Source organism: Frigoribacterium sp. Leaf172, from assembly GCF_001424285.1.
Classification (GTDB): domain Bacteria; phylum Actinomycetota; class Actinomycetes; order Actinomycetales; family Microbacteriaceae; genus Frigoribacterium.
In genome coordinates this window covers 1-110,740 of record NZ_LMPB01000001.1, presented here as the reverse complement: position 1 = coordinate 110,740, position 110,740 = coordinate 1, and the positions used below count along the sequence as shown (strand labels likewise).

The following is a 110,740-nucleotide window of genomic DNA, read 5'->3' as shown; positions in this document are numbered from 1 at the left end:
CATACCGATCTGTTCTGCATCGGAGGAGATCCCGGGCGGGCGCACCGTTCCTCACCAGCTGTGCCGCGCCTCCTCGTCCGCGGGCGCCCCGACGGCTCCGATCCGGCACCGGTGCACCCGCCGGACGCAACCCCGCAGGCGAGATCGGGCGAAGTCGCCGCGGGAGGCGTCGACTGGGTGGCGATCCGCACAGCGCGGGTCGATCGACGAAAGGACCGCATCATGGGACTCCTGGACGACGCGAAGAACGCCGCGAACAGCGACAAGGGCGAGAAGGCCACCGACGCCGGCATCGACAAGGCCGAGCAGGCCGCCTCCGACAAGACCGGTGGCCAGCACGACGACAAGATCGAGCAGGCCGGCAACGCCGCCGACGGCAGGATCGGCAGCTGACGATCCTCTGACGGCCGGCCGATCGAGTCCCCCCGCTCGCCGGCCGGCCCGTCATGCGCCTGCCGCCCGGTGCAGCACGATGGGGGCATGAGACCTCGCACCACGCGGTCAGCCGCCCTCGCCGTCGCCACGCTCACGCTCCTCGGGCTGACCGGCTGCGGATCGGCGGGTGGCGGTGCGGAGCCGACCCGCGCCTCCTCGGTTCCGGCGCCGTCGGCGACCGCGACCGCGGGGGAGACGCCCGCCGCGCCCACAGCCGACGCCTCGGCCGAGCTGACCGCCCTCGAGGCCGAGTTCGACGCCCGCGTCGGCGTGAGCGCGCTCGACACCGGCTCGGGCGCGACCCTGGTGCACCGGCAGGAGGAGCGGCTCGGCTACGCCTCGACCATCAAGGTCTTCGCGGCGGCCGCGTTCCTCCACGACGTGCCGGTCGACCAGCGCGACGAGGTCGTCACCTGGACGGCCGCCGACGTCGCAGCCGTCGGTTACACCCCTGTGACCAGCCAGTATGTCGATGGGGGCATGAGCCTCGTTGCGCTCGCCGAGGCGGCCGTGCGCACCAGCAACAACCTGGCGCTCAACCTCGTTCTCGACCGCATCGGCGGGCCCGCCGGCCTCGACCGCGCACTCGAGCAGCTGGGAGACACGACCACGGAGGTCGTCGCCGACGAGCCCGCGCTCAACACGATCGAGCCGGGCAGCACCGACGACACGACCACCGCAGCCGCCTTCACGGCCGACCTCGCCGCGCTCGCGACCGGCGACCACCTCGCCGCCGCCGACCGCGCGACGCTGCTCGACTGGATGAGCGGGAACACCACCGGCGATGCGCTCATCCGCGCCGGAGCCCCCGACGGCTGGACGGTCGCCGACAAGTCAGGAGGTGCGGGAGGCATCCGCAACGACGTCGCCGTCGTCACACCGCCGGGCCGCGACCCGATCGTGGTGACGATCCTCACCGAGCGGAACGACCCCGACGCCGCCTACGACGACGCGCTCGTCGCCCGGGTGGCGTCGGTGGTGCTGGCCGAGCTGGGCTAGGTCGCGCTCCCGGTACCGACGCGGCACCGTCCAGTGCGATCCGAACTCGGCGTCGTAGCGGATCGGCTCGAAGGGGCTGTGACCGCCGGCCGGATAGCTCGTCAGCTCGCCGAAGACGATGCGCTCGGGCAGCAGATAGAGATCGACCCGCACGAAGTCCGTGCCCGCGCCGAGCCGCTCGGCGATCTCGATCATGCGCCCGAGACGATCGGGCGCCTCGCGGGGCGGATCGGCCCAGGCGGGGCCGCCGCTGAGGGGCAGGTGGTTCCACTCGGGGTCGTGGAAGTCCTGCGTGCGGGTGTCGAACCGACCCGAGTCGAGCTGGATGTACCGCACGCGCCCGTGGAAGACGAAGAACTTGTAGTCGTCGGGGATCCCGCCGCCCGGCCCGGACAGAGCCTCCTCGACGATCAGCCGCGGAGTGATGCGGCTGTAGGCCCACTCCTCGTTCGGGCCGCGGCCGTAGAGCTTCGTCATCCAGTCGGCGGCGATCGCGCTCAGGGCCGCGCGGTCCGCCGCCTCGGGGCGTACGTGCGCGTAGACCCACCCCCACTCGGCTCTCGGCAGCACGGCGTCGGCCGGAGCATCGGGCGAGACGACGATCGCGGCGCCGCTGCCGTGCGTCGGCTTCACGACGAACGACTCGGGCAGGTCGAGATCGAGCAGCGCGGCGGGGTCGTCGACGATCGCGTAGGCCTGGGGCAGCAGATCGGCCAAGCCCTGCTCGGCGACGTGGTCGCGCACGCCCGCCTTGTCGGCGAACGTCACCACCAGCGGCCGGTGGTCGCGCAGCATCTTGTAGCGGACCTTCTCGGTGAACGTCGTCGGTCGGCGGGTGGCCCAGAGTCGCGAGGCCCTCACGAGCAGCGATCGGCCGCGCCATCTCGGGCGGCCGCGCCTGATCGTCACCGCAGGCCGCCCGTCGGAACAGAAGTGAGCATCGCACCAGTCTGACGGGTGTCGTGGCGGAGCAAGTCGGACACGGCGGAGGGGCAGGAGGCGCGGCCCGGTCTCGGCGCGGAGGCGCCCGCCGGGCACAGCGACCGGGGAGGAGCCCGGCCCGTGCGCCGAGCGGCCAGTGCGGGTCGCCGACCGGACGAGAGGAGGAGCATGGCCGGACCCGGGATGCCACCGGAGGTCAGCGAGGAGAACCACATGAGCAACGGCAACGGCAACGGCAATGGCGACTTCTTCGCGCGAGCGGCCCGGAGGGCCCACGAGCTCATCGACTCGACCGACGCGATCCCAGCGCAGGCCCGCGGCGCGATGCACGATCTCGCCGGGCGGGCCGAGACGGTCGCCCGCGACGGGGCCGGGCGCGCGGAGTCCAGCGCCCGCGAGGCTGCCGGGCGTGCCGGCGCGAGCGCCCGCGAGGCCGCGGGGCGTGCGGAGTCGAGCGCGCGCGAGGCTGGCGCGCGTGCGGAGTCGAGCGCCCGCGAGGCCGGGGCGCGTGCGGAGTCGAGCGCCCGCGCGACGGCGGGTGGTTTCGCCGAGCGCGCCGAGACCACCGTGAACGACCTCGTCGACCGTGCTGAGAAGGCCGTCCGCGACGTCACCGAGGCCGGTCGTGGCCTGGCCGAGAGCGCCGCGGTCGTCGCCCTCGAGACCGCCGACCGTGCCCATCTGAACTACCGGCGCCGCACCCGCATCACGTACGCCGTCGGCGGGGTCGTCATCACCGTGCTCGCCGTGGCCCTCGCTCGAAGCCGCCGCTAGCCTCCGGCGGCCCGCCGGCCGCGGTAGGTCACCAGGGGAGCGACCTCCCGCCACCCGAGGCCGTCGTAGAGCCGACGTCCGTCGACGCTGGCGAAGAGCAGGCCGATCGTCGCGCCTCCTGCGACGGCCCGGTTCTCGAGACCCGCCATGACGAGTCGGCCGAGGCCACGTCGACGGAACTCGGGCTCGGTCGAGATGCGGTCGATGACGGCATGGCGACCGACGACGACGGCCTGCCCCCGAGCCGCGACCCGGCCGCCGATCTCGACCCGAGCGTGTGCGACGCGTCCGTCCATCTCGAGGATCACCTGATCAGAGGTGGGTCGCCTGCTCAGGGTCGTCGTCATCATGCGCTCGGCGTGCGTGACGGGCTCGAGGGGTTTCAGGGTGCCCAGCAGGCCGTCGTCGAGCTCTCCGACGATGGACAGCCAGGTCGCCGGGTCGCTCGTCGCCGCCACCAGTCGACGCAGCTCGGCCACGCTCGGGTCGGCGACGACCCGTTCGCGCAGACGCGTCGCCGCCGCGACCTCGACGAGCCACGCGCCGTTCGACCCCGCACTCGAGCCCGCACCCGACCCCTCGCGCGAGGCCTGTGCAGACCGTGAGATCGACCATCCCTCCACCCACCGGTCGACCAGGTCGCGCAGCTCGTCCGTGTCGCTCATGCGCCCAGGCTACGACCGGCGCTCGTCGACCGAGCCGCGCCTCCTTCGACTTGCTGACGATGTCTCAATACCTCGCGCCTCCCCGGCTTGGCAATCCCCGACGTCGTCCGGCCGCGACGGCCTAGAACGGGGGGCATGCCGATCCCCACACGCGGCTTCGCCCGCATCGTCGCTTACGTCCTCCTGATCTCCGTCGCGAGCAGGGCCTCCACGATGAGGCGCCACGTCGGAGCCGAGCACCGACACGGGGCCGCGGCCGCCGTGCCCGGCGCCCATCCGACCGCTACGACGACGGAGGTGGCCGCATGATCGAGCGAGGCAGCACGAAGCACGATCCCGAGCAGGACGAGCAGCTGCGGCACGAGGCCCAGGGCATCGTGCAGGGCCGAGGAGGCGCCGGTCACGTCGACGAGGCGCGCCAGACCGAGCCGCTGCCCGACGACACCGACTCGGCGGAGGTGCTCCAGGCCTCCGGGACGGACGGCGCCCTCGTCGACGACACGACCGACAGCACCCCCGAGGCGTCCGTCGCCGACACCGAGGGCGACGAGAGCACGCTCAGCGAGACGGCCGCCGGGCTCACCGCCGACCCCGTCGTGCTGACGACCGAGACCCCGAGCGACGTCTCGCCCGAGCGGGGCGAGCCCGACGGCTCGGACCCCGGAGCGCCCGGCCAGCCCGTCACCGACGTCGCCGAGGAGCAGCGATGACCGAAACCGGGATGCGCGACGCCGTCGCCCCCGTCCTCCGTGGGGGCCGACCCTCGACGTGGGCGTACCGCGACGTGTCCGCCGACCGTGACGACCCCCGGGGCTGGGCCGAGAGCACCGCCACCGCCACCATCGACGAGCTCGTCGCCCGTGGCGCCCCGGAGGCGGACGCCGAGGCGATCGCCGACGAGCTCATCGAACCGCCCGGGGTCGCCGCCCCGGTCAGCCGGTACGTGCTCGTGCAGGACGGCGAGGTCGTCGTGAGCGAGGTGCTGCCCGGTCCGGCGAAGGCCTCCGACCGGATCGGCCACGGGCTCGCGCCCGACGTGCTGCCGCTGGTGGCCCACCGGCCCCTCGACCTGACGTTCCTCGTGGTCGAGGTGGGTCGCGACGGCGGCGGGTTCCGCGTGTACCGCTTCGGCCACGGCGAGGTGCAGAGCGAGCAGCAGCTGCAGGGACGCACCGACACCCTGCACAAGATCCGGGGCGGCGGATGGGCGCACAAGCGCATGCAGTCGCACACGGAGGAGCTCTGGCGGCAGAACGTCGGCGAGCTCGGCGCCGCCATCGACGCGACCGTGCGCCGGACGTCGGCCGGGCTCGTCGTGGTCGCGGGCGACATCCGCGCACGGCAGCTGCTCGAGCTCGAGCTGTCGGAGGAGACCAGGGCGATGCTCTCGGTCGTCCCCTCCGACACGCGGGCCCCCGACGCCGCGGACGACGCGCTCGTGTCGCAGGTCGAGGTGGCCCTCGCGCGCATCGTCGCCCAGCGCGTGCACGACTCGCTCGATCTGCTGCGCGCCCGCCTCGGTCGCGGCGACGGGACGGCCGTCGACCGGCTCGGCGAGGTCGTGACCGCGCTCGCCTCGGCTCAGGTCGACACCCTGCTGCTCGACCCCGACGCGTTCGACGACCGCACCCTGCTCGCGCTCGGCGACGTCCCCTGGGTCGCATCGGCGCCCGAGGGCGCGCTCGACGCCGAGGTGCTCGGCGAGCTGCCGGCCGCCTCCGCCCTCGCGAGGGCGGCCCTGCTCACCGATGCCCGCGTGGTGCTGGCGAGCGCCGGGTCGCTGCCCGGCGACGGGGGCATCGGGGCGCTGCTGCGCTGGCCCGTCGGGCCGCCGACGCCCGGGGGCGGGGGCGGGGGCGACGCCGGCTGAGGCCCGTGGCGACGCCGGCTCAGCGGTGGCGTCGCGCCTTCCGGCTGGCGCCGCGTCTTCCGGCGCCGCGCCTCCTGCTCGCACCGCGCCTCCTGATCGCACCGCGCCTCCTGATCGCACCGCACGCCCTGTTCCCGAGATGACGAGGAGATCCGATGACCGAGAAGTCCGACCTGCCCCTGCCCGACTACGACCACCTGCCGCTCGGCACCCTCGAGACGCGGTTGCACTCCCTCGACGAGACCGGCGTGACGGCGCTGCTCGACCACGAGAGGGCGCACGGCGACCGGCTGCCGGTCGTGCAGCTGCTCGAGGCGCGGCTATCGCGCCTCCGCGCCGGCGCCCGGCCGAGCGGCGGTCTGCCCGATGACGAGCCGTCGGTCGGGGCGGCGGCCGCGGGAGGCTCGCCGGTCGACCCGTCCACCAGCGGGCCGGCGATGAACCCGCCGTCGCAGGGCGACCCGACGAACCCCGCGCAGCCCCGCTGACCTGCGCCCGCTTGCCGGAAACCGCGACGATGAACCCCGGTTGATCGGGTTCCGCGCGGCGTTCGCGTTCGCGGTTCGTGGTCCAGGAGGCGCGGGGCACGAGAGCAGGTGGGCTCCACGCGGCGCGGCGCGGCGCGGCGCGGCGCGGCACGGCACGGCGAGGGTGGGCAGAAGCCGCCCTTCGGCGCCCTCCGAGGGGCGTCTTCTGACCGATGTCGCGTGCGCGGGGCGGGCCCGCGCCCACTACCCTCGGGGCATGCCCGACGCCACGATCTACGACGTGGCGACCCGAGCGGGCGTCTCGCACCAGACGGTGAGCCGGTTCCTGCGCGGCTTCGAGGGCATCCGGCCCGAGACCCGCGCCAAGGTCGAGGCGGCCCTGGCCGAGCTGGAGTACCGGCCGAACAGCGCAGCGAGGTTCCTCCGCCTCAAGCGCACGAACCGCATCGCGCTCCTGGCCGACAACATGCACCTCTCGGGGCCGGCCCGCACGATCGCCAGCGCCACCGAGGCCGCGCGCGACCTCGGCTACGTCACCGACATCGTCACGATGGACGGCGGCGACGAGCGCAGCGTCCGCGAGGCCCTCGATCTCGTGCTCAGCCAGCAGATCGCCGGGCTCGTGCTCATGGCCCAGACCGCGATCGCCCGCACCGCCGTCGAGCAGCGCGACATCTCGATGCCCGTGGGCCGCGACTTCGGCCTCGTCGTCGACGGCACCGGCGAGTCGCTCGGCGTCCGCGCCGGTCGCGTCGCCGCCGAGCACCTCATCGAGCTCGGGCACCGCCGGGCCGCCTACGTCGCCGGGCCCGAGCAGTGGCTCGTCGCCCGGGAGCGCCAGGAGGGCTTCACCGTCGCCTTCACCGCCGGGGGAGGCGAGGTCGTCTCGAGCGCCACGGGCGACTGGTCGGCCGAGTCGGGCTTCGCCGCGGCCCGCCGTCTGCTCGACGAGGGCGCGCTCGGCACCCCGGGAGGCGCGGGTCGGTCCCGCGACGGAGGCGCCACCGCCGTCGCGGTCGCGAACGACACCATGGCGATGGGTCTGCTCGCGGCGCTCGCCGAGGCCGGCGTCTCGGTGCCCGGCGACGTCAGCGTCGTGGGCAACGACGACGCCCCGGAGGCGCGCTACATGGTCCCGCCCCTCACGACGGTCGACCTGGACTTCGCCCGCGAGGGCGTGCTCGTGGTCAGCTCGCTGATCGCCCGCATCGAGGGGCGCGAGACCGACCCCGTGATCCACGTGCCGACCCCGGCCCTGGTGACCCGCGCCTCCACGGCCCCGCCCCGCGCCTGACGCGTCGTCGCCGTCCGAGGCGCATCGCGGGGGCACCGGCCACGCGAGACGCAGCCACCCGCGCCGCACCGCCGGCCGCCGACGGCCCCGTCGCCCACCGCCGCATCACGGTCGGGTCACGCCGCCGGATTGCCTCTTGCGCGACATCGACGGCTCGACTAACTTCCTCATCAACGCCGATGTTATCGACAACATCGCCGGATCACCGCGCACCACCAGCACGCCAGCAGCCGCGGATCGACGACGATCCGCACGAGCAGACAGGTCGACGATGACGTCAGCACCCCGCCACTCCGGAGTCCTCTTCGGGGCCGCCTACTACGCCGAGTACCAGCAGGCAGGCACCCTCGACCGCGACCTCGACCTCATGGTCGAGGCGGGCTTCACCGTGATCCGCGTGGGCGAGTCGGTCTGGTCGACGTGGGAGCCCCGCGAGGGCGAGTTCGACCTCGACTGGCTGCAGCCCGTGCTCGACGGCGCCCACTCGCGCGGCATCTCGGTGATCCTCGGCACGCCCACCTACGCCGTTCCGCCGTGGCTGCAGGTGCTGCACCCCGAGATCGCGGCCGAGCGCACCTCCGGGGTCCGTGCCGGCTGGGGGGCCCGCCAGGAGATGGACCAGAGCCACCCCGCCTACCGCTTCTACGCCGAGCGGGTCGTCCGCCGGGTCGCCGCCCGGTACGCCGACCACCCCGCCGTCGTCGGCTGGCAGGTCGACAACGAGCCCGGCAACGAGCTGCCCCGCAACGAGCAGGTCTTCCAGCGGTTCCTGGCCTGGCTGCAGCGCCGCTACGGCACGGTCGAGAGCCTCAACGACGAGTGGGGTCTCGTCTACTGGTCGCACCGGATCACCGAGTGGTCGCAGCTCTGGCGGCCCGACGGCAACGTGCAGCCGCAGTACGACCTCGAGTGGCGCCGGTTCCAGGGCGAGCTCGCCGACGAGCTGATCGCCTGGCAGGCCGACGTCGTGCGCGAGTACGCCCGCGACGACCAGTTCGTCACCACCTGCATCTCGTACGCCCGCCCCCAGGTCGCCGACGACCGGCTCGTGAAGAGCCTCGACGTGACGGCCGGCAACCCCTATTACAAGATGCAGGACGGCCTGACCCGCGGCGTCGAGATCCCCCGCGAGGCCGGCTGGTGGCACACCGGCGTCTGGGCCCTGCACCAGTGGGGCGACCGGGCGTTCTCGTCGGCGCAGGCGCCGTTCCTCGTCACCGAGACCAACGCGCAGTCGATCGGCGGGCCCTGGCAGAACCACCCGCCGTTCGACGGGCAGATCAAGCAGGCGGCGCTCGCGCTCGTCGCCCGCGGCGCCCGGATGGTCGAGTACTGGCACTGGCACACGCTGCACTTCGGCGTCGAGACCTACTGGGGCGGCGTGCTGCCGCACAGCCAGCGCCCCGGGCGCATCCACCGCGAGGTCGCGGCCCTCGGCGCCACCCTCAAGAAGGTGGGAGGCGCGGTGGACGGATTCACGCCGGCCGCCGACGTGCTCATGCTCTGGTCCACCGACACCAAGTGGTCGTTCGAGGGATACCCGCCCCTGCCGTTGCCGGACGGCGGCCCCGACCCCGACTCGTACCTGCACCTCTTCGACGCCCACTACCGGGGCCTCGCCGAGTCGGGTGCGCAGGTGCGGATCCAGCACGTCGAGCAGTTCGCCGCCGCGGACCCCGCGGCGGTCGCGGCCGAGCACCCCGTGCTCGTCGTGCCCGGCCTCTACGTCGTCGACGACGCGACCCTCGACGCGCTCGTCGCCTACGCCGAGGCCGGCGGGCACCTCGTGCTCGGCGTCCGCACGGCCTACGGCGACCAGCTCGCCCGGGCCCGCCGCGACGTCGCCCCCGCCCGGCTCTCGGGCCCCGCGGGCGTCTGGTACGAGGAGTACACGAACCTCGACGCGCCGCTCGAGGTGCGCACCGCGGGTCCCGCCGACGGCCTCGCCCTCGAGCCCGGCTCGGCCGGCACCCGCTGGGCCGACGTGCTGCAGGTCGACGACGCCGAGGTGCTCGTGCGGTTCCCGGCCACCGAGATCGGCGCCGACGCGGTCATGACGACCCGCGCCTCCGGGGCCGGTCGCGTCAGCTACGTCGCCACCGTGCCGAACCCCGAGCTGTCGCGCAGCATCGCCCGCTGGCTCGTCCCGCAGACGGCGGCCGTCGACTGGGCCGCCACCGAGACGGTCACCGTCACTACCGGCTCGCGCCCCGGGGGAGCCGACCTCGCGTTCGTGTCGAACTGGTCGGCCGACGAGGCCTCGGTCACGGCGCCCCACGCCGCCCGCGACCTCGAGACCGGCGAGGTCGTCGCGGCCGGCGGCACCCTGACCCTCGCCCCCCGCTCGGCCCACGTCCTCGAACGCGTCGAGGACGCCCCGGTGCACTGACCGGCGGTCCCGACCCCCACACCACACACCCCCGACCCCGGCGTCTCACCCGAGACGCCGCACCCCGAGAGAGAAGACCATGAAGCGGAAGAACACAGCAACGGCGCTCGTGTCCCTGGCCCTCGCATCGGCGTTCGCGCTGACCGCGTGCGCCCCCGGCGGCGGAGGAGGCGCGGGTGGCGGCGAGACCACCGCCCCCGTCTCGCAGGCCGACATCGACACCGCGATGGACACCGAGACGACCATCACCTTCTGGACCTGGGTGCCCGACATCCAGAAGGAGGTCGACCTCTTCGAGAAGAAGTACCCGAAGATCACCGTCGACGTCGTCAACGTCGGCACGGGCACGGCGCAGTACCCGAAGCTCCGCACGGCGCTGAAGGCCGGCAAGGGCGCACCCGACGTGGCGCAGATCGAGTACCAGTACATCCCGTCGTTCCGTCAGACGAACAGCCTCGTCGACCTGACCCCGTACGGAGGCGCGGAGCTCGAGTCGAAGTACGTCGAGTGGGTCTGGAACCAGGTCGCCGACGACCGCGGCGTCTGGTCGGTGCCGCAGGACTCCGGTCCGCTCGGCAACCTCTACCGCTCGGACATCTACGAGCAGGCCGGCATCACCGCCCCGCCCGCCACGTGGGACGAGTTCGCCGAGCAGGCGAAGACCGTGAAGGACGAGACCGGCTCGTACATCTCGAACCTGCCGGGCAACGACCCCGGGCAGGTCGTCGGGCTCTTCTGGCAGGCCGGCGCCAAGCCGTTCTCGTACGACGGCGACAAGACCGTCGGCATCGACCTCGACTCGGCCGAGACGCAGAAGGTCGTCACCTTCTGGCAGGACCTCATCGACCAGGACCTCGTCTCGACCGACGCCGACTTCACCGACGCCTGGTACCAGGGCTTCTCGTCGGGCAAGTACGCCAGCTGGCAGACCGCCGCCTGGGGTCCCGTGTTCCTGCAGGGCACGGCCGCGAACACCAGCGGCAAGTGGACCGCCGCGAAGATCCCCCAGTGGGAGGCCGGCGACGACGTCTCGGGCAACTGGGGCGGATCGTCCGACGCCGTGATCACCGGCACCCAGAACCCGATCGTGGCCGCCGAGTTCAGCAAGTTCCTCAACAGCGACCCCGAGTCGACCCTCGCCTTCGCGAACGAGCAGTTCCTGTTCCCGACGACGACGGACACCCTCTCGAGCGACGAGTTCACCGGCACGGCCAGCGAGTTCTACGGCGGCCAGAAGGTCAACGAGCTCTTCGCCGGCGTCTCGGACACGGTCAGCACCGACTTCCAGTGGCTGCCGTTCATGGACTACGTCTACTCGAGCTACAACGACACGCTCGGCAAGGCCATCGCCGACCACGACGACATGTCCGCCGCCCTCACGGCCTGGCAGGACGACGTCACCGCCTACGCGAAGCAGCAGGGCTTCACCGTCCAGTAGCGCTCACCGGAGCCGCCCGTCGTCGTCGACCCGCCCCCTCGGGCGGCGGCGGCGGGCGGCTCCGCCCAGCCCGGCAAGGAGCCCCATGTCCACCTCCGTCACCCCTCGTCGCGACGCGACCCGCGCCTCCTCGACCCGCCCCCCGACCGCACGACGCAGCAGCACGCTGCACCGGCCCCAGCTGATCGCCGCCTGGGCCCTCGCCATCCCGTTCCTGATCGTCTTCGCCGCGATGTTCCTCGTGCCGCTCGGCTACGCCGGGTACCTCAGCACGTTCACGTCGCAGCTGGTCGGCGGGCAGGTCTTCTCGGGGCTCGCCAACTACGAGCGGGCCCTGAACGATCCGAGCTTCTGGGCCGGTCTCGGCCGGGTCGCGCTGTTCTTGTTCGTGCAGGTCCCGATCATGCTCGTGATCGCCCTGTTCATCGCCCTCGCGCTCGACACCGGTCGGGTCGCGGGCAGCAAGTTCGTCCGTCTCGCGATCTTCGTGCCGTACGCCGTGCCCGGTGTCGTCGCGACGCTCATGTGGGGCTACCTGTACGGCCGCGAGTCGGGGCTGATCGCCCAGGTGCTCACGGGCGCCGGGCTGCCCGCCCCCGACCTGCTCTCGCCGCAGAACGTGCTCGGCAGCACGATGAACATCGTCAGCTGGGAGTTCATCGGCTACAACATGATCGTGCTCTACGCGGCGCTCCGCAGCGTGCCGACCGAGATGTACGAGGCCGCCGAGATCGACGGCGCCGGGCCCTGGCGCGTGGCGTGGAGCATCAAGATCCCCGCGATCCGCTCGGCGATCCTGCTGACGGTGATCTTCTCGGTGATCGGGTCGTTCCAGCTGTTCAACGAGCCGAACCTGCTCTACAGCATCGCGCCGAACGCGATCGGCTCGGACTTCACGCCGAACCTCTACGCGTACAACGTCGCGTTCCGCAACCAGGACGTCAACTACGCCGCGGCCATCGCGTTCCTGCTCGGGTTCCTCATCATGATCATCAGCTACGTGGTGCAGCTCGCCACCTCACGCAAGGAGCGACTGTCGTGACGATCGCACCCGCACCCGTCGACACCGCCGGCGCGACCGCCGTCGACCGGCCCGCCGACCGGCTGCAGAGCTCGGGAGGCGCGGGTCGGCGACGCCCCCGTCGTCGCGTCGAGCGCTCCCAACGGAAGACGCCGCTGCTCACCGTCATCCTCTGGATCACGCTCGCGTACTTCCTGCTGCCGCTGGTCTGGCTCGCGATCCAGGCGACGAAGACGAACGGCGACATCTTCAGCACGTTCGGCCTGGCGTTCGGGCGCACCTTCGCGCTCGGCGACAACATCGCGCAGCTGTTCACCTTCCAGGACGGCATCTTCCTGCAGTGGATGGGCAACACGGTGCTGTACGCCGTGGCCAGCTCGGTGGGCGCGGCGCTGCTGGCCACGATGTGCGGCTACTCGCTCGCGAAGTACGTCTTCCGGGGCCGGTCGTTCGTGTTCGGGCTGATCCTCGGGGCGGTCATGGTGCCGCTGACGGCGCTGGCCATCCCGACGTACCTGCTGTTCAGCGCCGCGAACCTGGTCGACACCCCGTGGGCGATCATCCTGCCGTCGCTCGTCAGCCCGTTCGGCGTCTACCTGATGCGCGTCTACGCGAGCGAGGCCGTCGACGACAGCCTGCTCGAGGCCGCGCGCATCGACGGCGCCGGCGAGCTGCGCATCTTCCTGACGATCTCGTCGCGACTGCTCGCCCCGGGCATCGTCACGGTGCTGCTGTTCGCGCTCGTCTCGACCTGGAACAACTACTTCCTGCCGCTGATCATGCTGAACGACCCGAGCCTGTTCCCGGCGACGGTCGGCCTGGCGCAGTGGCAGCAGGCGGCGACCGGCGGAGGCGGTGCCCAGGTGCTGTTCTCGACCGTGCTGACGGGGTCGTTCGTGTCGATCCTGCCGCTCGTGGTGGCGTTCCTCTTCCTGCAGAGGTTCTGGCAGTCGGGCCTGAGCGCCGGCGGCGTGAAGGGCTGACGCGAGACCCCGGAAGATCGCTGAGACCCCCGTGCGCGCACGGGGGTCTCAGTGATTTCGTGGGGTCTGGGCAGAGTGCGCGATACGCGGCGGGTCAGGAGGCGCGGGTCGGCTCCACGGGCAGCCAGACGGAGTCCGCGGCGTCGGACGCCTCGACGGCTGCCAGCACGCGCTGCACCTGCAGGCCGTCGGCGAACGACGGGGCCGGCTGCGTGCCGGCGGCCAGCGCCACGACGAGGTCGTGCAGCTGGTGCGTGAACGCGTGCTCCCACCCGAGCCCGTGGCCGGCCGGCCACCAGGCGTCGACGTACGGGTGCTGCGGCTCGGTCACGAGCACCCGGCGGAACCCCGACTCGGGCCCGTCGACCTCGAGCACCTCGAGCTCGTTCGGCCGCTCGAGGTCGACCGCGACGGCGCCCCGCGAGCCCGAGACCTCGAGCCGGAAGGCGTTCTTGCGACCCGTCGCGAACCGGGTGGCCTCGACCGACGCGATCGCGCCTCCCTCGAGTCGGGCCGTGAACCAGGCGGCGTCGTCGACGGTCACCCGACCCCGCTCGGAGCCGGCCACCCCGCCGAGACCCGAGGTGACGACGGTCTCGTCGACCAGCGGCCGCTCGGTCACGAAGGTGTGCAGCGTGCCCGACACGTCGGTGAGACGCCGACCGGTCACGAACTGCGCCGCGTCGACCGCGTGGGCCCCGATGTCGCCGAGCGCGCCCGAACCGGCGACGGCCTTGTCGAGCCGCCAGGTCATCGGATCCTGCTCGTCGATCAGCCAGTCCTGCAGGTACTGAGCCCGCACCTGACGCACCTCGCCGATGCGCCCCGCCGCCACGATGTCGCGGGCCAGGGTCACGGCCGGCACCCGCCGGTACGAGAAGCCGACCATCGCGAAGACCCCGCGCTCGGCTGCGAGCCGGGCCGCCTCGGCCATCCGCTCGGCCTCGGCCACCGTGTTGGCCAGCGGCTTCTCGCAGAGCACGTGCTTGCCGGCCTCGAGCGCGGCCACCGCGATGTCGACGTGCGTCGAGCCCGGCGAGCAGATGTCGATCACGTCGATGTCGGGGTCGTCGACCGCGTCGCGCCAGTCGGACGCCGTGGACCCCCACCCCCACCGCCCGGCTGCCGCGCGGGTGGCCGCGACGTCGCGACCGACCAGGGTCGCCATCACGGGCGCCAGCGGCAGGTCGAAGAAGGCGGGGGCGACGCGGAGGGCCTGCGAATGCGCCGCACCCATGAAACCGTGACCCACGAGGGCGAAGCGGAGGCGGCCCTGCCCGGTCACCGCGCCTCCTGCCGTTCCCGCTCCGGAGCCGAGGAGGCGCCGGCCGGGTCGGCCGCGCCCGCCCCGGTCGCCGACGCCCCGCCCTGCAGGGCCGCGCGCACCGAGGTCCACGACTCGAGACGCGCCCGCACCTCGGGGTCGCGCTCGGCCGCGAGGGCCTCGCGGTGCGCCTGCTCGAGCACGTCGTCCACCAGCACGCGCTCGCCGGATCGCGTCGACCGGATCGCCGCCTCGACCATCCCGAGGCTCATCACGTTGCCGTGCACCTCGCCGTCGGGGCGCTCGCCGGTGCGGAGGGCCCGGGCGAACGCCGCGAGCGAGCCCGCGATCTCGACGCCCACGCTCGGTCGCGCCTCGGGGACGCCGGGGGCGCCGTCGATCTCGCTGACCGGCTCGTCGTCGCCCGACCACAGGGCCGTGCCGCCCGAGCCCGAGACGCGCCAGGCGCCGTTCCACGAGGTCTCGACGCCGGGGCTGCACCACGAGCCGTCGTAGCTGTAGCGGACCCCGCCCTCGAAGCCGATCACGGCGCTCGCCGCCGCGTCTCCGCGGTACCACGACCACGAGGGGTTCCACGAGTCGCACCACACCGACACCGGGTCGCGACCGATCAGATAGCGCGCCGAGTCGAACGCGTGGATCGCCATGTCGAGCAGCAGCACGTCGTCCATCTGCTCGCGGAACCCGCCGAAGTGCGGCGCCTTCGCGAACGACGTCGACACCATGCCCACCTCGCCGAGCAGCTCGGCGTGCGCCTTGAGCGCCACCAGCTGGTCGTTGTAGCGACGCGACTGCGACACCATGAAGAGCTCGCCCGTCACCTCGGCGGCCGCCGTCAGCGACAGGGCCTCGGCGACGCTCTGCGCGGCCGGCTTCTCGCCGAGCACCGGCAGACCGAGGCGGAGCGCCTGCATCGTCACCGGGTGGTGCGCCACCGGCACCGTCACGTCGAGGACGGCGTCGGGCGAGACCCGGGCCACCAGGGCGGCGAGGTCGCGGTCGACGGGCAGATCGGGCAGACCGGCGTGCTGCGCTCCGGCGCGGGCGGCGTCGAGATCGAGGTCGACGATGCCGACCAGCTCGACGTCGGGGGAGTCGGCGACGGTGCGGAGCCAGGCCCGCCCCATCTCGCCGGCGCCGACCTGCACGACCCGCAGCGCGCCTCCTCGGCGGTCGACGCGGCGGAAGCCGCCGGGTGCGGGTGCGGACTCGGCTGCGGGGGTCTCGTTCACGGGGATCGGGGCGCTCATGCGTCGGCCGGCTCCTCGATCGGGCCCGAGTAGTCCTTGCCGTCGAAGTACTCGCCGAGGTCGTAGCGGAGCAGGGTCGGCGTCTCGCGCTCGCGGTCGGGGCGCGCCCACTCGGCGGCGTTCGAGATGACGCGGCGGACGTCGGGGTGGAAGTACACCGGGAAGTCCTGGTCGCCGGGCGAGAAGAAGAAGATGCGACCGAAGCCCCGCCGGTACGTCATGCCGCTGCGGAACACCTCGCCGCCGGTGAAGCCCGAGATGAAGATCAGCTCGTCGGGCGTCGGGACGTCGAAGTACTCGCCGTACATCTCCTGTTCGGGGATCACGATCGGGTTCGGCACGCCGCGGGTGATCGGGTGCTGCGGGTTGACCGTCCAGACGAGCTCCTGATCGTGCTCGCTGCGCCAGCGCAGCGTGCAGGTCGTGCCCATCAGCTTCGTGAAGATCTTCGACCAGTGGCCGGAGTGCAGCACGATCAGGCCCATGCCGGCGAGCACGTGCCGGTGCACCCGCTCGACGATCTCGTCGTCCACGTCGCCGTGCGCCGCGTGACCCCACCAGGTGAGCACGTCGGTGTCGGCGAGCAGCTCCTCGGTGAGGCCGTGCTCGGGCTGGTCCATGGTCGCGATGCGGACGACGGCGTCCGGCAGGTTCTCGCCGAGGCCGGCGGCGATCGCCCCGTGCATCCCGTCGGGGTAGCGGTCGGCGACGTGCTGCTCGACCTTCTCGTGGACGTTCTCGCCCCAGACGGTGACGCGCAGGGGGCCGGGTGTGTTCGTGGTCACGGTGTTCTCTCTCTCAGGTGGTGTGTTCGTCGTTCGTGGTCGTCGGTCGTCGTCACTTGACGGCCCCGCCGGTGGCCCCGGCGGCGATGTACCTCTGCGCCGCGAGCAGCAGCACGATGGCGGGCAGCGACGCGAGCACGGCCGCGGCCATGACGGTCGACCAGTCGGCGGTGTACGTGCCGATGTACTGGTAGATGCCGAGGGTGATGGGGCGGATGTCGGCGGTGGTCGTGAGGGTCAGCGCCATCAGGAAGTCGCTCCAGGTGAACAGGAACGTGAAGAGCCCGGCGGTGATCATCGAGTTGCGGCTGATCGGCAGCACGATGCTGCGGAACGCCCGCAGGTCGCTCGCTCCGTCGACCTTCGCCGCCTCGATGATCGACGGCGGGATGTTCAGCATGAACGCCCGCATGATCAGGATCGCGAACGGCACCCCCGCGGTCGAGTCGGCCAGGATCAGCCCCGGGATCGTGTTGAGCAGGCCGATGTCGTTGTACGCCGCGTAGAGCGCGTTGGCGACGACGATCCCCGGGATCATCTGCGAGATCAGGATCGCGAACAGCACCGCGTTGACGCCTCGGACCTTGAACTGCGCCAGGGCGTAGGAGGCGGGGGTCGCGATCACGAGACTGAGCACGACGCTGCCGAGCGCGATCACGAGACTCGTGACCAGGTTGCCGCCCTGGTCGGCCAGCGCCTGGGCGTAGCCGCCGAACTGCGCCTCGAACGGGAACCACGAGGCCTCGATGGCCGAGCCCGCCGGCTGCAGCGAGATGTTGACCATCCAGTAGACGGGGAACAGCATCACGGCGAGCAGCAGGACGCCGACGGCCGTGAGCAGGTACTTCCTCGGCCCCTCGGGGCGCGAGAGGGGTCGGCGTCTCTCGGAGCCGCGACGGGCGACGGCCCGGGTGCTCGGGACGCGCAGGGCTGTCTCACTCATCGACGGCCTTCCGGTTGAGTCGCAGGTACACGACGGCGAACACGGCCGAGATGACGATCAGCACGTTGCTGAGCGCCGCCCCCGACCCGAAGTCGAACTGCTGGAACGAGAGGCTGTACGACTGGGTCGCGATGGTCTGCGTCGCGTTCGCCGGCCCGCCGTTCGTCAGCCCGAGGATGATGTCGAGCACCTTGATCGTGTAGACCACGCCCAGCACGAGCACCACGCTGACGACCGGTCGCAGCAGCGGCCACGTCACGTGCCGGAAGCCCTTCCAGCCCGTGGCCCCGTCGAGCGAGGCGGCTTCGTAGAGCTCGGTGGGGATGTCCTGCAGACCGCCGTAGAGGATGGTCGTGTTGAACGGGATGCCGATCCAGATGTTGACCAGCACGACGGTCAGCAGGGCGACGCTCGGGCTCGTGAGCCACGGCACCGCGGGGACGCCGAAGGTGCCGAGGAACTGGTTGAGCACCCCCGAGTCCTGGTCGAGGATCCACTTCCAGATCGCGCTCGAGACGATCAGCGGCAGCAGCCAGGGCAGCAGCAGGAGCGATCGCAGGATCCCGTTGAGCGGGAAGGCCCGGCGGAAGAACAGGGCGAAGAGCAGCCCGATGACGAACTGGCCGACGATCGAGCCGACGGTGAAGAGCGCCGTGTTGAGCAGGGCCGTGCCGAAGAGCTGCGAGCCGAGCACCTCGGCGTAGTTGGCGAGCCCGACCCAGGGCGCCTCGCCCGTGTAGAAGGTCGTCGTCGTGTACGCCTGGAAGCTCATGATCAGGTTCTTCAGCACCGGGTAGCCGAAGAACAGGACGATGAAGGCGGCGGCCGGCAGCACGAACAGCAGCTGCGAGACGCGCTCCCAGCGGCGGGCCGTGCTGCGACGCGACGAGCCGGGGCGCGACGAGCCGGAGCCGCCGCGGCCGGGCCGCCGACGCGAGACCGGGGTCTCGGCGCCGGCGACCGGGCGGGTGTCGAGCGAGGAGGCGGTGGTCATGTCACTCGCTCGGCTGCGCGTCGTCGAGGGCCTCGGTGGGCGAGGACTGGCCGGTCAGCGCGGCCTGCACGGCGGTGTAGATGGCCGTGGCGGCGGCGGGCCAGTCGGCACCGAGCTCCGCCGTGCGCGACCGGGCGCCCGCGACCAGGGTGACGAACGCCTCCTGCTCGGGCTGCTGCTCGGCGTAGGTGGCGGCGACCGACGTCTTCGAGGGGATGGTGTTGCGCTGCTCGGCCATGGCGAGCTGGTTCTCGTCGGAGTTCATGCACTCGACGACCTTCGCGGCGACGGCCTGACGGGCCTCGTCGCCGGTCTGCGGCACCGTCCACACCTCGCCGCCGAGCGGGGCGACCGCGGTGTCGGAGGCGTCCTTGACGGGGATCGTGGTCACGCCGTACTCGACCGCGGTCTGCGCGTTCAGCGCGGGCAGCTGCCACGGGCCGTTCACCATCATCGCCGTCTTGCCGGCCATGAACTGGTCGTTGACGTCGGCCTGGGTCCAGTTGACGACGCTCTTCGACATCGAGCCGTCGGCGACGAGATCGGTCCAGAGCTGCAGCGCCTCGGCGGTCTCGGGCGTCGCGATGTCCTTCTCGTCTCCGCCGTTCGACCACATGAACGGCAGGAACTGCCAGGTGCCCTCGTAGGTCGCGTTGGCGTCGACCGCCATGCCGTACCGGTCGCCGGTGGTGAGGGCGGCGGCGGCGGTCTCGAGCTCGTCCCACGTGGTGGGCGGCTCGACGCCGGCGTCGGCCAGGGCCTTCACGTTGTAGAACAGCGCGATGGTGTTGACGGTCGGCGCGAGGCCGTAGAGCTCGCCGTCGTAGGTGCCCGACTGCACGACGCCGTCGGCGTAGCCCTCGGCGTCGAGCCCGAACTGCGACAGCGGGGCGAGGGCGCCCGTCTCGGCGATCTGCGCGAGGTCGGGGTTGTCGAGCATGAGCACGTCGGGCAGGGTGCGCGACGACGCCTGCTGCAGCACGCGCTGGATGAGCGAGCCGCCGGGCACCATCGTGCGCTCGATCTCGACGCCGTTCTCGGCGCCGCACTGGTCGAGGAACGTCGTGATGACCTTCTCGTCGTTCTCGCCGTAGTAGTCGACAACGGTGATCTTGTCGACCGGGCCGCCGGCCGCGCCCCCGCCGCCTCCTCCGCCGGTGCACCCGGCGAGGACGAGGGGGACGACGGCGACGAGCGCCGTCGCGGTGAGGGTTCTGGTGCGGATCGATGCAGGCTTCATTGCTCAGCTCTCTCTCGGTGACTGGTGGGCGGCCGGCGACGTCGGCCACGCGGGGGTCGACCCGAGAGGCGGAGTGCGACGTCGCTGCTCCGTTGCAGGGAAGCTAGCAGTTAACCGCTTTACATGTAAAGCGGTTAACACGGATCCGTCCGATGTCCGCGCTGCGGGTCCACCGCACTAGCCTGGTGACGAGCGAAGGAGAGACGTGGCGACCATGCGAGAGGTGGCCGCACGGGCGGGGGTGTCGATCGCCACGGTGTCGTTCGTGGTGAACGGGTCGCGCAGCGTGTCGGCCGGTGTCCACCGGCGGGTGACCGACGCCATGGGCGAGCTCGGCTACACGAACAACGTCGTCGCCCGTGCCCTCGCCAGCAAGCGGACCCGCATCATCGCCCTGCTCTTCCCCGCACTCGAGCAGCGGCTGGGCGGCATCGCCCTGCACATGTTCATGAACGCGGCCACCCGCGCCTCCGAGCTCGGCTACCACCTCGTGCTCTGGCCCACCGGGCAGACGGACGACGACGTGCGCGAGCTCGTGTCGGGGCGCCTCTTCGACGGCGTGCTCGTCATGGAGGTGCAGCTGCGCGACTCGCGCGTCGAGGCGCTGCTCGAGCTCGGCCTCCCGTTCGTGTCGATGGGGCGCACCTCGCAGAACGACCGTGTGCCCTACGTCGACATGGACTTCGAGGAGGCGGTGGAGCAGGGCCTCGATCACCTCCAGTCGCTGGGTCACCGCAGCATCGGCCTCGTGCTCGAGGACTTCGCGGGAACCCCCATCGTCGGTTATGGGCCGACGGCCCGCACGGAGGAGGCGTTCCGCACGTCGATCGCGCGGCGCGGACTCCGCTCGGCGATCGTCACGAGCGGGCAGTCCGCCGCGGGCGGACGGCAGGCGGCCCGCGAGCTGGTCGAGTCGCTGCCGGACGTCACCGGGGTGCTGATGCTGAAGGACGACGCGACCGGCGGCCTGCAGAGCGGCCTCGCGGAGACCGGGCGTGAGGTGCCGCGCGACGTCTCGGTCGTGCTGCTCGCCTCGTCGACCGCCGCCGGCGCCGCGACCGAGCCGGCCATGACCACGCTGAACGCGCCCGGGGCCGAGATGGCGCGCCTCGCCGTCGAGGCGCTCGTCGCCCGGCTCGACGCGGGTGCCGGTGCTGCCGGCGCCGCCGGTGATGGCACGGACGCGGGCACGGGTGCCGACGCGGCTGCCGAGCTGACGCAGGTGCTGCTGCCGTGCGTGCTGCACGTCGCGGGCTCGAGCGCTCCGGCCCCCGCGCCCCGCGCCTCCTGAGCGGGGGCGGCGCAGCGAGACCCCGGCGAATCGCCGAGACCCCCGTGCGCGCACGGGGGTCTCAGCGACCTGCCGGGGTCTCAGGGGAGGGCTAGCCCTTCGTGGCTCCGGCGAGGAGGCCGCGGACGAAGAACCGCTGCAGGGCGAAGAACACGATCAGCGGGACGATGATCGAGATGAACGCCCCCGCCGTGAGCAGCTCCCACGACTGGCCGTACGAACCCGAGAGGTCCTGCAGGGCCTTCGTGATCGGCAACCCCTGCCCCGAGGTGAACACCGTCGCCACGAGCAGGTCGTTCCACACCCACAGGAACTGGAAGATGCCGAAGGAGGCGATGGCCGGCATCGACAGCGGCAGCACGATGCGGAAAAACACCTGGCCGTGACCGGCGCCGTCCATGCGGGCGGCCTCGATGACCTCGGAGGGGATCTCGGAGATGAAGTTGTGCAGCATGAAGATCGCCAGCGGGAGGGCGAAGATCGTGTGAGCGATCCACACCTTGGCGAACGAGCCGTCGAGCCCGTTCACCCCGAGCCCGGGCAGGATGTACAGCCCGCCGATCTGCAGACCGTCCGAGAACAGACGCAGCAGCGGCACGAGCGCCATCTGGATCGGCACGATCTGCAGGGCGAAGACCAGCACGAACATCGTGTTGCGACCCTTGAAGTCGATCCACGCGAAGGCGTAGGCCGCGAGGCTCGCGATCGTGATCGGGATCAGCGCCGCGGGCAGCGTGATGACGAGCGAGTTGAGGAACGCCTTGCCGAGGGTGAGGCTGTCGCCCGAGTTCAGCGCGTTGACGTAGTTGTCGAGCGTGAAGCCGGGGTTGGCGAAGACCGTCCACCAGCCGGTGGTCTTGATGTCGTTCGCGGGGCGGAACGACGAGATGAACAGACCGGCGGTCGGCAGCGTCCAGACGACGGCGATGATCAGCGCGGCGATGGTGGCGCCGCGGCTGGTCGTGCCCTTCTTCAGCTTGCCGCTCGAGCTCTCGATCTTCGCGACGCCGCGCTGGAGCTGGCTCTCGGTGCCCGGGGTGACGGCGACACCGACCGGGGTGGGGGTGGCGGTCATCGGATCTCCCTCTGCTTCTGGATCTGGCGGGCGTTGTAGATGACGATCGGCAGCACGAGGATGAACAGGATCACGGCGAGGGCCGAGCTGTAGCCGGTGCGGCTGCCGAGCTGGAACTGCCGCACCATCTCGAACGCGAGGATCGTCGTGTCGTTGCGACCGCCGGTCATGGCCGAGACGATGTCGTAGACCTTGAGCGACGCGATCGAGATCGTGGTGAGCACCACGATGATGGTGGTCCGGATGCCCGGCACCGTGATGTGGCGGAAGGCCTGGAACCCGTTGGTCCCGTCGAGCGATGCGGCCTCGAGCTGCTCGGCGGGCACGCCCTTGATCGCGGCCGAGAGCACCGTCATGGCGAAGCCGGCCTGGGTCCAGATGAGCACGATCACGAGGAGCAGGGTGTTCCACGGCTCGAACCCGAGCCAGTCGACCGGCTGCCCGCCGAACGCGACGAGGATGCCGTTCAGCAGACCGATCTGCTCGCCCTGGCGGATGTCGTAGAAGAACTTGAAGATGATCGACGCGCCGACGAACGAGATCGCCATGGGCATGAAGACCAGCAGCTTGAGGAACTTCTCGCCGCGGCTCTTGTCGATGAAGACCGCGTAGGCGAGACCGATGGCGGTGGCCGTGATGGGGGCCAGCAGCACCCAGATGAGCGTGTTGCCGAAGGCGGTCAGACCGTCGGGGCTGGTGAACACCCAGATGAAGTTGTCGATGCCGGCGAAGCCCGACCCGTCGTTCTTCATGAACGCCTGACCGGCGGTCGTGATGGTCGGGTAGATCAGACCGATGATCAGGAAGAAGACCGCGGGGGCCATGAACCCGATGAGCTGCAGTGAGTATCCGGCGCCGCGCTTCGAGCGGTAGTCGAGCAGGAACAGCCCGCCGCCGAGGACGGCGGCGATGACGGCGACCCACATGACCGAGTTGTAGAGGCCGAAGGCGAAGAGCACCACGACGGGGACGAGCACGCAGACGGCGAGCCGGAGGATCGTGTACTGCCGACCGCGGCGGGGCGCGAACTCGACGAAGACGAGCACGATGCCGACCAGGGCCGTGAAGGCGAGGAGGATCAGGGGGATCTGGGCGAGGGGAGGGATCCCCGCCAGCCACTGGAAGAAACTGGACATCGCTGTCCTTTCACGTTCGGGTTCCGATGAAGGAGCAGGCGTTCGCGCGACCGGGGCCGCTCGCGACGCTGCGAGCGGGTCGTGCGGGGTCGTGCGGGCGCGGGGTCAGGGGCCACCGACGAGCGGTGGCCCCTGATCAGCGGGGTGTTACGAGGTGTAGCCGGCCTGGATCTCTTCGAGGACCGTCTCGGTGTCCGAGCCGTCGATCCAGTCGACCATGCCCTTCCAGAACGAGTCCGAGCCGACCGACTTGGGCATCAGGTCGGAGCCGTCGAAGCGGAAGGTCGTGTCGGTGCCCTGCAGGATCTCGACGGCGCTCTTCAGCAGGTCGCTTCCGGCGTTCTCGGGGTCGAGGCCCTGGTTGGCCGAGATGACTCCACCGAGCGAGACGCGGCTGTTGGCCCAGTCGGCGCTGGCCAGGTAGGCCTGGACCTTGGCGGTGTCGTCGTCGTTCGAGAACGCGGCGACGAACTCGCCGCCACCGGTGACGGCGGCGGGGTCGCCCTCGGCCATCGGCGGCGTGAGGAAGGCCCAGACGTCTCCGTCTTCGGCGACCGTGGCGGGCTGTCCGTCGGCGTTGTTCGCCGCGGTCAGGAAGCCCTCGAAGAACGAGGCCTGGTGGGTCAGGGCGCAGCTGCCGTTCGCCACGTTGGTGGCGACGTCGCCGAAGGCCGTGGAGTTGATCGACTTCACGTCGCCGTAGCCGGCGTTGACCATCTCGGGGTCCTGGAGGATGGTGCCGACCGAGTCGAACGCGGCCTTGACGTCGGGGTCGGTGAACTCGGTGTCGCCGGCGACCCACGAGTCGTAGGCGTCCGGTCCGGCCTCGCGCAGCACGAGGTCCTCGATCCAGTCGGTGCCGGGCCAGCCCGAGGCCTCGCCCGAGTTGAAGCCGGCGCACCAGGGCGCCTCGCCGCTCTTCTCCTGGATGGTCTTCGAGACCTCGACGAGCTCGTCGTACGTCTTGGGGACCTCGACGCCCCACTCCTCGAACTTGGCGGGGGAGTACCAGACGTAGCCCTTGACGCTGGCCATCAGGGGGGCGCCGTACTGGGTGCCGTCGACCTGACCGTACTTCTGCCAGTCCTCCGACCAGCCCTCCTTGACGTTGGCGAGGGCGTCTTCGGGGAGCTCCTGCACCTTGCCCGAGGCGACGGTGTCGGCGAGCAGACCGGGCTGAGGGAAGATCGCGAGGTCGGGGGTGTCGCCACCCTGGACCTTGATGCCGATCTGCTTCTCGAACTCCTTGTCGCCCGTGTACTTGATGTCGATGTCGTTCTCGGTCTCCCAGTCGGCCCAGCTCTCCTCGAGCAGGGTCGCCTCGTCGCCGTTGATGGTGCCGTAGACGTTGACGACGCCGTCGGCGGTGCCGACCTCGGCTCCGCCGCCGCCACCGGCGTTGGGGTCGTTGGGGTCGGCGGTGCCGGAGCAGCCGACCATCAGGAAGCTGGATGCCGCCAGGATGGCCAGAGGGCCGGTGAATCGGCGGTGCAGGGATGCTCGCATTGTTATCTCCTCATTGAGTTGCAAGACCGGCGGCCGGGTGTGCTGTCAGCCGGTCTCCGCGACACGTCGTCGTCGACGCGCGTCGACTGTGAGTTTCACACACCCGCAGGAGGCGCGCAACCGCTCGTGCTAGGGCGCGGGTCACATCCGGATAACGGGTGCGGAACTGCCCCGCACGACCAGGCGCGGCGCGACGAGCACGTGGGGCGCGTCGTGTCGACGCCCCTCGATCCGGTCGACGAGATCGTCGACGGCGGCCGAAGCGATCTCGATTCCGGGAGGGCTCACCGTGGTGAGCGGAGGCGAGGTCATCTCGGCCGCCAGGTCGCCGATGCTCAGGGCGACGACGCTGATGTCGCCGGGGATCGATCGCCCGGCCGCGGCGGCCGACTGCACGAATCCGGCCAGGGCCATCTCGTTGAAGGCGAGCACCGCCGTCGGTCGCGCCGTCAGGGCGTCGAAGACGTCGAACGCCTCGCGGCCGCCCGGCACCGAGTTGTCGGCCAGGTGCGTGTCGAGGCGGATGCCGCGATCGAGGGCCGGTCGCCGCAGGGCGCTCGTCGCCCGGTCGAGGGGCCCCGACCCGCGCTCGGGCGACGCGATGCTCTGGCTGAGGAAGAACACGTGCTCGTGGCCGAGGTCGGCGAGGTGGTCGACGGCCTGGCGTCCGAGCGACTCGTAGTCGGCGTCGATGAACCAGAGCCCCTCGGCGTCGTCGGGTCGGCCGATGTTGCTGAACGGGACGCCCGAGTCGCTCAGCACGCCGACGCGGGCGTCGGCGGCGGTCAGCTCCATGAGGATCACGCCGTCGACGAGGCCCTCGCTGACCAGGCTGCCGAGTCCGTCGACGTCGTTGATCGGGTGCGACCAGAGGAGGAGGTGGTACCCGCGTTCGCGCGCCCGATCCGTGGCCGCGGCGACGTACTCGAACTCCGACGACGTGACCCCCCGGCGGCTGTAGGGGTAGTGCAGGGCGAGGATCCCGCCCCGCGAGCCGGCGAGTCCGCGGGCGAAGGCGTTGGGCGTGTAGCTGAGATCGGCCATGGCCTGCTCGACGCGCTGACGCGTGCCGGCCGAGATCGTGCGGCGACCGCTGATGGCGTACGAGACCGTGCTCGCCGAGACTCCGGCGAGCCGCGCCACATCGTCTCTCGTCGCGCCCACGGCCGATACCTCGCTTCGTCCAGCGTCGTTCGGAGGGGGAGACGACGTCGTCTGAGTGCTGAATGCCCTCGCTGGATCGTAGCCGGTGCGGGGGAGGCCGGAGGCGCGTCAGCCGGCGGGCGGCGGAGCGGTGGTGCCGCGCACCACGAGCCGGGTCGGCAGCTGGACCTCGGGCGTCGTGGGCGCGCCCCCGTCGAGCATCGTGAAGAGCATGCCGGCGGCGGCGCTCCCGAGGCGCTGCATCGGCTGCTGCACGGTGGTCAGCGGCGGGGACTCGCGTGACGCCTCGGGGATGTCGTCGAAGCCGACGATGCTGAGATCCTCCGGGACGCGGAGTCCGAGCTCGAGGGCGGTGCGCAGCAGCGCGATGGCCGAGAGGTCGTTCGTCGCGAAGACGGCGGTGGGTCGGTCGGCGCGCGTCAGCAGCGACCGCGCGGCCTGCCGCGCCGTGGTCAGCTCGAAGTCGCCGTGGCGGGTCAGACCGGGGTCGCGCGTGATGCCCGCCGCGCGCAGCGCCTGGACGTAGCCGGCCTCGCGCAGGGACGCCGAGCGGAGGTCGGGTCGCCCCGACAGGAACCCGATGCGACGGTGCCCGAGCGAGAGCAGGTGCTCGACCGCGAGCAGGGCCCCGCCTCGGCTGTCGGCCTCGACCGACGGCAGGTCGGTGCGCCCGGTGTGCGGGTCGACCGCGACGACCGGGATGCTCGCGGTCGTCGTCAGGACCGACGGCGTCACGAGGATTGCCCCGTCGATGAGGGTGCCGCTCAGGCGGCTGAGCGACTTGCGCTCCCAGCCGCTGTTCTCGCCGTGGTGGGCGCCGCTGTAGGCGAGCAGGTCGTACTCCGACCCGCGGGCCCGGACGGCGGCGCCGACGCCCTTGAGCACCTCCGAGCTGAACGGCTCGAAGTCGGCGACGAGCACGCCGATCACGCCGGTGCGGCGGGCGCGCATGCTGCTGGCGACGAGACTCGACTCGTAGCCGAGCTCGTCGACCGCGGCCATGACGCGCTCGGTCGCCTGGGCCGAGACCCCGTACCGGCCGTTGACCGCCTTCGAGACCGTGGCGACCGAGACGCCCGCGACCCTGGCCACGTCGTGGATCGTCACCCGGCTCGTCATCACGTCGTCCTCACGACCCGCAGCCTAGCCACGTCGAAATGGTTTTCGAAAACGTTTGACACCCGCGCGCCCGTTTTCGACACTGGGGCGACGCCGCGCATCGGAGCACGGCGCACTCGGCCGACCACGGCCGCTCAACGAAGAGGAACAGGTGGAACCATGACCACATCTCGACGGCTCCTGGCCGGGTCTGCGGCCCTGCTGATCGGAGCGGGACTGCTGACCGGCTGCAGCACCGGAGGAGGCGGGGGAGACGACGACGGGTCGCTCACCCTCTGGCAGAACTCGACCACCGGCCCCGGGCAGGACTTCTGGGTGAAGGCCGCGGCCGACTTCGAGGAGGCCAACCCCGACGTGACGATCGACGTCCAGACCGTGCAGAACGAGGACTTCGACAGCAAGCTGCAGACCGCCCTGAACTCCGGCGACGCGCCCGACGTGTTCCTGCAGCGCGGCGGCGGCAAGCTCTCGGCGATGGTCCAGGCCGGTCAGGTGAAGGACATCAGCGACGGCATCTCGGACGACGCCCGCGCCGACATCAGCGAGGGCACCTTCGGCGCCGGCTCGGTCGACGGCAAGGTCTACTCGATGCCCGTCGCCGTGCTGCCCGGAGGCTTCTGGTACAGCCAGGACCTCTTCTCGGAGGCCGGCATCGATGCGGCGCCGACCACGATCGACGAGCTCGACGACGCGGTCGCGAAGCTGAAGGACGCCGACGTGCAGCCCGTCGCGCTCGGCGGCAAGGACGCCTGGCCCGCCGCGCACTGGTACTTCTTCTTCGCCCTGCGCGCCTGCAGCAGCGACGTGCTCGAGCAGGCCGCGACCGACCGCGACTTCAGCGACCAGTGCTGGGTCGACGCCGCCCAGGACCTCGCCGACTTCCGCGACACCGAGCCCTTCAACGAGGGCTTCCTCACCACGGCCGCCCAGCAGGGCGCCGGCAGCTCGGCCGGCCTCATCGCCAACAAGCAGGCCGGCATGGAGCTGATGGGCGCCTGGAACCCCGGCGTCATCGCCTCGCTCACCCCCGACGAGAAGCCGCTGCCCGACCTGGGCTGGTTCCCGTTCCCCGAGATCGAGGGCGGCGACGGCGAGACCGGCGCCATCATGGGCGGCGTCGACGGGTACTCGTGCTCGACCGACGCTCCCGACTCGTGCGTCGACTTCCTGAACTACCTCGCGACCCCCGACGTGCAGACGGCCTACTACAAGGCCTTCAACGCGCCTCCGGTCAACACGGTCGCTCAGGAGTCGGTCACCGAGCCCTACCTGCAGGACGTCCTGGCCGCCTACAACGACGCCCCGTTCGTGTCGCAGTGGCTCGACACCGTCTACGGCCTGAACGTCGGCAACGCGATGAACGTCGCCGTCGTCGACCTGCTCTCCGGAGACGGCACGCCCGAGCAGTTCGTCGAGGCCGTCGACGCCGCCGCCAAGAAGGCGTAGGGGTCGCACCGTGAGTCTCCGCGAACCCTCCGTGCGGCCCGCCGCACCCTCGCGGGCTCACGCCACCGCCGGGGGCGATGCGCTCGCATCGCCCCCGGCGGCCTCCCGGGCCGTGTCCCGGAAGGGGCGTGGCGCCCAGGGCCTCGAGATCGCCCTCCTCGTCGGCCCGGCCCTCGTGGTCTTCCTGGCCTTCGTGGTGTTCCCGATCGTCATGGCCGCCTACTACGGCTTCTTCAGCTGGTCGGGATTCGGTGCGCCGACGGACTTCGTCGGGTTCCGCAACTACCTGACGATCTTCCAGGACGTCGCGTTCCTCGACGCCCTCCGCCACAACGCGACCATCGTCGTGCTGTCGCTCGTGCTGCAGGGCCCCGTCGCGATCGGCCTGGCGCTGCTGCTGAACCGCAAGCTGCGCGGTCAGTCGCTGATCCGCGTGCTGATCTTCGTGCCCTACGTCATCAGCGAGGTCGTCGTCGGCACCGGCTGGAGCCTCATGCTCCAGGGCAGCGGCGCCGTCAACGACATGCTGACGAAGCTCGGCCTCGGCTCGCTCGCGCAGGACTGGCTCGCCGACCCGAGCATCGCCATCTGGACCCTGCTGGTCATCATCACCTGGAAGTACGTCGGCTTCGCCGTCATCCTCTTCCTCGCCGGCCTGCAGGGCGTCCCCGAGGAGCTCAGCGAGGCCGCGGCCATCGACGGCGCGAGCTGGTGGCAGATCCAGCGCCGCATCACGCTGCCGCTGCTCGGCCCGACGCTGCGCATCTGGGCGTTCCTGTCGATCATCGGCTCGCTGCAGCTGTTCGACCTCGTCTACATCATCTGGGGTCAGTACATCGCGGCCACCGCCGGCACCTCGACGATGGCCACCTACATGGTCGCGAACGGCCGCACCTCGGGCAGCTACGGCTACGGCAACGCCGTCGCGGTCGTGCTGTTCCTCATCTCGCTCGTCGTCGCCCTCGTCTACCAGCGCTACGTGCTGCGTCGCGACACGGCCGGCGCCGTGACGACCTCCGCCACCACCGCAGGAGAAGAACGATGACCGCCTCGACCCTCGCCGCGCCTCCTCGGGGCCGCGGGCCCGCGTCGCACGACGCGCAGCCGACGAAGCGCAGGAGGCGCGGGATCGCCGATCCCGGACGCGGCGTCGCGTACGTGGTCGCCCTGGTCGTCATCGTGGCGATGCTCGCGCCCGTCGCGTTCATCGTGCTCGGCGGATTCCGCACCAACGCGCAGATCACGACCGACCCGTCGGGGTTCCCGAGCCCGTGGCAGATCGGCAACTACATCGACGTGCTCGTCGAGGGCACGTTCTGGCGGCAGGTCGGCAACTCGCTGATCTCGGCCGGCGCCACCACGATCGGCACCGTCGCGCTCGGCCTCGCCGCGAGCTACGTGCTGGCCCGCTACCGGTTCGCCGGACGCGGCGTTCTCTACGCGATGTTCGCCGCGGGGCTGATGTTCCCGATGACCGTCGCGATCACGCCGCTGTACCTGGTGATCCGCGACCTGGGACTGACGAACTCGCTGGCCGGGGTGATCCTGCCGCAGATCGCGTTCGCGCTGCCGACGACGATCATCATCCTCGTGCCGTTCCTCCGTGCGATCCCCGACGAGATCGAGGAGGCCGCGTTCATCGACGGCTGCAGCCGCCTCGGCTTCTTCTTCCGCATGGTGGTGCGCCTGTCGCTGCCGGGGGTCATCACCGTCGGCATCCTCGCGTTCATCGGGGCGTGGAACTCGTACCTGCTGCCGCTGTTCATCCTCAACGACCCGTCGACGTTCACCCTGCCGCTCGGCGTGCAGGCGTTCTCGTCGCAGTACTCGGTCGACACCGCCCGGGTGCTGGCCTTCACGGCTCTGTCGATGCTGCCCGCGCTGATCTTCTTCAGCCTGTTCGAACGCCGCATCGTCGGCGGACTCACCGGGGCGGTCAAGGGATGACCGCCGCCGACACCGGCACCCTCCGGGTCGACCGGACCCCGACCGCACCAGCCCAGGAGGCGCGAGCCGACATGACCGACACCATCGACGCACCGCAGACGGTCCAGACCGACGAGACCGTCGTGCGCGGCGAGCCCCGCGCCTCCCACCGGGTCCGCTCGCTGCTGGCCGACATGACCCTCGACGAGAAGCTCGCCCAGCTGGTCGGCTGGTGGGTCGATCAGGGGGCTGACAACGTGGCCCCGATGCAGGGCGAGATGGCCACGTCGGGTGACTACGAGGAGGCCACCCGGCACGGGCTCGGTCACCTGACGCGGGTCTACGGGACGCGACCGGTGGACCCGGTCGAGCGCGCCTCCTGGCTGTGGCGCGAGCAGCGCCGCCTGCGCGACGAGACCCGTCTCGGGATCCCGGCCCTCGTGCACGAGGAGTGCCTGACCGGGCTCGCGGCCTGGCAGGCGGCGACGTTCCCGACGCCTCTGGCCTGGGGCGCCTCGTTCGACCCGGAGCTCGTCGAGCGCATGGCCGAGCTGATCGGCGGGTCGATGCGCGAGCTCGGCGTGCACCAGGGTCTCGCGCCGGTGCTCGACGTGATCAGGGACCCGCGCTGGGGACGCGTCGACGAGTGCATCGCCGAGGATCCGTACGTGGTCGGCACCATCGGCACCGCGTACGTCCGGGGGCTGCAGGCCGCCGGCGTCCACGCCACGCTCAAGCACTTCGTCGGCTACTCGGCGTCGGTGGCGGGGCGCAACCACGCACCGGCGCAGATCGGGCCGCGGTTCGTCGAGGACGTCCTGCTGCCGCCGTTCGAGATGGCCGTGCTCGACGGCGGGGTCCGCTCGGTGATGAACTCGTACGCCGAGATCGACGGCGTGCCCGTCGCCGGCACGCCCGAGTACCTGACCGAGCTGCTGCGGCGCCGCTGGGGGTTCGACGGGGTCGTCGTGTCGGACTACTTCTCGGTGGCGTTCCTCCAGGTGATGCACGCCGTCGCGGGCGACCGGGGCGAGGCTGCCGCACTGGCCCTCGAGGCCGGCATCGACGTCGAGCTGCCGACCGGCGACGCCTACCTCGAGCCGCTCGCCGAGCGCGTGCGATCGGGGCTCGTCGACGAGGCGCTCGTCGACCGGGCCGTGCTGCGCGTGCTCGCGCAGAAGGAGGACCTCGGGCTGCTCGACGAGACGTTCGAGACGCCACCGCCGTCGGTGTTCGATCTCGACTCGGCCGAGCACCGGGTCGTCGCGCGCCGCCTGGCCGACGAGTCGGTCGTCGTGCTGACGAACGACGGGGTGCTGCCGCTCCTGGGCGCGGGTGTCGGTGCCGGTGCGGCCGCCGGCCCGGCCGCGGTCGCGGTGCTCGGGCCGAACGGCGACAGCGCCGAGGCCCTGATGGGCTGCTACTCGTTCGTCAACCACGTGCTGGCGCACCACCCCGGTGTGCCGCTCGGCATCGAGCTGCCGACCGTCGCCGAGGCGCTGCGTCACGAGCTGCCCGACGCCGAGGTGACGATCGCGGCGGGCTGCGACGTCGAGGGCGACGACCGGTCGCGCATCGCCGCCGCCGTCGAGACCGCCCGCGGCGCCGACGTGGCGATCGTCGTCGTCGGCGACCGCGCCGGTCTGTTCGGGCGCGGCACCGTCGGCGAGGGCAACGACGTCGAGAGCCTCGAGCTGCCGGGTGTGCAGCGCGAGCTGGTCGAGGCCGTCGTCGCGACCGGCACGCCCGTCGTGATGGTCGTGCTCTCGGGGCGTCCGTACGCGATCGGCTGGGCGATCTCGGGCGCGGGGGCGCCGGCCGCCGTCGTGCAGGCGTTCTTCCCGGGCGAGGAGGGCGGCGCAGCCGTCGCCGGCATCCTGTCCGGCGGCGTCGAGCCCTCGGGTCACCTGCCGGTGTCGCTGCCGCGCTCGGCCGGGGCGCAGCCGTTCTCGTACCTGCACCCCGTGCTCGGCGGGCCCTCGGAGGTCACGAGCGCCGACAGCACCCCGGTGCTCCCGTTCGGCCACGGTCTGACCTACACGACGTGGAGCCGCTCGGACCTCGCCGTCGGGTCGGCGGGTGGCGTCGGGTCGGCCGGAGAGGTCGCCGCCGGCGGCTCCTTCACCGCGTCGGTGCGGGTCGCGAACACGGGCGACCGGCCCGGCATCGACCTCGTGCAGCTCTACGCCCGCGACGTGATCGGCTCGGTCACGAGGCCGGTCGCGCAGCTGCTCGGCTACGCGCGGGTGACGCTCGCACCGGGCGAGGAGGCGCGGGTCGAGTTCACCGTCCCCACCTCCCGTCTGGCCTTCACCGACCGGCACGGCCGACGCGTGGTCGAGCCCGGCGACGTCGAGCTCTGGGTCGGCCCCTCGTGCGACACCCGCGAGACGGAGGCGCGCCTCCTGCTCACCGGCGACGTCCACCCCGTCTCGCTCGACGACCCCCGCCTCGTCGCGGTCGAGGTCGCGCCCCTGGCCTGACGCCGCCGGCCCGAGGACGGCCCGGCATCACGACGTGAACGGGACACCGCGAGATCCAGCGGTGCCCCGTTCGCGTCTCCGTGCGCGGCTCAGACTCTGCGATCGTCAGGTGTCCGAGGGGACGCGAGACCCTGCCAGAAGACCGACTCGGGACGGTGCTGTCCGGCGATGTGGGGAAGGGCCGGCACGCCAGCCTGGCCACGGACGATCAGATCATCGAGGGACGCGATGGCGTCGAGCACGGATCGGGGGTGGAACTGGCCGATCTTTCGCTTGGCTTTGGCTCGCACGTTGTTCGGGGTCGGTCCCGCGTCGATGATCGAGTGATGCCAGAGACGACTGTGATGCGCGCAGCGGTTACGCAGATAGACCAGGGTCCGCACGCGGTAGGCGAAGCCTGCTTTCGCCACCCCGAGGCTCGTCGCCACGTCGTCGGCCAGGGACGCTCCAGCGCCACGCTCGATGCACCTCGAGAGGGTGCCGAACGACAGGGCCTCGATCGCTGACCACACCGGTAGGTCGCGGAAGTCCGGCGCACCGTCGGCGGCGGTCCGGAAGTGGAGGACGTGGCGCTCGCGGCTGCGAGTGATGTCGCGAAGAACCGCGTCGACTGTCGGTTCCGTGTCGACGGCATCCGTGTAGAACCTCTGCTCGAGGTACCGCCCATAGGGTCCGTGGATGTGAGCGATTGCGGACGCGGTGTGGGTCCGCAGCAGGAGCTCAGCGCTGGCCAAGGGCTTGACCAGTGCGGTTCGGAGCGCCTCGTCGGCTTCATAGACGCCACGGATCTCGTCGAAGGTCGTACCGGGGCGGAAATCATCGTCACCGCCATGCGGCGCGATCTGGAAATACCGTGCGTACCCGGAGAAGCGGTAGTAGTCGTTCGCCGCGAGGAACCGCGCGCACTCGGCCTCGTCAGCGATGGCGAGGTTGCGCGTCGACATCAGAGCGACCTGCTGGTCCACGGTCAGGCTGGGTTTCACTAGCCCCTCGAAAAGAAAAAGGCCCCTCCCATTTGAGCATCGTCGAGAGGCTTGGGAGGGGGTCGATTGCTCTCATGGTAGCTCAGCGAGGTCGTCCGCGCACGTGCCGGCAGCGCACCGGGGGATAACCCCCGCGCGGGTCTGGGTGCGGGCGTCATAGGGCGGCGCGGCGCGCGTCGCGAGGATCGTAGGCATGGAAGATCACGCCGCCCCCACCCCGTCCGCCGCCCGCTCCGAGACCCGCTCGACCGGCGCCTCCGTCCCCGCCCGCCGTCTGCGCGCCGCCGCGACCGTCGCCCTCGGCGTCGCCGGCATCGCCGCCCTGACCGGCTGCTCGACCCTGGTCGGCGCCGCCGAGAAGGCCGTCGGCAGCGAGCCCGTGCAGCAGCGCCACTACGACGTCTACGCCGACGCCCCGAGCTCGCGCACCTCCGACGACATGGCCTGGTTCCTGCCCGACTGGGTCCCCGAGGACGCCCGCGACATCGACGTGCGTCTGCACGTCTCGCAGCCCGGCTACGAGCTCTCGTTCGTCTCCGATGAGGGCGTCGACCTCGACGCCTGCGAGCCCGTCGACGGCGACCTCGGCGGCCCGGTGATGCCGGCCGAGACGCTGCCGCAGCCGCTCCCGACCACGGGGCTCGTGTCGTGCGGCGACGGTCGCGTGACCGCCTCCGTCGACGACCGCTGGGCCAGCTGGACCACCGCCGAGGCCGTGCCCGGCGACGACGGCGGCAGCACGCTCCGTCAGTAGCCCGCCCGACCCGACCCGCGCCTCCTCGGCCCCCCTCTCGACAGGACGTACCCCATGACCCACCCCGCAGCACACCCCGCAGCACACCCCACGACCACCCCCATCAGCCGGGGAGGCGCCGCGCCCGTCGCCCGCGTCGAGAACGTCACGAAGTCGTTCGGCCTCGGCGACGGCCGCGTCGACGCCCTGCGAGACGTCTCGCTCGACCTCCGCGCCGGCCAGTTCACCGCCGTGATGGGCCCGAGCGGCTCGGGCAAGTCGACGCTCATGCACATCACCGCCGGTCTCGACCAGGCGACGTCGGGCCGGGTGCTACTCGGCGACACCGACATCACGCGGCTCGACGACACGCAGCTGACCCTGCTGCGTCGCCGCCGCATCGGCTTCGTCTTCCAGGCGTTCAACCTCGTGCCGACGCTCGACGTGTCGGCCAACATCGAGCTGCCCTTCCGGCTCGACGGCCGCCGCGCGACCGCCGACGAGCGCGCGTGGATCGGCTGGCTCGTCGGCACCCTCGGTCTCGACTCGCGCTTGACGCACCGTCCGCACCAGCTCTCGGGCGGTCAGCAGCAGCGGGTCGCCATCGCCCGCGCGCTCGCCACCCGGCCCGACCTGATCTTCGCCGACGAACCCACCGGCAACCTCGACTCGAAGGCGGGGCGCGACGTGCTCGAGGTGCTGCGCACGGCCTCGCGCGACCACGGCCAGAGCATCGCCATGGTGACGCACGACCCGGTGGCGGCGAGCTACGCCGACCGCGTGGTGTTCCTCGCCGACGGACGCATCGTGCACGAGGTCGGCGCCAGCACGCCGGCCGAGATCTCGCAGGTCATGCTCGACCTGGAGCGTGCCGCGTGACCGCCGCGACCGCGTCCGTGACCGCTCCCCGGCCCGGCGGCGGCCCCGGCACCCGCAGCTCGGAGCGCTCCGCCGGCACCGCCCCGCGCAGCCGCTCCGCCCTCGTCGAGCAGCTGCTCGAGCACCGCCCCAGCGTGCTCGTCGCGGCCCTCGGCACGACGTTCGGCGTGGCGCTGCTCTCGGTGTCGCACATCGTCGAGCAGCTGATCGCCTCCGACCCGGCGGTCGCGGCCAGCGGGACCGTCTCGACGATGCTCGATCTCGTCGCGTCGGTCTTCGTCGGACTCGCCCTCTACGTCGGGGCGATCGTCACGGCGAACACCTTCACCACCGTCGTCGCGGGGCGCACGCCCACGATCGCCCTGATGCGCCTGCTCGGCTCGTCGGCCCGCGACCAGCGTCGGTCCGTGGCCCGCGAGGGGCTCCTCGTCGGGGTCGCCGGTGCGCTGATCGGCATCGTCGTCGGCACCCTGCTCGTCGTCGTGGCCGTCACCGTGCTGGTCGCGCGGGGCACGCTGCCCGATCTCGACTACGCGTACGTCTCGGTCGGCGGTCTCGTGCCGGCGGTCGCCGTCGTCCTGACCACGGTCGCCGCGGCCTGGATCGGCTCGCGCCGCGTGCTGCAGGTCACCCCGCTGCAGGCGACGGGAGTCGTTCAGGAGGAGCCGGTCGGCTCGCGCCCGCGCCGGGTGCTCCGCACGGTGTTCGCGGCGCTGCTCGTCGTCGGGGGTGGACTGCTGCTGCTCGCCGGGGTGGTCATCGGCCTGGCGGACGCGATCGGCGTGCTGATCGCCTTCGTCGGAGGGGTCCTCTCGTTCTCGGGCGTCGTGGTCGGCGCCCACACCGTGATGCCGGCGATGCTCGCCGGGGTCGGTCGCCTCTTCGGCGGCGGCCAGGTGGCGCGGCTCGCGGCCGAGAACGCCGTGCGTCAGCCCGAGCGGAGCACCCGCGCCACGATCGGCATCGTCATCGGCGTGACCCTGGTGACGACGATGTCGGTGGCGCTCGAGACGCTCCGCACGTTCATCGGGCGGCTGTCGGAGGACCCGGTCTACGCCGCCGAGCTCGACACGATGTTCACGACCACGCTGCTGATCATGGCGGGGCTCGTCGGGTTCTCGGCCGTCATCGCCGCGGTCGGCATGGTCAACGACATGTCGCTCAGCGTGCTGCAGCGTCGTCGCGAGCTCGGGCTGCTGCGCGCCGTCGGCTCGACCGTCGGGCAGATCCGCGGCATGATCCTGCTCGAGGCCGCGCAGATGGCCGTCACGGCGATCGTCGTCGGCGTCGTGCTCGGAACCGTCTACGGCTGGGCCGGGGCGCAGGCGCTGCTCGGCTCGGCGAACCAGGGTCTGCTCATCACGCCGACGCTGCCGCTCCCGCTGCTGCTCGGGCTGGCCCTCACGGCCGCCGTGCTCGCCGGCGTGGCCGCGCTGGTGCCCGCCCGCCGGGCGACCTCGGTGACGCCGGTCGAGGCGCTCGCCGCCCGCTGAGCAGCGCCGCGCCTCCTCGGCTCGCGCCGCGCCTCCTCGGCTCGCGCCGCGCCTCCCCCGCTCGTGCTGCACCCCGTTTTCGGCTCTACACCCCGATAGATGGGGGTGTGGCGCCGTAAACGGGGTGTCGCAGGAGGCGCGGGGGACGCGGGCGGACGGGGTGTAGCTTCAGACGCACAGACAAGTGGGTTCACACGGGGGTGTGGTGGGCATGGCGACGATCGAGTTCGACGACGGGGCGGCTGACGCGTTGATCGCTGCGGCGGACGGGGCATCGAGCGACCTGCGCACGCAGGCGATGAGCAACCGGATGCAGGTCGAGTCGGTGGTGCCCGACTTCCAGGGCGCCTACGCGACCCTCTTCACGCAGGCCAGCACCGTCCGGTCGGAGGACACCCAGAAGCTGGCCGGGGTTCTGTCGGATCTGAGCGGTGCCGTGGGAACGGCTAAGCAGGAGGCCGAGAGGGAGCGCCAGCGTCTGCGTGACGTCGACAGCTGGACCACGCGCGAGACTGCCCGTGATGAGCAGCGGGCGTCGGGGGACTTCCTGCAGGGGGCGTCGGCGTTCGCCACGTCATTGACCGACCCGCGCCCCAGCGATGTCGCCGTGAAGCCGAAGCCGATCGCGGCGTCGTTCATCGCGCGCGTGCGCAACCGGACGAGCGGCGGCTCCTCGGGCGGGATGTCGTCGGCCGATCCCGATCTGCTCCGGACTTTCGCCGCCGCGAGCCGAGCGTCGGACCTGAGCTCGGCGCAGCACGTGATCCAGATGAAGAACGCTTGGGCCGGCTTCACATCAGCGTGTTCGTGGGTGCCGATCGACTCGTCGACGGCGATATCGAGTCTTGACGTGCTGATGACCGAGAACGCGGCGGACGCGACGTGGCTCGACGGAATCGCGGCGGCGTTCGAGGAGGCGGGGGGCGGTTCGCTTCCGGACCTCAGCCTCGACTCGGTGGCGGTCACGTCCGCGTCGCCCGCGCTCACGAGGCTGCTGCAACCCGGCCTCACGCCGGCGGAGGTGGCGGAGGCTTATGCGCAGCTGCCGCAGACCGACGCCTACATCTCCGGCTTGCCGCTGGCGACCCAATATCTGTTCGCGAACCTCGACGGCGTGCCCGCGTCGAAGCGCGACATAGCGTCGCGAGCCGTGCTGGACGCCGCTGTCGAGGATCCGGAGCGGGTCTATCAGCTGATGGGGCTCGGCGGGGACCGGAACCGGGGTCTCGACGGATTCAAGGAGGATGTGGTCGCCTTGCAGAAGGCTGTGAAAGAGGCGGATATCACCGCGGCCCAGCTGCGCGCGGATAGCGGAACCACGAGCGTGGCCCAGCTGGTCGGTTTCGGTGAGCACGACGGGGCCGTCGTGGCTGCGATCTCGCTCGGCGACCTCGATTCGGCCTCGAATGTGACCGTCAACGTCCCGGGGATGAACTCGAACGTGGGCGAGATGAACACGGCGGTGACAGCGGCGAACCAGCTGATCCGGGCGGCACGGGAAACGGACTCGGACGCTTCTTACGCCGTCGTCTCGTGGATGGGCTACAACTCGCCGAATCCAGCCGAAGTGGGGTTGCCTGCCCGTGCGTCATCCGGTGCTGCCGAGCTCGCGTCCTTCATGGACGGCTTGCATGACAGTCGTGACGACGGTTCAGCGGATTCAGTGACCCTCATGGCTCATTCGTACGGTTCGACGACGTCGTCGGCGGCGTTGCTGCTCACCGAGCACCGTATCGACTCGTTCATCTCCTACGGCTCCGTGGGGCTGACGAATGAAGCGACGGTCGATGAACTCAACGCCGACGAGGTCTATGCGACTCAGGCCTGGGGCGACGGTCTTGCGCCTGTCGGGCTGGCTCTCGGTCTAGGTACGCGGACGAATCCGCTGATCGTGGACGGGGTGCACGTATTCTCGGCGGAGGACGGCCCGGGCACCGAGGCTGTCACGAAGCACGACATGTTCGTCGAATCCGGTTCCGACCAGAACGGCTACCTCTCGGCGGACTCGACGTCCCTCAAGACCATCTCGCAGATTGTGGCTAACGGAAGACCGGACTGATGAACGAAGTCAAGAACCGACGCCTGCATCATGTCGCCGCGGTGGTGGCGACGATCCTGGTGCTCGTGACGACAGGGTGCGCGTCGAGCGCACAGAACGGAGACGACGTGGCGGGACAGGATGCACGGGACGCGGCGGGTTTGACGCAGGCGGAGGTGGCCGGGCTGTCGCTCGAGGAGGAGTTCGGGTTGGCGTCGGAGCGGTACGTCGAGATGCAGGGCCTGCTCGAGGAGGCGCAGCTCCAGATCTCGGACGGCTCATGGATCTGGATCGGTGGGGACGTGCTGCCCGTCATGGGCGGGGCGAATGCTTACGGTCAGGCGCCCGAGGGTGCCGCTGAGGAGAACAGTTACTTTTTCCAGACCAGTCGGAACGTCACTCTCGAGGGGGCCGAGGGCGAGCGTTCCGACCTCGATCCGATGCTCGAGTACTTCGACGAGAAAGGCTGGGAGTCGGGAACCGCCGAGATCGGTAGCGAATTCGAGGCCCGCGCCGATACAGGCGACGGCTGGTGGGTGACCTACACGGTGCGGCCCAACGGGCAGTACACGGTGGCTGTGTACAGCGAGGTGTTCTGGACGAACGATTCGAGTGCTGTGAGGTTCGCGATCGCCGATCGCGATGCGCCTGGTTTCCCGGATGAGTCCGTGCCGGGCGAGTACCCGCCGTTCCCTTCGTGGGACGACCCGGTGCAGCCATAGATCATGCTGCGATGTGGGGGTGTTCTTGGAGCCGTGGTGCTGTCGGTGGTGACGGTGCTCGCGGTGGCGGGGTGCGCCTCCGGGGCGGGAGCCGTTCTCGGCGATGAGCCTCAAGACACAGCGGGTTTGACGCAGGCGGAGGCGGCCGGGCTGTCGCTGGAGGAGGAGTTCGGGCTGGCGTCGGAGCGGTACGTCGAGATGCAGGGTGTGCTCGAGGAGGCGCAACTTCAGATCTCGAACGGTGCATGGTTCTGGAACGGTGGCGATGTGCTTCCTGTCGCGGCGGGGGCCGACGCGTTCGGCGAGCCTCTGCCGGGGGCTGACGATGACAACTCTTACTTCTTCACTGCAGGGCGGATCCTCGAGCCGGAGGGCGCCGAGGGTGCCCGGAGCGATCTCGATCCGATGATCGAGTACTTCGACCAGAAGGGCTGGGAGTCGGGTAGTCGCGAGATCGGCCGCAACTTCGAGGCGAGGGCCGACAGCGGTGACGGCTGGTGGGTCACCTATACGGTTCGTCCGAACGGCCAGTACTCCCTCGCTGTGTACAGCGAGCCGTTCTGGACGAACGATTCGGGCGCGTTGTTCTCGGCGATCGCCGATCGTGATCCGGCCGACTTCCCTGAGGAGTCCGTGCCGGGCGAGTACCCGCCGTTCCCCTCGTGGAGCGACCCGGTGCAGCCGTAGCGCGTGGTCGGCACCCGGGACGGTTCGCGACCGGCCAGGGGGCACCGGCCAGGGTCGCCGGCCCCGGTGTCACCGGTCGGACCTATGGTCAGCCGACATGGGAGTCCAGTCGTCGTTCGTCAACGCCGCCGCCGTCCTCGCGAAGCGGCCGCTGGAGCATCCGTACGCGATCCCGCCCGAGCCGGGCGCGCAGGGGTTGTGGCTGATCAGACAGGGGGCGGCGGCGCCGCTGGGCTACGTGCGCCAGCGTCCGGTGCTCGGCGGATACGCGTTCGACGTCTACGCGCACTGCCGCGACGAGGGAGGGCGTCGCCCCTGGTTGCACACCGCCGACAGCTTCAACTCGGCCGTCGCCTGGGCCGTGCAGCACGACTCCGAGATCCGAACGCTGATCGCGCGCCACGCCCCCGAGCCCGACCCCTGGCCGGCCTGATCGCGGCGAGTCGGGGGATGACGCCGAGGGGCCGGAGCCGAGGAGGCGCGGCTGACGCACGCCAGCCGGTCACCTCCCGCGCGTCCCGGGTGGTGTCCTCTCCGCCGAGCTCTTACGCACGCATGCGTAATAGCTCGTGAGCGGGGACACCCGCCCGCTCGCGTCTCGACCTGGGGGTTGGTGCTGCGCATGCATGCGTAATAGCTCGCGAGTGAGCGGACCTGCCCGCTCGAGAGCCCGGCCCGGAAGCTCCCACTGCGCATGCATCCGTAATAGCCCGCGCGTGACAGCACCGCCCCCGGCTCCCGCACGCCCGGGTCGAGAACGCGCAGCTCGTGCTGATCGGAGAGCGATCTCGCCTCGTCTTCAGCCCAGCCTGAAGCAGCGAGGCCCGGACGCCAGCACTACAGCAGCACCACGAGCTTCCGAGCCGAGACTCCGGCACGCTGACGATCGACCGCGCCCTGGATCGCGCCGAGCCCCTCGCCGGCGACCAGCGCCTCCGGGACCGCGCGCAGCGACCCGTCGGCCAGACCCCGCGGCACGATCCCGCCCCACAGCTGCTCGCCGAGATCGTCGTCGCGCAGACTGCTGCCCCACACGAACCGCGCGACCACCTTCGCCTGCCGCGCAGCCAGCAGCGATCGCGCCGTCGCCAGCCCGAGACGCGCGAACGTCGGCAGCGCGTTCGGCACGAGGGGTCTGCCCGTCGAGACGTCGGCGACCTCCGCGAGCGACACGGGGGTGCTCAGCAGAGCGAGACGGGATCCGCCGGTCCGGGCCAGCAGGCGGATGCACGCCTCCGTCGACCCCAGCCCGATCGCGACCGCCCCGGCGACGGTCCGCCCTGCGATCACGGCCACGAGCTTGTCGACCACCTCGGGGTCGCGGTAGTCGTACACATGCGTCGCGCCCAGCCCCTTGACCGTCTCCGCGTTCGCCGCCGACGCCGTGCTCACCACGTCGTACCCCGCCGCCGTCGCCAGCTGCACCGCGTTCATCCCGACGCTCGTCGACCCGCCCCAGACGACGACCACCTCGCGCTCGCGGGCAGCCGGGCCTCCGGCATCCGACACCGCGCCTCCGGCGTCCGCAGCAGACCGGGGCAGCCGCAGCCCGAGGTGCCGTTCCTGGAACAGCGCGCACGCCGCCGTCGACACCCCGAGCGGCAGCACCGCCGCCTGCTCGAACGACAGATCGTCGGGGATCACCGTCGTCAACCGTTCGAGCAGGGCCGTGTGCGTCTGGAACGCTCCCTCGTGCCGCGGGTCGCGCCCCTTGTCGGTGCCGGTCGCGAGCCCGACCACCCGGTCGCCGACCGCGAGTCGCGTGACCGCCGAGCCGACGGCGACCACCTCGCCCGCGACGTCCGTGCCGAGCACCGCGGGGTGCGTGAGCCAGCGGTACGTCATCCGACCCGTGCCCTGCACCACCCAGTCGAGCGGGTTGACCGCCACGGCCCGGACCCGCACGACCACCTCGTCAGCCGCCGGAGCGGGCATCTCGGCCGGACCGACCTCGAACGGGGTGCGGGGCGAGCGCAGGAACGCGGCGGTGTTCGCGAGGGTCATGCCCTGATCCTGTCACCGCCCGCCCGCCCGGAGCCGAGGAGGCGCGGGTCGCGGATCAGCGCCGGCTCGCCACCCAGAGCGCGTCGCCGACCACGAACACGACCAGCGTCACGCCGAGCAGCGGCAGGAACAGCGCCAGCAGGCCGCCGCCCACGAGCACGAGCGCGACACCCCACCACGGCGCCCGGGCCAGCGCTCCCGCGGGAGCGGCCGCACCCAGCCGCAGCCGCGCCGCGCCGACCGCGCCGACCGCGCCGACCGCGCCGCCGGGCCGCGGCGCGCCGCGGGCACCGGTACCCACGGGCCCTGCCGCGCGCGTCGGTCGCCGCTTCCACCACATGAGGTACCCGAACACGACCATCGCCGCGATGCCGAGCGCCGTGACCGCGAGCAGCAGCTGATTCGCCAGGCCGAACATCGACCCCATGTGCGTGTCGACGCCCCAGCGCGCGAGCTTGGCCATGACCGGGTAGTCGGCGAAATCGGTGCGTCCGACCACCTCGAGCGTCGACCCGTCCACCGCCACGGCGTCGACCTCGGTCGGGAAGCTGCGCTGGATCTCGGTGACCGTCCAGGCGCTCGCGGCGTCGGCGGGCGGCTTGATCTCGACGAGCCCGGTGTTCACGTTGACGGTCCGGGCGACCTCGAGCACGGCGTCGAAGGTGGTCGGGTCCGCTTCGGTGAGGGGCGCCTCTTCGACTCCGTGGTGTCCGGCGTGCGGATCGGCGGCGACGTCGGCCGCATCGCCCGACGACGACCCCGCGCCCGCCGACGAGCCCGACCCCGGCTCCGGCAGCGCCGTCGTCAGTGCGGGGTTCGACCAGCTGAGCGCCGACCGCAGCCCGGTCACGTTCTCGCCCGCGAACTGCGACCAGGTGATGCCCGTCGCCGACAGGAACAGCGCTCCGACGAGCAGCCAGATCCCCGTCGACGCGTGCCAGCTGAAGATCCTGCGGTGACCGGTCGCACCGGTGTCGGGTCGCAGCATGCCGCGTCGGGCCCGCGCCCGGTCCGCCGGACGCGTCCGCCGCCGCGCCGCCCGCCACCGCACGAGCCAGAGACCCGCTCCCGCGAGGACGACGACGCCGAGCCAGCTGGCGGCCAGCTCGCTGTAGAGCCGCCCGGCGTCGCCGAGTCCGAGACTGCGGTGGAAGTCGCTCACCGCGGTCCGCAGCGGCAGCGCCCCGCTCGTCCCGTACACCGGCAGGTCGCCCCGCACCTCGGCTGTCGCGGGGTCGACGAAGATCGCGCGCGTCTGACTCTCGATCAGGTCGTCGCCCGTGAACATGACCCGCGTCGTGTCACCCGCCTCCGGAGCGGGCCGCACCGCGACCAGCGCCCCGTCGTCGCCCACGACCTGCTCGGCGGCCTCGATCTGGTCGGCCAGCGGCAGGGCCGCAGCCTCGACGCTCGCCGCGGGCACCGTGAGCTCGTCGGCGTAGACGACCCGCTCGATGGACGGGGTCAGGGCGTAGGCGGCTCCGGTCAGCGCCGCGACGAGGATGAACGGCCCGACCAGCACCCCCGCGAAGAAGTGCAGCCGCAGCAGCATCGGCGCGAACCAGCCGCCGCGGGCGGGTGCGGGGCGGGATGCCGCGGGGCGCGGTGCCGCGATGCCCTCGGCGGCGGTGCCCTGTGACGCGGCGCCCTGTGCCGACGAGTCGGGCGTCGCCGCCCCCGGTGCCGAGGAGGCGCGGGTCGTCTCGGACCCCGATCGCGCGTCGTCCGTGCCGTCCCCTGCCGCCCGTCCGGGGTCGCGAGGCGACTCGCCGGAGCGGGCCGCGCCTCCTCGGCCCACGTTCCCGGCGTCGGTGCCGTCGTGCTCTGCGGCGCTCATCGACGTGCCTCCTGCTGGCGACGGAGGCCGATGGTCAGCAGCACGACGGCGACGACCCCGACGGCGAGCCCGGCGACACCGAGCAGTCGAGCCGTGTCGTCGATGGGCGAGGCGGCGCTGGTGGTGGCGGCGGTGGCCGTCGCGTCCGATGCGTCCGCCGGGTCCGTCGCGCCCGTGCCCGAGGAGGCGTCCGTCAGCACCAGCGCGGGCGCCGGCTCGTTCGGCTCGGGGGCCTCGGGGTCGGACGAGGGCAGCTCGCTCCACGAGTACGACCCCGACTCGCAGGTCTGCACGGTCGGGAACGCGACGAGGTCGCCGGCCTGCCCGTCGACCGGCAGCAGCGCCGAGATCTCGACCGTGTCGCGGAACCCGTCGGGCAGCGGGGTGTCGGCCGTGTACGTCACCGTCGTCGCCTCGAGCACACTCGGGTCGGCGGGCGGGGCGGACTCCGTGATGGTCCAGCCGGGCTTCACGGTGGGGGTCACCGACTGGACGCCGGCGGGCAGCTCGATCGCGAGCGACGTCGTCGGGGAGTCCCCGCAGCCGTGACCGACGGCGAACGTCAGCACGCTGATCGTCGCGGGAGCGGTCGATGACGCCTCGAGCTCGACGTGAGCGGAGGCCGAGGTCGGGATGCCGACCGCGAGGGCGAGCCCGGCGGCGCCGGCGACGGCCGCGAGGCCGAGCGGGCGGGCGCGGGAGGCCGAGGAGGCGCGGGTCGTCCGAGCCGAGGAGGCGCGCAGGGATCGAGCCGAGGAGGCGCGCGCGGGCCCGGTGGGCCTGGTGGCGCGCCGGCGGCCGGTGGCGGAGTCGGGTCGGGCGGAGTCGGAGCGTGATGCGGAGTGATCTGGGGTGCGCGAGCGCATGGCGGAGCGGGTCCTTCGAACGGGCGGGGTGATCCCCGGGGTGCGGTCGTCCGGCGCGGCCGCACCCGGACGGGGCGGCGGCACGCCGGGACCACGCGAGTCGGGACGACCCGCGCGGTCAGTGGGCGAGCACCCCGACCGGAGGGCCCCGCAGCCCCCGCGTCGTTCCGAGCAGCGTCGACGTACGACGCGCGGGCGAGGCCCAGGAGGACTCGTCGAGGCGGCGGCGACGGCGGCGCGGCACGGCGGCCGGGTCGGCGAGGGCCGCGACGGCGTCGACGGCCGACGCGAGCGCTGTGACGAGAGCTCTGACGACGCGACCGAGGTGCGACGACGCGACTGCGGCCGCGACCCTCACCGTGATGCTGCGGGCGAGGCTCCGGACGGCCGATGCCCCGAGGCGCAGGGAGACGATCGTGACGAGACCGGCGACGACGTGCGCCCAGACCATCGTCCCCGACGGCATGGCGCCCATGTCGCCGGTCGCGGCCCCGACGTCGGGCAGCGAGGCGAGGTGCGCGTGAGCGCCATGACCGCCGGATCCGGTCGAGGAGGCGCGGGTCGGGTCGACACCGGCCGACGCGTGTCCGAGCGAGAAGACGACGTGCAGCAGCCCCTGGAGCAGGCCGATCGCGACGACGAGGTTCGGCAGGGCGACGCGGCGGCCGCCGGCGGCGAAGCAGCCGAGCACGCCCGCGACGAACACGAGGGCGAGGAGGAGCGGCGGCGGGAACGCGCCCCCGCCGAGCGAGTGGGCGGTCGCCGTGAGGAGCACCCCGACCGAGGTGGACAGGACGGCACGCAGCATGCGTTCCTGTCGAGCCAGCACGTCGCCTCCCAGCGGTCGTGACAACGGTACCCGAGCACGTCCGCCACCACCCCGCCGCTGCCTGCTGCGGCGCTACCGCGCCAGTGAATGGACACGACGCCTCGCTTGAACCTGGCGTCGTGTCCACAGCCCGGCGTGCTGGCGGCGGCGCCCGCCCGCACCGCCCGCCCGGCGCCTCCGGCCCGCGCTCCCGCTCCCGCTGGCCCGCGCTCCCGCCGGCCCGCGCCTCCCACCCGCCATCGCGCCTCCTCCGCTCTGTCCACAGCTCGCCGCGCTCGCCGCCCGCTTCCCACCCCGCGCCGCTAGGGTCGGCGCATGACCCTCACCGTCGCCGGACTGCCCGCCCTCTCGTGGACGAACGGCGAGGGCGACGCGTCGCTCGACACCGACGGCGCTCTCGTGCTGCGCTCCGCACCCGGCGTCGACTGGACGAACGACGCCCTCGGCGCCGAGCCCCAGCACGCCGCGACGAGTCTCGGCTTCGAGGCCCCCGACGAGTTCACGCTCTCGGCGCGCATCACCATCGTCGGCGCGCGCACCACCTTCGACGCCGGGGCCCTCGCGCTCTGGAGCGACCCTGACCACTGGGCCAAGATCTGCTTCGAGAACTCCCCGCAGGGCGAGACGATGATCGTCACCGTCGTCACGAACGGCTGGTCGGACGACGTGAACTCGACCGCCGTCGCGGGCGAGGCCGCGTTCGTGCGGGTGACGCGGGTCGGTCCGGGCTGGGCGTTCCACTCGTCCGACGACGGAGTCGAGTGGCGGTTCGTGCGGCAGTTCCGGCTCGAGGTCGACGGGCCGGTGCACGTCGGGTTCCTCGCGCAGGCGCCGCAGGGCGAGACGTGCGAGGCGCGCTTCGACCGCATCGCGCTCGGTGAGACGGCGCCCGCCGACCTTCGCGACGGCAGCTGACCCCGTGTCGACGAGCACGCTGCGGGCGCCGCTCGACCCACCGCGCAGCGGGTCCGAAAGGCGGTTGCGTCGATCGGCGCTCTGGCAGCTGCTGGTCCCGGTCGTGGTGCTCGGCGTCAACGTGCCGGTCCGCATCGCCGACGACGACCGGACGACCTTCGACGTGCTGCTCATCGGGCTGATGCTCGTCGTCGCTGCGCTGAGCATCGGGCAACTGGCGCAGATCCGTGCCTTCGGCTCGTGGCGCTCACTCGCGGTCGAGCCGGGCGAGACGCTCCTCTGGGGCACGGTCGCCGCGCTCATCCTGCCGACCGGGGGTGCCGGGTACGGGGGCCGGTTCGTCCTGTCGAGCCGGCGCCTCCGGTACCTCCCCGATCTGACCTCCCGGCTGCGCGGCGGGCAGCCCGCCGAGTGGCCGGTCGCGAGCATCGTCGGCGTCGAGGTCAGTCCCGTCGACCACCGGCGTCGACTCCGAGGAGGCGCGTGGGTCGTCCTCGAGATCGCCGACGCCGATCCCGTGACCATCCTCACCCCCGAGCCGCACGCGGTCGCCGCCGAGTTCCACGAGCACCTCGCGAGCACCCGCCCCCGCTGACCCCTCGCCTCCCGCGCGCACCCGCCCCGCGTCCCGCTGACCCGCCCCGCGCCCGCCCCGCGCCCGCCCCGCGTCCGTCGACCCCGCGCATCCCGCGCGCACCCGCCCCTCGTCCGTCGACCCGCGCATCCCGCGTGGACATCCCGCCACCGTCTCGACACCCCGCCACCGTTTCTCGTGGCGGGGTGTCGAGTTCGTGGCGGCGTGGCCCGCCCCGCCCGCTGCCGCGCCAGGAGATGGACACGACGCCACTCGTGAACCCGGCGTCGTGTCCACGACCCGGCGTCGTGTCCACAACCCTGCGTCGTGCCGACAGCCCCCCGCGCAAACGAAGGAGACGCGGTGCCGGCATCAGCCGACCCGCGCCTCCTCGGCGTCACGGTGTCACGAGCGGGGTCAGTGGCGACCCGAGCCCTTGTCGTTCGCGTCGTCGGTGGCACGCGTGACGGGCTCGCCCTCGACGGTCGTGCGGTCGTTCTTGTTCTTGTCGCCGCGGGTCTTCGCGAGGCTCGCGACCGTCGCGACCGTGATCGTCGCGCCGATGAACAGCAGCGACAGCCAGATCGGGATCTCGGGCACCCAGAGCAGCGGCTCTCCGCCGTTGATGAAGGGCACCTCGTTGACGTGCAGGGCGTGGAAGACGAGCTTCACACCGATGAACGCGAGGATGACCGCGAGGCCCTGCGAGAGGTACACGAGACGCTCGAGCAGACCGCCGATGAGGAAGTACAGCTGGCGCAGACCCATCAGGGCGAACGCGTTGGCCGTGAAGACGATGTACGCCTCGTTGGTCAGGCCGTAGATCGCGGGGATCGAGTCGAGCGCGAAGACCAGGTCGACGAAGCCGATCGCGATGACGCAGAGCAGCAGCGGGGTGACGAAGCGCTTGCCCGAGATCTTGACGGTGAACTTGTCGCCGTTGAAGTCGTCGTGCACGGGCAGGATGCGGCGGGCGATGCGCACGAACATGTTGTCGGCGGCGTTCCCGCCGTGGTCGCCCTTGAGCTGCTGGTAGGCGAGCACGAACAGCAGTGCACCGAAGATGTAGAAGACCCACGAGAAGTTCTCGATCAGCGCGGCGCCGGCGGCGATGAAGCCCGCGCGCATGATCAGCGCGATGACGATGCCGATCATCAGCACCTTCTGCTGGTACATCCGCGGGATGGCGAACCCGGTCATGATCAGCAGGAACACGAAGAGGTTGTCGATCGACAGCGCCTTCTCGGTCAGGTAGCCGGCGAAGTACTCGCCGCCGTAGCCCCAGCCGTTCGTGACGCCGATGCCGACGCCGAACAGCAGCGCGAGGCCGATGTAGAACGCCGACCAGCGGGCGGACTCGCCGATCGTGGGCTCGTGCGGCTTGCGGACGTGGGTGAAGAACTCGTAGACGAAGAAGGCGATCGTCACCGCGATGGTGATGAGCCAGGTGGTCAGCGATATGTTCACGGGGTTGGGCTCCGGGTTTCGGGCTGGGGCTGTGAGGCGCGTTGGCGGTCGGTGCGCAGGGACGCGTCGACCGTCGGGATGACTCCCGAGACGAATCTACGTGAGAGTCCGCTGTGGGCGTGCCGCCAAGCAGCCGCCACGCTCCTGTGAAGCTGCAGAGCGTGCAAAGTCCTGCTCAGAAGCAGGTTCGGGCCGGGCCGCCGATCGTCAGCGAGCAGCGCCGACCCGGTCGAGCTCGGCCCCGATCCCGGTGAGCACGCGGGTCATGTACGGACCCCACGCGAAGCGCACGATCCCGCGGACGACGGGCCCCGCGCCGGGCTTCGCCGTGAAGGTGTAGCGCCAGCGCACCCGGGTGCCCTCGCCGTCGGGCATGTACCGCCAGGCCGCGCGTCCGCCCGAGACGAGCTTCTCGAGCGGCCCGCGGAAGTCGGTCAGCTCGTAGATGAACAGCGACGGCGTGTCGACCCGCACGATCGTCTCGCGCACCGATCCGCCGCCCGAGAGCTGCAGGAGGCGCGTCTGACCGGGGGCGTCCCACCCGCCGGTCTGCCCGTGGACGGCCTCGACCTCGGGCAGGGGTCCCCAGCTCGGATAGAAGCCGACCGGGTCGAGGGGCGTTCCGATCTCCCACGCCCGGCGGAGCGGGGCGGTGGTCGTGATCTCGCGGGTGGCGCTCGCGGTGGTCGTCATGCCGGGTGGTTCGGAGTCGAGGGCCGGAACGGCAGGAGGCGCGCTGCCGGTCGCGCGCGCCTCCTCGGCTCCGTCGCCGCGCCTCCTCGGCCTGCCGATGAACGGACAACTTTTGCATGTGCGTCGACAGAAGTAGTTGAATGGTCACCGGCGTCCGTTCTCGCGCACTCGAGTCCCCCGGCACGCCCCCGAGACCACCGGAACAAAGGAGTACCCCATGAGCAGCACACCCTCCGTTCAGCTCTACAGCGTGCGCGACGCCATCGCCGCCGACCTGTCGGGCAGCGTCGCCCGCCTCGCCGAGATCGGCTTCACGAAGGTCGAGCCGTACGGCTTCGCCGACAACCCCACCGAGATCGCCGCCGCGCTGACCGCCGCCGGCGTCACCGCTCCGAGCGGCCACAGCGCCGTGATCGACGCCGACGACCCCCAGCGCTTCTTCGACGCGGCGAAGGAGATCGGCATCGAGACGGTCATCGACCCGTTCATCCCGAGCGACCGCTGGCAGACCGCCGACGACGCGAAGGTCATCGCCGAGCGCGTCAACGAGCTCGCCGAGCTGGCCGCCGGTCACGGCCTCCGCTTCGGGTACCACAACCACCAGTGGGAGTTCACGAACAAGGTCGACGGCCGCCCCATCTACGACCTCTTCGTCGAGCAGCTCTCGCCCTCGGTCGTGCTCGAGCTCGACACCTTCTGGGCGACCGTCGGCGGCGCCGACACCCCCGCCGTGCTGAGGTCGCTCGGCGACCGCGTGCAGCTGCTGCACATCAAGGACGGCAAGGTCAGCGGTGACATCGCCACCGCCCTGCCGAGCAGCGAGAGCGCTCTGATCGTGCCCGAGGCGCTCGCCGCCGCGTTCGAGAACCAGACCCCCGCCGGTCAGGGCGACGTCGACGTGCGGGCGATCCTCGCCGCGGCACCGCACGCCCTCCGCGTCGTCGAGTTCGACGCCTACTCGGGCGACGTCTTCGAGGGCATCGCCGCCTCGTTCGCCTGGCTCGCCGAGAACGACACCGAGGCGTCGGCATGAGCGCGGCCACCACGGCCTCGTCCGCCCGCGGCTCGGGCCCCGTCGGCGTCGGCGTCATCGGCGCCGGGGTCATCAGCGGGACCTACCTCGAGAACATGACGGCGTTCGCCGACCTGAAGGTGCTGTTCGTCGCCGACATCGACGCGGATCGCGCCCGCACCCAGGCCGAGGCCTACGGCGTGCCCGGTCACGGCACGGTCGCCGAGCTGCTCGCGATCGACGAGATCGAGATCGTCGTCAACCTGACGATCCCGGCCGTCCACGCCGAGGTCGGCCGCCAGATCATCGCCGCCGGCAAGAACGTCTGGAGCGAGAAGCCCCTGGCCCTCGACCACCGGTCGGGCAGCGACCTGCTCGCCGCGGCCGACGCCGCCGGCGTGCGCGTCGCCTGCGCCCCCGACACCGTGCTCGGCGCCGGCATCCAGTCGGCGATGCGCGCCATCGCGCGCGGCGACATCGGCGAGCCGCTCACGGCGACGACGATGTTCCACGTGCCCGGCCCCGAGTCGTGGCACCCCAACCCCGATTTCCTGTTCGCGATCGGCGCCGGTCCGCTCTTCGACATGGGTCCGTACTACGTCAGCACGCTCGTGCACGCGTTCGGCTCGGCCAGCCGCGTCAGCGCGGTCTCGTCGAAGTCGTTCGACACGCGGACGATCGGCAGCGGCCCGCGCGCCGGGCAGACGTTCCCCGTCGAGGTGCCGACGCACCACGCGGCTCTGATCCAGTTCGAGGACGGGCAGTCGGCGCAGTCGACGTTCTCGTTCCAGAACGCGCTGCCCCGGGCGGGCTTCGTCGAGATCAGCGGCACCGAGGGCACCATCGTGCTGCCCGACCCGAACATGTTCGAGGGCGACTCGACCCTGTACCGCTTCGGTCAGGACGAGCCGACCACCCTCACCGCCGTCGGCTCGACCTACGGTCGCGGCTCGGGCGTGCTCGACCTGGCGCGGGCGATCCGCGGCGGCGAGACCGAGCGGGCCAGCGGTGCGGTCGCGGCTCACGTGCTCGACGTGCTGCTCGCGGTGTCGGAGGCGGCCGAGAGCGGCGCCGCCGTCGACGTCGCGTCGAGCGTGGCGAAGCCCGCGCCCCTGCCCGAGAGCTGGGACCCGGCGGCCGCGACCCTGTAGCGGCTGCATCGGGTCGGCTCGGCTCGGCCGCGCAGGCTCGGTCCGCCGCGCCGGTTCGGCCGGCCGCGTCGGTTCGGCCGCGCCGGCTCGGCCAGCCGCGTCGGCTCGGTCGGGCCGGTTCGGCCTGCAGCGTCGCGAACGAACGGGACACCGCCTGATCCGGCGGTGTCCCGTTCATGTCAGAGTGCGCGAAGCGCACCCGTCCCGCTAATGTACGTCCGTACACTCCGCGCGATCTCGGCCATCTCCGCAAGTCCCGCACCGCGCCTCCCGCAGCTCCTGCACCGCACCTCCCGCAGTCCCGCACGGCGTCCCCGGCGCCCTGCGAGCCCCCCCTGCACCGCGCCTCCTGACTCCACCCCCTCCCAGCCGGAAGACCCCATGAGCACGACGACGTCTCGCCCCCGCCCCTCGGTCCCTCGCGACGTCCGGCGTGCGCGCTGGGCCGTCTCGCTGCTGTTCCTGACGAACGGGGCGCTGTTCGCCAACCTGCTGCCGCGGTATCCGGCGATCAAGGCCGGGCTGGGGCTGTCGAACGCGGAGTTCGGGTTGGCCGTCGCGGCGTTCCCGCTCGGCGCGATCGTCGCCGGGCTGGCGGCGGGCATGCTGATCCGGCGGTTCCGGTCGTCGCGGGTCGCGGTGGTCGGCACCGTCGTGACGGCGTTCGGCGTGCTGGCCGCGGGGGTCTCCCCGTCGTGGGCCCTGCTGGCCGCGGGTCTCTTCGTGGCCGGCTCGATGGACGCCATCACCGACGTGGCCCAGAACTCGCACGGACTGCGGGTGCAGCGCCGCTACGGCCGATCGATCCTCAACTCGTTCCACGCGGCGTGGAGCGTCGGCGCCGTCATCGGCGGCCTGATGGGCGGTGCGGCCGCGGGTCTCGGGATCCCGACTCCGGCGCATCTGGCCGTGTCGGGCGCGATCTTCTGCGTCGTGGCCGTCGTCTCGTACCGCTGGATGCTCGCCGGCCCCGAGCCGACCGACGAGAGCGACGGCGCCGCCGACGACGCGGCGGTCGCCACCGGAGCCGAGGAGGCGCGGGTCGAGTCCGACCCCTCCGTCGCGTCGGTCGCCGCGGTCGCCGGCCGCTCGGCCCTCCGCTTCGGGACGGTGGCCGTGCTGGCCGCCCTCGTGCTCGTCTCCATGAGCGCGGCCATCGTCGAGGACGCCGGCAACACCTGGGCCGCCGTCTACCTCTCGGGCTCGCTCGACGCGAGCGTCACGATCGCGTCGCTCGGCTTCGTGTCGCTCGCGGGCATGCAGCTGATCGGCCGGCTGGTCGGCGACGGCATGGTCGATCGGCTGGGGCAGCGCACCGTCGCGCGGATCGGCGGCGTGCTGGTCGCGGTCGGCACGGGGCTCGCGTTGGCGTTCCCGTCGATCCCCGGCACGATCATCGGCTTCGGCGCGGCCGGCTTCGGCGTGGCGACGCTGATCCCCGGGGCGATGCACGCCGCCGATCAGCTGCCCGGCTTCCGCCGGGGCACGGGTCTGACTCTGCTGAGCTGGCTGATGCGGCTCGGGTTCCTGTTCTCGCCGCCGCTGGTCGGGCTGATCGCCGATGCGACGTCGCTGCGCTGGGGTCTGCTGATCATGCCGGTCGCCGGCGTGATCGTGCTGCTGCTCGCGGGCGTGCTCGCGCGGCGGGTGCCGCACACGGCTGCCGACCCCGCCGCTGCTGCCGCCGACCCGGCTGCGGCCGCCCCCGCGCCGCGCGACTGAGGGCCGCGCGGGCCCTGACCGGCCCGGCGCGTTCGGCGTACTCTCGCGCGCATGGAACAGCGATCGGGCTCCGGTGATGACGGCGGGACGGCTCGGGCAGGAGGCGCAGGAGGCGCGGGGCGAGCAGGAGGCGCGGGCCCGGCACAGGGTCAGGCGAGCGATCCCCGGGTCGCCGCGGCCCGCTACCGCACCGACGGTGCGGCTCCCGCCGCCGACGCTCCGACCGACAACCGCACCGCGGCCGAGATGCGAGCCTGGGCCCGCACGGCCATCGACCAGGCCATTGCGCGCGGTGACTTCGACGACCTGCCGCTCGCCGGCAAGCCGCTGCCCGGTCTGGCCGGCGACACGGTCGACCCCGACTGGTGGATCCGGGGCCTGATCGAGAGGGAGGGGCTGACCGGGCTCGCGCCTCCGGCGCTCTCGTTGCGGACGGAGCATGCGACGTTCGAGCAGACCCTCGACGGGCTGTTCAGCGAGGCGGCCGTGCGGGCGCACGTCGACGACTACAACGCGCGGATCATCGAGGCGAGGCGGCAGCTGCGCGGCGGCCCGCCCGTGGTGACGCCGACGCGCGACGTCGACGCCGAGGTGCTGGGCTGGCACCGCCGCCGCATCGAGCGCCGCCAGCGCGAGGCCGCCGCCGCGCCGCCGCCCCCGCCGTCGTGGCGCGAGCGCCGGGCCCTCCGTCGAGAGCTGCGCCGCCGCCGCGCGTAGGCGCGCTGCGCGCAGCCGCCGCTCAGCTGCCGAGCCGGCCCGTCAGCCGCCCGTGGAACTCGGTGCTGCGCTCGTCGAGGCCGACGAACTCGACCTCGACGCCGTGGGCGGCGTACTTCGTGCCGACGGCGTCGAGGGCTGCGACGCTCGAGGCGTCCCACACGGAGGCGCGGGTCAGGTCGATCGTCACCCGCGCCGGGTCGTCGGCGTACGAGAAGTGCTCCACGAGATCGTTGCTGCTGCCGAAGAACAGCGGCCCGATCACGTCGTAGCGGACCGAAGCGTCGCGCCCGGGCCCTGCACTCCCGGGCGCGCTGTCGTCCGCCCGCGCCGCGCCTCCTTCGACGGTCCGCTCGACCCGGATCACGTGGGCGATCCGCCGCGCGAACAGCACCATCGCGAGCAGCACGCCGACCGCGACGCCGAGGGCGAGGTTGTCGGTCGCGACGACGACGGCGACGGTGACGACCATGACGAGCGTCTCGGGGATCGGCATGCGCCGCAGCGTCGACGGCCGGACGCTGTGCCAGTCGACCGTCGAGATCGCGACGATCATCATGACCGCGGCGAGGGCGACCATCGGGATCCGCGCCATCACCTCGCTGAGGGCGGTGACGAGCAGCAGCAGGAACAGCCCCGCGACGACGGTCGACACCCGGGTGCGGGCGCGGCCGATCTTCACGTTCACGACGGTCTGGCCGATCATGGCGCAGCCCGCGATGCCGCCGTAGGCGCCGGCGGCGATGTTCGCGACGCCGAGGGCCCACGACTCCTTGCCCTTGCGTGACGGCGTCTCGGTGATGTCGTCGACGAGCTTGGCGGTCAGCAGGGTCTCCATCAGGCCGACGAACGCGACGCTCAGGGCCGTCGGCAGGATGATGCCGAGCGTCTCGAGCGAGAACGGCACGAGCCAGGGGGTGAGGCCGGGCAGCCCGCCGCCCATCTCGCCCTCGTCGCCGACGGTGGTCACGTCGAGCCCGGCGGCCACGACGATCACGGTCACGACGACGATGGCGACGAGCGGCGCCGGCACGGCCTTGGTCAGGCGCGGCAGCAGCACGACGATCACGATGGTCAGCACGAAGAGCGGGTAGACGATCCACGGCACGTCGATGAGGTGCGGCACCTGCGCCATGAAGATGAGGATGCCGAGGGCGTTGACGAAGCCGATCATCACCGAGCGCGGGATGAACCGCATGAGGCGGGCGAGCCCCGCCGTGCCGAACGCGATCTGGATGACGCCGGCGAGCAGCACGGCCGGCAGCACGTACTCGACGCCGTGCGCGCGGACGAGCGGGGCGATGACGAGCGCGACCGAACCGGCCGCGGCCGTGACCATGGCGGGTCGACCGCCGAGCAGCGACATGACGAGGGCGAGCACGATCGAGGCGACCAGGCTGACCATCGGGTCGACGCCGGCGATCACCGAGAACGAGATGACCTCGGGCACGAGGGCGAGCGTGGTGACGATACCGGCCAGCGCCTCCCGGGTCAGGAGGCGCGGTGACCGCAGGACGCCGAGGACCGTGTCGTCGCGGTGCGGCCGCACGGCGGGCGCGGAGGAGGGAGCGGTCACGGGGACTCCTGGGGGAAGAGGGGGGGAGGGGTGCCGCGATGCGGCGCGTTCGACTGTAGGCGACGGACGCGGGCCGTCCGCGTGTCCGTTCGCCCGTGCGCGTTCGCGGGGGTGCGCCGCAGCTGCAGGAGGCGCGGCTCGCCGCTCGCGCGTCCGGCGCGACCCGCGAACGATCCCGGGTCCGCCCTGGGGCCGATGACAGCACGGGGCCCGAGCGCGAGACTCGATCCATGAGCTCAGTGGACGACGGCCGTATCGTGCGGCGCATCTTCGCCGGCCTGCTGGTCGTCGTGACCCTGCTCGGTCTGGCGATCCTCTGGCTGGGGCGCGCCTCCTTCGCGGTGCTCGACGCCGCGGGTGAGGAGGCGCCGCCCTTCACCGCCTGCTCGGTCGACTACCCGACGTGCACCGATCCGCAACCCGTGCTGATCGTGTTCGGATCGGCGATGGTCGTGGCCGCCCTCGTCGCCCTCGTGGTCATGCTCGTCTCGCGGCGACGTCGCCACCACCACAAGCCGGGCCGCCGCCCCCGCCGCTGAGCCCCGCCGCCGGGCCGCCGCCAGGGCCGCCCCGCCGCGGAGACCCGCTGCCGGAGGAGCTCAGGAGGCGCGGGTCGCGTCGCCCTGGTCGGCCGCGGCCGGGGCGTACGGCCCCCGCACGGCATCGTGCGCCGACACGTCGCGGTCGCTGCCGCCGAACCTCCGCTGCTGCGACTCCGAGTTGAGCAGCAGGTTGAGCAGCACGGCGACGAGTGCCCCGGCGCTGATGCCCGAGTCGAAGATGATCGTGAACCAGGTCGGGAACTGCGCGTAGATGTCGGGGCTGACGGTCGGCAGCAGGCTGACGCCGAGCGCGACCGCGACGATGAGGATGTTCGAGTTGTTGAACCTCACCTTCGACAGCGTGCGGATCCCGCTGGCCGCGACCATGCCGAACAGGGCGACGCCGGCGCCGCCGAGCACCGCGAGGGGCACGCCCTCGACGACAGCGCCCAGCGCCGGCACGAGACCGAGCACGACGAGGATGACCCCGGCGAACGTCGCCACGTAGCGCGATCGCACGCCGGTGATGCTGACCAGGCCGACGTTCTGGGCGAAGGCCGTGTACGGGAACGTGTTGAAGACGCCGCCGATCACGGTCGAGAGGCCGTCGGCGCGCAGGCCGTCGGCGAGGCGGCGCGGGGTGACGGGCTCGTCGACGATCTCGCCGACCGCGATGATGTCGCCCGTCGTCTCGGTCATGATCACCAGGCCGACGATGCACATCGAGACGATGGCGCTGATCGGGAAGGTGGGCAGGCCGAAGTGGAAGGGCAGGGCGAGGCCGAACCAGGCGCTCTCGCCCACGCCGCTCCAGTCGGTCAGGCCGAAGGGCAAGGCGACGAGCGTGCCGATGACGAGTCCGAGCAGGATCGACACCCGCTGGATCGCCGGAGGCGCGAACCGCTCGATCAGGATGATCAGCAGCAGGGTGCCCGCGGCGAAGCCGATGTCGAGGGGTCTGCCGAAGTCCGCCGAGCCGGTGCCGCCGCCGACCCAGCCGGCCGCGACGTCCATCAGCGAGACGCCGATGATGAGGATGACCGTGCCGGTCACGATCGGCGGGAAGAACCGGACGAGCCGGGAGAAGAACGGCGCGAGCAGCATCATGAACAGGCCGCTGGCGATGACGGAGCCGTAGATCGCGGTGATCCCGTACTCGCCGCCGATGACGATCATCGGCCCGACGGCGGCGAAGGTGCAGCCCTGCATGAGCGGCAGCCGCACGCCGAACCGCCAGAACCCGATCGACTGGATGATCGTGGCGATGCCGGCGACGAGGAGGTCCGCGCTGATCAGGTAGGCGATGTCGCCCGGCTCGAGCTCGCCCATGCCGACGAGCGCCCCGCCGACGATCAGCGGCACGGCGACCGCGCCGGCGTACATCGCGAGCACGTGCTGCAGCCCCAGCGGGAACAGCCGTCTCAGCGGCGGGATCCGGTCGACGGGTCGCTTCTCGGGCTTCTCGACGGTCTGATCGCTCGTGGTCATGGTGCCTCCGGAATGTCCTGCATCGGTCGTGACGACGCTAGGGCACGCTCGTCACCCGGATGCGACGCGCATGTGACGACCGTGTTAAGCCAGGGGTTCACTCCGCAGGGGGAGGGATGCCGAGGAGGCGCGGATCCAGCCGCTCGTCATCCCCAGACCGGGGGCGTTTCCGTCTCGGCGAGAGGTCATCACGATAGTCTTGGCAGGCCCGTCGGCACTCGTCGAGGGATGTCCCAGCCGTTCTGACCGAGACTGAGAAGCATGCATCGCCTCACCACGCGCCCCGACCTCGTCGGGTCGACCCGCGCCTCCCGGGGTCGTCGCGTCGTCACGACCGCTCTCGCCGTCGTCGGGTTGAGCGTCGCCTCGCTGCTCGTCGTCCCCGCCCAGGCCCAGGCCGCCGCCCCCACCTGGCAGCAGGTCGAAGAGGCCCGTGGCTCGGAGGCCAGCAAGAAAGAGGCAATCGTCGAGGTCGAGGCGGCACTCGAGGCGGCCACGAACCGCGCCGCCGACGCGCAGAAGGCCGCCGACGCCGCGGGTGAGGCGCTCGTCGCCGCGCAGGCCGCCGTCGACGAGGCCAACGCCCGTCACCGGTCGATCCAGAAGAAGGCGGATGAGGCGGGTCAGCAGGCCGAGTCGTCCGAGATCGTGGTCGGTCAGGCCGCGGCCATGCTCGTCCGCCCGTCGAGCAGCGGCAACCTGAGCGACCTGCTGTCGTCGGGCGACGGCGCCGAAGACGTCCTCCGCGGTCTCAGCATGTCGAGCAAGATCGGCGAGAACCTCGAGGCGCTGCGCGACCGCGCCGTCGCCGCCGACAATCTCGCCACGTCGCTCGCCGACCAGGCCAAGGTCGCCCTCGACGAGCGCGACCGTCTCGCCGACGAGGCCGACTCGGCGCTCGACGAGGCCGTCGCCGCCAACGAGGCCGCCAAGGCCGACGCGTCGTCGATCGACACCCAGAAGACCATGCTCGCGGCCCAGCTCGTCGCACTCCGAGACGACCGCGTCTCGATCGAAGAGGCGTACCGCGACGCGAAGGCGGCCGAGGCCGCCGCGGCCCGGGCCGTCGGTCAGGCCGGCGCCGCCGGCACCGGCCCCATCAGCGTCGGCGCCGGCTCCGGCCCCGGCACCACGCAGCCCGACCCCGGCACCGGCTGGGTCGCGGCCATCCGCTCGTTCGGTTCGTACCAGGCGTACGGGTACCGCATCCACCCGATCACCGGCGCCTGGAAGCTCCACGCCGGTGCCGACTTCGGCGCCTCGTGCGGCACCCCGATCTACTCGATCGCCGCCGGCACGGTCACCTACGCCGGCCCCGCGGGCGGTTACGGCAACCTCGTGATCATCGACCACGGCGACGGCATCAGCAGCGCCTACGGCCACATGGAGTCGTCGGGCATCTACGTCTCGCAGGGTCAGACCGTCACCCCGGGCCAGAACATCGCGGGCGTCGGCACGGCCGGCGGCTCGACCGGGTGCCACCTGCACCTCGAGGTCCGCCAGAACGGTCTCGCGACCGACCCCGTCGCCTACCTCGCCACGCAGGGCGTCCGCTAGCCCGACCTCCGGCGCCGCGCCTCCTCCGAGGCGGCCTCGGTGACCCGCGCCTCGGCGAGCAGCTCGTCGACCACGAGCCGCACGGCCGGTCGAACGGCGCGATCAGGGCGCATGAGCGCCTCGATGTGCCGCCCCGCGTGCACGTTCTCGAGCGTCGCGAGGTGGAACCGGCCCGCCGCCCGCCCCGCCGAGGTGTGCCGCGGCACCAGGGCGATGCCGTGACCCGCGGCCACCATGTTCTCGAGCAGCGGCAGGTGCAGGCTGCGGTACACCACGTCGGGCGTCACCCCGGCCCGCAGCGCCATCGCCGCCAGCACCCGGTCGATCGGGTACCCGACGGGCACGCCGATCCAGCGGTCGCCGATCACGTCGGTCATCGTCACGCGCTCCCGCCCCGCCAGGGGGTGATCGAGCGGCATCGCCACCTCGAGCGGCTCGCGCAGCAGCGGCACGACCGTCGACCCCGCGAGGTCGGGAGGCGCGACGCCGTCCGACCGGTGCCCCACCACGACGTCGAAGTCGGCCGTCAGTCGGGGGAACTCGTCTTCGCTGACGTCCCGGTCGTCGATCTCGACCTCGACGGCCGGGTGTAGCCGCATCCGGGTCACGAAGCCCGGCACGAGCAGCTCGGCCGCCGACGGGAACACCGCGAGCCGCACCGCACCCGACGTGCCGCCGCGGACGGCCTCGAGGGTCGCCTCGGCCTCGGCGACCGCCGTCGACACGGCCACGGAGGCGCGGGCGAGCGCCTGCCCCGCCTCCGTCAGCCGCACCCCGCGACCGACGCGTCTCACCAGCTCGACGCCGAGCTGCCGCTGCAGGGTCTTGAGCTGCTGCGAGACGGCGCTCGGCGAGCGGTGGGTCGCCGCGGCGACGGCGGTGACGCTGCCCCGCTCGTCGAGCTCGCGGAGCAGTTCGAGGTGCTGCACGTCCATGAAGGGAGGCTACAAGGTCACCTCGCCGATCCGCGCTGGTCCTGCAACGACACCTCCGCCAGCATGGAGCCATGAGCCCCCGCGACCGCCTCCTCGCCCTCGTCGTCGCGGTCTGCTGGGGCGTGAACTTCCCGATGACGGCGCTGGCGCTCGAGCACTTCCCGCCGTTCCTGCTGGTCGCCGTGCGCTTCGCGCTGCTGGCGGTGCCGACCCTGCTGCTGGTGCCGCGTCCGGCGATCCCCTGGTCGCGCCTCCTGATGGTCGGCTTCGCCCTGGGCATCCTCCAGTTCGGGTTCCTGTACCTCGGCATGAAGGCGAGCATGCCGTCGGGTCTCGCGTCGCTCGTGCTGCAGGCGTCGGCGCCGTTCACCGTCGTGATCGCGGGCATCTGGCTGCGCGAGCGGATCACGCGGCGGCAGGCCATCGGCATCGGGATCGCCGTGCTGGCCCTGGCCGTGATCGCGGTGCACCGGTCGCAGGTGGCGGCGCTGCTGCCCGTGGTGCTGTGCCTCTGCGCGGCGCTCGGCTGGGCGCTCGGCAACGTGGCCGTGCGCCGGGCGGCGGCCCCGAACCCGCTGCATCTGACGTTGTGGATGTCGGTCGTGCCGCCCATCCCGATGCTCGCGCTGTCGTTCGTCGTCGAGGGCCCCGCGCGCATCGGCGAGACGTTCGCGACCGTGTTCACGCTCGACGCGCTGCCCGCGGTCGTGGGGCTGCTCTACGTGGTGCTCGTCGCCACGGTGCTGGGCTACGGGCTGTGGACGCGCCTCCTCGCGGCGTACCCGTCGAGCACCGTCGCACCGTTCTCGATGCTCGTGCCCGTGATCGGCGTGCTGGCCTCGTGGATCGCGTTCGACGAGGTGCCCGACCTGGTCGAGCTGATCGCCGGCGTGGTCGTGGTGGGCGGGGTGCTCTTCGCGAGCCGGGTGCCGCGGTCGCCGGTCGCGCCGCTCGCGCCGGCCGCCGCCGACGAGACCCCGGCAGGAGGCGCGGCGGAGGTCGGGACCGCGGGCGTCGTCCCCCCGGGCGGTGCGCCTCAGAGGGTCCGCTGACGCTGACGCTGACGTTGACGCTGACGTTGACGTTGACGCTGACGCTGACGCTGACGCTGACGCTGACGCTGACGCTGACGCTGACGCTGACGCTGACGCTGGCTGGGGCGTTGACGCCGACGTCGTCCCGGGGTCAGGCGTCCGGCCGCGTCGGCTGCACCGGCTCGCGACGGAGCCGCTCGTAACGGACCAGGCCGCGGGCGGCGAGCCCGGCGGTCGCGACGGCGCCGACGACCGCGGCCCACCCGGGGACGCTGAGGGAGGGGGAGTCCGAGGCCACGACGACGAACCCGACGGCGAGGCCGGCGACGATCGACCCGAGCGCGATGCGGCGGCGGGGGTGGCGGCGTCGGCGATCGACGAGGCGCGCCGCGATCAGTGCGACGGTGACGGCGAGGAGCGCCAGGAGAGCACCGACGAAGCCGGCGACCGGTGCCGCGAACAGGTACGACGAGGTCGACACCCCCGCGGGGGCCCCGATCCCCGACACGATGGCGATGACGACGACCACGGCGACCCCGAGCAGCGTGCCGCTCGCCATGGCCCGCACGATGAGCCCGAACACGAGACCCGCGTCGGGGCCCGGCGTGCCTGAGGAGTCGCTCACCCGTCCAGGCTAGCCCTGCCGCCCTGCCGCCCCGTTCGACGGCCTGCCTCGAGAGGGCCGGCCTCGAGGGGTCGCCTCATCGGGCCCTGTGATCGCCGACGAGCCATTACGAGTGGATGCGTGATCGCTCGTCGAGGGAAGGGGTCCTCCGCAGGCGGCAGGTGAGTCGACCCCCGACGCCGGCACGCACAGGCGCAGGACCTGCGGGCCTGATCTGCTCGCGGGCGTACTGCAGACCAGGCCGACAGATCGCCCCCGATCCCCTGCTGTCCCTCTGATCGCAGTTTAGGCACCCGTTGCACGGATGTGCAGCCCCCGCACAGGGGCTCTTCACCGCCACCGAGAGGCGCTACGGCGGCCGGCCCCGCCCCTATCGCCGCGCGGGCGTCCGCGTCTCGAGCACCCGCTCGACCGTCCGGTTCGCCTGGGCGACCTGCTCGACGTCGACCTGGGCGAGCAGCTCGCCGTAGTCGTGCGGCACCGTCAGCTGACGCCGCCATTCGGCCTGGTAGAGCGCCTCCAGGTAGCCCGACGACTCCCGGCAGGCCGCATCCGCCGTCGCCAGTCGGATCTCGTCGCTGCTGATCGGTGACGACGGGTCGCCGGAGCCGAACTCCGAGGCCATCTCGACGGTGGGCATCCCCGCGGGCGACCGCGGGAGCGTCTTCTCGAGCGCCTCCGTCGCGAACGTCCCCGACTCGAAGACGTCGCTGTCGATCAGGCACGACCGCCACTCGTCGGCGGTGTCGAGCACGTCGTCGTCTCGGCGCGCCTCCGAGAACGCGGCGTCGCTCAGACGGATCGCGATCGACGACGTCAGGTCGTCCTGCGCCAGCTCGGGATGCTCGCTCAGCACCTCGTCGCCGCAGCGCATCCGCGCCTCGAAGACCGGATCGGCGAACACCGTCGTCGAGTAGGTGCGCCAGGCCGTGGCCCCGGGGTCGTCGGTCGGCGCCACGTGATAGCCGCGTGCCCGGGCGTCGCTCAGGTCGAAGGCCCGCACCGCCTGCGACTCGAGCGCGTTCGTCGCCGCGTCGACGTCGCGCCAGGGCACCTCGACGTCGGTGAAGCCGGCCTCCTGCAGGCACGGCTCGATCAGCAGCTCCTCGGCGTAGGTCAGACGCGTGGTGCTGGGGCCCATGTACCGGTCGAGGGGCATGACCCAGTCGCCCCGGTTCTGCTCAGGGGGCTCCGGCAGATCGTAGGGGGCGTTCGCCGGGATGCCGACCGCGATCACCCCGGCGACGATCACCCCGACGGCGACGGCGGTGACCCGTCGGGCGAGGGGCTCTCGCGAGGTCACCCGCGCCTCCGGTCGGAGCCCGACACCACGCCGTTCTCGTAGGCGAAGACGACGATCTGCACGCGGTTGCGCATGCCCAGCTTCTGCAGCACCGACCGGACGTGGCTCTTGACCGTGGCCTCGCTGAGATACGCCTCGGTCGCGATCTCGGTGTTGCTGAGCCCGCGGGCGACGAGGGTGAACATCTCGCGCTCGCGGGGCGACAGCGGCGCGAGCGGGTCGACCCGGGGCGGCGCGGTCGGGGGCACGGCGAACTCGTGCACGACGTCGAGCGCGGCACCCGCCGTCGGCACGGGGTCGCCCGCGTACGCCGCACGGATAGTCGTGATGACGTCGTCGGGTGTCGCGTCTTTGGTGAGGAACGCGTACGCCCCGGCCTTCAGCGCGCCGAAGACCGCCTCGTCGCGCTGGATCGTCGTCAGCGCGACGACCCGGGGCAGATCGTCGGGCGACACCCCGTCGAGGATCCGCGCCGTCGCCTCGAGCCCGTTCATCACCGGCATGCGGAGGTCCATCAGCACGACGTCGGGCGACTCGCGGGCGACGAGCTCGAGCGCCTCGCGACCGTCGACGGCCGTGCCGACGCACGCCAGGTCGGGCTGCGCCTCGATCAGCATCCGCAGCCCCGACGCGAAGAGCGGCTGGTCGTCGACGACCGCCACGCGGATCACGCGGGCCGACTCGGTGAGGTCAGGCATGGAGGTCTCTCTCGTCGTGTTCGGCGGCAGGGGAGGAGGCGCGGGGAGGGGCGGCAGGGGCCGATGCGGCCGGCGCGCCCGCTCCGTCGAGCAGGGTGCGCGGGTAGTTGCCCGTCGACGCCCCGGAGGTGCGGGCCGAGTCGGCGCGCCGCCGGGTCGGCACGAACACGGTCACCTCGAAGGCCGACCCGTCGCTCGACGGCTGAGCCGTGAGCCAGCCGCCGGCCAGGCGGGCCCGCTCGGTCATGCCCCGCACCCCGGCTCCGCGGTCGACCCCGGCGCGGGCGGCGACCAGAGGGGCGCCTCGCCCTCGCGAGGTGACGAGCAGCGACAGCCCCGGTTCGCTCCAGTCGAGGGCGATCACCACCGTGCTCGTGGTGCCGGCGTGCTTGAGGGCGTTCGTCAGGCTCTCCTGGACGATCCGGTAGACGGCGAGCTCCTGCGAGGGGGCCAGATCGCCGGGCTCGCCCTGCGACGTGACGGTGATGGCCATGCCGACCTCGCTCATCGACGAGACCAGGCCGTCGATGTCGGCGAGGGTCTCGCGGGGCGCCGTCACGTCGTCGTCCTGCGTGATGCGCTCGACGAGGCGTCGCACGTCGAGCAGCGCCGTTCGCCCGACGTCGGCGATGTTCTGCAGCGACTCGGCGGTGACCTCGGGGCGGGTGTGCTGCAACGCGATCGCGCCCTGGGCCTGCGACACGACGACGGCCAGCGAGTGCGCCAGCGCGTCGTGCACGTCGCGCGAGATGCGCGCGCGCTCCTGGGCGATGCGGAGCTCGAAGTCGGTCGCCTCGAACCGGGTCTCGGTGGCCTCGAGGGCGCGCCGGATGACCAGCACCCGCCGGATGCTCGCGAAGGCCACGCCGATCGCCCACGCCCCGGCGAAGACGCCGAAGAGCGCGGCGGTCAGCAGCGAGAACTCGAGTCGCAGCCCGCCGGCGGCGCCGGTGCCGACCCAGCTGCTCCACACGTAGGGGCGGGTGATCGTCGGCACGGCCAGCAGCCACGCGCCGAGGGCCGCCACCCCCGCGGCGATCAGCAGAGCCGCGAGACGCAGCCAGGGCGACGGCCGGACGGCGACGAAGAACATCACCAGGGCGATCGCGACGTACGCCCCCCAGGTGTCCTCTCGAGGGGCCTCGACGATGCCGAAGAGCTGCAGCACCGGCACGACGACCACCAGCACGAGCGCCGTCGTGGGCATCCAGTACGCGAGCCCGATCGCCAGGGCGAAGAGCCCGAAGACGACGGCGTTGTCGGCGACCCCGCCGTTGCCCCAGGTGCTGGCGACCCAGAAGCCGAAGTAGACGATCGCGCTGATCGGCGCGACGACGTGCCGCCCCCACCGCCGTACGTTCGTCATGCCGTCACGTTAGGCGAGATGCGGGGTGAGCCGCGCCTCCTCGGCTCCGGATTCAGCCTGGGGGTGCAGTGGGCCGGGCGGGGGAGGAGACGACGCGAGGGCGCGTCCGCCGAAGCGGACGCACCCTCGGAGAGAGACGATCGAGACGATCAGAAGCCGGTCAGCAGGCCCTGCGTCTTGGTGGTCGCGGCGGCGTAGCGGGCCGCGACGTTGTCCCAGTTCACGATGTTCCAGAAGGCCTTGACGTAGTCGGCGCGCACGTTCTGGTAGTCGAGGTAGTAGGCGTGCTCCCAGACGTCGAGCATGAGCAGCGGCACGAGACCGAACGGCACGTTGCCCTGCTGGTCGAAGAGCTGGAAGACGCTGAGCTTCTCGCCGAGCACGTCGTACGCGAGCACCGACCAGCCGGAGCCCTGCACGCCGAGAGCGGTCGCGGTGAAGTGCGCCTTGAACTTCTCGAGGTCGCCGAACTCGGAGCCGATGGCCTCGAGCAGGTCGCCCGTGGGCTCGCCGGCGTCGGGGGTCAGGTTCGTCCAGAAGATCGAGTGGTTGACGTGGCCGCCGAGGTTGAACGCGAGGTCCTTCTCGAGCTTGTTCACGTTGGCCAGGTTGCCGGTCTCGCGGGCCTCGGCGAGGGCGGCGTTGGCCGTGTTCGCACCGGTCACGTACGTGTTGTGGTGCTTCGAGTGGTGCAGCTCCATGATCTTCGCGCTGATGTGCGGCGCGAGCGCTGCATAGTCGTAGGGGAGATCGGGCAGGGTGTACTCAGCCATGTGGGGTCCTTTCGAGTTGACCTCCGTCCACCGTACGACCTCCACCCATGCCGGGGTCAACGTTCTCCCAGCGTCATCGCAGAGTCCGTGTCGCACCGACGCCCGCCGTCGCTCGCTAGGGTGAGGCGGACCACGGACCTCAGGAGGCGCACCATGGCCGGATTCAGCGGGCTCGGCAGGCGGCGCGCAGCCGACCCGCGCCTCCCCCCGGGGCAGTACCTCGAGAACGGGTTCCCCGTGCTGTCCGCCGGCCCCACGCCGAACATCAAGCGCTGGGAGCTGCAGATCGCGACCGAGACGGCCCAGCGCTCGCTGAGCTGGTCGGACTTCCAGGTGCTGCCGCACGAGGACATCGAGACCGACATCCACTGCGTCACCAGCTGGAGCAAGCTCGGCACCCACTGGAGCGGGGTCTCGCTCGACACCCTCTTCGACGGCCTCGAGACGCAGCACGAGTACGCGATGGCGACCAGCCACGGCGGGTACACGACGAATCTGCCTCTGACCGAGCTGCTCGGCGGCAGGGCCTGGGTCGTCGACACGTACGAGGGCGCACCGCTGCACGCCGAGCACGGCGGACCCGCCCGGCTCTTCGTGCCCGGGCTCTACTTCTGGAAGAGCGCGAAGTGGCTGCAGGGCCTCCAGACCATGGCCACCGACCGCCGCGGCTTCTGGGAGAGCATGGGCTACCACCCCCACGGCGACCCCTGGAAGGAAGAGCGCTACGCGTGAGCGAGCCGTCCACCGGGGCAGGCGGGGCAGGCGAGGCCGGCCCCGTCGGTGACCCGTACGCCTGGTTGCCCGCCTCGATCGTCTCGTCGGTCGCGCAGACGCCCGGGGCCCGGTCGCTGACCTTCGCGGTGCCCGGCCTCCGCCCCGCGCGAGCCGGCCAGCACGTCGACCTGCGGCTGACCGCCGACGACGGTTACACGGCCGTTCGGTCGTACTCGCTGAGCGACGTCCGCGCCTCCGCGGTGCCCGCGGTCCCTGCGGTGCCTGCGGTGCCTGCGGTGCCCGCGGCGTCCGACGGCGTGGGAGGCGCGGAAGGCGTGGGAGGCGCAGGAGGCGCGGGTCCGGTCCCGCAGATCGAGGTCACCGTCGAGCGCCTCGACGACGGCGAGGTCTCGCCCTATCTGGTCGACGCGGCCGAGCCCGGCGACCCGATCGAGGTCCGTGGCCCGATCGGCGGCTGGTTCGTCTGGCCGCCGACCGAGTTCGAGCCCGACTCCGCGGTGCACGCCGTGCTGCCGGAGCCGCCGGGCGCGACGCCGCTGCCCGACGTGCCGGTGCAGCTGATCGCCGGAGGGTCGGGGCTCGCCCCGCTGATGGCGATGGTGCGGGTGCGAGGTCAGGACGCACCCCCGATGCGTCTGCTCGCCTCGGTGCGCGACCCCGGGGCGCGGTGGTACGTCGGCGAGCTCGACGAGGCCGTGCGCGCCTCCTCGGCCCGTGCCGTCGGGGTTTCGGCCGCCGCGGTTTCGGGAGTCGGGGTCCCGGCCGCCGGGGTCCCGGCCGTCGGGGTCTCGGCAGCCGAGGTCTCGGCCGCCGGGGTCTCGGCCGTCGGGGTCTCGGCCGTCGGGGGTCGGACGGGCGGGCTGACGGTGGACTGGGTCTACAGCCGGGTCGCTCCCGACGGGCACGGCCGGCCGGCCGGACGCCTGACCCGCGACGAGCTCGAGTCGCTCGTGCTGCCCGCGGCCGAGCACCCGCTGGTCTACGTCTGCGGTGCGAACTCGTTCGTCGAGGCCGTCGCGGGCTGGCTGATCGAACTCGGGCACGCGCCGACCCGCGTCCGCACCGAGCGCTTCGGAGGCGTGTAGCCCGCAGGGCCTGCGGCCGGCGGCCTGCGGCCTGCGGCCTTGCGCAGGCGCGCCACACCCCGAAAACCGCGCCGCACCCTCATTTCTCGGGGTGTGGCGCGGTTTCCGGGGTGTGGCGCCGGCAGCGCGGGAGCGCGTCGGTGCGGCAGTGCGGCAAGTGCGGCAGCGGGGCGTCGGCAGCGCGGCGGCCCGCACGGCCGCGCCACACCCCGAAAACCGCGCCGCACCCTCATTTCTCGGGGTGTGGGGCGGTTTTCGGGGTGTAGCGCTGGCAGCGCCGGCAGCGCCGGCAGCGCGGCAGCGCGGCAGCGCGGCAGCGCGGCAGCGCGGCAGTGCGGCGGGCCGGGCAGGCCCGGCCCGGCGCACCCGGGCGGGCTACGCCTCGGGCGCGGTGGTGCGGAAGGTGCTCCGCGAGACGTGCTGCTGCCAGAGCAGCTCGGCCAGGGCGTCGGGGTTCTTGCCCTCGCTCTGCGGGTCGATGCCGCCGGGGATGATCAGCTGCGCGACGTGGATCCCCTCGTCGGCCAGGACCTCGTGCAGCAGCTGCGCGTACGCGGTCTCGCCGGCGAAGGCGATCGACGTGCCGGTGAGGTTCTTGCCGGGGGTCACGGCCGAGCCGCCGTTGACGAAGAGGATCGTGCCGCCGCCCCCGGGCAGGAACCGCATGCCCGGCAGCACCTGGTGCACGGCCGCGACGGGTCCGTAGACCGAGAACTCGATCGGCCCGACGAGGTCCGCGGGCGTCGTCTCGAGCACGGGGCGCATGAAGTCCTTCTGCGGCAGAGGGCTGTACTGCAGCACCTGGATCGGCCCGAGCTGCTCGGTCGCCTGCTCGAGCGCGGCCGCGAGGCTCGCGGGGTCGCGCACGTCGGCGGTGAAGCCCTGCGCCGTGACGCCGTCGGCGCCGAGCTCGGCGGCCAGCGCGTCGAGCCGCCCCTGGTGCCGTGAGATCAGCGCGACGCTGAAGCCCTCCCGGCCGAATCGTCGGGCCACGGCAGCGCCGAGCCCCTTGCCTGCTCCGATGATCGCGAGTGTCGTCATGCCCCCATGCAACCAAGGAGGCGCGGGTCGGGACTCAGGGACCGCCCGCGCCGGCGGCGTGGGCGCCCTGCACCGCGCCTCCTCGGGGTCTGCCCAGCAGTGTCGCAGCGGTGCCCGGCCCGGCAAGGTCGCCGCGGGCCGGACATCGCTCGCGGGCGACCGCTCAGCCGGGGCTGCGAGCATGGACGCCGTACCCCGTCGGCCCCTTCATCAGGAGCAACTCGTGTCGCCTCGCACCCTCTTCCGTTCGTTCGCCGTCGCCGAGGTGGTGACCTGGTCGCTGCTGATCGGCGGCATGCTGCTCAAGTACGTCGCCCGGGTCGGCGACTGGCCGGTCAGCATCGCGGGGCCGATCCACGGCTTCGTGTTCCTCGCGTACCTGGTCGCCGGGGTCGTCGTGGCGGTGAACCAGCGGTGGTCGGCCGGGGTGACGCTGGCGGCGCTGGCGAGCGCCGTCGTTCCCTACGCGTCGCTCCCCGTGGAGCGCTGGATCGACCGCTCCGGCCGACTCCGCGGCGACTGGCGACGCGTCGCCACGGACGACCCCCGCGACCGCCGACCGCTCGACCGTCTGCTGCGCTGGATGCTCGGCCACCTCTGGCTCGCCCTCGGTCTGCTCGTCGTGGGCGTCGTCGTCGTGTTCGTCGTTCTGCTCGTGGTGGGGCCACCGGTCGGGGGCTGACCGACGGGAGCTGCAGGCTGACCGCGCCGCGCCTCCTCGGCTCGTGGCACCGGGGCTGGCGGTCTCGTGGATACCCCCCTAGGGTATGCGTATGAGTTCCGGGCACGAGCACAGCACCCACCCCGCCGAGACCGCAGGAGGCGCGGGTCGCGACGAGCACGCCGGTCACGACGCGCACGCGGGTCACGACGCGCACGCCGGTCACGACGCGCACGCCGGTCACGACGCGCATGCCGATCATGACGCGCACGCGGGTCACGACGCGCATGCGGGTCACGACGCGCATGCGGGTCACGGAGGTCACGCGGGCCACGGCCACGGCGGCCACGGCGACCACGCCGCGCAGTTCCGCGACAAGTTCTGGGTGAGTCTCGTGGTCGCGATCCCCGTGATCGTGTTCAGCCCGATGTTCGCCGGGCTGCTCGGCTACGACATGCCCGATCTCCCTGGAGTGACCTGGATCTCGCCGGTCCTCGGCACGTTCCTCTTCTTCTGGGGCGGCTGGCCGTTCCTCAGCGGCGGGGTCGCCGAGGCCCGGGCCAAGCAGCCGGGCATGATGCTGCTCATCGCCATGGCGATCACCGTCGCGTTCGCCGCCAGCTGGGCGACCCAGCTCGGCATCGGCGGTCTCGACCTCGACTTCTGGTGGGAGCTCGCCCTCCTCGTCGTCATCATGCTGCTCGGCCACTGGATCGAGATGCGGGCCCTCGGCGCCGCCTCCGGAGCGCTCGACGCCCTCGCGGCCCTGCTGCCCGACAGCGCCGAACGCGTCGTCAGCGCCGCGTCAGCCGGCCAGGCCCCCGCCGGTCAGGCCGCAGCCGGTCAGGCCGCCGCCGCCCCCACGGCCGCCGCCGCCCCCGCAGCAGCGCCCGCCCCAGCCGCCCAGGCGGCCGCAGCCGACCCCGCCGCAGCCGAGACCGAATCCGTCTCGATCGCCGAGCTCGAGATCGGCGACGTCGTGCTCGTCCGCTCGGGGGGACGCGTGCCCGCCGACGGCAGCATCGTCGACGGCCGGGCCGCCGTGGACGAGTCGATGATCACGGGCGAGTCGCGCACGGTCACGCGCAGCGTCGGCGACCGCGTCGTGGCCGGCACGGTCGCCACCGACGGCACCCTCCGCGTCCGGGTCGAGGCGGTCGGCGAGGGGACGGCGCTCGCCGGCATCCGGCGACTGGTCGCCGAGGCGCAGGCGTCGTCGTCGCGGGCGCAGGCCCTCGCCGATCGTGCGGCGGCCCTGCTGTTCTGGTTCGCGGCCGGGGCCGGCGTCATCACGTTCCTCGTCTGGCTGCTGATCGGCGACGTCGACCAGGCGATCACCCGCACGGTCACCGTGCTCGTCATCGCCTGCCCGCACGCACTCGGTCTCGCGATCCCCCTCGTCATCGCCATCTCGACCGAGCGCGCCGCCCGCGCCGGCGTGCTGGTGAAGGACCGCCTCGCCCTCGAGCGCATGCGTCTGGTCGACACCGTCCTGTTCGACAAGACCGGCACCCTCACGCGGGGCGAGCCCGTCGTGACGGACGTGACGACCGCCTCCTCGGCCTCCGGCTCGTCCGACGACCGTCGGCACGCCGCGCTCCGTCTCGCGGCCGCCGTCGAGCGCGACAGCGAGCACCCTCTGGCTCGGGCGATCGTCCGCGCCGCGGCCGAGTCGCCTCAGGCGGGAGCCGAGGAGGCGCGGGTCGTCGTCAGCGACTTCCGCACCTCGACGGGCCGCGGGGTCGAGGGCACGGTCGACGGCGTCCGCGTCGCCGTCGGCGGCCCCGGTCTGCTGCGCGACGGCGGCCACCCGGTGCCCGAGGAGATCGCCGCGGCGACCGGCCCGTGGTCCGACGACGGCGCCACGGTGCTGTACCTGGTGCGCGACGGCGTCGTCGAGGCGGCGTTCGCCCTGCGTGACGAGGTGCGCCCCGAGTCGGCGGAGGCCGTGCGTCGGCTGCACGACGCGGGCGTGCGGGTCGCGATGATCACGGGCGACGCGCGACCGGTGGCCGAGGCCGTCGGGCGCGAGCTCGGCATCGACGAGGTGTTCGCCGAGGTGCGCCCCGACGAGAAGGACGCCCGCGTCGCCGAGCTGCAGCAGCGCGGTCAGCGGGTGGCGATGGTCGGCGACGGGGTCAACGACGCCCCGGCCCTGGCCCGCGCCGACGTGGGGATCGCGATCGGGGCGGGAACCGACGTCGCCGTCGAGTCGGCCGGTGTGGTGCTCGCATCGAACGACCCCCGGGCCGTGCTCTCGGTGATCTCGCTGTCGCGGGTCGGCTACCGGAAGATGATCCAGAACCTCGTCTGGGGTGCGGGCTACAACGTGCTGTCGGTGCCGCTGGCCGCCGGTGTGCTGGCCGGCGTGGGCTTCGTGCTCTCGCCTGCGGCCGGTGCGGTGCTCATGAGCCTGTCGACGGTGATCGTCGCGCTGAACGCTCAGCTGCTGCGCCGCTGGAAGCCCGCCGCCTGACAGGTCGCTGATCGTTTTAGTTGCTAAGAGAAATCGGCGGGAGGCGCGACTAGCGTTCATCGCATGAGCACCGAGAACCGCGTCCGCACCAGCACCCCCGACGACACCGCCTCGCCCGCGACCGGCGCCGACGTCGTCCGTCAGATCGTCGTGTTCGTCAGCGCCCTCGTCGCCGTCGCCCTCGCGGCCTTCGGCTCGGGGGCGTTCGGCGGCGTCTCGGTGTCCGACGCGGCCGGCGGCGCGCTGAGCGCCACGGCCACGACCGTCGCCCCGGCGACGACGGCGTTCAGCATCTGGAGCGTCATCTACCTCGGCCTGATCGCCTACGCGGTCTACCAGGCCCTGCCGCGCCAGCGGGCCGTCACGCGCCACCGCCGCCTGGGCTACTGGGTCGCCGCGTCGATGCTGCTGAATGCGGGCTGGCTCTTCGCGGCCGTGCAGCTCGGCAGCGTCTGGCTGGGCGCGGCCGTGATCGTCGCGCTGCTGCTCGTGCTGGCGCGCATCTTCGTCATCTGCTTCCACACCGCCTCGGGCGGCTGGGTCGACGCCGTCGTGACGGACGGCACGATGGGCCTCTACCTCGGCTGGGTCAGCGTCGCCACGGTCGCCAACATCGCCGCCGGTCTGGTCGACGCCGGCTTCGACGGCTTCGGTCTGCCGGCCGGCTTCTGGTCGGCGGTGGTGCTCGGCATCGCGGCCCTGGTCGGCGTCGCGATCGCCTTCGCCGGGCGCGGACGCATCGCCCCCGCCCTGTCGCTGAGCTGGGGCCTGTCGTGGATCGCCGTGGGCCGCCTCCTCGGCGAACCCGAGAACACGGTGGCCGGCGTCGCGGCGATCATCGCGGCTCTCGTCGTGCTCGTGGTGACGGTGGCCGTGCGCATCGCCCGCGGTCGCGTCGGCGCCACCCGCTCGCTGCACCGCTGAGCCGCGCCGCCGCCGCTGCCGCCGCCGCCGCGCCCGCCGCCGTCGCTGGCGCCGCTCAGCGCGACACCCCATTCTCGGCGCGGCACCCCGAAAGATGCCGGTTTAGCGCGGAAAACGGGGTGCAGCGCGCTGCCGCCCGGCGCGACACCCCGTTTTCGGCGCGGCACCCCGAAGGATGCGGGTGTAGCGCTGAAAACGGGGTGTTGCGCGGCGCGGCGCGGCGAGCCTGCGCGAGCGGCTAGCGGCCGCCGGCGAGCCTGCGGTCGCGCTGCGCGACGCCGGCGGTGCCGTACGGGTAGTCGTCGATGCGAGGCGCGCTCGCGGCCGACAGGCGGGCGACCTCGTCGTCGGTCAGCGCGACCGCGACGTCCGATGAGCCGAGGTTGTCGTCGAGCTGCTCGACCGAGCGGGCGCCGAGGATCACCGACGTCACCGCGGGCTGGCGGAGCAGCCACGCGAGCGAGACCTGCGACGCCGACGCGTCGTGGGCGGCGGCGATAGAGGTGACCTCGTCGAGGACGTTCCAGGTTCGCTCGTCCGCGTTCCGCGCCTCCCAGGCCTCCATGCCCCGCTTCGGGTCCTCGCCGAGGCGCGTGGCGCCGGTGGGGGCCTGGTCGCGGGTGTACTTGCCGCTCAGCCAGCCGCCGGCGAGCGGCGACCAGGGCAGCAGGCCGATGCCCGCGTCGAGCGAGGCGGGGACGACCTCGTGCTCGATGTCGCGGACGAGCAGGTTGTACTGCGGCTGCAGTGTCACCGGCGGCGCGAAGCCGAGCGCCGCGGCGCGGCCGACGGCCTTCGTCACCTGGTAGCCGAGGTAGTTCGAGAAGCCGTAGTAGCCGATCTTGCCCGCGCTGACGGCGTCGTCCAGGAAGCGCAGGGTCTCGTCGATGGGGGTGAGGTGATCCCAGGCGTGCATCTGATAGAGGTCGACGTGCTCGACGCCGAGCCGGGTCAGCGAGGCGTCGAGGGCGGTCGCGAGGTGGCGGCGCGAGAGCCCGACGTCGTTGGGGCCGTCTCCCATCGGGAACCGACCCTTCGTGGCGAGCACGACCTGGGCCGCCTCGGTGGGGTGCTGAGCCAGCCATCGTCCGATGATCTGCTCCGAGACGCCCGCGCTGTAGACGTCGGCGGTGTCGACGAGCGTGCCGCCGGCTGCGACGAAGGCGTCCAGGAGAGCGTGCGAGGTGGTCTCGTCGGCCTCTGCGCCGAAGGTCATGGTGCCCAGTGTCAGCTCCGACACGGAGGCGCCGCTGTTTCCGAGAGTTCTGTAGTCCATGGCGGCGACGCTACGCTCCGAGCCCGATCCGGGGTAGCCTTCGGCCAGTCGACGGATCAGGTCGACGAGCTCGTGCGGGCCAGGACCCTGTTCGCACGGGCCATCACCCGAACCGGGCCGAGTGCCATGTCGCCGAACCCCTTCGCGGATCCCCGCGTCCGAAGCATCGAGACAGCAGACCCTGCCGTGGCGCACGAGATACTGCACCGGGTCTACAAACTGCAGTCGCTCGACGCGGGCGCGCCCGGCGACTCCTTCCGGTTCCGTCGCTCGGTCACGGGTGAGCCGCGGTTCGCCGTCGGGCACCTCGAGTACGGCGGCGTCCTCCGCACGATCAGCGACCCCATCCCGTACTTCAGCATCGCGACGGTGGTCGGCGGACGGGTCACGGTCTCCGACGGCGTCGAGGAGGTGCGGGGCGAGTCGGGCTCGACGATCGCCTTCTCGAGCAAGCGCGTGAAGGACACCCAGTGGGATCACCTCGAGCTGTCGCAGATCATGATCGACCGCGACTCCGTCGAGAAGGAGCTCGCCTCGCTCGGGCTCGCGGCCCCCCGGGGTCTGCACCTCACGTCGATGAGCATGGTCTCGGCGTCGCATCAGAAGCACTGGCGGTCGGTGACCGCCCACCTGCGGCAGCTCGTGCAGAACGACGCCGCGATGTCGAGTCCGCTCGTGCGGACGGCAGCGTTCCGCACCCTCGTCACCGCATTCGTCGAGGGCTTCTCGACGACGGCGGTGCCGCTCGACCACCGGGGCGAGGGGCGGCAGCTGCCGTCGACGGTGCGGCGCGCGATGGCCTTCATGGACGAGCACGCCCACGACGACATCGGCGTCGTCGAGATCGCCGAGGCGGCCCGGCTGACGCCGCGCGGGCTGCAGCTGGCGTTCCGGAAGCACCTCGACACGACGCCGATGGCGGAGCTCCGTCAGGCGCGGCTGCGCGCGGCGCACGGCGACCTCGTGGCGGGCGACCCGACGCTCGGTCACACGGTGGCGGGCATCGCCGCGAGCTGGGGCTTCGCCCACGCCGGACGGTTCTCGGCGATCTACCTCGCGGCCTACGGCCGTTCGCCGCGCGAGACGCTCGAGTCCTGACGTCACGGTGCGTCGTATCCCGGCGCGTACGGTGCTGCAAGGGGATTGATCTTCGCCCGTCGTCCTGCTAATTCGTTCTGCGTCCAGGCGGTCGCGAAAGATGAGGATCCATTAGAAGATGACTACGCCTCGCGATGACCGGTTCAGGATCGCGAGTCACGGGGGCGCGGGTTGAGATGTCGGGTTTCTCCCCGCGCCCCCCTTCTCTTCGAGAGGGGCGGCGGAGAGCCGCGCCGCGCCTCCTCGGCTCGACGCCGTCAGCGGGCGACGCCGACCGGCTAGCGGCTGACGTCGGTGTGCACGAACGACTGCGCCGAGCGGCTCGCGGTCGGGCCGCGCTGCCCCTGGTAGCGCGAGCCGTACTCGCTCGATCCGTAGGGGTGGTCGGCCGGCGAGCTGAGCCGGAAGAAGCAGAGCTGGCCGATCTTCATGCCCGGCCAGAGCTTGATCGGCAGGGTCGCGACGTTCGACAGCTCGAGCGTGACGTGGCCGCTGAAGCCGGGGTCGATGAAGCCGGCCGTCGAGTGCGTCAGCAGGCCGAGTCGGCCGAGCGAGCTCTTGCCCTCGAGACGCGCGGCGACGTCGTCGGGCAGGCTGACCAGTTCGTACGTGCTGCCGAGCACGAACTCGCCCGGGTGCAGGATGAACGGCTCGTCGGCGGGGGTCTCGACCAGGCGGGTCAGCTCGGGCTGCTCGACCGCCGGGTCGATGAACGGGTACTTGTGGTTGTCGAACAGGCGGAACAGCCGGTCGAGCCGCACATCGATGCTCGATGGCTGGATCAGCGTCGGATCGTAGGGGTCGAGGCCGATGCGGCCCGCGTCGAGCTCGAGCTTGATGTCGTGATCGGAGAGCAGCACCCGGCAACTCTAGCCACCGCGACGACGGCGTCGCCGGGTCTGGAGGAGGATGGGGTCATGCGTGCCGTCACCGTCCCCGTGCCCGGAGGGCCCCGCGCCCTCATCGTCAGCGAGGTGCCCGAGCCCGTCGCCGGGCCGCACGAGGTCGTCATCGACGTCGCCGCGGCCGGCGTCAACCGCGCCGACGTCAATCAGCGCGAGGGGCACTACCCGTCGCCCGCCGGTGCGCCCGCCTGGCCGGGGCTCGAGGTGAGCGGCACCGTCGTGGCGATCGGCTCCGAGGTGACCAGCGCCTCCCTGGGCGAGCACGTCGTCGCGCTGCTGCCCGGCGGGGGCTACGCCGACCGGGTGGCCGTCGACGCCGGGCTCGTGCTGCCGTACCTCAAGGGCCTCGACTTCGTCGAGTCGGCCGGTCTGCCCGAGGCGGTCGCCACCGTCTGGTCGAACGTGTTCATGAACGCGCAGCTGCAGCCCGGCGAGACCCTGCTCGTCCACGGCGGATCGAGCGGCGTCGGGTCGATCGCGATCCAGATGGCCAAGGCGCTCGGCTCGACCGTCTACGCCACCGCCGGCACCCCCGACAAGGTCGAGTTCTGCGAGCAGCTCGGCGCCGACCGCGGCATCGACTACAAGCGCGACGACTTCGTCGCCGTCGTGGACGAGCTCACCGACGGGCGCGGCGTCGACGTCGTGCTCGACCTGGTCGGCGGCGACTACCTCGCCCGGGACGTCGAGGCGCTCGCCGTCGGCGGTCGCATCATGGTGATCGCCGCCCAGGGCGGCCGGGACGCCACGATCGACGTCGGCGCGCTGATGGCGAAGCGCGCCCGCATCTGGGGCACCACGCTGCGCGCCCGTCCGCTGGAGGAGCGGCGCGAGATCATGGCGCAGGTGCGGGAGCACGTGTGGCCGCTCGTGGCCCGCGGCGACGTGCGCCCGGTGCTCGACAGCGTGTTCCCGCTCGAGTCCGCCGCCGCAGCGCACGAGCGCATGGCGACGGGCGAGCACAGCGGCAAGATCCTCCTCGCCGTGCGCTGACGCGCTGACGCGCTCGCGGGCCGCCTAGCGGACGCGGGTCGTGGCGGGAGCGGTCGTCTCGTCGTCATCGTCGACGCCGGGGATGTGCACGTCGACGATGGCGACGTTCACCTCGGCCACCTCCATGCCGATGAGCTGCTCGACGGCGGCGGCGACGGCCGCTCGGACCTGGTCGGCGACCTCGCTCATCGGCAGTGGGTACTCGACGACGATGGTGACGTCGGCCGCGACCTGCGTCTCGCCGACCTCGACGCGGATGCCCTGGGCGAGGTCCTGGCTGCCGACGACGTCGCGGAGGGCGCCGAACGCGCGAGCGGCGCCTCCGCCGAGCGCGTGCACGCCGGGGACGTCGCGGGCGGCGATGCCGGCGACCTTCGCCACGACCGCGTCGGCGATGACCGTGCGGCCGGTGGCGCCGGAGGCCGCGCCGGAGCCGGCGCCCGAGAGGGAGGCCGCCGAGGGGCCGGTCGTGAGGGTGGTGGGGGTCATGTCGCTCATGGAGTGTCCTGACTGTCGGTGTGCGCGGTGGTTTCGTGGTTTAGTCGTCTGCAGGACGCGTTCGGCGGCGACATCGTCACGGTGCCCGTCCGGATTCCCTGTCCCGCTCCGTTCTACCGGAGCACCGGGCGTCGGGTCACAGCGATGTGCCCTCGCCCCGACACAGCCGAGGAGGCGCGGTGGCGGTCGACCTGTCCGATGCGGCCGATGCCGTGCTCGCGTCCCGCGCCGCGGAGGGCGACGAGAGGGCCTTCGAGCAGCTGCTCCGCCGGCACCTCGGTCTCATGACCGCCTACGCGACCCGGCTGACGAGCTCACGCGCCGACGCGAACGACGCCGTGCAGGAGGCGTCGATCGCCATCTGGCGTGAGCTGCCGACCCTGTCGGAGCCGGCCGCCGTGCGCGGCTGGATGATGCGCATCGTGTCGCGCAAGTCGTTCGACCTCGTGCGGTCGCGGCGCCCCGCGAGCGACGTCGACGAGCTCGAGCTGCCGAGCGAGCCGGGCGGCCGGGACGATCCCGAGCGGGCCGTCGTCACCGGCGACGCGATGTCGGGGCTGCGTCAGGCGCTCCGCCGTCTGCCCGAGACCCAACGCCAGGTCTGGACGCTCCGCGAGGTCGGAGGCGAGTCGTACGCCGACATCGCCGAGACCCTGGGGACGTCCGTGACCGCCGTCCGAGGCCTGCTGGCCCGGGCCCGAGAGACACTGACCCGAGAGATGGAGGCCTGGCGATGAGCGACGACCCGACCCGCTCCTCCGGGTACGACGGCGACGAGAGCGGGCCGACCCGCGCCTCCTCGGATCCCGCCGAGACCACCCCGTCGACCGCCGGCGCCGACGCGACGGCGGACGCCCTCGCGCAGGGGCTCGACCCGGACCGCGCCGTCGCCGCCGGTGACGCCGTGACGACGGCCGATGCGGAGGCCGAGCTCGACGCAGCCGTCGACGCCGCCCCCGACGACGGTGTGAGCCTCGAGCGCATCGCCGACTACCTCGACGAGGGCCGGCAGCCCTACGACCCCCTCATCGAGGACGACCCGTCTGCGCTCGCCCAGCTCAACGCGCTGCGACGGCTCCGCGGCGTCTCGGACCAGCTGCTGAGCGACGAGGTCGCCGCGACGCCCGCCCCGGCCCCGTCGTGGATCGCCGACGTCATGAGCCGGGTGCGCCTCGAGTCCCGCTCGGGTCGCGAGATCCCGCTCACCTCGACCCACGAGCGGACGACCCTCCACATCACCGAGGGGGCCGTGCGCGGGCTGATCCGCGAGGCGGGCGACGCGGTCGACGGGGCGCTCGTCATCTCGTGCGCCATCGTGGGCGACGTCGCGCAGCCCGACGCGATCGTGACGGTCGACGTGGCCATCAGCGCCCTCTACGGCGTGGCGGTGCAGCCGCTCGCCGACGAGGTCCGTCTCGCGGTCGTGCGGCACCTCGAGCAGCAGACGGAGCTCGTCGTCGAAGGCGTCGACGTGACCGTGCGCGACGTGCACCAGCTCGACGACGAACACGACGGAGGTCTGTGATGGACGATCGGCAGCTGTCACGACTGGCCACCGAGCTCGGGGCGCTCGCCGCCGAGACGCCCGGCGTGGTGCGCGTGCAGGCGCGCCCGGGGTTCGGCACGGCGATGCGGCGCGCGGTCGACGGGCTGACCGCGGTGGTCGGCGGGGGCGACGGAGGCGACGGCGACTCGGCTGGCGACGGGGGCGTGGGCGGGATCGGCTCGGACTCGCCGGCGACGGGGCCCTCGGCGCCGATCGTCGGCATCGTCGCGTCGCGGGCCGAGACCCGTGTGACGCTGGACATCGCCGTGAGCGACGAGGCCTCCGGGCCGCGCGTCGCCCGCGACGTGGCCGAGAGCCTCCTCGGGCGGCTGGCTCTCGAGCCCGACCTGCTCGAGCCGTCGCTCGACCTGCGGATCGTCGGCGTCGGGCCGCACTAGTCGCGCGCCCCTGCCTCGAGTGGTCGGAACATGCTCGTCGCGGGGGAGTGCAGGTCATCTTCCGACCACTCGATCCGCAGGCGTCCGATGCTCGGAGCGGCCGAGGAGGCGCGGGTCGCTATAGTGGACTGGTCCGCGTCCGACGCGGCACGCGAGTGTAGTTCAATGGTAGAACTCCAGCTTCCCAAGCTGGTAGCGCGGGTTCGATTCCCGTCACTCGCTCCATCGACCGTCTCGCGCCTCCTCGGCTCCGGTCCCTCTCCAGCTCCGGCCCGTACCGCTCAGGGTCTGGTCCGGGCTTCTCCGCTACGCGTCGGGCGCGGCCCGGCGGGCCGGCTGCCGCAGGGCCGAGTGCACGAACGCCGCGGCGAGCACGGTGTAGAGCAGCGCGGCGGGGAGGCTCCAGCCGGCCCCGTCGGACACCCGTGCCGACGCCAGCTGGCCGACGACCTGCAGCACGCAGAGGCCCCCGACGACGAGACCCGACGTGCGGCCGCCCGTGAGCTTCCACCAGGGGCGGGGTGGCGCGATCGGCTCGCCCGGGGCCCGGAACGTGCGGGCGCAGAACAGCACGACGGCCAGAGCGAGCGCGACGCTCGCGATGGTGCCGCCGACACCTCCCACCAGGAGGGCCGACGTGAGTCCGAGCATGAACACGGCGATGTAGCCGACGATGACGATGCCGGTCTTGGTGGTCGCGTCGGTGATCCGGGGTGCCATGCGCTCCAGTCTGGACGAGGAGGTGCCGGTGGTCCAGGCAGCCGCCGTCGCGCCTACGCCGCCGCGCGCGCCACGTACTGCTCGGTCAGCGCGACGCTGGTGGCCTCGACGTCGGGGATCGCGACCGGGTTCACGCTCAGGCGCACCCAGTCGTCGCCGAGCACCAGGTCGGTGATGCACGTCTCGGCGCAGGTGCGGTAGGCGCGGTCGCCCTCGGCGAGACCGGTCACCTCGACCTCGGACGCCGGGTCGACGTGCCCGAATGCGAGGCGCTGGTCGAGAGCCCAGGCGCCGCCGACCAGCGCGCTCTCCTCGATGATCGACGTCTGCGGGGCGCCGGCGCCGTCGAGCGCCGTGAAGCAGTTCGACGCCTGGGCGCGCTGCCAGGCCGCCGCGTACACCGAGTAGCCGCCCCCGGCCAGCTCGATGCGGGTCTCGCCGTCGAGTCCCAGGGCGGCCGCGTCGTAGGGCTGGTCGACGTCGCACGTCCAGTTCGGCAGCGCCCCGCCGAGCGGCCACGGCTCGTCGGAGACGTCGGCTGCCGTCACGGCATCCGTGATCTCGCGGACGATCGGGTCGATCACCTTCTCGGAGGTGCTGCCCTCGGGCACGTCGAGGCCCGTCGCGAGCAGGCTCACCCAGGTGCCGTCGATCAGCGTGTCGAAGGTGCAGCCGGCGAGGCTCTGGTTCTCGACGCTCATGTTGCCGAAGCAGTCGAGGCCGGGGTCGCCGTCGTACGTCGCCACGAGCTGCGCGTACTGCTCGTCGGCGTGCGGCAGCACCTGCACCAGCAGACCCGTGTAGCCGCTGCGGGGGATCGGATTGTTCTTGCCGTCGGAGGCCCGGCCGTTGTTCCACGTGCAGACGATCCCGCCCTCTTGGGCGACCGCGTAGTCGGAGGGCTCGGCGTCGGCCCGCGCGTAGTAGTCCTGCGACACCCACTCGCCCTGCACGGCGCTGACTGTAGCGGAGTCGAGCAGGCCGGCGCAGTCGAGACCGACCTCGGTCACGGGCTCGGCCGAGGCGCCGCCGGCATCGGAGGACGGCGTCGACGAGGACGAGGGGTCGGCCGACGGGCTGGAGTCGCCGCCGCCCGTGGGGGTGGGGCCGGCGGATGCGCCGTCACCCGCACCTCCTGCCGTGCACCCGGCCAGCAGCATCACCGCCGCCGCTCCGCCGATGAACCCCTGCCACAGTCGCGTCGTCGTCCCCATCATCCGACGCTATCAAGCCGAGGAGGCGTGGGTCGTCACGATCACGCAACACCCGTCGCCCAGGCGGCCGGCCTCGCGGCCCCGCGCCTCCCCGCCCGCGCCTCGTGCCGGATGCCGGACGCTGGAGGCGTGCGTGCGTGGGTCGCGGCGCACCCGATGCAGCCGTCGGGGTCGTGACATCGGGGCGGACTACGGTCGAGGCATGTTCCTCCTCTTCGGCACGTCCGTCCGCCGCACCCTGCTCGTGACCGTCGTGTTCATCTGCGGCTACTGCGACAAGAACGTGCCGCAGCGCGTCGAGAAGCTCGCGACGAGGTTCACGCTGTTCTTCGTGCCGCTGTTCACCGTCCGATCGCGATACACGAACCAGTGCAGCAACTGCGGGGGGCTCACCGAGCTCACGCGCGAGCAGGCCGATCGCGCGGTCGCCCGCCAGGGCTGAGTGGTCGGAAGGTGCCCTCCGGTTCTTGCGGAGGGGCGTGTTCGGACCACCGTGCGAGGTCGGGAGGTGGTGCGGCCACATGACCCGCGCCTCCTGGGCTCGGCCGACATGCGCCTCCCGGGGTCACTCGTCGAAGACGACGCCCTTCTGCAGCACGAAGCAGCCCCACGGGGCCGGGTCGAGCACGTGCACCACGGCGAACGCCCCGCGGGCGCGCTCGTAGAAGTCGAGCCGCGGGATGACGCCCCACTCGAGCGGCTTCGGGTGCGCTGCGCGGGCGATGTCGAGCACGGCGTCCTGCTCGGCGGTGGTGACGGCCGGATCGCCGTCGACCTCCATGCGCTCGAGGGGCGTGTCGACGAACTCGTCGAGGGGGAACACGCCGAGCAGCGCCCCGATCACCCGCGACATCGTCGCCTCGCCCACCCGCACCACGGGGAGCCCCGTCGACGCTGCGGGGAAGTTGCGGTCGACGACCAGCAGCTGATCGCCGTGGCCCATGTCGTCCAGGAGGTGCAGCAGCGCGCCTCCCAGGATCGGATCGATGCCCTTGAGCATGCGTCCTCCTCGTGTCGATGGCGCGGGGTCGCCGTCGACGCCGCTGCCGTCGCCCAGGCTAGCGACGTGGGGGCGCCGGGCGCGTCGCCCGGGGCGTCGAGTGCGTCGCGCCGGGGCGCCGAGCGCACTGTTCGGGCATCGAGTGGTCGGAAGATGCTCGTGCGGGCGCGACGGAGAGCATGTTCTGACCAGTCGATGGGCCTTGGCCCCACGCGAGCGGGAGTGCGAGCGCGTCGTCCGTCGTCGAGCGCGTCGTTCGAGCATCGAGTGGTCGGAAGATGCTCGTACGAGCGCGATAAAGAGCATCTTCTGACCACTCGATGCTCTCGGCTGAGCGCGGGGGCGGCGAGACGCACGCCCCGACCCCGACCCCCGACCCGCGACCCCCGACCCCGACCCCGAGCCGGCGTCAGCGGCGTCCGCGCCAGAGCAGCCAGACGAAGTACGGCGTCCCGATCACGGCGGTCAGCAGCCCCGCGCCGAGCTGGGCGGGTGCGATCGCGGTGCGTCCGAGCACGTCGGCCAGCCCCACGAGCAGGGCGCCGAGCAGCACGGCGACCGGCACGACGCGGGCGCTCCGGCGTCCGACCAGCGCGCGGGCCGCGTGCGGTGCGACGAGGCCGACGAAGCCGACGACGCCGACCGCCGAGACGGCCGTCGCGGTCAGCAGCACGGCCAGCGACAGGAACACCAGTCGCGACCGCGACAGCGACACCCCGAGGAGGCGCGGCGTGTCGTCGTCGATCCCCACGAGGTCCAGGCTGCGGCGACGTCCGGCCACGACGACGAGCGCCAGCACCAGGGCCACCGCGACGGGCGCCGAGTCGGGGAGCGTGCGGCCGTACGTCGATCCCGACAGCCAGGTGAGCGCCTTCGCCCCGTTGAACGGGTCGGTCAGGACGATCAGGAGGCTGATGGAGGCGGTGGTCGCCGTCGCGACGCCGATCCCGATCAGCACGAGGCGGTTCTGGGCGAAGCCGCTGCGCGCCGCGAGTCCGAAGACGATCAGCGAGGCGAGCACGGCGCCGGCGAACGCGGCGGCGGCGACGCTCCAGCCCGTGGCGGCGGGCACCGTGGTCACGAGCAGCACGGCGCCGAGTCCGGCCCCGCCGGTCACGCCGATGATGCCGGGCTCGGCCAACGGGTTGCGGGTCGCCCCCTGCACGAGCGAGCCGGCCAGGGCGAGAGCGGCCCCGGCGGTGACGGCCGCGACCACGCGCGGCACACGGGTGTCGAGCACGTAGCTGACGATCGGGCCCGACCGGCCCCCGACCCAGTTGACGACGTCGCCCAGCAGCAGCTTCGTGTCGCCGAGCAGCACCGAGCCGACGACGACGCCGAGCAGCGCGGCCGCGACGACGACCACCGTCACGACGTACCGGCGGCGCGACACGATCGGGTGGCGTTCGACCGGCGTCGCCCCGGCGTGGTCGCGGGCGCGGAACGCCAGCACGACGAGGAACACCGCGCCGAGCAGCGAGGTCACGAGGCCCGTGGGCACCTGCACCGAGGCCTCGGCTCCGACCAGCGTCCGCAGCAGCACGTCGGCGCCGAGCACGAGCCCGGCCCCGGCGAGCCCTGCGAGCGGCATCAGCACGACCGAGCGCCGGACGGCGGGGACGACCCGCCGCATCAGTCGCACCAGGGCGGGCGCGCACAGTCCGACGAAGCCGATCGGCCCGGCGAGGGTCACGGCGGCGGCCGAGAGCAGCACGGCGGCCAGCACCGCGACCACGCGCGTGGTGCGGACGTCGACCCCGACGCTGCGCGCCGCGTCGTCGCCGAGGGCGAGCGCGTCGATGCGGGTCGAGCAGAGCAGCAGCACGACGAGGCCGACCACGATGACGGGCGTCAGCTGGGCGACGCCCGCGAAGCCGTTCTGCGAGATGCTGCCCTGCCCCCACTGGTACAGGCCGACGGTCTGCTGCGGGAACAGCAGGAGCAGCGCGCTCGTCACCGAGGCGAGCCCCAGGGCGAGGGCGCTGCCCGCCAGCACGAGACGCACGGTGCCCGACCCGAGCCCCGACAGGGCCAGCACGACGGCGGCCGCCGCGAGACCGCCGGCGAAGGCGACGCCCGACGAGGCCAGCAGCGGCAGCGTCAGACCGGTCACCGCGGCGACGGCCAGCGCCGCGGCGGCGCCCGCGTTGACGGCGAGCGTGTCGGGCGATGCGAGCACGTTGCGGCTGATCTGCTGCAGTGCGGCCCCGGCCGCACCGAGGGCGATCCCGACGACGAGACCGGCGACCATGCGGGGGAGGCGCGATGCGACCACCACGGACGCGTCACCCGCCGTCGCGGTCCCCGTCAGGGCCTGCCACACCTGGAGGGGCCCCACGTCGGCGGTGCCCTGCGTGACGTCGACGAGGGCGAGGAGCACGACGACGGCGACCAGCGCGATCGTCACCCCGACCGACCGAGGGGTGAGCCGGCGGGGCGCGGCGACCCGCGCCTCCTGGGCTCGCTCGGTGCGTCCCTGCCGGGTCGGCGGGACGGGATCGGTCGGGGTGACGATCGTGGTCACGGTCGGTGCGCCTGCCGTCGGGTCAGTCGGTCAGGGTCGAGACGACGGCGTCGACGTAGGCCGTCATCGCGGCCGGTCCGCCGAACATCCAGATGCCGTCGGGCAGACGGTCCACGTCGCCCGACTCGACGAAGGGCAGCGACTTCCACACGGCGTTGTCGCCGAGCACGTCGGCGAACGGGTCGTCGCCGTCGACCTCGTTCGTGATGTAGAGGAACCGCGTGTCGTCGGGCAGCTGCGTGAGGCCCTCGACGTCGGTCGCGGCGAGGCCGTAGGCGGGATCGCCCTCGACGGTCCAGGCGTTGGTGAGACCGAGCTCCTCGGTGACGTCGCCGACGAGCGAGCCGGCGGCGTAGGGGCGGATGCCCACCTGGCCGGCGTCGACGTAGCCGTCGGCGAAGGCGACGTCGGTGCCCTCGAGCCCGGCGTCGGCGATGGCCTGCCTGCCGTCGGCCAGGGCGTCGTCGAAGGCCTGCTTGACCTCGGTCGCCTGGTCCTCGGTGCCCGTCGCCTTCGCGATGAGGTCGAGGTTGTCCGTCGCGTTCTCGATCTGACGCGAGGCGTCGGCCGAGGTGATCTGCAGCACGGGGGCGATCTCGCGCAGCTGCGTGACGGCGTCGGCCGGCAGGTCGGTGGTCGCGACGATCAGGTCGGGGGTCAGCGAGGCGACGGTGTCGAGGCTCGGCTCGCCCCGCGTGCCGATGTCGGCCGGGTCGTTGGTCAGCGGCACGGACGCGCCCCAGGCCTGGTAGCCCGCGACGTCGGCCACGCCGACCGGGTCGACGCCGAGGGCGACGAGGTCCTCGACGACGTTCCACTCGGTGCCGACGACCTTCGTGGCCGGACCGTCGAGGGTGATCTCGGCTCCGGTGGCGTCGGTGAGGCTGATGGGGCCGCTCGAGGCGGAGGTCGAGCCGGAGCCCTCGCCCTCGGCGTCGGTGGCCTCGGTGGTGCCGCACCCGGCGAGGGTGAGGGCTGCGGCGGCGGCGACGGCCGCGGCCGTCAGGAGTCGTCGTCTGGTGTTCACGGGTGGAGCCTCTCGGTTCTGGTGTGGTGCCGGCCGATCGCGCGGGTGCGCAGGTGGCCGGTCGTGGGGTCGGTGTCGACGTCGATGCGGATGCCCCAGACGTCGCTCAGGAGGCGCGGTGTCAGCACGGCCGACGGCTCGCCCTCGGCGACGATGCGACCCTCGCTGAGCACGACGATGCGATCCGCGAGGGCGGCCGCCTGGTCGAGGTCGTGGAGCACGACGCCGACGGCGATGCGCCGGTCGTCGGCGAGCTCGCGCACGAGGTCGAGCAGCTCGACCTGGTAGCGGAGGTCGAGGTAGGTGGTCGGCTCGTCGAGCAGCAGCACGCCGGTGTCCTGCGCGAGGCAGCTGGCGAGCCAGACCCGCTGCAGCTGGCCGCCGGAGAGCTGGTCGACGCCGCGCCCCGCGAGCTGCGCGACGCCCGTCAGATCGAGGGCGCGGTCGACCGCGACGGAGCCGTCGGCGTCGCCCCGGCCCCAGCGGCCGCGGTGCGGGTGGCGGCCGAACTCGACGACGTCGCGCACGGTGAGGCCGCTCGGCGTGGGGCGGCCCTGCGTGAGCATGGCGACGCGGCGCGCGAAGTCGCGGGGCGAGAGCGCGAGGGCGTCGGTCTCGGAGTCGCGGGTGTCGGCGCGGGGTGCGCCGGTGGTCGTGCCGGAGCCGTCGCCGTCGCCGAGCGAGAGGGAGCCCGTCCGGGCCTGCTGGAGGCGCGCGAGGGTCCGCAGGAGGGTCGACTTCCCGCTGCCGTTGGGTCCGATCAGCGCGGTGACGCATCCGGGCCGGAGCTCGAGCAGCGCGTCGTGGACGACGTCCACGCCGTCGTAGGCGATCGAGACGCCGTCGGCCCGGAGGGCGGGGGCGGCCGTCGTGCCGGTCGGGGGATGGGGGCTCACGGTCGCTTAGGTTAGCCTAACCTCACTGCAGAGCGCGACCCGGGTCTCTCGAGATCGAACGAGGCCCCGTCCGGAGCCGGCGCGCGCACCGGCTCCGGAGTCCCGACGCGACGACGGGCCGGCTCCGCCCGCCGGGCCGATGACCCGGGGTGCGGCGCCGGCCCGTCGGGCTGGTGCTCGTACTGCTGGTGCTGCGGTGCCGGTGAGGCCTAGCCGCAGGTGTACGTGATGCCGTCGACGACGTGGGTGCCCGGTCCGAGATCGGCGCAGGCGGAGATCACCGCGGTGATCGACACGGCGAAGACGATGATGCCGACGATCGTGATGATGATCACGACGATCGAGATGATGATGCCGGCCAGCGAGAGCCCGCGGGGCTGACCCGCACGACCGAACCGCTTGTACGAGATGATGTTGAGCACGAGGCCGACGATCGCGAGCAGTCCGAAGAACGACAGCACGAAACCGGTGATGGCCATGGCCTTCGACGGCGGCTTCGAGCCGTCGGCGTTCTGGTTCGGGCCGGGGTCGTACGACTGCGGAGCCGATCCGTACGACTGCTGCGCGCCTCCCTGGCCCGGGTAGCCCGGCTGACCGCCGTAGCTCGGCTGGTTGGGCTGGTTCGGCTGGTTCGGGTTGTTGTCGTTGGTCATGCGCGGTTCCCCTCGGTTCGCGGTCGTTCCGCTCAGCCTAGGGTGCGGGGGCCTCCGGGGCCCGGGCGGGATCCACGCTGCGGCGGGGTCGAGCTCGTCGGCCGGAGCCGGGGCCCGTCGCCCGCGGCTCTACGATGAGACGGTGACCCTGGCCTCCAGCCCCCGCGAACCCGAAGGGCGACACCGCCCGCCCCTCCACCTGCCCCACTACCGGGCGCCCTTCGTCGAGGCCATGCGCCGTTTCGTCCTCAAGTACGCGACGTTCTCGGGCCGCGCCGGCCGCGCCGAGTACTGGTGGGTGGGGCTCGTCCAGTTCCTGCTGCCGTTCGTCATCCAGGGCGTCACGGGCGTGCTGACCGGCGACTGGAGCGAGGTCGACGGCCAGTCCCTCTCGAGCGCCCCGAACGTGGTGCTGTTCGTCATCTACCTGGCGACCGCCGTCCCCACCCTGGCTCTCACCTGGCGGCGTCTGCACGACGTCAACCGCAGCGGGCTCTGGACGTTCGTCATCCTCGTGCCGTTCCTCGGCTGGATCGCGTTCCTCGCGTTCCTGCTGCTGGGCCCCCGCCCCGAGGGCGCCCGCTTCGACCGCTCGCCCGTCGTCACCTCGTACTGACGCCGCCGCTCAGACCGCCGCGGGGTCGAGGTTCAGCGTCGTGCCCTCGAACAGACGCTGGTCGTCGCCCAGCACCTGGAGCCCGGCGTTGAGGTAGATCAGAGCCGCCACCGAGATGTCGAAGCGGGCGGCGACCTCGGCGATCGTGTCGTTGGGGGCGACGACGTAGCGGCGGGGTGCGCCGGAGTCCGTCGTCGAGCTGACCTGCCCGGCCGCCAGCGACGCGGGGCCCGAGTCGACCGGAGCGATGTTCGTCTCGCGGGGCGGGATGCTCCAGGCGACCGACGACACGGCCAGCACCTTGTCCGGTCCGATCTCGAGCGGCACCCCGTCGGCGCTCGGCGCCGACGAGTAGGTGACGATCGTTCCGAGGTACGACGGCTGGCTCGTGCCGAGCGCGACCCGGCCCGAGGCGGGCGAGGTCGTGGGGCCCCCGAGCAGCACCGAGCCGACGCCGTACGACGTCATCCCGTCGCCCACCGACGGCGCGATGTCGATGAGGGTGACCGAGACCGGCACGGGCAGGGTCGACGTGAACCCCGAGTACTCGATGTCGTAGCCGTCGGACCCGTCGGCCACCACGCGGTAGTGGAACGCCACGCTGCCGAGCGGCGAGCGGACGTCGCTCTCGCTCACGACCGTCCCCGCGGGCACCGTCGCCACCGACGGCGCCGGCAGCGCGGCGTCGGCCGGCGCGGCCGTGGCCGCCTGCTGCGTCGGCTCGCCGGAGGGCGTCGGCGTGGGGGTCGGGGTGGGCGTGCTGCTGGGGCCGCCCTGCCCCGCGCCCGGGCGCGCCGAGGCGGAGATCGTGGCGGGGGCCGGTCCGGCCGACGTCTCGTCGCCGCGGAGCCCGAGGGCGTCGCCGAAGATCACGAAGGAGGCGCCGATCACCGTTGCGACCGCGACCGAGACCGCGATGATGGGCACGACGGCCCCGCCGCGCTTCTCGTCACGACGCTCCGCCCGTCGCTCGCCGCGTCGTCGGGCACCCGCCGCCGGCTCGACCCGAGCGGCCTCGAGCCAGTCGTCGACGCTGTGCTCGGCCGTGCTCGCGGCGCTCGCGGTGCCGGCGGTGCTCGCGGTGCCGTCGGCCGTCCCGTCCGCCGTGCCGTCCTCGGCACCGCTCCGGTCGTCCCCTGCGTCGCGTTCGTCGTCGGTCATGCCATCCCCGTGTGTGATCGTCTGTCCGAAGCCGGAGCTCCCCCGACGATGATCCTAGGGCGGGTCGGAGTAGAGTGCCGCCGCCGACGACGGACGGGGTACGAGGTGCCGACCAGAGGCTGGGAATCGTGCGCGTGTCCCGGCCCGCGTGCCTGGAATGGATCCCTGCCACACAGATCCCGAGGACACCATGAGCACCGCGCACCCCGCCGCCGCACCCGCCGCCACGACCACCACCCCGACCGAGCGCATCACCCGGGCCGCCGCCGATCTCTTCGGCTGGGACGATCTCCACCCCGCGCAGCTCGAGGCCATCGAGTCGGTCGTCGCCGGCCGCGACACGCTCGCCGTCATGCCGACCGGGTTCGGCAAGTCCGCGATCTACCAGGTCGCCGGCGCCGTGCTCGACGGCCCGACCGTCGTCGTGTCGCCCCTCATCGCCCTCCAGGCCGACCAGGTCGCCGGTCTCATCGGCCGCCCCGACGCCCCGCCCGCCGCCGACATCAACTCCGGTCACACCGACGCCGAGAACGAGGCGAGCTGGGATCGTCTGGCTGCGGGCGAGGTCACCTACCTCTTCCTCGCCCCCGAGCAGCTCGCCCGCGACGAGACCGTCGACCGGCTGCGCGACGCCGACGTCGCGCTCGTCGTCGTCGACGAGGCCCACTGCGTGTCGTCGTGGGGTCATGACTTCCGGCCCGACTACCTGCACCTCGGCGAGATCGTCGAGCGTCTCGGCCGCCCGCCGGTGCTGGCGCTGACGGCGACCGGGTCGGTGCCCGTGCGCGACGAGATCGTCGAACGGCTCCGACTCGACGACCCTCTGGTGCTCAGTCGCGGCTTCGACCGGGCGAACCTCGCCCTCGAGGTCGTCCGCCACGAGGACGACGACGAGAAGGTGCGCGCCGTCGTCGACCAGATCGCCGACTCCGCGATCCCCGCCATCGTCTACGTGGCGACGCACCGCGAGACCGAGTCGTACACGGAGGCGATCTCCGAGCGCTGCCCCGACCGCACCGTCGTCGGATACCACGGCGGGCAGCGCGCCGCAGAGCGGGGCCAGCTGCACGAGCGGTTCCACGCCGGCGAGGTCGACGTCGTCGTGGCCACGAGCGCGTTCGGCATGGGGATCGACAAGCCCGACGTGCGGGTCGTGGTCCACGCCGACGTGCCCGAGTCGCTCGACGCCTACTACCAGGAGATCGGTCGGGCCGGGCGCGACGGCGAGCCCGCGATCGCGACGCTGCACTACCGGCCCGAGGACCTCTCGCTGCGGTCGTTCTTCGCCTCGGGTCTGCCCGGCCGGGCCGACCTCCGCGACGTCTTCACGGCCCTCTCGGCCGCTGGCCGACCGGTGACGCGGGCCGAGGTCGCCGGGCAGCTCTCGCTCGGCAGCCGCACGGTGTCGCGCCTCATCGATCTGCTGCTCGAGGCGGGTGCGCTGACCGAGTCGGCCGACGGCTTCGAGCCGGTCGCCGGGCTCGAGGCGGCCGACGCCGCGGCGTCGGCCCGGGAGGTGGCTCAGACGCGCGAGCGGGTCTCGTCGTCGCGCATCGAGATGATGCGCACCTACGCCGAGACGACCGGCTGCCGACGACGGTTCCTGCTCGGCTACTTCGGCGAGGACTCGCCCGAGCGGTGCGGAAACTGCGATCTCTGCAGCGCCGCGAGCGACCGGGTCGAGGAGGCGCGCTCGGGAGGCGACGAGGCGCACCCGGCCGACACCGCGCCTCCCGCGTTCGCCACCGACGCTCGCGTCGTGCACGCGACCTGGGGCGAGGGCACGGTCATGAGCACCGACGACGACCGCATGACCGTCTTCTTCGAGCGCGAGGGCTACAAGGTGCTCGCGGTCGCCGACGTGCTCGACCGCGGGCTGCTCACCCCGGCCTGACCGGCCCGGGTCCGACCGGCTCAGGTCCGATCGACCCCGACCCCGACCTCGGTCTCGGCCTCCGCCGAGCGGGACGGCCGGCCGGGGAAGCCGAACGAGTGCAAGCCGTACTCGTCGCTGAGCACCCGGCTGAGGGCCTCGCCGCGGACGCTCGTGCCGAGCTCGTCGAGAGGCGGACTCACGATCGCCGCGCCGAGCCGGTTCGGGGCGGACAGCACGATCGCGCCCGAGACGCTGGACTTCGCGGGCACGCCCACCGCGCGCATCCACCGGCCCGAGCCGTCGTAGACGCCGCAGGTCGCCATCACCGACACGACGTCCCGCGCGATCGCGGCCGAGACGACCTGCTCGCCGGTGACGGGGTTGCGTCCGCCGAACGCGAGGGTCGCGCCCATCACGGCCAGGGCGGTCGCGTCGACCATGACGGAGCAGGCGCGGGCGTAGACGGCGACGGCCTCGTCGGCCGTCTGGTCGAGCGTCCCCTCGGATCGCATGAGATGCGCCAGGGCGTGGTTGCGGTCGCCGTGCAGCTGCTCGCTCTCGCTGATCTCGCGGTCGACGTCGAGGTCTCGCCCGGCGAAGGCGCTCAGGCCGGCGGTGATCCGGCGGGAGCGGGCGTCGCCCGAGTCCCCGTCGACGAGGTTGGCGGTGAGCAGGGCTCCGGCGTTCACCATGGGTTCGGCGGCCGCCCCGTGTGGCTCTCGAGCTTGAGGGCGTCGAAGGCCTCGCCGGTCGGCTCGATGCCCACCTGGTCGAGCGCCTCGCCGCCGGTGTCGGCCAGAGCCAGCGCGAACAGGAACGGCTTGACCGCGGATTGGATCGAGAAGAGATGATCCGCGTCGCCCGAGGCGGCCATCTCGCCGTCGGGATGGACCACGGCGACCCCGAACAGCTCGGGGTCGGCGTCGGCGAGCTGGGGGATGCTGTCGTCCACCGCGCCTCCTCGGGTCGACAGGACGGAGGCGCGGAGGGCATCGAGGGACGGCATGCCTCCCAGCCTGACAGGCGCTACGGCGTCGAGACCGAGGCGAACCAGTCGGCGTACCGCGTGTTCACGGCCATTCGGCGGGTCTCGTCGGGCGCGTCGTCGTCCCACCAGACCGGCCCGCGCTCGCCGAGCGACGTCTTCGCCGCGTCGACGCGCTGACGCGCGCGCTCGACGGCGTCCGCGTCGTCGTGGCCGAGTGCCGTCTTCTTGGCGCGCCGCGCCTCCATCAGCTCGTGGACGAGCTCGGCCCGTCGGTCGTCGGTCACCGAGGGGTCCGCCCGTCGCCAGAGCCGACCGCGCACCACGATGTAGCGGCCGTCGGGGGTCACGAGCGGTTCGGCCATGCGGTCAGTCTTCCGAGTCGAGAGTCGGGCGGTGAGCGCGAGCTCTCCGAGCAGGAGTCGCTACGGGTTCTCGTCGCGCATGGGGCGGCGATCGTCGCCCCGGCTGTCGCCGGTCGTGCTCGCCCACCGGGCCACGAGACGCCGGGCGATGGGCAGCGGGCAGGGGATGGTGACGGCGCCGGTGCGGCTGACGATCGTGAGCCGGGCCGCGCCCGACAGGCCGCGATGCCACATGCGCGAGACGTCCATCGTGACGCCGCCGTCGTCGCCGCTGTCGCTGCGACGGGGCTCCGTCATCTCGAGGGTGAGGCGGTTGCCGAGCACCTGGATGCGGTAGACGACGCCGTCATCGCTCCAGGTCTCGGCTTCGTCCACCCGATGAATATACGAACGCGTGTTCGACGATGTCCAGTCGACGACGCCTCGACGCATCAGACCCTGCCGATTCTGGATAAGCGCGCCTCAGGCGGCGACCCCGTGGGGCCGCGCCGCTGCGGACGCATCGGCCGCCGCATCGGTGCCCTCGCCCTCGCCTTCGCCCCGGGACGCGAGGAACCGCTCCGCCGTCCGCAGGGCCAGCGCCATGATGGTCAAGGCCGGGTTCGCGACGACGGCGCTCGGGAACACGGAGTTGTCGCAGACCCAGAGGTTGGGCACGTCGAAGCTGCGCCCGTCGGCGTCGACGACGGCGTCCGCCGGGTCGTCGCCCATGCGGCAGGTGCCGATGGTGTGGGCCGTGCGGGCCAGGATCATCGTGTCGGTCGCGCCGGCCGCCTCGACGATGGCGGTCATCGTCGCGATGGCGTGCTCGTCGATGGCGTCTTCGTTGGGCCCCGCGGTGAACGAGACGATCGCCTTGGGGATGCCGAACTCGTCGAGCTCGTCCGACAGCACGAGGCGGTTGTCGTCGCTCGGCAGGCACTCGGCGTTGATGCCGACCCCGGCCAGGTACCGGTATCCCTCCATCGCCTCGACCAGCTCGTCGCCCCAGAGCCCGCCGCCGCGCACGAGCGTCGTGGCCAGCGTCAACGGCATGACCCCGAGGCTCTGGATGAGATAGCCGCCCACGAAGTCGACGCCCTCGGGTCGCATGGTGTCTTCGGTGATGATCGACGACGGGTAGCCGCGGTGACTGCGGATCTCCTCGGTGAAGGTCCCCCACACCTGGGTCGCCCCGTGCGCCATGTAGTTGCGGCCCACCTGGTCGCTGCTGTTGGCGAGCCCGGTGTGCAGCAGCAGACGGGGCGTCTCGACGCCGCCCGCGCAGAGGAAGAGCGCCTTCGTGCGCTGACGGTGCTCGACCCCGTCGCGGGTGTAGACCACGGCCGAGACCTCTCCCGCCTCGTCGAGCTCGATGCCGTGCACCATCGACCCGGGGCGGATCTCGGCGCCGTGCGCGACGGCGGAGGGCAGGTAGGTGGTGTCCATGCTGACCTTGGCGCCGTTGCGGCAGCCCTGGTGGCAGCTGCCGCAGTTGACGCAGGCGTGACGGGTGCCCGCGTGCTCCTGCTCGCGATCGACGGTGGTGACGGCGACGGGACCGTCGGTGGCGGTGATGCCGAGCGCCTCGCAGCCGCGGATCATCATGTCCGACGAGGCGTTGCGGGGCGCCGGCGGGAGCGTGTACCGACGCGAGGGATCCCACGGGTAGTCGGCGGGCCCGGCGATCCCGACGAAGGCCTCGACGCGCTCGATGTACTCGATCAGCTCGGCGTGCTCGATCGGCCAGTCGACGCCCTGACCGGTCAGCGACCTCAGCCGCAGGTCGCGCTCGTCGGGTCGGGGTGTGAAGGCGCCCCAGTGCAGGGTCGATCCGCCGACGCCCTTGCCGCTGTTGTTCAGACCGAACGCCGTCGGGTTCTCGCCGCTGCTGAGCCGTTCGTCCATCCAGTTGATGGCGACGGCCTCGGTCTCGTCCTGGGTGAAGCGCTCGGGATCGAAGTTCTCGCCGGCCTCGAGGGCGACGACCCGCAGACCCCGGGCGGCCAGCGTGCTGAGGATCGGCGCGCCTCCGGCACCCGTGCCGATGACGACGGCGTCGACGATCTCGTCGTCCGGGTAGGTGCTCATCTGGTCGAGGTTCATCGGACGACCTCCATCGTCGGTTCCCACTGCTCTCGCCGGTCGGCGCCGAGCAGGTCGTAGCCCTGGAACATCGCCCCGCCGGGTCCGCCGTTGGCGAAGCCGTCGAACCCGATGCGCTCCATCGTGGCCGGGTGGGCCAGCCAGGCCCGCACGAGGTCGACCCGGGCGTCCTCGAACCACAGCTGCATCTGGTCGGCGCTCATGCGGCCGTCGGGCGCCTCGAAGTCGCCGTCGATGATCGCCTGCACGCGGGACCGCTGCTCGTCGAGCCCGAGGAGGTGCAGGTCGGCCAGGGCGTCCAGCCCGCGTCGGTAGGCCTCGATGTCGGGCGGGAGCGCGGCGTTCCGCCACCCGTCGGACTTGCCGAGGTTCTGATCGGCGTCGATGCGGGCGGCGAGGTCGATGGCGGCCCCGGGGCGGGGTGCCCGCTGGGGGACCACGAGGTCGGCCACGAGGCGGAGCGTGTCGAGCTGCGTCGCGGTGAGCACCTCGGGCCGGCGGTCGGGGTCGTCCGCGAGGGCGCGGCGTGCGAGCAGCGCCCGTGTCTGCGGGCTCGTGCGCGTCGAGGCGATGACCTCGGCGAAGTCGCTCGACATGGTGGGGCCGAGACCGGCGCGATCCCGCCAGAACACGGCGACCGCGTCGACGGCGGCCGAGGGGGTCGTCGTGTCGTCGAGCACGAGGGTCGGCACGCCGGGCGCCTGGTGCGGCGGGACGGCTTCGCTCACGACGAGACCGGCGAGTCCGAAGACCCCGGCCTCACCCGAGAGGATGCGGGCGGCGGTCTCGGCGACGACGCGGACGTCGGATCCCGAGGCGGCGAGCAGCCAGCGGGGTGCTCCGGAGGCGCGGATCGCCCGGACCACGGCCGTCACGCCGTCGTCGAGGCTCGCATCGGGGCGCAGGGCCTCCGTGATCTGCACGTCGAACGGGGCCGGGCCGGATCCGCCGTCGAGCGTGCCGACGAGTGCCGAGACGAGCCCGGTGGGCGAGGTGCCGTCGTCGCGCACGACGATGACGGTCGCGCGGGGCGGCGCGAGGAGTTCAGAGGACACGGGGCTCCTAGAGAGAGTGGCCTCAGGCGAGGACCTTCCGACCATACGTCTCCTCGTCCGGCCCGGTCCCGGTTCTCACCGGCAACGGACAGGAGGCGCGTGAGCGGCCCATCGGGGAGGGGACGTGACGCGGGTGCAGCAGCCCGGGAGTCGCTCGGATCGTCTTTGATCCGAGCGGCCGGCACCGAGCTTTCGGGTTCTCGGTGACGTGTCGACCACCGCGCAGCGCCAGATCACGGTGGGTTTCGGGTATCCGCCGGAGGCACGCACAGCGCGAGGTCGACACGGGGTTGCTAGGCACCCGGGTAACGATTCGGAGACGATCTCTCCCCGGTTGGGGGGTATCACGACTTTTTCGCAAATCGGATGATGGCAGCGCTTGGCGGATGGCCACGTGCTATCCGCTGGCGACGCGGTCGGGCCCGGCGCGCCTCCTCGGCGTCGGCTCGGCTCGCGGGCTAGGAGCGCACCCCGGCGGGCACGACCTGCTCGACGAGTCGCACGTGGCTCGCGGCCACCCGGGTCGGCTGGCCGGCGAACGCCGCCGCACGCGAGTCGCTCGCGAGGTAGGCCTCCTCGACGGCGGCGAAGCGCTCGGCGTCGCCCGCCACGCTGACGGCCCAGACGAACTCGCCCGCCTCGCGGTCGGCGTAGGCGAACTCGATGGCGAAGCCCTCGGCCTCGCGGGCGGGGACGATGTGCGTGCCGAACCACTCCACGAAGTCGTCGAGGACTCCGTCGACGAGCTCGTAGCGACGCAGCTGGACGGTCTTCACGCTGGAGATGCTCATGCGGCCAGCCTAGGTCGGCGGCCCCGTCGGGGTCCGCCCGTGAACGACGACGGGGCTCCCGGTGAGGGGAGGCCCGTGGTCGGTGATCCTCGTCGGCGTCCCACGTCGTGGGCCGCTGGTACGGATCGTGCCGTGCCGACCGCGTGACGGTCGACGAGGCGGGTGGAGCAGGTGGTTCAGGAGGCGCGGCTCAGGGTCACCGCGCCGGTTCAGTCCAGATCGTCGTCGTCGATCCCGGTGTCGAAGTACGACACGTGATCGATCTCGTCGGAGGAGGCCAGGATGCGGGCCGAGAAGGAGGGGCGCACGATCAGGCTGCGAGTCCGGCGTCGTCGCCGCGGCCGGCGAACAGCTCGGAGAGGTCGAGGGCCTCGGTCGGCGCGAGCTCGACGTGACGCAGGTCGGCGGCGCTCATGCGCCGAAGCCCAGCGTGACGAGGAGGGCGGCCGTCGCGGTGATGCTCGCGGCGACCGCCGACGTGGCGATCACGAACAGCGTGGCCTGACGGTCGTTGTCGCGGACCTCCGAGAAGGGGCTGCGGACTCGCGTGGCGGTGGGTCGGATGATGCTCATGACGATGCTCGTTCCTGGCAGCCCTGCGCTGCCGTCGTGCTGGATGACGAGGCCGGTGGCCTGTCCGCATCGCCCGTGAAGTCGATGCATGAGCATGCTGTCACGCAGATCGCTAGAGCGCCTAACTATGTTCCGATCGAGTTCGCTTCACGGATATCCCGCCGGTAGGCGCGGTTCCTGACGCTGAGGATCGTCGCCCCGATGACCGCCGAGACGAGCGATCCGACGAGTACGCCGACCTTCACGTGGTCGTCCGCCTCGCTGCCGAGACCGAACGACAGCTCGCCGATCAGCAGCGAGACGGTGAAGCCGATCCCGGCCACGAACGACAGCCCCACGAGGTCGGGCCAGCGGACGGTCTCGTGCAGCCGCAGACCCGGGAGGCGCGTCACGACGAAGGTGGTGACCGTGATGCCGATCGACTTGCCCAGCACCAGAGCGAGCACGATGCCGTAGGCGACCGAGTCCGTCAGCGAGTCGACGAGACCCGAGAAGCCCCCCACCGTCACACCGGCCGAGAAGAAGGCGAAGACCGGCACGGCGACGCCCATCGAGAACGGGCTCACCCGGTGGGCGAAGTGGTGGGTCATGCCCGAGAAGAGCGCGCGGCCCTCGTCGTCGAAGCCCGAGGCGACACGCGCCCGGGCGCTCGCGACGACGGGCACCGAGAATCCGAGCAGCACGCCGGCGACCGTCGCGTGGATGCCCGACTCGTGCACGAGGGCCCAGGTGATGATCGCGAGCGGGATCAGCAGGTACCAGGCGCGGACGCCCCGCTGCGCCAGGAACCCGAAGATCGCCAACGGCACGAGGGCGAGGGCGAGCGGCAGGAAGGCGATGTCGTCGGTGTAGAAGATCGCGATGATGCTGATCGCCAGGAGGTCGTCGACGACGGCGAGGGTGAGCAGGAACGTGCGGAGGGCCGGCGGCAGGAACTTGCCGACCACGGCGATGACCGCGACCGCGAAGGCGATGTCCGTGGCCGTCGGGATCGCCCAGCCGCGCAGCGCGTCGTCGCCGGCGCCGAGGTTCAGCACCGTGTAGAGCACCGCGGGCAGCGCGACGCCGCCTACGGCCGCCGCGACCGGCACGGCGGCGAGGAGCGGGTTCCGCAGGCTGCCCGAGACGAACTCCTGCTTGAGTTCGAGACCGACGACGAAGAAGAAGACGGCGAGCAGGCCGTCGGCCGCCCAGGTGCCGATCGTCAGGTCGAGATGCAGGGCGGCGGGCCCGATGCGGGTGTCGCGGACGTTCTCGTACCAGTCGACGAGGGGCGTGTTCGCGGCGACGATGGCGAGCACGGTGGCGGTCAGGAGGAGGACTCCGGCGACGGTGTCCTGGGTGACGACGTCGGCGACCCGGCGCGCGGCGTGACGGGCACGGGACGCGCGGGCCGGAGGCGGCGGCGTCGGAGACGAGGGGGTGGGCGAGTGGGGCGCGGCGTGGCTCATGAGCGTCTTTCGGGTGAGGTGTGCGACAGGGCGTCGACCCGCCGGCTCTCCGCGCGCCGGAGCGCGGTCCTCGGCCGCCGCGCGGAGGGCGCGACGACGGGACGGAGGGCGAGGGGGCGGGTCAGACCGCGGCTGGGGGCGGGCATCCGGCGATCTCACCGTGCGCGTTGGTGCCCCACAGGCTCATCCAGCCGTTCGTGCCGCATGTGCGCTTGGTGAGCACCAGTCGGTTGGGGAACGCCGCCGTGTCTCGACGTCGAGCCCGGGTGGGGGCCGAGGTCGGGGAGCACGGGCTGAGGGTCACCGCACCAGGGTACCCGCGCCTCCTCGGTGCCGTCCCCTGCGGATCCCGGACGGCGGGGGACGCCCGCACCGCACGCTCAGGCCCTCGGTGTACGACGGGTGGATGACCCGCGATCAGTACACCTTCGACGACCCCCGCACGCGATTCCCCGTCATCAGCCCCGAGGTGCAGCAGCAGCCCGAGCCGGGCCTCCAGTCGAGGATGACGCCGGTCCCCGACCTGGGCGAGAGCACCTACCGGGGAACGGGCCGCCTGACCGGCCGACGCGCCCTCATCACCGGCGCCGACTCCGGCATCGGCGCGGCCGTCGCGATCGCCTACGCCCGCGAGGGCGCCGACATCGCCCTCACGTACCTCCCCGCCGAGGAGGAGGACGCCCGTCACGTGATCGAGGTCGTCGAGGCGGCCGGTCGGAAGGCCGTGGCGATCCCCGGGGACCTCACCAGCGCCTCCTTCTGCCGGACGCTGGTCGAGGAGGCGGTGGCCGGCCTGGGCGGGCTCGACGCCATCGTGAACGTGGCCGGTCGCCAGATCTGGCAGGAGGGGATCGACCGGATCACCGACGAGCAGTTCGACCTCACCTTCAAGACCAACGTCTACGCGCCGTTCTGGATCATCAAGGCCGCCCTGCCGCATCTCGGCCCCGGCTCGACGATCATCAACACGGCGTCGCTCGAGGCGTACACCCCCGCCCCCGACCGCCTCGACTACGCGACCACCAAGGGCGCCATCAACAACTTCTCGAAGGGCCTCGCCCAGCAGCTCGTCTCGAAGGGCATCCGCGTCAACGTCGTCGCCCCCGGGCCCACCTGGACCGCGCTGCAGGTCACCCGTGGCGTCGACCCCGAGACGCTGCCCGAGTTCGGCTCGAGCGAGTCGCCGATGGGCCGCGCGGCGCAGCCCGCCGAGCAGGCCCCGGCCTACGTGTTCCTGGCGAGCGCCGAGTCGAGCTTCGTGGCGGGCGAGACCCTCAACGTCAACGGGGGCATGGTCACGCCGTAGGGGTCGGCCCGGGCGGTCCTCCGGGTGCAGCGTCCGCATAGGGTGGGGACGTTGCCCACACGACCCGGACAGGAGGCGACATGGACACCCCGGACCTCACCGCAGGCATGGTGCTCGACGGTCGCTACGAGATCGAGTCGGTGCTCGGCCGCGGCGGCATGGCCAGCGTCTACCGCGCCCGCGACACGCTGCTCGGCCGCGTGGTCGCGATCAAGCTCTTCGCGCCCACCGGCGCGGACGCCGCCGAGCTGCGGCGCGAGACCAGCGAGGTCCAGGTGCTCGCCGGGCTCGCCCACCCCGCGATCGTCACGCTGTTCGACGCCCGCGTCGACGACGCCGACCGCGCGTACCTCGTCATGGAGTTCGTCGACGGTCCGACCCTGCAGTCGCTCATCTCGGACGGCCCGCTGGCCCCGGCCACCGCGGCCGCCATGCTGGCCGACCTCGGCGAGGCCCTGCACGTCGCCCACGAGGGCGGCGTCGTCCACCGCGACGTGAAGCCCGCGAACATCCTGCTCGCACCGGTTCCCGGCGGCGAGGGGCGGTACCGGGCGAAGCTCGCCGACTTCGGGATCGCCTACCTCGTCGACTCGACCCGGCTGACCGCCACCGGCACCGTGATGGGCACCGCCGCGTTCATCAGCCCCGAGCAGGCGCTCGGCAAGCCGATCGAACCGCCCTCGGACGTCTACTCGCTCGGTCTCGTGGCGCTCGAGGCCCTGACGGGGTCGCGGGTCTTCACGGGCTCGGCGATCGAGTCGGTCATGGCGCGCCTGCACAACGACCCGATCGTGCCGTCGTCGCTCGAGACGGGCTGGGCGTCGCTGCTGACCTCGATGACCGCGAGGGACCCGGAGGCGCGCCCGACCGCGCTCGAGGTCTCACGCCGCGCGTCGCGGCTCGCCTCGGCATCCCGCGGTGGCGGCACCGCCGACCTGGCCGCCGTCCCCGACCCGACCGAGCCGCTCTCGCCCCGTGATCGCACGATGGTGGTGCCTGCTGCTGCGGCCGCTGCTGCTGCGGCCGCAGGTGCGGGCGCCGCGGGTGCGGGCGCGGCGGCCGCCGCGGGGGCGACCGACGCCCCGACGGTCGCGTACGGCTCGGATGCTCCGACCGCGGCGTACGGCACGGCCGCGGCCTCCGGCGGCGACGCCCCCACGGCCGCCTACGGGGCGAACGCCCCCACCTCGTCGTACTCGAACGACGCCCCGGGCTCCGACGCCCCGACCGAGCGCTTCGCCCCGGCGGTCGGCGTGGGGTCGGCTGCGACCGGCGGCGGGGTCGCGGCCGGCTCGGGAGCCGGCGGGACGGGGATCGGAGGCGGTCTCGGCGACCGGGACCGCGCCTCCTCGGGTCGACCGAGATGGGTCTTGCCCGTGATCATCGTGGCGGTGCTGGCTCTCATCGCCGGGGCCGTCGTGTGGGGCGTGTCGCAGGGGTCCGGCGGCGACGGCGCACCCGCCGAGACCAGCTCGCCCGCGAGCACCGCTCCGAGCGACGAGCCGTCGGGTGAGACGACGCCCGACGGGACGACGCCCAGCGAGACGACCGCGCCGCAGCCCGAGCAGTCGGCGCCCTCCGACGAGCCCGAGCCCGCGCAGCCGTCCGAGACGGCACCCGCGCCCGCGAGCCCCAGCACGCCCGCTGACGAGAACGAGGACGAGCCCGACGAGAACGAGCCGGACGAGAACGAGCCGGACGAGAACCCGATCCCCGAGGTCACCGTGCCCGGCACCGACATCGGCACGGGTTCGGTGACCGGCCCCGGCAACAGCGGATCGAACCCCAACTCGGGCCCGGGCAACAACAACGGCAACGGCGCGGGCAAGCGCAGCGGCACCGTCGACACCGTCGAGGACGTCGTCACGACGCCCTAGCGCCGCCCGGGCGAACTCCGCCCCGCGCACCGACCCCCGCCGGGAACGAGAGAACGGGCCGCCCTCCGCGATGGAGGGCGGCCCGTCCGGCCGTGCGGTGTCGACTAGTTGCGAGCACCCTTGCGGCCGGTGACCTTGAGGTAGATGACCAGGACGATGATGGCGCCGATGATCGAGCCGATGATGCCCGAGGTCTGGAAGAAGCCGTCGGGGTTCTGGCCGGGGAAGATGAGGTAGGCGAGGAATCCACCGACGAACGATCCGATGATGCCCAGGAGGATGGTCATGGGGATCGAGATGTTCTGCTTGCCGGGGACGACGAGGCGGGCGACTGCACCGGCGATGAGGCCGATGACGATGAGGCTGATGATCAGACCGAGCATGATGACTGCTTTCTTCGTGTGCGCCGGGTCGGCGCGGTTGCTGCCACGGGGTCGGGCAATCACCGACTCAACCACTCCTGCGGCTCCGCGGGCCAGATTCGTCCGATCTGATCCAGAAAACCCTGCAAACCGGTGGTGGTGCAGGTAGGAGTTCCCTGAATATGATCACCCCATGTACGTCCTCGTCTCCGGCCTCCTCTTCGCCCTGGTGCTCGTCGCTCTGGTGGACATCATCACGAGGCAGGACGGTCAGGTGCAGCACCTGCCGAAGCTCGTCTGGGTGCTGCTCGTGGTGCTCCTGCCGCTGATCGGCAGCATCCTGTGGTTCGCCGTCGGGCGCGAACGCTCGGCACCGACGGAGAACGTGACGTTCGGGGATCCGAGGAGGCGCGAACGGCTCGGATTCGGCGGCCCGCGCACGCAGACGGTCGCCCCCGCCTCCCGCGCCCTCAGCACCGAGGAGCAGCTCGCCGCCCTCGACCGCGAGATCGAGTTCCACGAGCAGCAGGCCCGTCTGCGGGCCCTCGAGACCGAGGTCGAGAAGCGCCGCGAGGGCGGTCGCCCGGCCTGAGCGGGCCGCCGGTTTCGTCGTCGCGCTGCGACGGTCGATGATGGACGACGAGCCGATCGGGCTCGATCGCCCCGGAAGGACCCCCATGACCGAGACACTGCAGGCCGCCGACATCGTCCGCCTGGTCGACCACACCCTGTTGAAGCCCGAGGCGACGCACGCCGACGTCGACGCCCTGATCGCGGAGGCCGTCGAGCTCGGCGCCTACTCCGTCTGCGTCTCGCCGTCGATGCTGCCGCTGGTGCTGCCCGAGGGGTCCGAGCTGAAGGTCGCCGTCGTCGCCGGGTTCCCCAGCGGCAAGCACACCTCGGCCGTCAAGGCGTCCGAGGCCCTCGAGGCCGTCGCGTCGGGCGCGCACGAGGTCGACATGGTCATCGACGTCGGTGCCGCGAAGGCCGGCGACTTCATCAGCGTCGAGGAGGACATCGCGATCGTCCGCGGCGCCGTGCCGAGCCCGACCGTGCTCAAGGTGATCATCGAGTCGGCTGCCCTCAGCGACGACGAGATCGTCGCCGTCTGCCAGGCGGCCGAGCGCGCCGGGGCCGACTTCGTCAAGACCAGCACCGGGTTCCACCCGACCGGCGGTGCGACCGAGCACGCCGTGCGGCTCATGGCGCAGACCGTCGGCGGGCGTCTCGGAGTCAAGGCCTCGGGCGGCGTGCGCACCATCGACGACGCCCGTCGCTACGTGGCCGCCGGTGCCACGCGTCTCGGCGTCTCGGGCACGCGCGCTCTCGTCGAGGGCGCCGACTCCGCAGCCGGCTCCGGTTACTGAGCCCCGGCGGACGGCCTCACCGCTCGACCCGGGCGCGGCCGGGCCGGAGACCGGGCGCTGCCCGGCCGGAGACCCGGGCGCGACCCGGACGGAGGCGCGCTCAGTCGTAGAGGCGGCCGAGCAGCCAGTGACCGGCGGCGTCGCGGACGACCTCGAACATGTGGGTCGTGCCGTCCGACGCCGTCGCCTGGAACCGCCAGCCGTAGAAGCGCTGCGGCGGGTGCGTGATGAGCTCGTGCACCATCGTCGGCTCGTCGACGAGCGGGGTCGGGGTGTCGCTGACGCGCCACCGCACACCGTCGTGCACGAGTCGCGCGGGCAGCCCGTCGTCGAACCAGAGAGCGACCGTCGACCGCGTCGTGGAGATGTTCATGGCCCGCCTTCCGTTCGAACGCGTGTTCGATCCGAGGCGAGTGTAGGCAGGTCGATCGTGCCGACGCAACCGGCCCGGCGCGTCGTCGCGATCGCCTAGGGCGCCGCCGGGGCCACCGCCCCGAGCGGCATGCCGAGCGCGGCGGCGACGCCCGCGTTGGTCACGACGCCGGAGTGCACGTTGACCCCGGCGGCCAGGGCCGGATCGGCCGCCGTCGCGGCGCGCCAGCCCCGCTCGGCCAGGGCGACGACGTAGGGCAGGGTCGCGTTGGTCAGGGCGCGGGTCGAGGTCTCGGGGACCGCGCCCGGCATGTTCGCCACGCAGTAGTAGATCGCGTCGTGCACCGCGAAGGTCGGGTCGTCGTGCGTCGTCGGCCGCGACCCCTCGAAGCATCCGCCCTGGTCGATGGCGATGTCGACGAGCACCGCCCCCGACTTCATGGTCGCGACCATCTCGTCGGTCACGAGCTTCGGCGCCGCCGCGCCCGGGATCAGCACCGATCCGATGACGAGGTCCGCCTCGCGCACCTGGGCGGCGATCTCGAGCGGCGTCGAGGGCCGGGTCTGCACCCGCCCGTCGAAGCGGACCTCGAGGGCGCGCAGCCGGGGCAGCGACAGGTCGATCACGGTGACGTCCGCGCCGAGGCCCAGCGCGTTCGCGGCGGCGTGCTCGCCGGCGACGCCTCCGCCGATCACGACGACCTTCGCCCTCGGGGTCCCGGGAACACCCCCGAGCAGGGTGCCGCGCCCCCCGGAGGCGCGCATCAGCTGGTAGGCGCCGACCGTGATCGAGAGGCGGCCGGCCACCTCGCTCATCGGCTGGAGGAGCGGCAGCGACCGGTCGGGCAGCTGGACCGTCTCGTAGGCGAGGGCGGTCGTCCGGGAGGCGACCAGCGCCTCCGTCAGCTCCCGGTCGGCCGCGAGGTGCAGGTACGTGAAGAGCACCTGCCCCTCGCGGAGCAGCGGGTGCTCGCTCGCGATCGGCTCCTTCACCTTCAGCAGCAGGTCGGCCCGCGACCAGACCTCGGCGGCCGTCTCGACGATCGTCGCCCCGGCGGCGAGGTAGTCGGCGTCGAGGATGCGCGATCCCACGCCGGCGCCGCTCTCGATCAGCACCTCGTGGCCGCGTCGCACGAGGGCGTCGACCCCGGCCGGGGTGACGGCCACGCGGTTCTCGTTGTTCTTGATCTCGGTGGGGACTCCGACGCGCATGGCGTCTCCTGTCGTGTCGGGGCCCGCGGGCCGGTCGTCGTCGATCGTTGAGACGATGCTGACGTCGATTCGTTTCATCCGTGTTTCCGCCGAAGAGAATTCTGCGAAGATCGGGCGATCGAGCTGTCGCGCCCTTCTGAGAGGTGTCTCCCGTGTCCGAACCGAACGATCTTCGACCCGTCGCCGCGCCTCCTGCCGATCTCGACGAGGTCGACCGGCGCCTGCTCGACGTGCTCGTCACCGACGGGCGCCTCTCGAACGCAGCGCTCGCCGCAGCCGTCGGCGTGGCCCCGTCGACGGCGCACACGCGTCTGCGCTCGCTGATCGACCGCGGGGTCATCACCGGGTTCCTCACGAGCGTCGACCAGCGTCGCATCGGCCGGCCGCTGCAGGCGATCGTCGGCGTCACCCTGCGGCCCGGTTCGCGGCAGGCGGCCATCACGGCGTTCTCGGAGGCCGTGCGGAGCCTGCCCGAGGTGCTGCAGGTGTTCTTCCTCGGCGGGCAGGACGACTTCATTGTGCACATCGCGGTGTCCGACTCGAGCGAGATCCGCACGTTCGTCGTCGACCATCTGTCCGCGCAGCCGAGCGTCGCCTCGACCCGCACGAGCATCGTGTTCGACTACCACCGCAACGGCGTGGCGGCCTCGTTCCGCTGATCGCACCGGTGTCGACGGCAGCGGATATGTTCGGACCATGCAGCTCTCCGTCCCCGGCGAACCGGGAACGCTCACCCGACTGATCACCGACCACCTCCCCTCCGACGTCCCCGGCGCCCTGCGGCTCGCCGTGTCGCTGACCGACGGCGACGGAGGCGCGGCGCCCGTCCCCGGGGCCGGTCGCACCGCCGACCTGTGGCGCGCCCTCGCGACCCTCGCCGCACACGACCTGGGCGCCGCGCGCGCCGTCGAACCGCATCTCGACGCGATCGCGATCCTGAGCCAGGCGGTCGACGCGGGCCAGCTGCCCGGGACGACCCGCGCCTCCTCGGCGGGAGTCAGCTGGGGCGTCTTCGCCGCCGAGCTGCCCGGGGCCCGGCTCGAGGCGCTGCCCGTCGGCGACGGGTGGGCGCTCTCGGGCGAGAAGGGCTGGTGCTCGCTCGCCGGCGTTCTCGACTCGGCCCTCGTCACCGCCTGGGCGGGCGACGAGCGCCGGCTCTTCGCCGTCGACCTGCGCCAGCCGGGGGTCGAGGTGGCCGAGGGGGCCTGGCACGCGCGGGGTCTCGTCGAGATCCCGTCGGGTCCCGTGCGCTTCGACGCGGTCGAGGCCACGCCGGTCGGCGAGCCCGGCTGGTACCTCGAGCGTGCGGGCTTCTCGTGGGGCGGCATCGCCGTCGCGGCCTGCTGGTACGGCGGGGCCGTGGGCGTCGCCCGCGAGCTGCACCGTTCCGTGGTCCGCCGCGACCCCGAACCGTTCTCCGCCGCCGCGCTCGGCGCCGTCGACGAGCGGCTCTCGGACGCCCGACGCGCTCTGGCCGAGGCCGCGACCCTCGTCGACTCGGGCGCCGCGACCGGCGACGAGGGCCGGCTCCTCGCGAAGCGCGTGCGCGCCACGGTCGCCCACGCCGCCGACGACGTCCTGACCCGGGTCGGCCGCGCTCTGGGCCCCGCGCCCCTCGTCTCCGACGACGCGCACGCCAAGCGCGTCGCCGACCTCGGCCTCTACCTGCGGCAGCACCACGCCGAGAGGGACGACGCCGCGCTCGGGCGTCAGCTGCGCGAGAGCGCCGTCGCCCCGTGGTGAGGTTCGACGCGCGCGACCCCGCCGGCTCCGTCGCGGCCTGGGTCGACGACGGCCGGCTGGCGGCGCTGCCGGGCGACCCGCGCCTCCTCGACGACGGGCCCCTGCTCGTGCTCTCGGCGCACGCCGACGACGAGACGCTCGGTGCGGGCGGACTCATCGCGCTCGCGGTGCGCGCGGGCCGGTCGGTCACGGTCGTGGTGGTCAGCGACGGGGCGGGCTCGCACCCCGACTCGCGCACGACGACCGCCGAGGCGCTCCGTCACGAACGGGCCGCCGAGGCGCGCGCGGCCCTCGACGAGCTCGGCGCCGGCATCGACCTCGTGCTGCTCGACGTCGCCGACGGAGCCCTGCAGGAGGCACGGGCCGACATCCGCACCCGTCTCGCCTCGATCATCGGCGGGCTCCACCCCTCCGTCGTGCTCGCGCCGTGGCGCGGCGACGGGCACCGCGACCACCGGGTGCTCGGCGAGATCGCGGCGGAGCTCGTGGCGGAGGCGATGGCGGACGAGGCGGCCGGGGCGGCCGAGGGCGGCCCCGCGCTGTTCGAGTACCCGGTCTGGCTCTGGCACTGGGGCGACCCCGAGCACCCCGACGTGCCGTGGGACGACCTCGTGCGGGTCGAGCTCGACCCCGCCGCCCGCGAGGCCGCGGCCCGGGCGCTCGACCGTCACGCCTCGCAGCTGCGACCCCTGTCGTCCGAGCCGGGCGACGAGGCCGTGCTGCGCCCCGACTTCGTCGCGCACTTCCGTCGCGACGCCGAGGTCTTCGTGCGGTCGACGCCCCGGGCGCCCGACGGCGCGGGCGGCGGCGCGTCCGACCGTGCGTCCGACGGCGCGGCCGGCCACGCGCCCGACGGGCGGAATGCCGACGCGGGCGCCGACGCGGGTGCGGGTGCGGTGCCGGGCAGCCGCTTCGACGCGACGCATGCCCGGCAGGCCGACCCGTGGGGCGTCACGACGCGCTGGTACGAACGACGTAAGCGGGCGATCACGCTCGGGTCGCTGCCCGACGAACGGCTCGGCGCGGTGCTCGAGATCGGCTGCTCGATCGGCGTCGTGACGGCCGAGCTCGCCGATCGCGCCTCGTCGGTGCTCGCCCTCGACGTGTCGCTCGTCGCCGTCGAGCAGGGCCGCGCCCGGGTGGCCGGTCGTCCGCACGTGCGGGTCGAGCAGGCCGACGTGACGCGCGGGCTGCCCGACGCCGGCCCCTACGACCTCGTGCTGATCAGCGAGGTGGGCTACTACCTCGACCCCGAGCAGTTCGAGCGGCTCCTCGACGACGTCGAGCGGGTGCTGACGCCCACCGGCGTCGTCGTCGCGTGCCACTGGCGGCACGGCGCCGACGACTTCCGGCAGAGCGGCGACGACGTGCACGCCGCACTCGTCCGCCGACCGGGACTGCACGCCGTCGCGCACCACGACGAGGCCGACTTCGTGGTCGACGTGCGGTCGCGCGACGGGCGATCCGTGGCCGCCCGGACGGGTCTGCGGTGACCGCGCCGCGCCTCCTCGGGGTGGCCGTGGTCGTCCCCGCGCGCGACGAGTCCGATCTGATCGAGCGGTGCCTCGCCTCGATCGCGGTCGCACGTGAGCAGCTGAAGGGCATCGCCCCGGAGGTGCGGGTCGTCACCGTCGTCGTCGCCGACGCCTGCACCGACGACACCGCCGATCGCGCCCGGCGCGCCCCCGACGTCGTCGTGATCGAGACGGCCGGCCGGGCCGTGGGAATGGCCCGCGCCGCCGGGGTCGACGAGGCCATGCGACATCTCGCGCAGCTCGGCGTCGACGGGAGCTCGGTGTGGATCGCCAACACCGACGCCGACTCGGCCGTGCCCCCGCGGTGGCTGACCGTGCAGGTCGAGCTCGCCGACGACGGCGCCGACGTCATGGTCGGCACGGTGCGCCCCGATTTCGCCGACCTCGACGCCGAGCGGATCGCCGCCTGGACGGCTCGCCACACCCCGGGGCGTCCGAACGGGCACGTGCACGGCGCCAACCTCGGCATGCACGCGATCGCCTACCGGCGGGCCGGGGGCTTCGATCCGCTCGACCTGCACGAGGACGTCGTGCTCGTGCAGCGGCTGAGAGACAGCGGTGCCATCGTCGCCGCCTCCGACGCCGGCGAGGTGCTGACCTCGGGTCGGAGCGTGGGGCGGACGCCCGGCGGCTACGCCGGCTACCTCGCCCTGGATCTGCTCGGGCAGCGACCCGTGGCCTAGGGGCACTGCCCAGGCGGTGCACCTAGGCCGGGAGCGACGCCTCGATCAGCGACACGATCTCGGGGGCGTCGGGCTCGGTGGTCGGGCGGAAGCGGTGCACCGCGCCTCCGGGGGTGATGACGAACTTCTCGAAGTTCCACTTCACCTTGCCGCCCTTGCCGTCGGCGTCGACGGCCTTCTTCAGCTCGGTGTACAGCGGGTGCTCGTGGCGGCCGTTGACGCGGATCTTCTCCATCATCGGGAACGTGACGCCCCAGGTCGCCGAGCAGTACTCGTCGATCGCCTCGGACGACCCGAGCTCCTGCAGGAACTGATTGCTCGGGAACCCCAGCACCGTGAAGCCGCGCTCGCCGTACGTCCTCTGCAGCTCCTCCAGCTTCTCGTACTGGGGGGCCAGCCCGCACCGCGAGGCGACGTTGACGACCAGCACCACCTTGTCGCTGTACGCGCCGAAGGTCGTGGTGTCGCCGCGGAGGGTGGTCAGGTCGATCGGATCCAGTGCGCTCATGGGGTCGAACCTACGCTGCCCGGCGGGGAGATCAGGGCGCGCCAGGTGTGCGCCGGCTGGGGGGCAGGGGAGGTGACGGTCGAGCCCGGGCGGCCGACCTCGGGCGGCCGGCCCGGGCGGCCGGCCGCGGCCGGGTACGGGAAAACCCCACCCTGCGAGCCTGGTGAGGGCTGGCGGGGTGGGGTTCCACCGGGAACAGGGGTCCCGGCACGGGGCCGGGGCCCCTGTCGTCGTGATCGGGTGGTGCCGCCGCAGCGGCGCCGACTACTCGGTCGCGACGGTGATCTTCGCGACGCCGACGAGCATCTCGTCCTGGACGGCGTCGGTGTTGAAGGTCTGGTTCAGCAGCGCGGCGGCGTCGGGGCTGATGTGCACCGTGGTGCCCTCGAGGACGGCGTTCGAGCCCTCCATCTGCAGGGGCTTCAGGCTGCCGCCGTAGAGGTTGAACAGGTAMGCGTCCTCGGCGGCGACCTCGCCGTTGGCGGTGACGGTGCCGTAGAGCTTGGACTCGCCCGGGTCGATGCGGAAGTCGGTGAGCTCGACGACGGTGTCGCCGGCGGTCAGCGACAGGCCCGAGCCGTCGTGGTCGATCTCGCCCTGGACGTAGGGGCGCACGTCGGAGGCGGGGTCGTAGTAGTCGACGTTGCCGCCGGTGATCGGGAACGCGAAGGTGAGGCCGAGGGTCGTGAGGGCCTCGACGAACGACGCGTCGACGGTGACCTGGGTGTCGACGCCGTTGCTGAGGTCGGCGAGCGAGGCGACGGGGGTGGCCTCGGCGCTGGGCTCGGCCGAAGCGGAGGTCGTCGACTCGGTCGATCCGCTGTTGGAGTCCATCGAGCACGCGGCGAGGGAGAACACGAGGGCGCCGGAGGCGACGATGCCGAGTCCGACCTTGGTGATCTTCTTGCGGGAGAAAGCGTTCATGATCAGGTCCTTTTCTGTGATTCCCGGTGGGGATGAAAAGGATTCGCCACCGGTGTCGAAAGA

106 protein-coding genes, 1 tRNA gene and 2 pseudogenes are annotated in these 110,740 nt (G+C 72.5%); 55 read left to right on the top strand and 54 right to left on the bottom strand.

From position 1 onward, the window contains the following. Positions 1 to 222 precede the first annotated feature (222 nt). Both ASF89_RS15180 and bla read left to right on the top strand, forming a co-directional pair. Entirely contained in the window at positions 223 to 393 is a 171-nt protein-coding gene (locus ASF89_RS15180) for an antitoxin (RefSeq protein ID WP_082489811.1), read from the top strand. 87 nt (positions 394 to 480) lie between these two features. Next, positions 481 to 1,434 (top strand): class A beta-lactamase, encoded by a 954-nt coding sequence (gene bla / locus ASF89_RS15175; RefSeq protein WP_082489670.1) that lies wholly within the window; start codon positions 481 to 483, stop codon positions 1,432 to 1,434. A 42-nt stretch (positions 1,435 to 1,476) separates the two neighbouring features. Here bla and ASF89_RS16000 read toward each other — a convergent pair. Continuing rightward, a pseudogene (locus tag ASF89_RS16000) lies at positions 1,477 to 2,295 on the bottom strand (ATP-grasp fold amidoligase family protein); the annotation flags it as partial. Positions 2,296 to 2,589: 294 nt separating this feature from the next. Here ASF89_RS16000 and ASF89_RS15995 point away from each other — a divergent pair. Continuing rightward, positions 2,590 to 3,150: a hypothetical protein gene (locus tag ASF89_RS15995; protein WP_156463262.1), complete on the top strand. Its 561-nt coding sequence runs from the start codon at positions 2,590 to 2,592 to the stop codon at positions 3,148 to 3,150. Here ASF89_RS15995 and ASF89_RS00510 read toward each other — a convergent pair. Then, complete coding sequence (locus ASF89_RS00510) at positions 3,147 to 3,815, bottom strand: GNAT family N-acetyltransferase (protein WP_055811083.1); 669 nt, start codon at positions 3,813 to 3,815, stop codon at positions 3,147 to 3,149. The genes ASF89_RS15995 and ASF89_RS00510 overlap by 4 nt on opposite strands. A gap of 135 nt (positions 3,816 to 3,950) precedes the next feature. On the opposite strand from ASF89_RS00510, the gene ASF89_RS15515 reads away from it, so the two are divergent. From ASF89_RS15515 to ASF89_RS00470, 9 genes are all read left to right on the top strand, one after another. Further along, positions 3,951 to 4,124, top strand: a complete 174-nt coding sequence (locus ASF89_RS15515; RefSeq protein WP_156463261.1) for a hypothetical protein — start codon at positions 3,951 to 3,953, stop codon at positions 4,122 to 4,124. Next, positions 4,121 to 4,525 (top strand): hypothetical protein, encoded by a 405-nt coding sequence (locus ASF89_RS00505; RefSeq protein WP_055811080.1) that lies wholly within the window; start codon positions 4,121 to 4,123, stop codon positions 4,523 to 4,525. The genes ASF89_RS15515 and ASF89_RS00505 overlap by 4 nt, the downstream gene beginning before the upstream one ends. Beyond that, entirely contained in the window at positions 4,522 to 5,685 is a 1,164-nt protein-coding gene (locus ASF89_RS00500) for a Vms1/Ankzf1 family peptidyl-tRNA hydrolase (RefSeq protein WP_156463260.1), read from the top strand. The genes ASF89_RS00505 and ASF89_RS00500 overlap by 4 nt, the downstream gene beginning before the upstream one ends. Before the next feature lie 155 nt (positions 5,686 to 5,840). Continuing rightward, positions 5,841 to 6,173, top strand: a complete 333-nt coding sequence (locus ASF89_RS00495; RefSeq protein WP_055811073.1) for a hypothetical protein — start codon at positions 5,841 to 5,843, stop codon at positions 6,171 to 6,173. A 256-nt stretch (positions 6,174 to 6,429) separates the two neighbouring features. Further along, the gene (locus tag ASF89_RS00490) at positions 6,430 to 7,467 is read left to right on the top strand and encodes a LacI family DNA-binding transcriptional regulator (RefSeq protein ID WP_055811070.1); all 1,038 of its coding nucleotides are present in this window, start codon (positions 6,430 to 6,432) and stop codon (positions 7,465 to 7,467) included. Between the two features lie 271 nt (positions 7,468 to 7,738). After that, complete coding sequence (locus ASF89_RS00485; RefSeq protein ID WP_055811065.1) at positions 7,739 to 9,856, top strand: beta-galactosidase; 2,118 nt, start codon at positions 7,739 to 7,741, stop codon at positions 9,854 to 9,856. Positions 9,857 to 9,935: 79 nt separating this feature from the next. Continuing rightward, positions 9,936 to 11,294, top strand: coding sequence for an ABC transporter substrate-binding protein (locus ASF89_RS00480; protein WP_055811062.1), 1,359 nt, complete (start codon positions 9,936 to 9,938; stop codon positions 11,292 to 11,294). Positions 11,295 to 11,379: 85 nt separating this feature from the next. Next, positions 11,380 to 12,336: a carbohydrate ABC transporter permease gene (locus tag ASF89_RS00475; protein ID WP_055798875.1), complete on the top strand. Its 957-nt coding sequence runs from the start codon at positions 11,380 to 11,382 to the stop codon at positions 12,334 to 12,336. Beyond that, positions 12,333 to 13,298, top strand: coding sequence for a carbohydrate ABC transporter permease (locus ASF89_RS00470; protein WP_369814521.1), 966 nt, complete (start codon positions 12,333 to 12,335; stop codon positions 13,296 to 13,298). Before ASF89_RS00475 ends, ASF89_RS00470 begins: the two co-directional genes overlap by 4 nt. Positions 13,299 to 13,392: 94 nt before the next feature. Here the strand turns inward: ASF89_RS00470 and ASF89_RS00465 are convergent, their stop codons facing one another. The 6 genes from ASF89_RS00465 to ASF89_RS00440 are packed head-to-tail and all read right to left on the bottom strand — an operon-like array spanning position 13,393 to position 19,795. Then, positions 13,393 to 14,583, bottom strand: coding sequence for a Gfo/Idh/MocA family protein (locus ASF89_RS00465; RefSeq protein WP_082489810.1), 1,191 nt, complete (start codon positions 14,581 to 14,583; stop codon positions 13,393 to 13,395). Then, the gene (locus ASF89_RS00460) at positions 14,580 to 15,833 is read right to left on the bottom strand and encodes a Gfo/Idh/MocA family protein (RefSeq protein ID WP_082489669.1); all 1,254 of its coding nucleotides are present in this window, start codon (positions 15,831 to 15,833) and stop codon (positions 14,580 to 14,582) included. The genes ASF89_RS00465 and ASF89_RS00460 overlap by 4 nt, the downstream gene beginning before the upstream one ends. Continuing rightward, positions 15,830 to 16,618: a ThuA domain-containing protein gene (locus ASF89_RS00455; RefSeq protein ID WP_055798871.1), complete on the bottom strand. Its 789-nt coding sequence runs from the start codon at positions 16,616 to 16,618 to the stop codon at positions 15,830 to 15,832. The genes ASF89_RS00460 and ASF89_RS00455 overlap by 4 nt, the downstream gene beginning before the upstream one ends. Before the next feature lie 52 nt (positions 16,619 to 16,670). Beyond that, positions 16,671 to 17,561 carry a carbohydrate ABC transporter permease gene (locus tag ASF89_RS00450; RefSeq protein WP_055798868.1) on the bottom strand — a complete coding sequence of 297 codons (891 nt, stop codon included), beginning with the start codon at positions 17,559 to 17,561 and terminating at the stop codon, positions 16,671 to 16,673. Continuing rightward, positions 17,554 to 18,555 (bottom strand): carbohydrate ABC transporter permease, encoded by a 1,002-nt coding sequence (locus ASF89_RS00445; protein ID WP_055798864.1) that lies wholly within the window; start codon positions 18,553 to 18,555, stop codon positions 17,554 to 17,556. Before ASF89_RS00445 ends, ASF89_RS00450 begins: the two co-directional genes overlap by 8 nt. Before the next feature lies 1 nt (position 18,556). Further along, entirely contained in the window at positions 18,557 to 19,795 is a 1,239-nt protein-coding gene (locus ASF89_RS00440) for an ABC transporter substrate-binding protein (protein WP_055811059.1), read from the bottom strand. A gap of 214 nt (positions 19,796 to 20,009) precedes the next feature. On the opposite strand from ASF89_RS00440, the gene ASF89_RS00435 reads away from it, so the two are divergent. Next, the gene (locus ASF89_RS00435) at positions 20,010 to 21,086 is read left to right on the top strand and encodes a LacI family DNA-binding transcriptional regulator (protein ID WP_055812913.1); all 1,077 of its coding nucleotides are present in this window, start codon (positions 20,010 to 20,012) and stop codon (positions 21,084 to 21,086) included. A gap of 91 nt (positions 21,087 to 21,177) precedes the next feature. Here the strand turns inward: ASF89_RS00435 and ASF89_RS00430 are convergent, their stop codons facing one another. The 5 genes from ASF89_RS00430 to ASF89_RS00410 all read right to left on the bottom strand — a co-directional run bounded on the left by ASF89_RS00430 (position 21,178) and on the right by ASF89_RS00410 (position 27,086). Further along, positions 21,178 to 22,161, bottom strand: a complete 984-nt coding sequence (locus tag ASF89_RS00430) for a carbohydrate ABC transporter permease (RefSeq protein WP_055798857.1) — start codon at positions 22,159 to 22,161, stop codon at positions 21,178 to 21,180. After that, a complete protein-coding gene (locus tag ASF89_RS00425; RefSeq protein ID WP_055798856.1) occupies positions 22,158 to 23,297 on the bottom strand; it encodes a carbohydrate ABC transporter permease in 1,140 nt (379 codons plus the stop codon). Before ASF89_RS00425 ends, ASF89_RS00430 begins: the two co-directional genes overlap by 4 nt. A 147-nt stretch (positions 23,298 to 23,444) precedes the next feature. Continuing rightward, positions 23,445 to 24,803, bottom strand: a complete 1,359-nt coding sequence (locus tag ASF89_RS00420) for an ABC transporter substrate-binding protein (protein ID WP_055811056.1) — start codon at positions 24,801 to 24,803, stop codon at positions 23,445 to 23,447. A 141-nt stretch (positions 24,804 to 24,944) separates the two neighbouring features. Continuing rightward, a complete protein-coding gene (locus tag ASF89_RS00415; RefSeq protein ID WP_055811053.1) occupies positions 24,945 to 25,967 on the bottom strand; it encodes a LacI family DNA-binding transcriptional regulator in 1,023 nt (340 codons plus the stop codon). Between the two features lie 108 nt (positions 25,968 to 26,075). After that, a complete protein-coding gene (locus ASF89_RS00410) occupies positions 26,076 to 27,086 on the bottom strand; it encodes a LacI family DNA-binding transcriptional regulator (RefSeq protein ID WP_055798847.1) in 1,011 nt (336 codons plus the stop codon). Between the two features lie 159 nt (positions 27,087 to 27,245). On the opposite strand from ASF89_RS00410, the gene ASF89_RS00405 reads away from it, so the two are divergent. From ASF89_RS00405 to ASF89_RS00390, 4 genes are all read left to right on the top strand, one after another. Further along, the gene (locus ASF89_RS00405) at positions 27,246 to 28,532 is read left to right on the top strand and encodes an ABC transporter substrate-binding protein (RefSeq protein WP_055811051.1); all 1,287 of its coding nucleotides are present in this window, start codon (positions 27,246 to 27,248) and stop codon (positions 28,530 to 28,532) included. Positions 28,533 to 28,542: 10 nt separating this feature from the next. Beyond that, a complete protein-coding gene (locus tag ASF89_RS00400; RefSeq protein WP_055798841.1) occupies positions 28,543 to 29,577 on the top strand; it encodes a carbohydrate ABC transporter permease in 1,035 nt (344 codons plus the stop codon). Further along, positions 29,574 to 30,479 (top strand): carbohydrate ABC transporter permease, encoded by a 906-nt coding sequence (locus ASF89_RS00395; protein ID WP_055798838.1) that lies wholly within the window; start codon positions 29,574 to 29,576, stop codon positions 30,477 to 30,479. Before ASF89_RS00400 ends, ASF89_RS00395 begins: the two co-directional genes overlap by 4 nt. Before the next feature lie 173 nt (positions 30,480 to 30,652). Continuing rightward, the gene (locus ASF89_RS00390) at positions 30,653 to 32,941 is read left to right on the top strand and encodes a glycoside hydrolase family 3 N-terminal domain-containing protein (RefSeq protein WP_055812911.1); all 2,289 of its coding nucleotides are present in this window, start codon (positions 30,653 to 30,655) and stop codon (positions 32,939 to 32,941) included. Positions 32,942 to 33,030: 89 nt separating this feature from the next. Here ASF89_RS00390 and ASF89_RS00385 read toward each other — a convergent pair whose 3' ends face one another. Continuing rightward, positions 33,031 to 33,924, bottom strand: coding sequence for an Abi family protein (locus ASF89_RS00385; RefSeq protein ID WP_055811048.1), 894 nt, complete (start codon positions 33,922 to 33,924; stop codon positions 33,031 to 33,033). Between the two features lie 193 nt (positions 33,925 to 34,117). Between ASF89_RS00385 and ASF89_RS00380 the strand changes: the two genes are divergently transcribed. The 7 genes from ASF89_RS00380 (at position 34,118) to ASF89_RS00350 (ending at position 40,909) form a co-directional block, all read left to right on the top strand. After that, positions 34,118 to 34,678: a hypothetical protein gene (locus ASF89_RS00380; RefSeq protein ID WP_055811045.1), complete on the top strand. Its 561-nt coding sequence runs from the start codon at positions 34,118 to 34,120 to the stop codon at positions 34,676 to 34,678. A gap of 54 nt (positions 34,679 to 34,732) precedes the next feature. Next, on the top strand, positions 34,733 to 35,536 hold the full coding sequence (locus ASF89_RS00375) for an ABC transporter ATP-binding protein (protein ID WP_055811042.1): 804 nt from the start codon (positions 34,733 to 34,735) through the stop codon (positions 35,534 to 35,536). Beyond that, positions 35,533 to 37,029 carry an ABC transporter permease gene (locus tag ASF89_RS00370; protein ID WP_235483942.1) on the top strand — a complete coding sequence of 499 codons (1,497 nt, stop codon included), beginning with the start codon at positions 35,533 to 35,535 and terminating at the stop codon, positions 37,027 to 37,029. Before ASF89_RS00375 ends, ASF89_RS00370 begins: the two co-directional genes overlap by 4 nt. A 211-nt stretch (positions 37,030 to 37,240) precedes the next feature. Continuing rightward, positions 37,241 to 39,088 carry an alpha/beta hydrolase gene (locus ASF89_RS00365; protein ID WP_055811038.1) on the top strand — a complete coding sequence of 616 codons (1,848 nt, stop codon included), beginning with the start codon at positions 37,241 to 37,243 and terminating at the stop codon, positions 39,086 to 39,088. Continuing rightward, on the top strand, positions 39,088 to 39,789 hold the full coding sequence (locus ASF89_RS00360) for a hypothetical protein (protein WP_156463258.1): 702 nt from the start codon (positions 39,088 to 39,090) through the stop codon (positions 39,787 to 39,789). The genes ASF89_RS00365 and ASF89_RS00360 overlap by 1 nt, the downstream gene beginning before the upstream one ends. Before the next feature lie 36 nt (positions 39,790 to 39,825). After that, entirely contained in the window at positions 39,826 to 40,476 is a 651-nt protein-coding gene (locus tag ASF89_RS00355; protein WP_235483941.1) for a hypothetical protein, read from the top strand. A 97-nt stretch (positions 40,477 to 40,573) separates the two neighbouring features. Then, a complete protein-coding gene (locus ASF89_RS00350; RefSeq protein WP_055798816.1) occupies positions 40,574 to 40,909 on the top strand; it encodes a hypothetical protein in 336 nt (111 codons plus the stop codon). Between the two features lie 404 nt (positions 40,910 to 41,313). Here ASF89_RS00350 and ASF89_RS00345 read toward each other — a convergent pair whose 3' ends face one another. The 4 genes from ASF89_RS00345 to ASF89_RS00330 all read right to left on the bottom strand — a co-directional run bounded on the left by ASF89_RS00345 (position 41,314) and on the right by ASF89_RS00330 (position 45,991). Then, positions 41,314 to 42,480, bottom strand: coding sequence for a zinc-binding alcohol dehydrogenase family protein (locus ASF89_RS00345; protein ID WP_055811028.1), 1,167 nt, complete (start codon positions 42,478 to 42,480; stop codon positions 41,314 to 41,316). Positions 42,481 to 42,535: 55 nt separating this feature from the next. Next, positions 42,536 to 44,317, bottom strand: a complete 1,782-nt coding sequence (locus tag ASF89_RS00340; protein WP_082489668.1) for a PepSY domain-containing protein — start codon at positions 44,315 to 44,317, stop codon at positions 42,536 to 42,538. Continuing rightward, positions 44,314 to 45,183: a YcnI family protein gene (locus ASF89_RS00335; protein WP_082489667.1), complete on the bottom strand. Its 870-nt coding sequence runs from the start codon at positions 45,181 to 45,183 to the stop codon at positions 44,314 to 44,316. The genes ASF89_RS00340 and ASF89_RS00335 overlap by 4 nt, the downstream gene beginning before the upstream one ends. Before the next feature lie 118 nt (positions 45,184 to 45,301). Continuing rightward, positions 45,302 to 45,991 carry a hypothetical protein gene (locus tag ASF89_RS00330; RefSeq protein WP_055811025.1) on the bottom strand — a complete coding sequence of 230 codons (690 nt, stop codon included), beginning with the start codon at positions 45,989 to 45,991 and terminating at the stop codon, positions 45,302 to 45,304. Positions 45,992 to 46,327: 336 nt separating this feature from the next. On the opposite strand from ASF89_RS00330, the gene ASF89_RS00325 reads away from it, so the two are divergent. Both ASF89_RS00325 and ASF89_RS00320 read left to right on the top strand, forming a co-directional pair. Beyond that, positions 46,328 to 46,927 (top strand): DUF1349 domain-containing protein, encoded by a 600-nt coding sequence (locus ASF89_RS00325; RefSeq protein ID WP_055811022.1) that lies wholly within the window; start codon positions 46,328 to 46,330, stop codon positions 46,925 to 46,927. 4 nt (positions 46,928 to 46,931) lie between these two features. Continuing rightward, positions 46,932 to 47,522, top strand: a complete 591-nt coding sequence (locus tag ASF89_RS00320; RefSeq protein WP_156463257.1) for a hypothetical protein — start codon at positions 46,932 to 46,934, stop codon at positions 47,520 to 47,522. A 396-nt stretch (positions 47,523 to 47,918) separates the two neighbouring features. Here the strand turns inward: ASF89_RS00320 and ASF89_RS00315 are convergent, their stop codons facing one another. Next, positions 47,919 to 48,968: a TerC family protein gene (locus ASF89_RS00315; protein WP_055811015.1), complete on the bottom strand. Its 1,050-nt coding sequence runs from the start codon at positions 48,966 to 48,968 to the stop codon at positions 47,919 to 47,921. 207 nt (positions 48,969 to 49,175) lie between these two features. After that, entirely contained in the window at positions 49,176 to 49,661 is a 486-nt protein-coding gene (locus tag ASF89_RS00310) for an SRPBCC family protein (protein ID WP_055811012.1), read from the bottom strand. A gap of 217 nt (positions 49,662 to 49,878) precedes the next feature. Here ASF89_RS00310 and ASF89_RS00305 point away from each other — a divergent pair, with 217 nt between their 5' ends. The 4 genes from ASF89_RS00305 to ASF89_RS00290 all read left to right on the top strand — a co-directional run bounded on the left by ASF89_RS00305 (position 49,879) and on the right by ASF89_RS00290 (position 54,263). Continuing rightward, positions 49,879 to 50,694 carry a sugar phosphate isomerase/epimerase gene (locus ASF89_RS00305; protein ID WP_055798794.1) on the top strand — a complete coding sequence of 272 codons (816 nt, stop codon included), beginning with the start codon at positions 49,879 to 49,881 and terminating at the stop codon, positions 50,692 to 50,694. After that, entirely contained in the window at positions 50,691 to 51,824 is a 1,134-nt protein-coding gene (locus ASF89_RS00300; RefSeq protein WP_055811009.1) for a Gfo/Idh/MocA family protein, read from the top strand. The genes ASF89_RS00305 and ASF89_RS00300 overlap by 4 nt, the downstream gene beginning before the upstream one ends. 381 nt (positions 51,825 to 52,205) lie before the next feature. After that, positions 52,206 to 53,546, top strand: coding sequence for an MFS transporter (locus ASF89_RS00295; RefSeq protein ID WP_055811005.1), 1,341 nt, complete (start codon positions 52,206 to 52,208; stop codon positions 53,544 to 53,546). A gap of 51 nt (positions 53,547 to 53,597) precedes the next feature. Then, positions 53,598 to 54,263 carry a DUF1992 domain-containing protein gene (locus tag ASF89_RS00290; protein WP_082489665.1) on the top strand — a complete coding sequence of 222 codons (666 nt, stop codon included), beginning with the start codon at positions 53,598 to 53,600 and terminating at the stop codon, positions 54,261 to 54,263. 22 nt (positions 54,264 to 54,285) lie between these two features. Here the strand turns inward: ASF89_RS00290 and ASF89_RS00285 are convergent, their stop codons facing one another. Further along, entirely contained in the window at positions 54,286 to 55,839 is a 1,554-nt protein-coding gene (locus ASF89_RS00285) for a SulP family inorganic anion transporter (protein ID WP_082489664.1), read from the bottom strand. A gap of 230 nt (positions 55,840 to 56,069) precedes the next feature. On the opposite strand from ASF89_RS00285, the gene ASF89_RS00280 reads away from it, so the two are divergent. Beyond that, positions 56,070 to 56,378, top strand: a complete 309-nt coding sequence (locus ASF89_RS00280) for a hypothetical protein (RefSeq protein WP_156463256.1) — start codon at positions 56,070 to 56,072, stop codon at positions 56,376 to 56,378. 60 nt (positions 56,379 to 56,438) lie between these two features. On the opposite strand, the gene ASF89_RS00275 is transcribed toward ASF89_RS00280, so the two are convergent. Next, positions 56,439 to 57,869, bottom strand: a complete 1,431-nt coding sequence (locus ASF89_RS00275; protein ID WP_055811001.1) for a nucleobase:cation symporter-2 family protein — start codon at positions 57,867 to 57,869, stop codon at positions 56,439 to 56,441. 261 nt (positions 57,870 to 58,130) lie between these two features. On the opposite strand from ASF89_RS00275, the gene ASF89_RS00270 reads away from it, so the two are divergent. After that, the gene (locus ASF89_RS00270; RefSeq protein ID WP_055798783.1) at positions 58,131 to 59,426 is read left to right on the top strand and encodes a M23 family metallopeptidase; all 1,296 of its coding nucleotides are present in this window, start codon (positions 58,131 to 58,133) and stop codon (positions 59,424 to 59,426) included. Here the strand turns inward: ASF89_RS00270 and ASF89_RS00265 are convergent. Next, entirely contained in the window at positions 59,423 to 60,361 is a 939-nt protein-coding gene (locus tag ASF89_RS00265; RefSeq protein ID WP_055810998.1) for a LysR family transcriptional regulator, read from the bottom strand. The genes ASF89_RS00270 and ASF89_RS00265 overlap by 4 nt on opposite strands. Before the next feature lie 71 nt (positions 60,362 to 60,432). On the opposite strand from ASF89_RS00265, the gene ASF89_RS00260 reads away from it, so the two are divergent. Further along, complete coding sequence (locus tag ASF89_RS00260; protein ID WP_082489663.1) at positions 60,433 to 61,413, top strand: EamA family transporter; 981 nt, start codon at positions 60,433 to 60,435, stop codon at positions 61,411 to 61,413. A 133-nt stretch (positions 61,414 to 61,546) separates the two neighbouring features. On the opposite strand, the gene ASF89_RS15805 is transcribed toward ASF89_RS00260, so the two are convergent. The 5 genes from ASF89_RS15805 to ASF89_RS00235 form a co-directional block, all read right to left on the bottom strand. Beyond that, entirely contained in the window at positions 61,547 to 62,020 is a 474-nt protein-coding gene (locus ASF89_RS15805) for a hypothetical protein (protein WP_055810994.1), read from the bottom strand. Between the two features lie 370 nt (positions 62,021 to 62,390). Then, positions 62,391 to 63,323: a hypothetical protein gene (locus tag ASF89_RS00250; RefSeq protein ID WP_055810990.1), complete on the bottom strand. Its 933-nt coding sequence runs from the start codon at positions 63,321 to 63,323 to the stop codon at positions 62,391 to 62,393. Next, the gene (locus tag ASF89_RS00245; protein ID WP_235483939.1) at positions 63,320 to 64,021 is read right to left on the bottom strand and encodes a response regulator transcription factor; all 702 of its coding nucleotides are present in this window, start codon (positions 64,019 to 64,021) and stop codon (positions 63,320 to 63,322) included. The genes ASF89_RS00250 and ASF89_RS00245 overlap by 4 nt, the downstream gene beginning before the upstream one ends. Then, positions 64,014 to 65,387: a sensor histidine kinase gene (locus tag ASF89_RS00240; protein WP_055798771.1), complete on the bottom strand. Its 1,374-nt coding sequence runs from the start codon at positions 65,385 to 65,387 to the stop codon at positions 64,014 to 64,016. Before ASF89_RS00240 ends, ASF89_RS00245 begins: the two co-directional genes overlap by 8 nt. 149 nt (positions 65,388 to 65,536) lie before the next feature. Then, on the bottom strand, positions 65,537 to 66,160 hold the full coding sequence (locus tag ASF89_RS00235) for a superoxide dismutase (RefSeq protein WP_055798767.1): 624 nt from the start codon (positions 66,158 to 66,160) through the stop codon (positions 65,537 to 65,539). 153 nt (positions 66,161 to 66,313) lie between these two features. On the opposite strand from ASF89_RS00235, the gene ASF89_RS00230 reads away from it, so the two are divergent. Then, a complete protein-coding gene (locus ASF89_RS00230) occupies positions 66,314 to 66,892 on the top strand; it encodes a molybdopterin-dependent oxidoreductase (protein WP_055810987.1) in 579 nt (192 codons plus the stop codon). Continuing rightward, complete coding sequence (locus ASF89_RS15900) at positions 66,889 to 67,980, top strand: hypothetical protein (RefSeq protein WP_055810984.1); 1,092 nt, start codon at positions 66,889 to 66,891, stop codon at positions 67,978 to 67,980. Before ASF89_RS00230 ends, ASF89_RS15900 begins: the two co-directional genes overlap by 4 nt. 375 nt (positions 67,981 to 68,355) lie before the next feature. Here the strand turns inward: ASF89_RS15900 and ASF89_RS00220 are convergent, their stop codons facing one another. After that, a complete protein-coding gene (locus ASF89_RS00220; protein ID WP_055798758.1) occupies positions 68,356 to 69,021 on the bottom strand; it encodes an SDR family NAD(P)-dependent oxidoreductase in 666 nt (221 codons plus the stop codon). A gap of 223 nt (positions 69,022 to 69,244) precedes the next feature. Here ASF89_RS00220 and ASF89_RS00215 point away from each other — a divergent pair, with 223 nt between their 5' ends. The 3 genes from ASF89_RS00215 to ASF89_RS00205 all read left to right on the top strand — a co-directional run bounded on the left by ASF89_RS00215 (position 69,245) and on the right by ASF89_RS00205 (position 73,082). Then, complete coding sequence (locus ASF89_RS00215) at positions 69,245 to 69,703, top strand: DUF3817 domain-containing protein (RefSeq protein WP_235483937.1); 459 nt, start codon at positions 69,245 to 69,247, stop codon at positions 69,701 to 69,703. A 91-nt stretch (positions 69,704 to 69,794) separates the two neighbouring features. Continuing rightward, a complete protein-coding gene (locus tag ASF89_RS00210) occupies positions 69,795 to 72,158 on the top strand; it encodes a heavy metal translocating P-type ATPase (RefSeq protein WP_055810979.1) in 2,364 nt (787 codons plus the stop codon). A gap of 63 nt (positions 72,159 to 72,221) precedes the next feature. After that, positions 72,222 to 73,082 carry a TspO/MBR family protein gene (locus ASF89_RS00205; protein WP_055798747.1) on the top strand — a complete coding sequence of 287 codons (861 nt, stop codon included), beginning with the start codon at positions 72,222 to 72,224 and terminating at the stop codon, positions 73,080 to 73,082. Positions 73,083 to 73,320: 238 nt separating this feature from the next. Here the strand turns inward: ASF89_RS00205 and ASF89_RS00200 are convergent, their stop codons facing one another. Then, positions 73,321 to 74,358, bottom strand: a complete 1,038-nt coding sequence (locus ASF89_RS00200) for an aldo/keto reductase (RefSeq protein WP_055810976.1) — start codon at positions 74,356 to 74,358, stop codon at positions 73,321 to 73,323. Between the two features lie 186 nt (positions 74,359 to 74,544). On the opposite strand from ASF89_RS00200, the gene ASF89_RS00195 reads away from it, so the two are divergent. Beyond that, entirely contained in the window at positions 74,545 to 75,456 is a 912-nt protein-coding gene (locus ASF89_RS00195) for a helix-turn-helix domain-containing protein (protein WP_055810971.1), read from the top strand. A gap of 278 nt (positions 75,457 to 75,734) precedes the next feature. Here ASF89_RS00195 and dcd read toward each other — a convergent pair whose 3' ends face one another. Next, positions 75,735 to 76,316 (bottom strand): dCTP deaminase, encoded by a 582-nt coding sequence (dcd, locus tag ASF89_RS00190; RefSeq protein WP_055798737.1) that lies wholly within the window; start codon positions 76,314 to 76,316, stop codon positions 75,735 to 75,737. Positions 76,317 to 76,373: 57 nt separating this feature from the next. On the opposite strand from dcd, the gene ASF89_RS00185 reads away from it, so the two are divergent. Next, positions 76,374 to 77,354: an NAD(P)H-quinone oxidoreductase gene (locus ASF89_RS00185; protein WP_055798733.1), complete on the top strand. Its 981-nt coding sequence runs from the start codon at positions 76,374 to 76,376 to the stop codon at positions 77,352 to 77,354. Between the two features lie 24 nt (positions 77,355 to 77,378). Here the strand turns inward: ASF89_RS00185 and ASF89_RS00180 are convergent, their stop codons facing one another. Further along, positions 77,379 to 77,852, bottom strand: a complete 474-nt coding sequence (locus ASF89_RS00180; RefSeq protein ID WP_055810968.1) for an Asp23/Gls24 family envelope stress response protein — start codon at positions 77,850 to 77,852, stop codon at positions 77,379 to 77,381. A gap of 179 nt (positions 77,853 to 78,031) precedes the next feature. Here ASF89_RS00180 and ASF89_RS00175 point away from each other — a divergent pair, with 179 nt between their 5' ends. From ASF89_RS00175 to ASF89_RS00160, 4 genes are all read left to right on the top strand, one after another. Beyond that, positions 78,032 to 78,589: an RNA polymerase sigma factor gene (locus tag ASF89_RS00175; protein WP_235483935.1), complete on the top strand. Its 558-nt coding sequence runs from the start codon at positions 78,032 to 78,034 to the stop codon at positions 78,587 to 78,589. Next, complete coding sequence (locus ASF89_RS00170) at positions 78,586 to 79,377, top strand: Asp23/Gls24 family envelope stress response protein (protein ID WP_055798724.1); 792 nt, start codon at positions 78,586 to 78,588, stop codon at positions 79,375 to 79,377. Before ASF89_RS00175 ends, ASF89_RS00170 begins: the two co-directional genes overlap by 4 nt. Then, the gene (locus tag ASF89_RS00165) at positions 79,377 to 79,796 is read left to right on the top strand and encodes a hypothetical protein (RefSeq protein WP_055810962.1); all 420 of its coding nucleotides are present in this window, start codon (positions 79,377 to 79,379) and stop codon (positions 79,794 to 79,796) included. The genes ASF89_RS00170 and ASF89_RS00165 overlap by 1 nt, the downstream gene beginning before the upstream one ends. Positions 79,797 to 79,947: 151 nt before the next feature. Further along, positions 79,948 to 80,021: transfer RNA gene (locus ASF89_RS00160), tRNA-Gly, on the top strand. A gap of 81 nt (positions 80,022 to 80,102) precedes the next feature. Here ASF89_RS00160 and ASF89_RS00155 read toward each other — a convergent pair. Next, on the bottom strand, positions 80,103 to 80,516 hold the full coding sequence (locus ASF89_RS00155; RefSeq protein WP_055810960.1) for a hypothetical protein: 414 nt from the start codon (positions 80,514 to 80,516) through the stop codon (positions 80,103 to 80,105). A 53-nt stretch (positions 80,517 to 80,569) separates the two neighbouring features. Beyond that, positions 80,570 to 81,730, bottom strand: a complete 1,161-nt coding sequence (locus ASF89_RS00150) for a hypothetical protein (RefSeq protein WP_156463255.1) — start codon at positions 81,728 to 81,730, stop codon at positions 80,570 to 80,572. A 202-nt stretch (positions 81,731 to 81,932) separates the two neighbouring features. Here ASF89_RS00150 and ASF89_RS15800 point away from each other — a divergent pair, with 202 nt between their 5' ends. After that, entirely contained in the window at positions 81,933 to 82,172 is a 240-nt protein-coding gene (locus ASF89_RS15800) for a zinc-ribbon domain-containing protein (protein WP_055810954.1), read from the top strand. Positions 82,173 to 82,295: 123 nt separating this feature from the next. Here ASF89_RS15800 and ASF89_RS15795 read toward each other — a convergent pair whose 3' ends face one another. From ASF89_RS15795 to ASF89_RS00120, 5 genes are all read right to left on the bottom strand, one after another. After that, positions 82,296 to 82,730 carry an RbsD/FucU family protein gene (locus ASF89_RS15795; RefSeq protein ID WP_055798705.1) on the bottom strand — a complete coding sequence of 145 codons (435 nt, stop codon included), beginning with the start codon at positions 82,728 to 82,730 and terminating at the stop codon, positions 82,296 to 82,298. A gap of 409 nt (positions 82,731 to 83,139) precedes the next feature. Continuing rightward, positions 83,140 to 85,254: an iron ABC transporter permease gene (locus ASF89_RS00135; protein WP_255354954.1), complete on the bottom strand. Its 2,115-nt coding sequence runs from the start codon at positions 85,252 to 85,254 to the stop codon at positions 83,140 to 83,142. A 22-nt stretch (positions 85,255 to 85,276) separates the two neighbouring features. After that, positions 85,277 to 86,281 carry an iron-siderophore ABC transporter substrate-binding protein gene (locus ASF89_RS00130; RefSeq protein ID WP_055798701.1) on the bottom strand — a complete coding sequence of 335 codons (1,005 nt, stop codon included), beginning with the start codon at positions 86,279 to 86,281 and terminating at the stop codon, positions 85,277 to 85,279. After that, positions 86,278 to 87,177: an ABC transporter ATP-binding protein gene (locus ASF89_RS00125; protein ID WP_055810951.1), complete on the bottom strand. Its 900-nt coding sequence runs from the start codon at positions 87,175 to 87,177 to the stop codon at positions 86,278 to 86,280. The genes ASF89_RS00130 and ASF89_RS00125 overlap by 4 nt, the downstream gene beginning before the upstream one ends. 209 nt (positions 87,178 to 87,386) lie before the next feature. Beyond that, complete coding sequence (locus ASF89_RS00120) at positions 87,387 to 87,830, bottom strand: hypothetical protein (protein WP_055798695.1); 444 nt, start codon at positions 87,828 to 87,830, stop codon at positions 87,387 to 87,389. A gap of 142 nt (positions 87,831 to 87,972) precedes the next feature. Between ASF89_RS00120 and ASF89_RS00115 the strand changes: the two genes are divergently transcribed. Then, positions 87,973 to 88,446 (top strand): DUF805 domain-containing protein, encoded by a 474-nt coding sequence (locus ASF89_RS00115; protein WP_235476515.1) that lies wholly within the window; start codon positions 87,973 to 87,975, stop codon positions 88,444 to 88,446. A 9-nt stretch (positions 88,447 to 88,455) separates the two neighbouring features. Here ASF89_RS00115 and ASF89_RS00110 read toward each other — a convergent pair whose 3' ends face one another. Then, positions 88,456 to 89,607, bottom strand: a complete 1,152-nt coding sequence (locus tag ASF89_RS00110; protein ID WP_055810948.1) for a LysM domain-containing protein — start codon at positions 89,605 to 89,607, stop codon at positions 88,456 to 88,458. Between the two features lie 190 nt (positions 89,608 to 89,797). Between ASF89_RS00110 and ASF89_RS00105 the strand changes: the two genes are divergently transcribed. After that, the gene (locus ASF89_RS00105) at positions 89,798 to 91,501 is read left to right on the top strand and encodes an ATP-dependent DNA helicase RecQ (RefSeq protein ID WP_055810945.1); all 1,704 of its coding nucleotides are present in this window, start codon (positions 89,798 to 89,800) and stop codon (positions 91,499 to 91,501) included. Between the two features lie 20 nt (positions 91,502 to 91,521). Here ASF89_RS00105 and glsA read toward each other — a convergent pair. From glsA to ASF89_RS15160, 9 genes and pseudogenes are all read right to left on the bottom strand, one after another. Continuing rightward, positions 91,522 to 92,489, bottom strand: a pseudogene (gene glsA / locus ASF89_RS00100) (glutaminase A). 20 nt (positions 92,490 to 92,509) lie between these two features. Then, complete coding sequence (locus ASF89_RS00095; protein WP_200913469.1) at positions 92,510 to 92,833, bottom strand: hypothetical protein; 324 nt, start codon at positions 92,831 to 92,833, stop codon at positions 92,510 to 92,512. 60 nt (positions 92,834 to 92,893) lie between these two features. Beyond that, positions 92,894 to 93,208 carry a hypothetical protein gene (locus ASF89_RS00090; RefSeq protein WP_055810942.1) on the bottom strand — a complete coding sequence of 105 codons (315 nt, stop codon included), beginning with the start codon at positions 93,206 to 93,208 and terminating at the stop codon, positions 92,894 to 92,896. An 87-nt stretch (positions 93,209 to 93,295) separates the two neighbouring features. Further along, positions 93,296 to 94,903 (bottom strand): GMC family oxidoreductase, encoded by a 1,608-nt coding sequence (locus ASF89_RS00085; RefSeq protein ID WP_235483934.1) that lies wholly within the window; start codon positions 94,901 to 94,903, stop codon positions 93,296 to 93,298. Positions 94,904 to 94,914: 11 nt separating this feature from the next. After that, the gene (locus ASF89_RS00080; RefSeq protein WP_055810941.1) at positions 94,915 to 95,973 is read right to left on the bottom strand and encodes a hypothetical protein; all 1,059 of its coding nucleotides are present in this window, start codon (positions 95,971 to 95,973) and stop codon (positions 94,915 to 94,917) included. Positions 95,974 to 96,431: 458 nt separating this feature from the next. Then, entirely contained in the window at positions 96,432 to 96,764 is a 333-nt protein-coding gene (locus ASF89_RS00075) for a hypothetical protein (protein ID WP_235483933.1), read from the bottom strand. A 411-nt stretch (positions 96,765 to 97,175) separates the two neighbouring features. Further along, positions 97,176 to 97,337, bottom strand: a complete 162-nt coding sequence (locus ASF89_RS15500; RefSeq protein WP_156357374.1) for a hypothetical protein — start codon at positions 97,335 to 97,337, stop codon at positions 97,176 to 97,178. Between the two features lie 125 nt (positions 97,338 to 97,462). Next, positions 97,463 to 98,788, bottom strand: coding sequence for a Na+/H+ antiporter NhaA (nhaA, locus tag ASF89_RS00070; RefSeq protein WP_055810940.1), 1,326 nt, complete (start codon positions 98,786 to 98,788; stop codon positions 97,463 to 97,465). Positions 98,789 to 98,909: 121 nt separating this feature from the next. Further along, positions 98,910 to 99,092, bottom strand: coding sequence for a hypothetical protein (locus ASF89_RS15160; RefSeq protein ID WP_156357373.1), 183 nt, complete (start codon positions 99,090 to 99,092; stop codon positions 98,910 to 98,912). 102 nt (positions 99,093 to 99,194) lie between these two features. On the opposite strand from ASF89_RS15160, the gene ASF89_RS00065 reads away from it, so the two are divergent. Continuing rightward, complete coding sequence (locus ASF89_RS00065; RefSeq protein ID WP_055810939.1) at positions 99,195 to 100,094, top strand: SDR family oxidoreductase; 900 nt, start codon at positions 99,195 to 99,197, stop codon at positions 100,092 to 100,094. An 80-nt stretch (positions 100,095 to 100,174) separates the two neighbouring features. Next, positions 100,175 to 101,971: a serine/threonine protein kinase gene (locus tag ASF89_RS00060; protein WP_055810938.1), complete on the top strand. Its 1,797-nt coding sequence runs from the start codon at positions 100,175 to 100,177 to the stop codon at positions 101,969 to 101,971. A 104-nt stretch (positions 101,972 to 102,075) separates the two neighbouring features. On the opposite strand, the gene ASF89_RS00055 is transcribed toward ASF89_RS00060, so the two are convergent. After that, complete coding sequence (locus ASF89_RS00055; RefSeq protein ID WP_055798668.1) at positions 102,076 to 102,354, bottom strand: GlsB/YeaQ/YmgE family stress response membrane protein; 279 nt, start codon at positions 102,352 to 102,354, stop codon at positions 102,076 to 102,078. A gap of 172 nt (positions 102,355 to 102,526) precedes the next feature. Between ASF89_RS00055 and ASF89_RS00050 the strand changes: the two genes are divergently transcribed. Then, positions 102,527 to 102,925: a PLDc N-terminal domain-containing protein gene (locus tag ASF89_RS00050; protein ID WP_055798665.1), complete on the top strand. Its 399-nt coding sequence runs from the start codon at positions 102,527 to 102,529 to the stop codon at positions 102,923 to 102,925. An 85-nt stretch (positions 102,926 to 103,010) separates the two neighbouring features. After that, on the top strand, positions 103,011 to 103,700 hold the full coding sequence (gene deoC / locus ASF89_RS00045) for a deoxyribose-phosphate aldolase (protein ID WP_055812887.1): 690 nt from the start codon (positions 103,011 to 103,013) through the stop codon (positions 103,698 to 103,700). 100 nt (positions 103,701 to 103,800) lie between these two features. Here the strand turns inward: deoC and ASF89_RS00040 are convergent, their stop codons facing one another. Together ASF89_RS00040 and ald are read right to left on the bottom strand one after the other, a co-directional pair. Beyond that, on the bottom strand, positions 103,801 to 104,073 hold the full coding sequence (locus ASF89_RS00040; RefSeq protein WP_055798662.1) for a hypothetical protein: 273 nt from the start codon (positions 104,071 to 104,073) through the stop codon (positions 103,801 to 103,803). A 95-nt stretch (positions 104,074 to 104,168) separates the two neighbouring features. After that, a complete protein-coding gene (ald, locus tag ASF89_RS00035; protein WP_055800570.1) occupies positions 104,169 to 105,284 on the bottom strand; it encodes an alanine dehydrogenase in 1,116 nt (371 codons plus the stop codon). 152 nt (positions 105,285 to 105,436) lie between these two features. Between ald and ASF89_RS00030 the strand changes: the two genes are divergently transcribed. Genes ASF89_RS00030 through ASF89_RS00015 form a run of 4 tightly spaced genes read left to right on the top strand, consistent with a single transcriptional unit; the run spans position 105,437 to position 109,245 of the window. Beyond that, positions 105,437 to 105,943 (top strand): Lrp/AsnC family transcriptional regulator, encoded by a 507-nt coding sequence (locus tag ASF89_RS00030; protein ID WP_055798658.1) that lies wholly within the window; start codon positions 105,437 to 105,439, stop codon positions 105,941 to 105,943. A gap of 37 nt (positions 105,944 to 105,980) precedes the next feature. Continuing rightward, entirely contained in the window at positions 105,981 to 107,027 is a 1,047-nt protein-coding gene (locus ASF89_RS00025) for a hypothetical protein (RefSeq protein ID WP_055810936.1), read from the top strand. Then, on the top strand, positions 107,021 to 108,520 hold the full coding sequence (locus ASF89_RS00020; RefSeq protein WP_055810933.1) for a bifunctional PIG-L family deacetylase/class I SAM-dependent methyltransferase: 1,500 nt from the start codon (positions 107,021 to 107,023) through the stop codon (positions 108,518 to 108,520). The genes ASF89_RS00025 and ASF89_RS00020 overlap by 7 nt, the downstream gene beginning before the upstream one ends. Continuing rightward, positions 108,517 to 109,245 (top strand): glycosyltransferase family 2 protein, encoded by a 729-nt coding sequence (locus tag ASF89_RS00015; protein WP_055810931.1) that lies wholly within the window; start codon positions 108,517 to 108,519, stop codon positions 109,243 to 109,245. Before ASF89_RS00020 ends, ASF89_RS00015 begins: the two co-directional genes overlap by 4 nt. A gap of 22 nt (positions 109,246 to 109,267) precedes the next feature. Here the strand turns inward: ASF89_RS00015 and ASF89_RS00010 are convergent, their stop codons facing one another. Together ASF89_RS00010 and ASF89_RS00005 are read right to left on the bottom strand one after the other, a co-directional pair. Continuing rightward, complete coding sequence (locus ASF89_RS00010; RefSeq protein ID WP_055798645.1) at positions 109,268 to 109,753, bottom strand: glutathione peroxidase; 486 nt, start codon at positions 109,751 to 109,753, stop codon at positions 109,268 to 109,270. A gap of 264 nt (positions 109,754 to 110,017) precedes the next feature. Continuing rightward, positions 110,018 to 110,677: a hypothetical protein gene (locus ASF89_RS00005; RefSeq protein WP_055810928.1), complete on the bottom strand. Its 660-nt coding sequence runs from the start codon at positions 110,675 to 110,677 to the stop codon at positions 110,018 to 110,020. Between the last annotated feature and the right edge of the window lie 63 nt (positions 110,678 to 110,740).

What these genes read in the sequence shown, in the direction of transcription:
- ASF89_RS15180 (WP_082489811.1), top strand. Translation starts at nt 223, where the DNA reads ATGGGACTCCTGGACGACGCGAAGAACGCCGCGAACAGCGACAAGGGC.
- bla (WP_082489670.1), top strand. Translation starts at nt 481, where the DNA reads ATGAGACCTCGCACCACGCGGTCAGCCGCCCTCGCCGTCGCCACGCTC.
- ASF89_RS15995 (WP_156463262.1), top strand. Translation starts at nt 2,590, where the DNA reads ATGAGCAACGGCAACGGCAACGGCAATGGCGACTTCTTCGCGCGAGCG.
- ASF89_RS00510 (WP_055811083.1), bottom strand. Translation starts at nt 3,815, where the DNA reads ATGAGCGACACGGACGAGCTGCGCGACCTGGTCGACCGGTGGGTGGAG.
- ASF89_RS15515 (WP_156463261.1), top strand. Translation starts at nt 3,951, where the DNA reads ATGCCGATCCCCACACGCGGCTTCGCCCGCATCGTCGCTTACGTCCTC.
- ASF89_RS00505 (WP_055811080.1), top strand. Translation starts at nt 4,121, where the DNA reads ATGATCGAGCGAGGCAGCACGAAGCACGATCCCGAGCAGGACGAGCAG.
- ASF89_RS00500 (WP_156463260.1), top strand. Translation starts at nt 4,522, where the DNA reads ATGACCGAAACCGGGATGCGCGACGCCGTCGCCCCCGTCCTCCGTGGG.
- ASF89_RS00495 (WP_055811073.1), top strand. Translation starts at nt 5,841, where the DNA reads ATGACCGAGAAGTCCGACCTGCCCCTGCCCGACTACGACCACCTGCCG.
- ASF89_RS00490 (WP_055811070.1), top strand. Translation starts at nt 6,430, where the DNA reads ATGCCCGACGCCACGATCTACGACGTGGCGACCCGAGCGGGCGTCTCG.
- ASF89_RS00485 (WP_055811065.1), top strand. Translation starts at nt 7,739, where the DNA reads ATGACGTCAGCACCCCGCCACTCCGGAGTCCTCTTCGGGGCCGCCTAC.
- ASF89_RS00480 (WP_055811062.1), top strand. Translation starts at nt 9,936, where the DNA reads ATGAAGCGGAAGAACACAGCAACGGCGCTCGTGTCCCTGGCCCTCGCA.
- ASF89_RS00475 (WP_055798875.1), top strand. Translation starts at nt 11,380, where the DNA reads ATGTCCACCTCCGTCACCCCTCGTCGCGACGCGACCCGCGCCTCCTCG.
- ASF89_RS00460 (WP_082489669.1), bottom strand. Translation starts at nt 15,833, where the DNA reads ATGAGCGCCCCGATCCCCGTGAACGAGACCCCCGCAGCCGAGTCCGCA.
- ASF89_RS00450 (WP_055798868.1), bottom strand. Translation starts at nt 17,561, where the DNA reads ATGAGTGAGACAGCCCTGCGCGTCCCGAGCACCCGGGCCGTCGCCCGT.
- ASF89_RS00445 (WP_055798864.1), bottom strand. Translation starts at nt 18,555, where the DNA reads ATGACCACCGCCTCCTCGCTCGACACCCGCCCGGTCGCCGGCGCCGAG.
- ASF89_RS00440 (WP_055811059.1), bottom strand. Translation starts at nt 19,795, where the DNA reads ATGAAGCCTGCATCGATCCGCACCAGAACCCTCACCGCGACGGCGCTC.
- ASF89_RS00435 (WP_055812913.1), top strand. Translation starts at nt 20,010, where the DNA reads ATGCGAGAGGTGGCCGCACGGGCGGGGGTGTCGATCGCCACGGTGTCG.
- ASF89_RS00430 (WP_055798857.1), bottom strand. Translation starts at nt 22,161, where the DNA reads ATGACCGCCACCCCCACCCCGGTCGGTGTCGCCGTCACCCCGGGCACC.
- ASF89_RS00425 (WP_055798856.1), bottom strand. Translation starts at nt 23,297, where the DNA reads ATGTCCAGTTTCTTCCAGTGGCTGGCGGGGATCCCTCCCCTCGCCCAG.
- ASF89_RS00420 (WP_055811056.1), bottom strand. Translation starts at nt 24,803, where the DNA reads ATGCGAGCATCCCTGCACCGCCGATTCACCGGCCCTCTGGCCATCCTG.
- ASF89_RS00410 (WP_055798847.1), bottom strand. Translation starts at nt 27,086, where the DNA reads ATGACGAGCCGGGTGACGATCCACGACGTGGCCAGGGTCGCGGGCGTC.
- ASF89_RS00405 (WP_055811051.1), top strand. Translation starts at nt 27,246, where the DNA reads ATGACCACATCTCGACGGCTCCTGGCCGGGTCTGCGGCCCTGCTGATC.
- ASF89_RS00395 (WP_055798838.1), top strand. Translation starts at nt 29,574, where the DNA reads ATGACCGCCTCGACCCTCGCCGCGCCTCCTCGGGGCCGCGGGCCCGCG.
- ASF89_RS00390 (WP_055812911.1), top strand. Translation starts at nt 30,653, where the DNA reads ATGACCCTCGACGAGAAGCTCGCCCAGCTGGTCGGCTGGTGGGTCGAT.
- ASF89_RS00380 (WP_055811045.1), top strand. Translation starts at nt 34,118, where the DNA reads ATGGAAGATCACGCCGCCCCCACCCCGTCCGCCGCCCGCTCCGAGACC.
- ASF89_RS00375 (WP_055811042.1), top strand. Translation starts at nt 34,733, where the DNA reads ATGACCCACCCCGCAGCACACCCCGCAGCACACCCCACGACCACCCCC.
- ASF89_RS00365 (WP_055811038.1), top strand. Translation starts at nt 37,241, where the DNA reads ATGGCGACGATCGAGTTCGACGACGGGGCGGCTGACGCGTTGATCGCT.
- ASF89_RS00360 (WP_156463258.1), top strand. Translation starts at nt 39,088, where the DNA reads ATGAACGAAGTCAAGAACCGACGCCTGCATCATGTCGCCGCGGTGGTG.
- ASF89_RS00350 (WP_055798816.1), top strand. Translation starts at nt 40,574, where the DNA reads ATGGGAGTCCAGTCGTCGTTCGTCAACGCCGCCGCCGTCCTCGCGAAG.
- ASF89_RS00345 (WP_055811028.1), bottom strand. Translation starts at nt 42,480, where the DNA reads ATGACCCTCGCGAACACCGCCGCGTTCCTGCGCTCGCCCCGCACCCCG.
- ASF89_RS00340 (WP_082489668.1), bottom strand. Translation starts at nt 44,317, where the DNA reads ATGAGCGCCGCAGAGCACGACGGCACCGACGCCGGGAACGTGGGCCGA.
- ASF89_RS00335 (WP_082489667.1), bottom strand. Translation starts at nt 45,183, where the DNA reads ATGCGCTCGCGCACCCCAGATCACTCCGCATCACGCTCCGACTCCGCC.
- ASF89_RS00330 (WP_055811025.1), bottom strand. Translation starts at nt 45,991, where the DNA reads ATGCTGCGTGCCGTCCTGTCCACCTCGGTCGGGGTGCTCCTCACGGCG.
- ASF89_RS00325 (WP_055811022.1), top strand. Translation starts at nt 46,328, where the DNA reads ATGACCCTCACCGTCGCCGGACTGCCCGCCCTCTCGTGGACGAACGGC.
- ASF89_RS00310 (WP_055811012.1), bottom strand. Translation starts at nt 49,661, where the DNA reads ATGACGACCACCGCGAGCGCCACCCGCGAGATCACGACCACCGCCCCG.
- ASF89_RS00305 (WP_055798794.1), top strand. Translation starts at nt 49,879, where the DNA reads ATGAGCAGCACACCCTCCGTTCAGCTCTACAGCGTGCGCGACGCCATC.
- ASF89_RS00300 (WP_055811009.1), top strand. Translation starts at nt 50,691, where the DNA reads ATGAGCGCGGCCACCACGGCCTCGTCCGCCCGCGGCTCGGGCCCCGTC.
- ASF89_RS00295 (WP_055811005.1), top strand. Translation starts at nt 52,206, where the DNA reads ATGAGCACGACGACGTCTCGCCCCCGCCCCTCGGTCCCTCGCGACGTC.
- ASF89_RS00290 (WP_082489665.1), top strand. Translation starts at nt 53,598, where the DNA reads ATGGAACAGCGATCGGGCTCCGGTGATGACGGCGGGACGGCTCGGGCA.
- ASF89_RS00280 (WP_156463256.1), top strand. Translation starts at nt 56,070, where the DNA reads ATGAGCTCAGTGGACGACGGCCGTATCGTGCGGCGCATCTTCGCCGGC.
- ASF89_RS00275 (WP_055811001.1), bottom strand. Translation starts at nt 57,869, where the DNA reads ATGACCACGAGCGATCAGACCGTCGAGAAGCCCGAGAAGCGACCCGTC.
- ASF89_RS00270 (WP_055798783.1), top strand. Translation starts at nt 58,131, where the DNA reads ATGCATCGCCTCACCACGCGCCCCGACCTCGTCGGGTCGACCCGCGCC.
- ASF89_RS00265 (WP_055810998.1), bottom strand. Translation starts at nt 60,361, where the DNA reads ATGGACGTGCAGCACCTCGAACTGCTCCGCGAGCTCGACGAGCGGGGC.
- ASF89_RS00260 (WP_082489663.1), top strand. Translation starts at nt 60,433, where the DNA reads ATGAGCCCCCGCGACCGCCTCCTCGCCCTCGTCGTCGCGGTCTGCTGG.
- ASF89_RS00245 (WP_235483939.1), bottom strand. Translation starts at nt 64,021, where the DNA reads ATGCCTGACCTCACCGAGTCGGCCCGCGTGATCCGCGTGGCGGTCGTC.
- ASF89_RS00240 (WP_055798771.1), bottom strand. Translation starts at nt 65,387, where the DNA reads ATGACGAACGTACGGCGGTGGGGGCGGCACGTCGTCGCGCCGATCAGC.
- ASF89_RS00235 (WP_055798767.1), bottom strand. Translation starts at nt 66,160, where the DNA reads ATGGCTGAGTACACCCTGCCCGATCTCCCCTACGACTATGCAGCGCTC.
- ASF89_RS00230 (WP_055810987.1), top strand. Translation starts at nt 66,314, where the DNA reads ATGGCCGGATTCAGCGGGCTCGGCAGGCGGCGCGCAGCCGACCCGCGC.
- ASF89_RS00220 (WP_055798758.1), bottom strand. Translation starts at nt 69,021, where the DNA reads ATGACGACACTCGCGATCATCGGAGCAGGCAAGGGGCTCGGCGCTGCC.
- ASF89_RS00210 (WP_055810979.1), top strand. Translation starts at nt 69,795, where the DNA reads ATGAGTTCCGGGCACGAGCACAGCACCCACCCCGCCGAGACCGCAGGA.
- ASF89_RS00205 (WP_055798747.1), top strand. Translation starts at nt 72,222, where the DNA reads ATGAGCACCGAGAACCGCGTCCGCACCAGCACCCCCGACGACACCGCC.
- ASF89_RS00200 (WP_055810976.1), bottom strand. Translation starts at nt 74,358, where the DNA reads ATGGACTACAGAACTCTCGGAAACAGCGGCGCCTCCGTGTCGGAGCTG.
- ASF89_RS00185 (WP_055798733.1), top strand. Translation starts at nt 76,374, where the DNA reads ATGCGTGCCGTCACCGTCCCCGTGCCCGGAGGGCCCCGCGCCCTCATC.
- ASF89_RS00180 (WP_055810968.1), bottom strand. Translation starts at nt 77,852, where the DNA reads ATGAGCGACATGACCCCCACCACCCTCACGACCGGCCCCTCGGCGGCC.
- ASF89_RS00170 (WP_055798724.1), top strand. Translation starts at nt 78,586, where the DNA reads ATGAGCGACGACCCGACCCGCTCCTCCGGGTACGACGGCGACGAGAGC.
- ASF89_RS00165 (WP_055810962.1), top strand. Translation starts at nt 79,377, where the DNA reads ATGGACGATCGGCAGCTGTCACGACTGGCCACCGAGCTCGGGGCGCTC.
- ASF89_RS00155 (WP_055810960.1), bottom strand. Translation starts at nt 80,516, where the DNA reads ATGGCACCCCGGATCACCGACGCGACCACCAAGACCGGCATCGTCATC.
- ASF89_RS00150 (WP_156463255.1), bottom strand. Translation starts at nt 81,730, where the DNA reads ATGGGGACGACGACGCGACTGTGGCAGGGGTTCATCGGCGGAGCGGCG.
- ASF89_RS15800 (WP_055810954.1), top strand. Translation starts at nt 81,933, where the DNA reads ATGTTCCTCCTCTTCGGCACGTCCGTCCGCCGCACCCTGCTCGTGACC.
- ASF89_RS15795 (WP_055798705.1), bottom strand. Translation starts at nt 82,730, where the DNA reads ATGCTCAAGGGCATCGATCCGATCCTGGGAGGCGCGCTGCTGCACCTC.
- ASF89_RS00120 (WP_055798695.1), bottom strand. Translation starts at nt 87,830, where the DNA reads ATGACCAACGACAACAACCCGAACCAGCCGAACCAGCCCAACCAGCCG.
- ASF89_RS00110 (WP_055810948.1), bottom strand. Translation starts at nt 89,607, where the DNA reads ATGACCGACGACGAACGCGACGCAGGGGACGACCGGAGCGGTGCCGAG.
- ASF89_RS00105 (WP_055810945.1), top strand. Translation starts at nt 89,798, where the DNA reads ATGAGCACCGCGCACCCCGCCGCCGCACCCGCCGCCACGACCACCACC.
- ASF89_RS00095 (WP_200913469.1), bottom strand. Translation starts at nt 92,833, where the DNA reads ATGGCCGAACCGCTCGTGACCCCCGACGGCCGCTACATCGTGGTGCGC.
- ASF89_RS00085 (WP_235483934.1), bottom strand. Translation starts at nt 94,903, where the DNA reads ATGAGCACCTACCCGGACGACGAGATCGTCGACGCCGTCGTCATCGGC.
- ASF89_RS00075 (WP_235483933.1), bottom strand. Translation starts at nt 96,764, where the DNA reads ATGAGCATCTCCAGCGTGAAGACCGTCCAGCTGCGTCGCTACGAGCTC.
- ASF89_RS15500 (WP_156357374.1), bottom strand. Translation starts at nt 97,337, where the DNA reads ATGAGCATCATCCGACCCACCGCCACGCGAGTCCGCAGCCCCTTCTCG.
- nhaA (WP_055810940.1), bottom strand. Translation starts at nt 98,788, where the DNA reads ATGAGCCACGCCGCGCCCCACTCGCCCACCCCCTCGTCTCCGACGCCG.
- ASF89_RS00065 (WP_055810939.1), top strand. Translation starts at nt 99,195, where the DNA reads ATGACCCGCGATCAGTACACCTTCGACGACCCCCGCACGCGATTCCCC.
- ASF89_RS00060 (WP_055810938.1), top strand. Translation starts at nt 100,175, where the DNA reads ATGGACACCCCGGACCTCACCGCAGGCATGGTGCTCGACGGTCGCTAC.
- ASF89_RS00055 (WP_055798668.1), bottom strand. Translation starts at nt 102,354, where the DNA reads ATGCTCGGTCTGATCATCAGCCTCATCGTCATCGGCCTCATCGCCGGT.
- ASF89_RS00050 (WP_055798665.1), top strand. Translation starts at nt 102,527, where the DNA reads ATGTACGTCCTCGTCTCCGGCCTCCTCTTCGCCCTGGTGCTCGTCGCT.
- deoC (WP_055812887.1), top strand. Translation starts at nt 103,011, where the DNA reads ATGACCGAGACACTGCAGGCCGCCGACATCGTCCGCCTGGTCGACCAC.
- ASF89_RS00040 (WP_055798662.1), bottom strand. Translation starts at nt 104,073, where the DNA reads ATGAACATCTCCACGACGCGGTCGACGGTCGCTCTCTGGTTCGACGAC.
- ald (WP_055800570.1), bottom strand. Translation starts at nt 105,284, where the DNA reads ATGCGCGTCGGAGTCCCCACCGAGATCAAGAACAACGAGAACCGCGTG.
- ASF89_RS00025 (WP_055810936.1), top strand. Translation starts at nt 105,981, where the DNA reads ATGCAGCTCTCCGTCCCCGGCGAACCGGGAACGCTCACCCGACTGATC.
- ASF89_RS00010 (WP_055798645.1), bottom strand. Translation starts at nt 109,753, where the DNA reads ATGAGCGCACTGGATCCGATCGACCTGACCACCCTCCGCGGCGACACC.